The 113385-nt window shown below is 73.0% G+C and carries 99 protein-coding genes and 4 pseudogenes (2 of these 103 running past the window's edge); 47 read left to right on the top strand and 56 right to left on the bottom strand.

Annotation, left to right across the window (positions count from 1 at the left end; all coding sequences use genetic code 11):
* The 5 genes in view from MTR79_RS12670 to MTR79_RS12650 are tightly spaced (at most 13 nt apart) and all read right to left on the bottom strand, a layout consistent with a single transcriptional unit that may run on beyond the window.
* Positions 1-360 carry the start of a glycosyltransferase gene (locus tag MTR79_RS12670; protein WP_086703603.1) on the bottom strand. The gene continues 525 nt to the left of window position 1, outside the view, so only the first 360 of its 885 coding nucleotides appear in the window; its start codon is at positions 358-360; its stop codon lies beyond the left edge, outside the window.
* The gene (locus MTR79_RS12665; RefSeq protein WP_244790212.1) at positions 357-1100 is read right to left on the bottom strand and encodes a CDP-alcohol phosphatidyltransferase family protein; all 744 of its coding nucleotides are present in this window, start codon (positions 1098-1100) and stop codon (positions 357-359) included. Before MTR79_RS12665 ends, MTR79_RS12670 begins: the two co-directional genes overlap by 4 nt.
* Positions 1101-1113: 13 nt before the next feature.
* Positions 1114-2175, bottom strand: a complete 1062-nt coding sequence (locus MTR79_RS12660) for an iron-containing alcohol dehydrogenase family protein (RefSeq protein ID WP_048460824.1) — start codon at positions 2173-2175, stop codon at positions 1114-1116.
* The gene (locus MTR79_RS12655; RefSeq protein ID WP_244790210.1) at positions 2163-2915 is read right to left on the bottom strand and encodes a phosphocholine cytidylyltransferase family protein; all 753 of its coding nucleotides are present in this window, start codon (positions 2913-2915) and stop codon (positions 2163-2165) included. The genes MTR79_RS12660 and MTR79_RS12655 overlap by 13 nt, the downstream gene beginning before the upstream one ends.
* Entirely contained in the window at positions 2912-4693 is a 1782-nt protein-coding gene (locus MTR79_RS12650; protein ID WP_244790208.1) for a DUF5941 domain-containing protein, read from the bottom strand. The genes MTR79_RS12655 and MTR79_RS12650 overlap by 4 nt, the downstream gene beginning before the upstream one ends.
* Positions 4694-4934: 241 nt before the next feature.
* On the opposite strand from MTR79_RS12650, the gene galE reads away from it, so the two are divergent.
* The 3 genes from galE (at position 4935) to idi (ending at position 7912) form a co-directional block, all read left to right on the top strand.
* Positions 4935-5915 carry a UDP-glucose 4-epimerase GalE gene (gene galE / locus MTR79_RS12645; protein ID WP_244790206.1) on the top strand — a complete coding sequence of 327 codons (981 nt, stop codon included), beginning with the start codon at positions 4935-4937 and terminating at the stop codon, positions 5913-5915.
* A 134-nt stretch (positions 5916-6049) separates the two neighbouring features.
* The gene (locus MTR79_RS12640; RefSeq protein WP_086702523.1) at positions 6050-6988 is read left to right on the top strand and encodes a cation diffusion facilitator family transporter; all 939 of its coding nucleotides are present in this window, start codon (positions 6050-6052) and stop codon (positions 6986-6988) included.
* Between the two features lie 330 nt (positions 6989-7318).
* Positions 7319-7912, top strand: a complete 594-nt coding sequence (gene idi, locus MTR79_RS12635; RefSeq protein WP_086702522.1) for an isopentenyl-diphosphate Delta-isomerase — start codon at positions 7319-7321, stop codon at positions 7910-7912.
* An 85-nt stretch (positions 7913-7997) separates the two neighbouring features.
* Here the strand turns inward: idi and MTR79_RS12630 are convergent, their stop codons facing one another.
* Together MTR79_RS12630 and MTR79_RS12625 are read right to left on the bottom strand one after the other, a co-directional pair.
* Positions 7998-8459, bottom strand: a complete 462-nt coding sequence (locus MTR79_RS12630; protein ID WP_048460197.1) for an ATP-binding protein — start codon at positions 8457-8459, stop codon at positions 7998-8000.
* A gap of 168 nt (positions 8460-8627) precedes the next feature.
* Positions 8628-9209, bottom strand: coding sequence for a DUF308 domain-containing protein (locus MTR79_RS12625; protein WP_244790204.1), 582 nt, complete (start codon positions 9207-9209; stop codon positions 8628-8630).
* Between the two features lie 131 nt (positions 9210-9340).
* Here MTR79_RS12625 and MTR79_RS12620 point away from each other — a divergent pair, with 131 nt between their 5' ends.
* Positions 9341-10099 carry an enoyl-CoA hydratase-related protein gene (locus MTR79_RS12620; protein WP_244790203.1) on the top strand — a complete coding sequence of 253 codons (759 nt, stop codon included), beginning with the start codon at positions 9341-9343 and terminating at the stop codon, positions 10097-10099.
* Here MTR79_RS12620 and MTR79_RS12615 read toward each other — a convergent pair.
* On the bottom strand, positions 10086-10715 hold the full coding sequence (locus MTR79_RS12615; RefSeq protein ID WP_280518389.1) for a DJ-1/PfpI family protein: 630 nt from the start codon (positions 10713-10715) through the stop codon (positions 10086-10088). The two genes, MTR79_RS12620 and MTR79_RS12615, sit on opposite strands and share 14 nt — an antisense overlap.
* Positions 10716-10978: 263 nt before the next feature.
* Here MTR79_RS12615 and MTR79_RS33575 point away from each other — a divergent pair, with 263 nt between their 5' ends.
* On the top strand, positions 10979-11110 hold the full coding sequence (locus tag MTR79_RS33575) for an LPFR motif small protein (RefSeq protein WP_251100090.1): 132 nt from the start codon (positions 10979-10981) through the stop codon (positions 11108-11110).
* Between the two features lie 105 nt (positions 11111-11215).
* Positions 11216-13612: a Tex family protein gene (locus MTR79_RS12610; RefSeq protein WP_244790202.1), complete on the top strand. Its 2397-nt coding sequence runs from the start codon at positions 11216-11218 to the stop codon at positions 13610-13612.
* A 46-nt stretch (positions 13613-13658) separates the two neighbouring features.
* On the opposite strand, the gene MTR79_RS12605 is transcribed toward MTR79_RS12610, so the two are convergent.
* Together MTR79_RS12605 and MTR79_RS12600 are read right to left on the bottom strand one after the other, a co-directional pair.
* Positions 13659-15299, bottom strand: a complete 1641-nt coding sequence (locus MTR79_RS12605; protein WP_244790201.1) for an ABC-F family ATP-binding cassette domain-containing protein — start codon at positions 15297-15299, stop codon at positions 13659-13661.
* Between the two features lie 50 nt (positions 15300-15349).
* Positions 15350-16372 (bottom strand): oxidoreductase, encoded by a 1023-nt coding sequence (locus MTR79_RS12600; RefSeq protein WP_189366445.1) that lies wholly within the window; start codon positions 16370-16372, stop codon positions 15350-15352.
* 66 nt (positions 16373-16438) lie between these two features.
* Here MTR79_RS12600 and MTR79_RS12595 point away from each other — a divergent pair, with 66 nt between their 5' ends.
* Positions 16439-17392: an FAD-dependent oxidoreductase gene (locus MTR79_RS12595; RefSeq protein WP_244790200.1), complete on the top strand. Its 954-nt coding sequence runs from the start codon at positions 16439-16441 to the stop codon at positions 17390-17392.
* Between the two features lie 55 nt (positions 17393-17447).
* On the opposite strand, the gene MTR79_RS12590 is transcribed toward MTR79_RS12595, so the two are convergent.
* The 4 genes from MTR79_RS12590 to MTR79_RS12575 form a co-directional block, all read right to left on the bottom strand.
* Positions 17448-19169: a BCCT family transporter gene (locus tag MTR79_RS12590; protein ID WP_048460189.1), complete on the bottom strand. Its 1722-nt coding sequence runs from the start codon at positions 19167-19169 to the stop codon at positions 17448-17450.
* An 81-nt stretch (positions 19170-19250) separates the two neighbouring features.
* Entirely contained in the window at positions 19251-20540 is a 1290-nt protein-coding gene (locus MTR79_RS12585) for a M14 family metallocarboxypeptidase (protein ID WP_244790198.1), read from the bottom strand.
* Positions 20537-22495, bottom strand: coding sequence for a Xaa-Pro dipeptidyl-peptidase (locus MTR79_RS12580; protein WP_244790196.1), 1959 nt, complete (start codon positions 22493-22495; stop codon positions 20537-20539). Before MTR79_RS12580 ends, MTR79_RS12585 begins: the two co-directional genes overlap by 4 nt.
* Positions 22496-22567: 72 nt before the next feature.
* Positions 22568-23032, bottom strand: coding sequence for a macro domain-containing protein (locus MTR79_RS12575; RefSeq protein ID WP_244790195.1), 465 nt, complete (start codon positions 23030-23032; stop codon positions 22568-22570).
* 97 nt (positions 23033-23129) lie between these two features.
* On the opposite strand from MTR79_RS12575, the gene MTR79_RS12570 reads away from it, so the two are divergent.
* Positions 23130-23846 carry a MerR family transcriptional regulator gene (locus tag MTR79_RS12570; RefSeq protein WP_048460185.1) on the top strand — a complete coding sequence of 239 codons (717 nt, stop codon included), beginning with the start codon at positions 23130-23132 and terminating at the stop codon, positions 23844-23846.
* A gap of 28 nt (positions 23847-23874) precedes the next feature.
* On the opposite strand, the gene MTR79_RS12565 is transcribed toward MTR79_RS12570, so the two are convergent.
* The 4 genes from MTR79_RS12565 to MTR79_RS12550 all read right to left on the bottom strand — a co-directional run bounded on the left by MTR79_RS12565 (position 23875) and on the right by MTR79_RS12550 (position 29009).
* A complete protein-coding gene (locus tag MTR79_RS12565; RefSeq protein WP_244790193.1) occupies positions 23875-26055 on the bottom strand; it encodes a 3-hydroxyacyl-CoA dehydrogenase NAD-binding domain-containing protein in 2181 nt (726 codons plus the stop codon).
* A 34-nt stretch (positions 26056-26089) separates the two neighbouring features.
* Positions 26090-27304, bottom strand: coding sequence for an acetyl-CoA C-acetyltransferase (locus tag MTR79_RS12560; protein WP_244790191.1), 1215 nt, complete (start codon positions 27302-27304; stop codon positions 26090-26092).
* Positions 27301-28461, bottom strand: a complete 1161-nt coding sequence (locus MTR79_RS12555; RefSeq protein WP_244790189.1) for a CaiB/BaiF CoA-transferase family protein — start codon at positions 28459-28461, stop codon at positions 27301-27303. The genes MTR79_RS12560 and MTR79_RS12555 overlap by 4 nt, the downstream gene beginning before the upstream one ends.
* Before the next feature lie 146 nt (positions 28462-28607).
* Positions 28608-29009 carry an MmcQ/YjbR family DNA-binding protein gene (locus tag MTR79_RS12550; RefSeq protein WP_189366439.1) on the bottom strand — a complete coding sequence of 134 codons (402 nt, stop codon included), beginning with the start codon at positions 29007-29009 and terminating at the stop codon, positions 28608-28610.
* Between the two features lie 90 nt (positions 29010-29099).
* On the opposite strand from MTR79_RS12550, the gene MTR79_RS12545 reads away from it, so the two are divergent.
* The gene (locus MTR79_RS12545) at positions 29100-30278 is read left to right on the top strand and encodes a saccharopine dehydrogenase NADP-binding domain-containing protein (RefSeq protein ID WP_244790187.1); all 1179 of its coding nucleotides are present in this window, start codon (positions 29100-29102) and stop codon (positions 30276-30278) included.
* Positions 30279-30583: 305 nt separating this feature from the next.
* Here MTR79_RS12545 and MTR79_RS12540 read toward each other — a convergent pair whose 3' ends face one another.
* From MTR79_RS12540 to MTR79_RS12525, 4 genes are all read right to left on the bottom strand, one after another.
* Positions 30584-30721, bottom strand: a complete 138-nt coding sequence (locus tag MTR79_RS12540) for a hypothetical protein (protein ID WP_163041165.1) — start codon at positions 30719-30721, stop codon at positions 30584-30586.
* A gap of 48 nt (positions 30722-30769) precedes the next feature.
* Entirely contained in the window at positions 30770-31474 is a 705-nt protein-coding gene (locus MTR79_RS12535; RefSeq protein ID WP_048460179.1) for an endonuclease V, read from the bottom strand.
* Positions 31475-31554: 80 nt separating this feature from the next.
* Positions 31555-31878, bottom strand: a complete 324-nt coding sequence (locus tag MTR79_RS12530) for a hypothetical protein (RefSeq protein ID WP_048460178.1) — start codon at positions 31876-31878, stop codon at positions 31555-31557.
* Positions 31879-31970: 92 nt separating this feature from the next.
* Positions 31971-33101, bottom strand: coding sequence for an oxidoreductase (locus MTR79_RS12525; RefSeq protein WP_244790185.1), 1131 nt, complete (start codon positions 33099-33101; stop codon positions 31971-31973).
* Between the two features lie 234 nt (positions 33102-33335).
* Between MTR79_RS12525 and MTR79_RS12520 the strand changes: the two genes are divergently transcribed.
* The gene (locus tag MTR79_RS12520) at positions 33336-33749 is read left to right on the top strand and encodes an SsgA family sporulation/cell division regulator (protein WP_102637472.1); all 414 of its coding nucleotides are present in this window, start codon (positions 33336-33338) and stop codon (positions 33747-33749) included.
* 72 nt (positions 33750-33821) lie between these two features.
* Here MTR79_RS12520 and MTR79_RS12515 read toward each other — a convergent pair whose 3' ends face one another.
* Complete coding sequence (locus MTR79_RS12515; protein ID WP_086701305.1) at positions 33822-34436, bottom strand: GPP34 family phosphoprotein; 615 nt, start codon at positions 34434-34436, stop codon at positions 33822-33824.
* A 321-nt stretch (positions 34437-34757) separates the two neighbouring features.
* Here MTR79_RS12515 and MTR79_RS12510 point away from each other — a divergent pair, with 321 nt between their 5' ends.
* The 4 genes from MTR79_RS12510 (at position 34758) to MTR79_RS12495 (ending at position 40713) form a co-directional block, all read left to right on the top strand.
* On the top strand, positions 34758-36380 hold the full coding sequence (locus MTR79_RS12510; RefSeq protein ID WP_086701304.1) for an ABC-F family ATP-binding cassette domain-containing protein: 1623 nt from the start codon (positions 34758-34760) through the stop codon (positions 36378-36380).
* A gap of 10 nt (positions 36381-36390) precedes the next feature.
* The gene (locus MTR79_RS12505) at positions 36391-38655 is read left to right on the top strand and encodes an excinuclease ABC subunit UvrA (RefSeq protein WP_244790183.1); all 2265 of its coding nucleotides are present in this window, start codon (positions 36391-36393) and stop codon (positions 38653-38655) included.
* A 153-nt stretch (positions 38656-38808) separates the two neighbouring features.
* On the top strand, positions 38809-39585 hold the full coding sequence (gene ddaH, locus MTR79_RS12500; protein ID WP_048460174.1) for a dimethylargininase: 777 nt from the start codon (positions 38809-38811) through the stop codon (positions 39583-39585).
* A 153-nt stretch (positions 39586-39738) separates the two neighbouring features.
* Positions 39739-40713, top strand: coding sequence for an acyl-ACP desaturase (locus MTR79_RS12495; RefSeq protein WP_175447469.1), 975 nt, complete (start codon positions 39739-39741; stop codon positions 40711-40713).
* Positions 40714-40728: 15 nt separating this feature from the next.
* On the opposite strand, the gene MTR79_RS12490 is transcribed toward MTR79_RS12495, so the two are convergent.
* From MTR79_RS12490 to MTR79_RS12475, 4 genes are all read right to left on the bottom strand, one after another.
* Positions 40729-40977 (bottom strand): WhiB family transcriptional regulator, encoded by a 249-nt coding sequence (locus MTR79_RS12490; protein WP_048460172.1) that lies wholly within the window; start codon positions 40975-40977, stop codon positions 40729-40731.
* A 150-nt stretch (positions 40978-41127) separates the two neighbouring features.
* Positions 41128-41922, bottom strand: coding sequence for a VOC family protein (locus MTR79_RS12485; RefSeq protein WP_244790181.1), 795 nt, complete (start codon positions 41920-41922; stop codon positions 41128-41130).
* Positions 41923-42031: 109 nt separating this feature from the next.
* Positions 42032-43072, bottom strand: a complete 1041-nt coding sequence (locus tag MTR79_RS12480; RefSeq protein WP_086701297.1) for a LacI family DNA-binding transcriptional regulator — start codon at positions 43070-43072, stop codon at positions 42032-42034.
* Positions 43073-43160: 88 nt separating this feature from the next.
* On the bottom strand, positions 43161-44150 hold the full coding sequence (locus MTR79_RS12475) for a multicopper oxidase domain-containing protein (RefSeq protein ID WP_086701295.1): 990 nt from the start codon (positions 44148-44150) through the stop codon (positions 43161-43163).
* 282 nt (positions 44151-44432) lie between these two features.
* On the opposite strand from MTR79_RS12475, the gene MTR79_RS12470 reads away from it, so the two are divergent.
* Entirely contained in the window at positions 44433-46859 is a 2427-nt protein-coding gene (locus MTR79_RS12470) for a ThuA domain-containing protein (RefSeq protein WP_348538695.1), read from the top strand.
* Between the two features lie 14 nt (positions 46860-46873).
* On the top strand, positions 46874-49060 hold the full coding sequence (locus MTR79_RS12465) for a family 16 glycoside hydrolase (RefSeq protein ID WP_189366450.1): 2187 nt from the start codon (positions 46874-46876) through the stop codon (positions 49058-49060).
* Between the two features lie 25 nt (positions 49061-49085).
* Here MTR79_RS12465 and ligD read toward each other — a convergent pair whose 3' ends face one another.
* Positions 49086-50108, bottom strand: a complete 1023-nt coding sequence (ligD, locus tag MTR79_RS12460; RefSeq protein ID WP_086701291.1) for a non-homologous end-joining DNA ligase — start codon at positions 50106-50108, stop codon at positions 49086-49088.
* A 357-nt stretch (positions 50109-50465) separates the two neighbouring features.
* Between ligD and MTR79_RS12455 the strand changes: the two genes are divergently transcribed.
* A complete protein-coding gene (locus tag MTR79_RS12455; protein ID WP_189366432.1) occupies positions 50466-51533 on the top strand; it encodes an ATP-dependent DNA ligase in 1068 nt (355 codons plus the stop codon).
* A gap of 15 nt (positions 51534-51548) precedes the next feature.
* Here the strand turns inward: MTR79_RS12455 and MTR79_RS12450 are convergent, their stop codons facing one another.
* Positions 51549-52739: a zinc-dependent alcohol dehydrogenase gene (locus MTR79_RS12450; RefSeq protein ID WP_102637459.1), complete on the bottom strand. Its 1191-nt coding sequence runs from the start codon at positions 52737-52739 to the stop codon at positions 51549-51551.
* Positions 52740-52956: 217 nt separating this feature from the next.
* Here MTR79_RS12450 and MTR79_RS12445 point away from each other — a divergent pair, with 217 nt between their 5' ends.
* Positions 52957-53946 (top strand): DUF3048 domain-containing protein, encoded by a 990-nt coding sequence (locus MTR79_RS12445; protein WP_244790179.1) that lies wholly within the window; start codon positions 52957-52959, stop codon positions 53944-53946.
* Between the two features lie 260 nt (positions 53947-54206).
* Here the strand turns inward: MTR79_RS12445 and MTR79_RS12440 are convergent, their stop codons facing one another.
* On the bottom strand, positions 54207-56885 hold the full coding sequence (locus tag MTR79_RS12440) for an AAA family ATPase (RefSeq protein WP_244790177.1): 2679 nt from the start codon (positions 56883-56885) through the stop codon (positions 54207-54209).
* Positions 56886-57159: 274 nt separating this feature from the next.
* On the opposite strand from MTR79_RS12440, the pseudogene MTR79_RS12435 reads away from it, so the two are divergent.
* Positions 57160-57276: pseudogene (locus tag MTR79_RS12435) on the top strand (DUF2510 domain-containing protein); the annotation flags it as partial.
* Between the two features lie 945 nt (positions 57277-58221).
* Positions 58222-59130: a hypothetical protein gene (locus MTR79_RS12430; protein WP_244793136.1), complete on the top strand. Its 909-nt coding sequence runs from the start codon at positions 58222-58224 to the stop codon at positions 59128-59130.
* A gap of 154 nt (positions 59131-59284) precedes the next feature.
* Here MTR79_RS12430 and MTR79_RS12425 read toward each other — a convergent pair whose 3' ends face one another.
* Complete coding sequence (locus MTR79_RS12425) at positions 59285-59899, bottom strand: TetR/AcrR family transcriptional regulator (protein WP_048460161.1); 615 nt, start codon at positions 59897-59899, stop codon at positions 59285-59287.
* 220 nt (positions 59900-60119) lie between these two features.
* On the opposite strand from MTR79_RS12425, the gene MTR79_RS12420 reads away from it, so the two are divergent.
* The 8 genes and pseudogenes from MTR79_RS12420 to MTR79_RS12385 all read left to right on the top strand — a co-directional run bounded on the left by MTR79_RS12420 (position 60120) and on the right by MTR79_RS12385 (position 67142).
* Positions 60120-60920 (top strand): phosphatase PAP2 family protein, encoded by an 801-nt coding sequence (locus tag MTR79_RS12420; RefSeq protein ID WP_244790175.1) that lies wholly within the window; start codon positions 60120-60122, stop codon positions 60918-60920.
* Positions 60917-62014, top strand: coding sequence for a hypothetical protein (locus MTR79_RS12415; protein ID WP_244790173.1), 1098 nt, complete (start codon positions 60917-60919; stop codon positions 62012-62014). Before MTR79_RS12420 ends, MTR79_RS12415 begins: the two co-directional genes overlap by 4 nt.
* 437 nt (positions 62015-62451) lie before the next feature.
* A complete protein-coding gene (locus MTR79_RS12410) occupies positions 62452-63045 on the top strand; it encodes a winged helix-turn-helix domain-containing protein (protein ID WP_244790171.1) in 594 nt (197 codons plus the stop codon).
* Between the two features lies 1 nt (position 63046).
* A pseudogene (locus MTR79_RS12405) lies at positions 63047-63352 on the top strand (sulfite exporter TauE/SafE family protein); the annotation flags it as partial.
* Positions 63353-63421: 69 nt separating this feature from the next.
* Positions 63422-63880, top strand: coding sequence for an Rrf2 family transcriptional regulator (locus tag MTR79_RS12400; protein WP_244790169.1), 459 nt, complete (start codon positions 63422-63424; stop codon positions 63878-63880).
* Positions 63881-64302: 422 nt separating this feature from the next.
* Positions 64303-65409, top strand: coding sequence for an aliphatic sulfonate ABC transporter substrate-binding protein (locus tag MTR79_RS12395; protein WP_244790167.1), 1107 nt, complete (start codon positions 64303-64305; stop codon positions 65407-65409).
* A 34-nt stretch (positions 65410-65443) separates the two neighbouring features.
* Positions 65444-66241, top strand: a complete 798-nt coding sequence (locus MTR79_RS12390; protein ID WP_244790165.1) for an ABC transporter ATP-binding protein — start codon at positions 65444-65446, stop codon at positions 66239-66241.
* Entirely contained in the window at positions 66228-67142 is a 915-nt protein-coding gene (locus MTR79_RS12385; RefSeq protein WP_189366425.1) for an ABC transporter permease, read from the top strand. Before MTR79_RS12390 ends, MTR79_RS12385 begins: the two co-directional genes overlap by 14 nt.
* A 24-nt stretch (positions 67143-67166) precedes the next feature.
* Here the strand turns inward: MTR79_RS12385 and MTR79_RS12380 are convergent, their stop codons facing one another.
* The 13 genes from MTR79_RS12380 to MTR79_RS12320 all read right to left on the bottom strand — a co-directional run bounded on the left by MTR79_RS12380 (position 67167) and on the right by MTR79_RS12320 (position 79547).
* Entirely contained in the window at positions 67167-67367 is a 201-nt protein-coding gene (locus MTR79_RS12380) for a hypothetical protein (RefSeq protein WP_244790163.1), read from the bottom strand.
* A gap of 72 nt (positions 67368-67439) precedes the next feature.
* Positions 67440-69017 carry an alpha-amylase family glycosyl hydrolase gene (locus MTR79_RS12375; protein ID WP_244790161.1) on the bottom strand — a complete coding sequence of 526 codons (1578 nt, stop codon included), beginning with the start codon at positions 69015-69017 and terminating at the stop codon, positions 67440-67442.
* 37 nt (positions 69018-69054) lie between these two features.
* Positions 69055-69921: a carbohydrate ABC transporter permease gene (locus MTR79_RS12370; protein ID WP_189366423.1), complete on the bottom strand. Its 867-nt coding sequence runs from the start codon at positions 69919-69921 to the stop codon at positions 69055-69057.
* Positions 69918-70868 carry a sugar ABC transporter permease gene (locus MTR79_RS12365; RefSeq protein ID WP_244790159.1) on the bottom strand — a complete coding sequence of 317 codons (951 nt, stop codon included), beginning with the start codon at positions 70866-70868 and terminating at the stop codon, positions 69918-69920. Before MTR79_RS12365 ends, MTR79_RS12370 begins: the two co-directional genes overlap by 4 nt.
* A gap of 2 nt (positions 70869-70870) precedes the next feature.
* Complete coding sequence (locus MTR79_RS12360; protein ID WP_189366421.1) at positions 70871-72214, bottom strand: sugar ABC transporter substrate-binding protein; 1344 nt, start codon at positions 72212-72214, stop codon at positions 70871-70873.
* Positions 72215-72351: 137 nt separating this feature from the next.
* A complete protein-coding gene (locus tag MTR79_RS12355) occupies positions 72352-73350 on the bottom strand; it encodes a LacI family DNA-binding transcriptional regulator (protein WP_244790156.1) in 999 nt (332 codons plus the stop codon).
* A 58-nt stretch (positions 73351-73408) separates the two neighbouring features.
* Positions 73409-74077 (bottom strand): GntR family transcriptional regulator, encoded by a 669-nt coding sequence (locus MTR79_RS12350; protein WP_244790154.1) that lies wholly within the window; start codon positions 74075-74077, stop codon positions 73409-73411.
* Entirely contained in the window at positions 74074-75075 is a 1002-nt protein-coding gene (locus MTR79_RS12345) for a proline racemase family protein (protein ID WP_189366418.1), read from the bottom strand. The genes MTR79_RS12350 and MTR79_RS12345 overlap by 4 nt, the downstream gene beginning before the upstream one ends.
* A gap of 13 nt (positions 75076-75088) precedes the next feature.
* Positions 75089-75979 (bottom strand): dihydrodipicolinate synthase family protein, encoded by an 891-nt coding sequence (locus MTR79_RS12340; RefSeq protein ID WP_244790152.1) that lies wholly within the window; start codon positions 75977-75979, stop codon positions 75089-75091.
* Positions 75976-77376 (bottom strand): NAD(P)/FAD-dependent oxidoreductase, encoded by a 1401-nt coding sequence (locus MTR79_RS12335; protein ID WP_244790150.1) that lies wholly within the window; start codon positions 77374-77376, stop codon positions 75976-75978. The genes MTR79_RS12340 and MTR79_RS12335 overlap by 4 nt, the downstream gene beginning before the upstream one ends.
* Entirely contained in the window at positions 77366-77659 is a 294-nt protein-coding gene (locus tag MTR79_RS12330) for a (2Fe-2S)-binding protein (RefSeq protein ID WP_244790148.1), read from the bottom strand. The genes MTR79_RS12335 and MTR79_RS12330 overlap by 11 nt, the downstream gene beginning before the upstream one ends.
* A complete protein-coding gene (locus MTR79_RS12325) occupies positions 77656-78819 on the bottom strand; it encodes an FAD-binding oxidoreductase (protein WP_189366414.1) in 1164 nt (387 codons plus the stop codon). Before MTR79_RS12325 ends, MTR79_RS12330 begins: the two co-directional genes overlap by 4 nt.
* 65 nt (positions 78820-78884) lie before the next feature.
* Positions 78885-79547 (bottom strand): hypothetical protein, encoded by a 663-nt coding sequence (locus MTR79_RS12320; protein WP_244790145.1) that lies wholly within the window; start codon positions 79545-79547, stop codon positions 78885-78887.
* Positions 79548-79770: 223 nt separating this feature from the next.
* Between MTR79_RS12320 and MTR79_RS12315 the strand changes: the two genes are divergently transcribed.
* From MTR79_RS12315 to MTR79_RS12305, 3 genes are all read left to right on the top strand, one after another.
* A complete protein-coding gene (locus MTR79_RS12315; protein ID WP_086704631.1) occupies positions 79771-80421 on the top strand; it encodes a helix-turn-helix transcriptional regulator in 651 nt (216 codons plus the stop codon).
* Positions 80422-80452: 31 nt separating this feature from the next.
* A complete protein-coding gene (locus tag MTR79_RS12310) occupies positions 80453-80998 on the top strand; it encodes a toxin-antitoxin system, toxin component (RefSeq protein WP_086704630.1) in 546 nt (181 codons plus the stop codon).
* Positions 80999-81136: 138 nt separating this feature from the next.
* Positions 81137-81376, top strand: coding sequence for a hypothetical protein (locus MTR79_RS12305; RefSeq protein WP_048460143.1), 240 nt, complete (start codon positions 81137-81139; stop codon positions 81374-81376).
* Between the two features lie 221 nt (positions 81377-81597).
* Here the strand turns inward: MTR79_RS12305 and MTR79_RS12300 are convergent, their stop codons facing one another.
* A complete protein-coding gene (locus MTR79_RS12300) occupies positions 81598-82458 on the bottom strand; it encodes a metallophosphoesterase (protein ID WP_189366412.1) in 861 nt (286 codons plus the stop codon).
* A gap of 238 nt (positions 82459-82696) precedes the next feature.
* Between MTR79_RS12300 and MTR79_RS12295 the strand changes: the two genes are divergently transcribed.
* Positions 82697-83830 carry an ATP-grasp domain-containing protein gene (locus MTR79_RS12295; protein WP_244790143.1) on the top strand — a complete coding sequence of 378 codons (1134 nt, stop codon included), beginning with the start codon at positions 82697-82699 and terminating at the stop codon, positions 83828-83830.
* A 243-nt stretch (positions 83831-84073) separates the two neighbouring features.
* Here the strand turns inward: MTR79_RS12295 and MTR79_RS12290 are convergent, their stop codons facing one another.
* Positions 84074-85414, bottom strand: coding sequence for a 6-phospho-beta-glucosidase (locus MTR79_RS12290; protein ID WP_244790141.1), 1341 nt, complete (start codon positions 85412-85414; stop codon positions 84074-84076).
* Positions 85415-85732: 318 nt separating this feature from the next.
* Here MTR79_RS12290 and MTR79_RS12285 point away from each other — a divergent pair, with 318 nt between their 5' ends.
* From MTR79_RS12285 to MTR79_RS12270, 4 genes and pseudogenes are all read left to right on the top strand, one after another.
* Entirely contained in the window at positions 85733-86932 is a 1200-nt protein-coding gene (locus MTR79_RS12285; protein ID WP_244790139.1) for a sensor histidine kinase, read from the top strand.
* Positions 86933-87042: 110 nt separating this feature from the next.
* Complete coding sequence (locus MTR79_RS12280; RefSeq protein WP_086704618.1) at positions 87043-87717, top strand: response regulator transcription factor; 675 nt, start codon at positions 87043-87045, stop codon at positions 87715-87717.
* A 151-nt stretch (positions 87718-87868) separates the two neighbouring features.
* The gene (locus MTR79_RS12275) at positions 87869-89980 is read left to right on the top strand and encodes an MMPL family transporter (protein WP_244790137.1); all 2112 of its coding nucleotides are present in this window, start codon (positions 87869-87871) and stop codon (positions 89978-89980) included.
* A 264-nt stretch (positions 89981-90244) separates the two neighbouring features.
* Positions 90245-91204, top strand: a pseudogene (locus MTR79_RS12270) (glycoside hydrolase family 16 protein); the annotation flags it as partial.
* Between the two features lie 104 nt (positions 91205-91308).
* Here the strand turns inward: MTR79_RS12270 and MTR79_RS12265 are convergent.
* On the bottom strand, positions 91309-92232 hold the full coding sequence (locus tag MTR79_RS12265; RefSeq protein ID WP_244793134.1) for an AraC family transcriptional regulator: 924 nt from the start codon (positions 92230-92232) through the stop codon (positions 91309-91311).
* Positions 92233-92491: 259 nt separating this feature from the next.
* On the opposite strand from MTR79_RS12265, the gene MTR79_RS12260 reads away from it, so the two are divergent.
* The 7 genes from MTR79_RS12260 (at position 92492) to MTR79_RS12230 (ending at position 101163) form a co-directional block, all read left to right on the top strand.
* Positions 92492-92764: a hypothetical protein gene (locus MTR79_RS12260; protein WP_244790135.1), complete on the top strand. Its 273-nt coding sequence runs from the start codon at positions 92492-92494 to the stop codon at positions 92762-92764.
* Positions 92761-94377, top strand: a complete 1617-nt coding sequence (zwf, locus tag MTR79_RS12255) for a glucose-6-phosphate dehydrogenase (RefSeq protein WP_086705156.1) — start codon at positions 92761-92763, stop codon at positions 94375-94377. The genes MTR79_RS12260 and zwf overlap by 4 nt, the downstream gene beginning before the upstream one ends.
* Positions 94374-95309, top strand: coding sequence for a glucose-6-phosphate dehydrogenase assembly protein OpcA (opcA, locus tag MTR79_RS12250; protein ID WP_086705157.1), 936 nt, complete (start codon positions 94374-94376; stop codon positions 95307-95309). Before zwf ends, opcA begins: the two co-directional genes overlap by 4 nt.
* Positions 95302-96939 carry a glucose-6-phosphate isomerase gene (gene pgi / locus MTR79_RS12245; RefSeq protein WP_244790133.1) on the top strand — a complete coding sequence of 546 codons (1638 nt, stop codon included), beginning with the start codon at positions 95302-95304 and terminating at the stop codon, positions 96937-96939. Before opcA ends, pgi begins: the two co-directional genes overlap by 8 nt.
* 6 nt (positions 96940-96945) lie before the next feature.
* A complete protein-coding gene (gene gnd / locus MTR79_RS12240; RefSeq protein ID WP_086700673.1) occupies positions 96946-97827 on the top strand; it encodes a phosphogluconate dehydrogenase (NAD(+)-dependent, decarboxylating) in 882 nt (293 codons plus the stop codon).
* A 5-nt stretch (positions 97828-97832) separates the two neighbouring features.
* On the top strand, positions 97833-98435 hold the full coding sequence (locus MTR79_RS12235; protein ID WP_086700674.1) for a histidine phosphatase family protein: 603 nt from the start codon (positions 97833-97835) through the stop codon (positions 98433-98435).
* A 340-nt stretch (positions 98436-98775) separates the two neighbouring features.
* Positions 98776-101163 (top strand): excinuclease ABC subunit UvrA, encoded by a 2388-nt coding sequence (locus tag MTR79_RS12230; protein WP_122215822.1) that lies wholly within the window; start codon positions 98776-98778, stop codon positions 101161-101163.
* A gap of 196 nt (positions 101164-101359) precedes the next feature.
* Here the strand turns inward: MTR79_RS12230 and MTR79_RS12225 are convergent, their stop codons facing one another.
* A complete protein-coding gene (locus MTR79_RS12225; protein WP_199218597.1) occupies positions 101360-101809 on the bottom strand; it encodes a PPOX class F420-dependent oxidoreductase in 450 nt (149 codons plus the stop codon).
* A 48-nt stretch (positions 101810-101857) separates the two neighbouring features.
* On the opposite strand from MTR79_RS12225, the gene MTR79_RS12220 reads away from it, so the two are divergent.
* Positions 101858-103084, top strand: coding sequence for a serine hydrolase domain-containing protein (locus MTR79_RS12220; protein WP_244790131.1), 1227 nt, complete (start codon positions 101858-101860; stop codon positions 103082-103084).
* 36 nt (positions 103085-103120) lie between these two features.
* On the opposite strand, the gene ribA is transcribed toward MTR79_RS12220, so the two are convergent.
* Positions 103121-103780 (bottom strand): GTP cyclohydrolase II, encoded by a 660-nt coding sequence (gene ribA, locus MTR79_RS12215; RefSeq protein ID WP_048458900.1) that lies wholly within the window; start codon positions 103778-103780, stop codon positions 103121-103123.
* Between the two features lie 42 nt (positions 103781-103822).
* Between ribA and MTR79_RS12210 the strand changes: the two genes are divergently transcribed.
* The gene (locus tag MTR79_RS12210; protein WP_078895207.1) at positions 103823-104590 is read left to right on the top strand and encodes a creatininase family protein; all 768 of its coding nucleotides are present in this window, start codon (positions 103823-103825) and stop codon (positions 104588-104590) included.
* A 233-nt stretch (positions 104591-104823) separates the two neighbouring features.
* On the opposite strand, the pseudogene MTR79_RS12205 reads toward MTR79_RS12210, so the two are convergent.
* From MTR79_RS12205 to MTR79_RS12185, 5 genes and pseudogenes are all read right to left on the bottom strand, one after another.
* Positions 104824-105768: pseudogene (locus tag MTR79_RS12205) on the bottom strand (lysylphosphatidylglycerol synthase transmembrane domain-containing protein); the annotation flags it as partial.
* Positions 105765-106811, bottom strand: a complete 1047-nt coding sequence (locus MTR79_RS12200) for a class I SAM-dependent methyltransferase (RefSeq protein ID WP_244790127.1) — start codon at positions 106809-106811, stop codon at positions 105765-105767. The gene MTR79_RS12200 and the pseudogene MTR79_RS12205, both read right to left, overlap by 4 nt.
* Positions 106808-108058, bottom strand: a complete 1251-nt coding sequence (locus MTR79_RS12195; RefSeq protein ID WP_244790126.1) for a glycosyltransferase family 4 protein — start codon at positions 108056-108058, stop codon at positions 106808-106810. The genes MTR79_RS12200 and MTR79_RS12195 overlap by 4 nt, the downstream gene beginning before the upstream one ends.
* Entirely contained in the window at positions 108055-108453 is a 399-nt protein-coding gene (locus tag MTR79_RS12190; protein ID WP_048458897.1) for a 6-carboxytetrahydropterin synthase, read from the bottom strand. The genes MTR79_RS12195 and MTR79_RS12190 overlap by 4 nt, the downstream gene beginning before the upstream one ends.
* 115 nt (positions 108454-108568) lie before the next feature.
* Positions 108569-109564, bottom strand: a complete 996-nt coding sequence (locus MTR79_RS12185; RefSeq protein WP_048458896.1) for a zinc-binding alcohol dehydrogenase — start codon at positions 109562-109564, stop codon at positions 108569-108571.
* A gap of 108 nt (positions 109565-109672) precedes the next feature.
* On the opposite strand from MTR79_RS12185, the gene MTR79_RS12180 reads away from it, so the two are divergent.
* A complete protein-coding gene (locus MTR79_RS12180) occupies positions 109673-110446 on the top strand; it encodes a CDP-alcohol phosphatidyltransferase family protein (protein WP_189366726.1) in 774 nt (257 codons plus the stop codon).
* A gap of 47 nt (positions 110447-110493) precedes the next feature.
* On the opposite strand, the gene MTR79_RS12175 is transcribed toward MTR79_RS12180, so the two are convergent.
* A complete protein-coding gene (locus tag MTR79_RS12175) occupies positions 110494-111042 on the bottom strand; it encodes a hypothetical protein (RefSeq protein WP_244790124.1) in 549 nt (182 codons plus the stop codon).
* Between the two features lie 226 nt (positions 111043-111268).
* Here MTR79_RS12175 and MTR79_RS12170 point away from each other — a divergent pair, with 226 nt between their 5' ends.
* Positions 111269-111895, top strand: a complete 627-nt coding sequence (locus MTR79_RS12170) for an HD domain-containing protein (protein ID WP_189366728.1) — start codon at positions 111269-111271, stop codon at positions 111893-111895.
* A gap of 56 nt (positions 111896-111951) precedes the next feature.
* Here the strand turns inward: MTR79_RS12170 and betT are convergent, their stop codons facing one another.
* Positions 111952-113385, bottom strand: the 3' portion of a protein-coding gene (gene betT / locus MTR79_RS12165; protein WP_086704543.1) for a choline BCCT transporter BetT. It continues 648 nt past the right edge of the window; the window shows 1434 of its 2082 coding nt (coding positions 649-2082); its start codon lies off the right edge, out of view; it ends in the stop codon at positions 111952-111954.

Here is a 113385-nt window from a genome sequence, read left to right as displayed (position 1 = left end):
GCGGAAGCTGATGATGCCGAGCGAGGGGTCCTCGGCGAACGCCTTCCGGCACAGCTCGGCGGTGTCGGTGTGCGCGAGCAGGCCGTCGTCGTCGAGGAAGAGCAGGATGTCGACGTCCCGGCCGCTGGGCCCGAAGGCCTCGATGCCGACGTTGCGCCCGCCGGGGATGCCCAGGTTCTCGGGCAGCTCGACGGTCTTGACGCCCTCGGGGACGTCGGGCACGGGCGAGCCGTTGCCGACGACCACGACCTCGACGGGGTCGCCGTCCTGCTTGGCGACGGAGTCGAGCAGGGCCCGCAGTTCGTCGGGGCGGTTGCCCATGGTGATGATCACCGCGCCGACCTTCATGCCCGCGTTCACTTCAGCCTGCTCGAGACGAGGACGGACACGAGGTGCAGCAGCGTCTGCAGCAGGGCGATGCCCGCGAGGACGGCGGTGCCGAGGCGGGTGAAGAACAGGTCGCCCCGGGCGGAGTCGAGGATCGCGAGGAGCAGGATCAGCAGGGACGCCTCTATGCCCAGGATCAGCCGGTGGAACTTCAGGGCGGCGGCGGCCTTGCGGGCGAGCGCCACGCCGGAGGAGCGCGGCTCGGAGGCGGACTCCTTCACCGGGGGCATGCCGTTCTGGTGGCGGGCGACACCGACCAGGTCGGTCTCCGCCTTGATGAGTATCGCGCCCAGCGCGGCGAGGGTCCCGAGGAAGGCCCACAGCCAGTCGATGCGGCCGGTGCCCCACAGGTCGGCGGCGCGCAGGCCGAGGCCGACCAGCACGGCGGCGTCGGTCAGGTAGGCGCCGACGCGGTCCATGTAGACGCCGGCGAGGGAGTACTGCTTGCGCCATCGGGCGATCTCGCCGTCGACGCAGTCGAGCAGCAGGTACAGCTGGACCGCGACCACCCCGAGGACCGCCCCCGTGATGCCGGGCACCAGGAGCGCGGGGGCAGCGAGGACACCGCAGAGGGTCATCAGATACGTGAGCTGGTTGGGGGTGACCCGGGTGTTCACCAGGTAGCGGTCGACCCGCAGGGACACCTCGCGCATGTAGAGGCGTCCCATCCAGTGCTCACCGCTGCGCCGGTCCTTGACCCCCGCGGGGTGCACGACCGGACGGAGTTCAGCTACCGATGGCCTTGACATAGTCGGCGTAGACGTCCTTGATCTGTTCGGTGGTCAGGGCGAGGTGTTCGAGGATGGTGAAGCGGCCGGGGCGGGTCTCGGGGGCGTACTCGACGACGCGGACGAACTCGTCGACGGAGAACCCGATCTCCTCGGGGAGCACCGGCAGCCCGTGCCGGCGCAGCACCTCGGCCATGGCCGCCGACTCCTCGTGCGCGCCGCGCAGGTACATCGCGAAGGCGGCGCCCAGTCCGCACTGCTCGCCGTGGGCGGCGGCGCGCTGCGGGTAGAGCAGGTCGAAGGCGTGGTTGATCTCGTGGCAGGCGCCGGAGGAGGGCCGGGAGTCGCCGGACACGGACATCGAGATGCCGGTGAGCACCAGGGCCTCGGCGAGCACCTGGAGGAAGCTGTCGTCGTCGACGCCGCCCGGGTGCCGGAGCACGGCCTCGCCGGCCTGGCGGGCCATGGCGGCGGCGAGTCCGTCGACCTTCTCGCCGTTGACGCGGTGGGACAGCTCCCAGTCGGCGACGGCGGAGATGTTGGAGACGACGTCGCCGATGCCCGAGCGGACGAACCGGACCGGGGCCTCGCGGATGACGTTGAGGTCGATCACGACCGCGATCGGGTTGGGCACGCCGTAGGAGCCGCGTCCCGCGTCGTTGTCGAGGGTGGCGACCGGCGAGCACAGGCCGTCGTGCGCCAGGTTGGTGGCGACCGCGACCAGGGGCAGGCCGACGCGCGCCGAGGCGAACTTGGCGCAGTCGATGATCTTCCCGCCGCCGAGGCCGACGACCGCGTCGTAACGGCCGCCCTGGATGGCGCCGGCCAGCCGGACCGCGTCGTCGATGGTGCCGCCGCCGACCTCGAACCAGTCGGCGCCGGGCAGCGACGGCGCGACACGGTCGCGCAGCCGGGCGCCGGAGCCGCCGCTGACGGCGATGGCGAGCCGGCCGGACTGCGAGATGCGCTCGTCCGCGAGGACGCAGGCCAGGTCGTCGAGGGCGCCGGGACGGATGTCGACGACGACCGGCGAGGGGATGAGCCGGGTCAGTACTGGCACGCGATCTCCCGTCCGCGGGCGAGGTCGTCGTGGTTGTCGATCTCGACCCACCGGACGTCGCCGATCGGCGCCACGTCGATCCGGAAGCCCCGGTTCACCAGCTCCTGGTAGCCGTCCTCGTAGTACAGCTGCGGGTCCCGCTCGAACGTCGCCTTCAGCGCGTCCGCCAGCGCCTCGGCCGCACCGCCCTCGATCAGCGTCACACCGATGTACTCGCCCGTCGCCTCCGCCGGGTCCATCAGCTTCGTGATCCGCCGCATCCCCTTCTCCGGGTCGACGACGACCTTCATCTCCTCGTCGGCGAGCCGCTTCACCGTGTCCAGCGCCAGGATGATCTGCCTGCCGTCACCCCGCGCGTCCAGCAGCGTCCGCTCCACCGACACCGGATGCACCGTGTCGCCGTTGGCGAGGATCACACCGTCCTTCAGGGCGTCCCGCGCACACCACAGCGAGTAGGCGTTGTTCCACTCCTCCGCCTTGTCGTTGTCGATGAGCGTCAGCTTCAGCCCGTACTTCGCCTCCAGCGCCGCCTGCCGCTCGTACACGGCCTCCTTGCGGTAGCCGACCACGACACCCACCTCGGTCAGCCCGATCTCCGCGAAGTTGCCCAGCGTCAGGTCCAGGACCGTGGGCTCCCCTTCCATGCCCGCGGGCCCCACCGGCACCAGCGCCTTGGGCAGCGTGTCGGTGTAGGGGCGCAGACGCCGGCCGGCGCCGGCCGCCAGCACGAGGCCGATCATGCGGGTTCTCCTTCGTCGTGTACGGCGGGCGCGCCACCCCGGTGGGCGGCGACCCAGAAGCGGATGCTCTCGGCGAGCACCACGAGAGCCACGGCCACGGCGAGGGCCGTGAGCGCGACGGTGAATCCGGACGCGGTGAGCACGGCCGCCAGGACGGCGACCGCCAGCGTGCGACCTTCGTGCCCCCCGATCGCCCGCACCAGCGGGCGCGGGGGCGCGCCCGCGTCGCCGCGGATGCGGTAGACCGTGTCGTAGTGATGGTAGGCGACCGCGGACACCAGTCCGTAAGCCGCGGGAAGGGCTCCGTTCACCTCCGCGTCGGCCGCCAGGACCAGGACGGTTCCGTACTCGGCGGCGCGGAACAGCGGCGGGACGAGCCAGTCGAGGCGGCCGGTGAGGGGGCGGCCGACGGCGGCGGCGGAGCAGATCACGTAGGCGACGGCGGCCAGGACGGTCTGCCATCCGGCGCCCCACACGAGGGCGGATCCCGTCACCAGCACCGCTCCGAGCGCGGCGGCGGCCGCACCGCCGCGGGCCCAGGGGCGGTGGAGCAGTTCGGAGAGCGGGCCGCCGTCGGCGAGGTCGGTCAGGGCCCGGGCGGCCTTGTCCCCCGCCCGGCCGCCGCGCAGGGAGCGCAGGACGCGTCCGGCGGTGGTGTACGCGGCGGCGAAGGCGCAGCCGGCGAGCAGCACCCAGAAGGTGACGCGGGGGCTGGTGGCGGCGGTGAGGACGGCGATCAGCGCCCAGCGCTCGCCGATCGGCAGGACGATCATGCGGCGCACCCAGACCGTCCACCCGACGCGGTCCAGGCGGTCCGACAGGGCCGCGGCGGGACCTTCCGCGGCCCCGGTCCTGGCCTCGGCGAAGGAGAAGTCGACGACGTGCCGGCAGGACTGGAGGATTATGGCGCCGAGCGCCAGGGCCCAGACGTCGTCGCCGGTACGGGCCGCGCCGAGGGCGAGGCCCGCGTAGAAGGCGTACTCCTTGGCCCGGTCGAACGTGGCGTCGAGCCAGGCGCCGAGCGTGGAGTACTGCAGCGAGTAGCGGGCGAGCTGGCCGTCGGCGCAGTCCAGCACGAACGAGCCGAGGAGCAGCACGCCGGCGGCGACGAATCCCGCGCGGGTGCCGGTCGCGGCGCAGCCGGCCGCGACCAGCGCGGTGAGCAGGGAGGCGGTGGTGACCTGGTTCGGGGTCAGTCCGCGGCGGGCGCACCAGCGCGCGAGGTGGCGCGAGTAGGGGCTGACGCAGAAGGTGGTGAAGAAGCCGTCGCGGGCCTTGACGGCGGACCTGAGGCGTACGGCCTCCTCGTCCACGGCGGCGACGGCCTGCCGGGCCTCGTTGCGGGCCTGCGGGTCGGCGGGCACGACGGCGACCAGGCTGCCGAGCCCGGGGCGGTGCACGCCGGTGTCGAGGGCGGCGGTGACCCGGTCCGGGAGGCCCTGCACGAGGGTGCCGTTGCCCGCGCCCTGCCCGGTCGCGGAGTTCTCGCGGGCCATCGCGCGGGTCAGGGCCTGGCGGCCCGACCGCTGGGCGGTGACGGCGCCGGGGATCGCGGAGAGCGGGAAGCGGGGGTCGGTCAGACCGAGCCGCAGGGCGTGCACGTGTCCGACGAACCGGGTGTCGACCAGGGCGACGCGTTCCTCCCCGGGGACCTCGGCGAGCAGCGTCTCGGCCTCCGCCGCGCCGGCGGCGGACCGCACGTCGAAGCCGAGGGAGCGCAGGTCGCCCTCGAGTGACGAACCGGGGACCGGGGGGCCGGTGACGATGGCGGTCGGCAACCGAAATCTCACTCCCTGGGGGCGACGCGTCCACGCCGGTCATGAACACGATGATGCGCCCGTACGAAGGCCCTGCGGGCGGCATGTCGGCAGAGGCTATCGGATACGCGGAAGCCCGCGTTCACCGCCCGTTCGACGGCCGGACCCACGCGGTTCGCCCGCTCCTGTGCCGCGCTCATCATCGGGGATACCGGCCCCGGCTCACAAACCGCGCCGGTGGCTCACCTTAGGGTGGACCACCATGACGTGGCTGATCACCGGCGGAGCCGGATACATCGGGGCCCATGTGGTGCGGGCCATGACGGACGCCGGGGAGCGGGTCGTCGTGCTGGACGACCTCTCCGCCGGGGTCCCGGCGCGGCTGCCCGAGGGCGTCCCGCTGGTCCGGGGCTCGGCGCTGGACGGCGACCTGCTGACCAAGGCGCTCGCCGAGCACGGCGTGACCGGGGTGCTGCACCTCGCCGCGCGCAAGCAGCCCGGAGAGTCGGTGGCCCTGCCCACCCGCTACTACCGGGAGAACCTGGGCGGTCTGGCGACCCTGCTGGACGCCGTCGCGGAGGCGGGCGTGCGGCGCTTCGTCTTCTCCTCGTCCGCGGCCGTCTACGGCGACCCGCACGTGGACCTCATCACGGAGGACACGCCCTGCGCCCCCGTGAACCCCTACGGCGAGACCAAGCTCGCCGGGGAGTGGCTGGTGCGGGCGGCGGGCCGGGCGCACGGCATCGACACGGTGTGCCTGCGCTACTTCAACGTCGCGGGCGCGGCGGTCCCCGAGCTGGCCGACACCGGCGTCTTCAACATCGTGCCGATGGTCTTCGACCGGCTCACCCGCGGCGAGGCCCCGCGCATCTTCGGCGACGACTACCCCACTCCGGACGGCACCTGCATCCGGGACTACATCCACGTGGCCGACCTCGCGGAGGCGCACCTCGCGGCGGTGCGCGCACTGGTCGAGGGCGGCTTCGACGGCGATCTGACGCTGAACGTCGGACGCGGCGAGGGCGTCTCCGTCCGCGAGCTGATCACGGTCGTCGGAGAGGTCACCGGCGACACCCGCACCCCTGTGGTCGAGGCGCGGCGCCCCGGCGACCCGCCCCGTGCGGTGGCCTCGGCCGCCCTCGCGAGCGAGCGTCTGGGCTGGACGGCGCGCCGTTCGGTGCGCGAGATGGTCGAGTCGGCCTGGCAGGGCTGGCAGCTCCTCCAGGGCGCCCCGCGCGCCTGACCTGCGGATCGTTTCCGCAGGTCAGGGCACATGACAACGGTGTTCAGTGCCGCGTTGCCTGATACCCCTGCCCCGTAGTTCACTGTGCTGCGGAAGGGCAGCGGCTGGGGCGCGACGGAAGGGCGGCGGCGGGCATGGGGGCAGGCCACGATCACGGGCACGCGCACGGGGCGCCGTCGGGCGGCACGGTCAGCGCGGCCTACCGGGGGAGGCTGCGGATCGCGCTGGGGATCACGGTCTTCGTCATGGTCGTGCAGATCGTCGGCGGCATGCTGGCCGACTCGCTCGCCCTGGTCGCCGACGCCGCCCACATGGCGACCGACGCCCTGGGGCTGGGGATGGCGCTGCTAGCCATCCACTTCGCGGGCCGGCCGCCGAGCGAGCGGCGCACCTTCGGGCTGGCCCGCGCGGAGATCCTCGCGGCGCTGGCCAACTGCCTGCTGCTGCTCGGCGTCGGCGGCTACGTTCTGTACGAGGCGGTCCAGCGGTTCATCACACCCGCGGCCACCGAGGGCGGCCTGGCGATGGTGTTCGGCGCCGTCGGCCTGGCCGCCAACCTGGTGTCGCTGTCGCTGCTGATGCGGGGGCAGAAGGAGAGCCTCAACGTCCGCGGCGCCTTCCTGGAGGTGGCTGCGGACGCGCTCGGCTCGGTCACGGTGATCGTGGCCGCGCTGGTGATCGTCACCACCGGCTGGACGGCCGCCGACCCGATCGCCTCCCTGGTCATCGCGCTGATGATCGTGCCGCGCACGCTGAGGCTGCTGCGCGAGACGCTCGACGTGCTGCTGGAGGCGGCGCCCAAGGGCGTGGACATGACGGAGGTGCGGGCGCACATCCTGAACACGCCGGGGGTGGAGGACGTGCACGACCTGCACGCCTGGACGATCACCTCGGGGATGCCGGTGCTCTCCGCGCACGTGGTGGTCAGCGCGGACACGCTGAACGCGATCGGGCACGAGAAGATGCTGCACGAGCTGCAGGACTGCCTGGGCGACCACTTCGACGTGCAGCACTGCACCTTCCAGCTGGAGCCCAGCGGGCACGCGCAGCACGAGGCGCGCCTGTGCCACTGAGGCGCCTGGGACTCCCCGTCCATCGGTGTCACGCGGCACCCAGGTGTCGCGCGCGGGGCCGCGCACGCCCCCGGGTGCGCCGACGCGCCGGGGAACGCAGCCTTCCGCCCCGGTGACGGGGTCTCCTCCTGCCGACGGGCGCCGACAGGTGCCGTACACGCGCATTTCCGACGCCTCACACGGGCACGATCGACGCGTATCCGGGGCCGTCCGGCTGCCGCCGTCGCCGCCCGTCGCGCCGGGGGCGGGACATGCGGGAGAGGACCGGAGTGCCGGGAGTGCCGGATTCGTGCGGCAGACTGGGGCGCGAACACCGAGTGAAGGATGGGTATGCCGATCACACCTGCCACCGCGACGAACAGCCCGTCGAGCGGCACCGCCGAGCCGATTTTGCTGGAACTGGTCGACGAGGAAGGCGTGACGGTCGGCACCGCGGAGAAGCTCTCCGCCCATCAGCCGCCCGGACAGCTGCACCGGGCCTTCTCCGTGTTCCTCTTCGACGAGCGCGGCCGGCTGCTGCTCCAGCAGCGGGCGCTCGGCAAGTACCACTCCCCCGGCGTGTGGTCGAACACCTGCTGCGGCCACCCGTACCCGGGCGAGGCGCCGTTCGCGGCGGCGGCCCGGCGGACGTACGAGGAGCTGGGGGTGTCTCCGTCGCTGATGGCGGAGGCGGGCACGGTCCGCTACAACCACCCGGACCCTGTCTCGGGCCTGGTGGAGCAGGAGTACAACCACCTCTTCGTCGGCATGGTGCAGTCGACGGTGCGGCCCGACGGGAACGAGGTCGCCGCCACGGCGTTCGTGACGCCCGAGGACCTGGCGGAGCGGCACGCGAAGGACACCTTCTCGGCGTGGTTCATGACCGTGCTGGACGCGGCGCGGCCCGCCGTGCGGGAGCTGACGGGCCCGTCGGCCGGGTGGTGACGGCGACGCCGTACGGCGCGTCCCGTCCTGTGGAGGGGCGGGGGGTGCGTCCCGTCCGGCGGGGCGCGGGCGCGGTACTCCGCGGTCAGTAGGTCTGCGCGGGCTTGAGCGGCAGGGCGGCCCAGATCACCTTGCCGCCGGTGGAGGTGTGCTCCACCTCGCAGGCCCCGCCTGCCTCGCGCGTGATCTCGCGCACCAGCAGCAGTCCCCGGCCGCCGGTGCGGCCGTAGTCGTTCTCCAGGGCGGTGGGGCGGTACGGATGGTTGTCCTCCACGGACACCCGGACCCACTCGGCGCCCACCGCGACCTCGACGGCGAGCATCGGGGACAGCAGCGCCGCGTGTTTGACCGCGTTGGTGACCAGTTCGGAGACGATCAGCAGCAGCCCCTGCACCACGTCGTCCGCGACCGGCACCCCCTGCCGCAGCAGCAGGTCCCGCACGGCGTGCCGGGCCTGTGGCACCGAGGCGTCCACGGCAGGGGCGGTGAACCGCCAGACACCTTCGTACGGCAGCGGATCGCCACCCTCACGCTCGATTGTCACCACACGTCGAGTGTTGGGACCGATCGCCTCCGCCCTTCCACGCTGAACACAAGTCAGCAGATATCGAGCGCTTCCGACCGTTCACGCCCGACTCGGTCGAGCGCGGGACCGTTCGGGTCCGGTCTGTGCCGTTCCGGTTGCTCTCCCTGTTCCCGGCTGTTCCGGCGCCCGCTACTTGCCGGCGACCATGCCCACGATGCGCCGGCCGCCGTAGCCGGTGGCGATCAGTCCCAGCCCGTCGAACAGCAGGGACAGCGAGAAGAACGTGCCGATGACGTACTTGCTGCTGCTCGGCCAGGTGGCCAGGACCAGGACGCCGAGGAGCAGGCCGAAGGCGCCCTGCACCAGCGTCCAGCCGAACTGCGGGCCGCGCACCACCAGGCTGCCGACCAGCCGGAACACGCCGCCGGTCAGGAACAGCAGCGCCGCGAACATGGTCAGCGCCTCGGCCGCGGCCTCCGGCGTCTTGATGATCACCACTCCGGCCGCGATGTTCAGAGCGGCGACGACCACGCCCAGCCAGAAGAAGTTCGTGTGCCGCGCCTGCACCGCGTGCAGCAGCCCGACGAGGCCGCCGACCAGCAGCAGCCAGCCGAAGAGCAGCATCGTGGTGAGCGTGGCGGCGGCCGTGTAGATCAGGCCGATCAGCCCGGCGACGACGAGGATCACCCCGAGCACGGCGAGGATGCCGAAGCCGCGCTTCAGTTTCGCCGTGTCGCCCCGCGGGCCCGCCGCTCCGGTGGACCTGGTCATGGCTGCCTCCTGGGTCTGGTCCCCCGGTTCCCTACGCTTCCGCTCCCTCGTGTCCCCCGCCCTCGGCCGTCGTAACGCCGGGCCCCGGCCCGCCGTCCGGGGCGGTGACCGCGGCGGATAGCATCCGGCGCATGGAGGAGCCGAAGCTGCTGCACAGCGTGACCGCCTCGGTCGCCAAGGTCGTCGTCCGTCATCCCGCGAAGCGCAACGCGATGACGGCCGCGATGTGGGCGTCCCTGCCCCCGCTGCTCGGCGCGCTGGCGGAGGATCCGGCCGTGCGGGCGCTGGTGCTCACCGGCGACGGCAACACCTTCTGCGCCGGGGCGGACATCTCCACGCTGCAGGGGTCGCCGCTCGAGGCGCAGCGGCTGGCCGTCGCCGCCGAGGAGGCCCTTGCGGCCTTTCCCAAGCCGACCCTGGCCGCCGTGCGCGGGCACTGCGTCGGCGGCGGGGCGCAGCTCGCGGCCGCCTGCGACCTGCGGTTCGCCGAGGAGGGCGCGCTCTTCGGGGTGACTCCGGCGAGGCTCGGCATCGTCTACCCGTCCTCGGCGACCCGGCGGCTGGTGTCGCTGGTGGGCCCGGCGACCGCGAAGTACCTCCTCTTCTCGGGCGAGCTGATCGGCACGGAGCGGGCGCTGCGCGCGGGACTGGTGGACGAGGTGCTGCCGGCGGGCGGACTGGACGCGCGGGTCGCGGAGTTCACCCGGGTCCTGGCGTCCCGGTCGCTGCTGACGCAGGCGGCGGCGAAGGAGTTCGCCGACGGCCGCACCGACCGCGACGACCACTGGCACAAGGCGGCCGCCGCGAGCGAGGACACCGCGGAGGGGGTGGCGGCGTTCCTGGAGCGCAGGGCGCCGCGGTTCACCTGGAACGCGGTCACGTCAGGATGAACCGGCTCTTCTTCCGGAACTCCTCGACGAGGTGCGCGGGGGCCTCGCGCGGCGAGCCCGCGTCGTAGGGCGGGCGCGGGTCGTACTCGGTGAGCGGCTGGACGGCCTGCGCGTGCTCGTCGCCGGCGGGACGGCCGAGCAGGGTGAGCCCCGTGTCGGTGCCGGAGGAGACGCCGGCCGCAGTGACGTACTTGCCGTCGGTGACCACCCGTTCCCCGGTTGCCTCGGCGCCGTACCGCTCGAGGTGGCCGAGCGCGAGCCAGTGGGAGGCGGCCCGGCGTAAACGGAGCAGTCCGGCCGCCGCGAGCAGCAGCGAGCCCGTGCACACGGACGCGGTCCAGGTGCTGGAGGCGTCGGCGGCGCGCAGCCGGTCGAGCAGCGCCTCGTTGTCCATCTGCGCGGACTGGCCGGGCCCGCCGGGGACCACGACGACGTCGGGGCGCGGTACGTGGGCCAGGGAGCGGTGGGCGGCGAGCGCGAGGGATCCGGCGTCGTTGCGGACCGGGCCGGGCCGCTCGGCGACCAGGACGGTCTCGGCGCCGGGAAGGCGGACGAGCATCTCGTGAGGGCCCACGGCGTCGAGTGCGGTGAAGCGGTCGAGGAGAACGACGGCGATCTGCGTCGGAGGCCTTTCTGGTACGGGTGACCGGTGCGGGTGGTCGGGAAAGGGCGTTCAGTCCCGGGCGAGCGCGGGAGCCGGGTGGAAGCGGCGGCGGTACTCCGCCGGTGAGACGCCGAGGGTCCGGACGAAGGCGCGGCACTTCACCACCCGCCATGCCCCCGCGCGGGACCGGAGGACCGCAGGGGGCATGTTGAAGCGTGGACGAGGTACCCGCAGGGTGTCCGGCCGGAGGGGCCGGACGACGAAAGGGGAGATACGTGTTCCGTGCCATCGCAGACGTACTGCGCCAGATCGGCGGCGCCGTCGCCACCGTCGTGACCCTGCCGTTCCGGGCGCTCGCCCGGCTGTTCGGAGGCGCGTCCTCCACCGCGCGCGGGCGTCGCGCCTGAGTCCGCCCGGGGGGTCTCGGGGCGCGTCGCCGCCCTGATCCCCGATTGTCGTCGTCACCTGCCACAATTGCCGCGCAACCTCAGTGGAGAAGGCGGTACGGGAACGTGACGACACCCCTCGCAGGGTCCATCGAAGGCAGGATCGCCGAGGAACTCGGCGTACGGGAGCGGCAGGTCAGGGCCGCCGTGGAACTGCTCGACGGCGGTTCGACGGTGCCCTTCATCGCCCGCTACCGCAAGGAAGCGACCGAGATGCTCGACGATGCGCAGCTGCGCACGCTCGAGGAGCGGCTGCGCTATCTGCGGGAGCTGGAGGAGCGCCGCTCGGCGATTCTCGACTCGGTGCGTGAGCAGGGCAAGCTCACCGAGGAGCTCGAGGCCCGCATCCGGGGCGCGGAGACCAAGGCGCGCCTGGAGGACATCTACCTGCCGTTCAAGCCCAAGCGGCGCACCAAGGCGCAGATCGCCCGCGAGGCGGGCCTTGAGCCGTTGGCGGAAGGGCTGCTCACCGATCCCGGTGTCGAGCCCCTCGCCGCGGCCGCCGCGTTCGTGGACGCCGAGAAGGGCGTCGCCGATCCGCAGGCCGCGCTGGACGGCGCGCGCGCCATCCTCACCGAGCGCTTCTCCGAGGACGCCGACCTGATCGGCGAGCTGCGCGAGCGCATGTGGGTACGCGGTCGGCTGGCGGCGAAGGTGCGGGAGGGCAAGGAGGAGGCGGGCGCCAAGTTCGCCGACTACTTCGACTTCTCCGAGCCGTTCACCGAGCTGCCCTCGCACCGGGTGCTGGCGATGCTGCGCGGCGAGAAGGAGGAGGTCCTCGACCTCGTTCTGGAGCCGGAGGAGCCCACCGACGGCCCGTCGTCGTACGAGGGCATCGTCGCCCAGCGGTTCGGGATCGCCGACCGGGGCCGCCCGGGCGACAAGTGGCTGCTGGACACGGTCCGCTGGGCCTGGCGCACACGCGTCCTGGTGCACCTGGGCATCGACCTCCGCCTGCGGCTGCGCACGGCCGCCGAGGACGAGGCGGTGCGGGTCTTCGCCGCCAACCTGCGCGACCTGCTGCTCGCCGCCCCGGCCGGGACGCGCGCGACGCTCGGCCTCGACCCCGGATTCCGCACCGGTGTGAAGGTCGCGGTGGTCGACGCGACCGGCAAGGTCGTCGCCACGGACGTCATCCACCCGCATGTCCCGGCGAACCGCTGGGGCGAGGCGATCGCCAAGCTGGCACGGCTGGCGAAGGAGCACGCGGTCGAGCTGATCGCCATCGGCAACGGCACGGCGTCCCGCGAGACCGACAAGCTCGCCGGTGAGCTCATCGCCAAGCACCCCGAGCTGAAGCTGACGAAGGTGATGGTGTCCGAGGCGGGCGCCTCCGTGTACTCGGCGTCCGCGTTCGCCTCGCAGGAGCTGCCCGACATGGACGTGTCGCTGCGCGGTGCGGTGTCCATCGCCCGCCGCCTCCAGGACCCGCTGGCGGAGCTGGTGAAGATCGACCCGAAGTCGATCGGCGTCGGCCAGTACCAGCACGACCTGTCCGAGGTGAAGCTGTCGCGTTCGCTGGACGCGGTCGTCGAGGACTGTGTGAACGGCGTCGGCGTGGACGTCAACACCGCGTCCGCCCCGCTGCTCGCCCGGGTGTCCGGCATCTCCTCCGGTCTCGCGGAGAACATCGTGGCGCACCGCGACTCCAACGGCCCGTTCACGTCCCGCTCCGAGCTGAAGAAGGTGGCCCGCCTCGGCCCGAAGGCGTACGAGCAGTGCGCGGGCTTCCTGCGGATCCGCGGCGGCGACCCGCTGGACGCCTCCAGCGTGCACCCCGAGGCGTACCCGGTGGTCCGGCGGATGGTGAAGACCACCGGGCAGGAGGTGGCCTCGCTCGTCGGCAACACGGCGGTGCTGCGCTCACTGCGCCCGCAGGACTTCGTGGACGACACCTTCGGTCTGCCGACCGTGTCCGACATCCTCAAGGAGCTGGAGAAGCCGGGCCGCGACCCGCGTCCGGCGTTCAAGACCGCCGCCTTCAAGGAGGGCGTGGAGAAGATCTCCGACCTGTCCTCCGGGATGATCCTGGAGGGCGTGGTGACGAACGTGGCCGCGTTCGGCGCGTTCGTCGACGTCGGCGTCCACCAGGACGGCCTGGTGCACGTGTCCGCGATGTCGAAGGCGTTCGTCAAGGACCCGCGGGACGTGGTGAAGCCGGGCGACATCGTCAAGGTGAAGGTGCTGGACGTCGACATCCCGCGCAAGCGGATCTCGCTGACGCTGCGTCTGGACGACGAGGCGGCCCCGCGGAGCGGGCAGGAGGGCGGCGAGCGCAGGCAGCGCGGCGGGCGGCCCCCGCAGCAGCGCCAGGGCGGCCGGCAGCGCCAGGACGGCCGCGGCGGTGGCGGTGGCGATGGCGGTGGCAACCGTGCGCGTCAGGCGCCCGCCCCGGCCAACAGCGCGATGGCGGACGCCCTGCGCCGCGCGGGTCTGCTGGACCCGAAGAGCGGCCGCCGCTGAGCGGTGGAGCGCGGTCCCGGGTCCCCGTGCGGGGCCCGGGACCGGCTCAGAGTTCGGTCGCGGCGCCGTCGGTGAGGTGCAGACGACGGGTCACATGGACCGCGTCCAGCATGCGGCGGTCGTGCGTGACCAGCAGCAGCGTGCCCTCGTAGGCGTCGAGGGCGGACTCCAGCTGCTCGATGGCGGGCAGGTCGAGGTGGTTGGTCGGCTCGTCCAGGACGAGGAGATTGACGCCCCGCCCCTGGAGCAGGGCGAGGGCGGCACGGGTGCGCTCCCCCGGTGACAGGGTCGCCGCGGGGCGCAGCACGTGCTCCGCCTTCAGACCGAACTTGGCGAGCAGCGTGCGGATGTCCGCCGGCTCAAGCTCCGGCACCGAGGGACGGAAGGCGTCCAGCAGGGTCTCCGGGCCGTGGAACAGCGCGCGGGCCTGGTCGACCTCCCCCAGCAGCACGCCCGAGCCCAGGGCGGCGTGGCCCTCGCCGAGCGGCACGCGGCCCAGCAGGGCGCCGAGCAGGGTGGACTTGCCGGCGCCGTTCGCGCCGGTCACCGCGACCCGGTCGGCCCAGTCGATCTGGAGGGTCACCGGGCCGAGGGTGAAGCCGTCCCGGCGAACGACGGCGTCCCGCAGGCTCGCGACCACGGCGCCGGAGCGCGGGGCCGCCGCGATCTCCATGCGCAGCTCCCACTCCTTGCGCGGCTCCTCGACGACCTCCAGGCGCTCGATCATGCGCTGCGTCTGCCGGGCCTTGGCGGCCTGCTTCTCACTGGCCTCGCTGCGGAACTTGCGGCCGATCTTGTCGTTGTCGTTCCCCGCCTTGCGGCGCGCGTTCTTCACCCCCTTGTCCATCCAGGCGCGCTGCGTCTGCGCCCGGTCCTGGAGGGCGGCGCGCTTGTCGGCGTACTCCTCGTACTCGTCGCGGGCGTGCCGGCGGGCCACCTCTCGCTCCTCCAGGTAGGCGTCGTAGCCGCCGCCGTAGAGGTTGATCTGGCGCTGGGCCAGGTCGAGTTCGAGAACCTTGGTCACCGTGCGGGAGAGGAACTCGCGGTCGTGGCTGACGACGACCGTGCCGGAGCGCAGCCCGCCCACGAACCGTTCCAGGCGTTCGAGCCCGTCCAGGTCGAGGTCGTTGGTCGGCTCGTCGAGCAGGAAGACGTCGTAGCGGGACAGCAGGAGCGAGGCGAGTCCGGCGCGGGCCGCCTGCCCGCCGGAGAGGGCGGTCATCCGCTGGTCGAGGCCGACGTCCAGGCCGAGCGTGGCGGCGACCTCCTCGGCGCGCTCGTCGAGGTCGGCGCCGCCCAGCGCGAGCCAGCGTTCGAGGGCGGAGGCGTAGGCGTCGTCCGCGCCGGGGGCGCCGTCGACCAGGCCCTGGGTCGCCTCGTCCATGGCGTGCTGCGCCTCGGCGACGCCGGTGCGGCGGGCCAGGAAGGCGCGTACGCTCTCGCCGGTCCTGCGCTCCGGCTCCTGCGGGAGGTGGCCGACGGTTGCGGTGGGCGGGGAGAGGCGCAGCTCTCCCTCCTCGGGCGCGGCGAGCCCGGCGAGCAGGCGCAGCAGCGTGGACTTGCCGGCGCCGTTGGCCCCGACCAGGCCGATCACGTCACCGGGCGCGACGACGAGGTCGAGCCCGGCGAACAGGGAGCGGTCGCCGTGTCCGGCGGCGAGGTTCTTGGCGACGAGGGTGGCAGTCATCAGACCGCCGATCCTAGAGCCTCGGCCGTGGGGCGAGGGCTCCGGGCCGGTCAGGGGCGGACGGCGGTGACCAGCACCGTTCCGGCGGTACGGGCCACCAGGTACGCCTCGCCCTTCACCGCCGGCGGGTCCAGCGGGACGCGGTGCCGGCCGGGTTCGAGGACCGCGTCGAAGAGGTCCCGGCTGCGGGCGCGGGAGAGTCGGTCGACACGGTGCGCGGTGAGGCGGACGCGGCAGGAGGAGACCACCTCGAACTCGGCGGCGCCGTCGGCCACGGTCAGGTCCATGAGCCGCCGGTGGTCGTCCCGGCCCGCCTCCAGGGCCTGTTCGGCCTGCGCTACCAGCAGCGGGACGACAGGCGCGAGCGCGTCGACGCAGGGCACCTCCGCCCCGGCGCCGGCCAGTGCCCGGCGCACGGCGTCCCGCTCGCGTGCGGGGACCGAGCGGCCGAACAACACCGCGCCGTAGGAGCACAGTTCGTCGGCGGGGACGCCGTCGGCACTCTGGGTGATGTCGGCGCCGATGCCGATGGCACGCAGGGCGGCGGCCGGCCGGGCGAGCAGGGCCACACGCGCGCCGATGAGCAGGACGCGGCGGCGGCTGCCGGGGAGGTCGCCGTCCAGGAGGGCGGTCAGGGCCGCGCGGTACTCGTCGCCCCGGAAACGGAACGGGCCCATACCGTGGTAGCCGTCGCGTAGCGGGTCGGCCCGGTCGCCGGTCTGCCAGGCGAAGTCCCGCCAGACGACGTCGTCCCCGTCCCGCTCGATGACGGCGGTCACGGCGCCGCAGGCGAGGTCCTCGCACTCGGGGCAGCCGTAGACGACGTACCGGCCGTCGGGCAGGGGCGCGCCGGTCTCCAGCAGCAGGCCGCGGACCTGGGCGGTGAAGAGGGACGGCGGCACGTCGGAGGCGAGCGGGGAGACGGCGTCCAGGTCGGACAGCCGGTGCAGCAGCGGGCGTCCGTCGACGACGAAGTCGACGAAGTCACGGTGCACTTGGAAGTCACCGCCGGCGAGGGGCCCTCCGGGGCGGGTCGCCGGCGCCAGGCCGAAGGTCGCGTACTCGGCAGACATGCCGTGAGTATTCCCACCCGGGGCCGGACCCGAGCACACGCGCGGACATCCGCTACCGTCCGCCGGATGGGAAGCGAATCGGACAACGGTGTCGTGGTGGTCGGCGGCGGGGTGACCGGGCTGACCACGGCGGTGGTCCTCGCCGAGCGGGGCGTACGGGTGCGGCTGTGGACGCGGGACCCGGTCGGGGCGACCACCTCGGCGGTCGCGGGCGCCCTGTGGTGGCCGTACCGCATCGATCCGCCCGAGGCCGCACGGGCGTGGGCGCTGGAATCCCTCGGCGTGTACGAGGAGATGGCGCTGCGGCCGGAGGCCACGGGCGTACGGATGGTCGAGGGAGTACTGGGCGAGACGCCGATGGACGAGGTCGGCGGGTGGGCCGCCGCGCGGCTGCCGGGGCTGCGTCCGGTGACGGAGACCGAGTACCCGGGCGGGTGGGGGCTGTGGGCGCGGCTGCCGCTGATCGACATGCCGGCCCATCTGCCGTATCTGCGGGACCGGTTGACGGCGGCGGGCGGCACGGTGGAGACGCGGGCGGTGGCGGATCTCGCGGAGGCCGACGCGCCGGTGGTGGTCAACTGCACGGGGCTGGCGGCGCGGGAGCTGGTGCCCGACCCGTCGGTGCGGCCGGTGCGGGGCCAGCTGGTGGTCGTGGAGAACCCGGGGATCCGCACCTGGATGGTCACCGAGGGCGCGGACGGGGCGATGGCGTACTTCTTCCCGCAGCCGGGGCGGCTGCTGCTGGGCGGGACGGCCGAGGAGGACGTGTGGTCCGACCGGCCGGACCCGGCGGCGGCCGAGGCGATCGTGCGGCGGTGCGCGGCGCTGCGCCCGGAGATCGCCGGCGCCCGTGTGCTGGAACACCGGGTGGGGCTGCGGCCCGCGCGGGACGCGGTCCGTCTCGAGCGCACCCGGCTGCCCGACGGGCGGGTGCTGGTGCACAACTACGGCCACGGCGGCGCGGGCGTCACCGTGGCCTGGGGGTGTGCGCGTCGGGCGGCGGGGCTGGCCGCGGCGTGACGCGCGGGGCGGGCGTCCGGCGCCCGCCCCGCGTCTCGGCGTGCCCCGAGCGGGGTCAGTGCTTGCCGATGGGGTCGCCCTCGACGTCGGGTCCGCGGCCGGGTCCGACGCGCAGCTCGAACTCGCCGTCGTACTTCTTGTGGCCCTCGATGACCGCGAGTTCGACCGCCTCGCTGCCCATCTTGTCGCGGACGACGAGCGGGTCGTGGCGCAGGTCGCGCATGAGTGCCACGCACATGAAGATCATGACGACGACGAACGGCGCCGCGGCGAGGATGGTGAGGTTCTGCAGACCGGTGAGGGCGTCGCCCTGGCCACTGCCGACCATCAGCATGATGGCCGCCACCGCACCGGTCACCACGCCCCAGAACACCACGGCCCAGCGGCTGGGCTCGAGCGAGCCCTTCTGCGAGAGGGTGCCCATCACGACGGAGGCCGCGTCGGCGCCCGAGACGAAGAAGATGCCCACGAGGACCATCACCAGCAGGCTGGTGGCGGTGGCGATGGGGAACTCCTGGAGCACGGCGAACAGCCGGCCCTCGGGGGTGGTCTCGTCGCCGAGCCGGTTCTGCTCCTGGAGGCGCATGGCCGAGCCGCCGAAGATGGCGAACCAGACCAGGCTGACCGCGCTGGGCACGAGGATGACGCCGCCGATGAACTGACGGATGGTCCGGCCGCGGCTGATGCGGGCGATGAACATGCCGACGAACGGCGTCCAGGAGATCCACCACGCCCAGTAGAAGACGGTCCAGCTGCCCAGCCAGTCGGGGACGCCCTCGCCGCCGCTGATCTCGGTGCGGCCGGCCATCTCCGGCAGGTCGCCGAGGTAGGTGAAGACGGAGGTCGGCAGCAGGTCCAGGACGAGGACGGTGGGGCCCGCGACGAACACGAACACGGCGAGGAGCAGCGCCAGCACCATGTTGGTGTTGGACAGCCACTGGATGCCCTTCTCCACGCCGGACACCGCGGACGCCACGAACGCCACGGTCAGCACGGCGATGATGGAGACCAGCAGGCCGGTGCCGACCTTCTCCAGCCAGTTGAGCTTCTCCACACCGGAGCCGATCTGCAGCGCGCCGAGGCCGAGGGAGGCCGCCGAGCCGAAGACGGTCGCGATGATGGCGAGCACGTCGATGACCCGGCCGCCGGCGCCGTTGGCGTTCTTCTCGCCTATGAGCGGGGTGAACACGGCGCTGACGGTCTGCCGGCGGCGGCGCCGGAAGGTGCTGTAGGCGATGGCGAGGCCGACCACGGCGTAGATGGCCCACGGATGGAGCGTCCAGTGGAACAGCGTGGTGGCCATGGCCGTCGCCATCCGGTCGCCCGAGTCCTCCGGGCCGGTGCCGGGCGGCGGGGTGTCGAAGTGCGCGAGCGGTTCGCTCACGCCCCAGAACATCAGGCCGATGCCCATGCCGGCGCTGAACATCATGGCGATCCAGGACACGGTCCGGAACTCCGGCTCCTCGCCCTCGGCGCCGAGCGTGATGCGGCCGTAGCGGCTGGCGGCCAGCCACAGGGCGAAGACGACGAAGCCGGAGGCGGCCAGGACGAAACCCCAGCCGCCGTTGTGCATCAGCCCGCTCAGCAGGTCGGCGGAGACGTCTTCCAGCGAGTCCGTCCAGACGGCTCCCCACAGGACGAAGGCCAGGGTGAGCACCGCGGTGACGCCGAACACCACCCAGTCGGTGCGCGGCCTGTCCCGGCCGGGCAGGCCCGCTTCGGAGCCGGGCAGCGGGCCTGCCGTGTTGTCCTTGTCGCTTTGGTGGTCCTGCGTCACAGGCGGAACCTTTCGTCCGAGCCTTCGGGCGGAGAGCCCTCCTCCCGATAGGCCCTTACCACCGATGGCGCAAAATTCACCTCATCGACAGGATGTGATCGCCTCGCCTTCGGTGAGGTGGTACGCCGCCCGGCCGTCCAGGAGCAGCGGGACGAGCGCCCGCAGCGACTGCCGCAGCGGTACGAGGACACCGTCGCCGCGCTTCTGCACGCGTACGCCGTGCAGGGCCAGCTCGTCGCCCACGTCCGCGTACTGACCTGCGGTGAGGCGGTAGCCGCAGGGCGGGTCGGCGAGCACCTGGCCAGGGTGGGGCGTCTCGTTGTCGGCGCCGCCGAGGTACACCGGGCCGCGGTCGGTGTGGCCGGCGGCGCGGGCCCGGGCGGTGACCGCCTCGACCGTCCCGCGCTGTTCCGAGGAGAAACGGATCAGGCCGTTCAGGGCGGCGAGATGCGAGTCGACCCTGCGCCGGTTGTTGAGCGCCTCGTCGGCCTTCTCCTCGTCGGTGAGCGGGTCGACGCGGCTCTCGATGAGCAGGCCGACGGCGTGCTTGACGCCGGACAGGTTGCGCAGGATGCGTTCCTGGCCGTCACCGGCGGTCTGCCGGATCGGGTCGCCGGTGACGGGGTCGGTCCAGATGCCGTAGGTGCCGGTGGAGTACCCGGCGGCGCCGGCGGCGGGCCGGACGTGGTCCTGGGACAGCGACCGGGCGGTGCCGTGGACGGCGGGGTCGGTGTTGAGGTTGCGCGGCCACAGGTCGAACAGGTCCTTGTCGTAGTACGGAGGGGTGGCGCCGTACTCGTGCAGGTCGTAGATCACGTCGGGCCGCTCGTCGCGGATCACGGCGGCCAGCGCGCGGCCCTCGGCGGTCTTCAGGGCGACGTGGTCGCGGTTGATGTCGACGCCGTCGCTGTTGCCCCGGGTGTCGGCGGCCCGCCCGTCGGGGTTGGCGGTGGGGACGACGAGCACCGTGGTGCGGTCCAGGAAACGCCTCGTCCTTGGGTCCTTGGCGTACGCCAGGTCGCGGATGGTGGTGAGGCACGCCTCCCGGCCGGAGGGTTCGTCGCCGTGCTGACTGCACACCAGGAGGACCTTGTGCCGGGTCCGTGCCTCGCCGATGCGGACGAGCCGCAGCGGGCGCTGCTGTGCGGTGGTGCCGATGCGGGTGAGGTGGACGCGGCCGCTCGCGCGGTCGACGGTCTCCAGGAGGCGCTGTTCCTCGGGCTGGGTGGTCCAGCGGGCGCCGTGGCTCAGTTCGAAACCGGTGCGCGGCGGGGCGGCGGTGTCGTGCGCCCCGGCGGCGGGGGCGGTGACGAGGGCGGCGGCGAGGCCAGTGAGGGCGGTTGCGGTGAGGAGCGCGGCGCGTCGTCTCATCGGGTCTCCCCCGGGACTCGGTGGGCGGTGGCGGCGGGCGGACGGACGCCGTCCGGTGCGGTGTGCGGGGCCGTGACGGGCGGTCCGGAGGTGGCGCGGGCGAACGCGGCGGCGCCGCCGGCGAACGGGACCCGGGCCGAGGTGCGGGCCAGGTCGAGGGTGAGCGTCGGGGTGTCGGCCGGCGGGTCGATCAGGCCGCGGTCGGTGCCGGCGACGATCAGCGCGAGCCGGTGGCCGCGGGGGACGACGTGGTCGGCGGCGGCCAGGTCGAGGCCGATGGTGTAGCGCTTGCCGGGGACGAGGGGTTCGCCCCGGCCGGTGCCGGCGTGTTCGCCGAGGTCGGCCCAGCCGCGGCTGACGACGGTGTGGCCGACGTCGGCGGTTTTCGCGCGGGTCTCCCGGTAGCAGGAGCTGTCGCCCTCGGTGCTCGCTCCCCAGCAGGTGCGTTCGGACAGGGTGACGATGCCTTCCCCGGCGTCGGCGTAGTCGCGGATCGTGTCGGGGCCGAGGTCGACCAGGACGGCGGAGAGGTGGGCCGTCGGGGTGCTGGGCGTGACGGTGACGGTCACCCGGGAGGATCCGGCCAGGCGCAGGTCGCGGGTGAGCGGCCGGGTGACGAAACCCGCCTTCTCCGGGGTCGGGGTGTCGATCCGGGTGGCCCAGTCGGTCTCGTCCAGCGCGGGGTCGTCGGTGAAGGACGCGGTGCCCCGGCCGGGACGCAGGCCGAGCGTGCCGACGCCGTCCCGGGCGCCGTGTGCGGGGCGCAGGGTGACGGCGTGGGTGCCGCGCGGGGGCCAGGCGGTGGAGGTGACCCACTCGTCGGGCGCGCGCTCGATGTCGGCGACCGGTTCGCGGTCGATGCCGTTGTCGATGCCCTTGAGTTCGTGGTCGAACCAGCGGTGCAGGGTGCGCACCCACTCGGCGCGGCGGAAGTCGAAGGGGTCGACGTGGCCGGTCTGCGACAGCCAGATCTTGCGCCGTACGCCGTTCTTCCCGAGGGCGTCCCACCAGGGGCCGACGTGCTGCATGCGGACGTTGAGGTCCTGCATGCCGTGCACCAGGAAGACGCTGGCGCGGACCTTCTTCGCGGCGCGGACGTAGTCGCGTTCGGTCCACAGCGGGGTGCGGTCACCGGTGCGCGGGGCTCCGTCGGTGAGCTCGCGGGCGACCTCCGTGCAGTGCTCGCGGGCCTCGGGCGTCTGGACGTAGCGGGCGAGCCAGTCGGGGCCGGAGTCGTAGAGCGGGGCGCCCTGGGCGAAGTAGTAGTCGTACCAGGAGGAGATGGCGGCGACGGGGACGATGGTCTTCAGCCCTTCGACCCCGGTGGCGGCGACGCCGTTGGCGATGGTGCCGTCCCAGCTCTTGCCGATCATGCCGGTGCTGCCGTCGGTCCAGTCGGCGCGGACCCGCTCGCCGCCGGTGCGGCTGGAGTACGCCGTGGCGCGGCCGTTCAGCCAGTCGACGACGGCCTTGGCGGACCGGATGTCGGAGCGGCCGCCGACGTCGACGCAGCCGTCGGAGCGGCTGGTGCCGGCGAGGTCGACGCCGACGACGGCGTAACCGCGCGGCACGAAGTAGTTGTCGTAGAACAGCGGCATCCGCACGATGTCGCCGTGTCCGTCGTAGGTCTTGGTCTGGCTCTCGTTGCCCCGCCCGCAGCAGGAGTAGTACGGGCTGGCGTCCATGATGACGGGGACCTTGCGTCCCGCGCGTCCGGCCTCGCGGGGCCGGACGATGTCGACGGCGACCCGGTCGGTGCGTCCGTCGAGGTCCTCGTCGAGGCCGGTGTCCACCCAGACGGCCTCGCGGATCGCGTCGGCGTAGGAGTGGACGGGGCGGCTCTCCCGGGGAGCGGCGGCGTCCGCCGCGGCGGGGGTGAGCAGGGTGGCCGTCAGGGCGGCGGTGGCCGCCGTCGCGAGCGTTCTCCAGGTCGTGGGGCGCGTGCGTATCGGCATGCGCCGGACGGTACCCCGGTGAACTCCTGTGCAGAAGAGGGCGTTTGACGGCGTGTGGGATCGGAGGGGGCGTCAGTCGTGGTCGTACACCGTGACCGGTATCCCCCGCCTGACCAGGCGTTCCTCCACGAGCGGCTCGACACGGGACCACCGGCCGCAGCCGATGCGGGGCATGTGGACCGACGCACCGAGCTCCAGCGCGTGCCCGGCGAGGCGGTCCAGGGCCGTGTCGATGGCCTCGTAACGGACCGGGACGCCCTTGCCGCCGGTACGGACGCCTCGCTGGCCGATCATGTTGGCCACCCACACGTACCGCTCGGCCTGGACGAGCTGCACCGCGCCCAGGCCGAAGTCGTTCGCGGCGCGGTCGCGGTGCCAGGCGCGGTACGCCGCATCCGGCTCGGGCCGGCGGCGGGACAGGGCGAGGACGAAGCCCTTGCCCCACCCGCCGATGTCGTTGCACACATGGGCGATCACCTTGACGCCCTTCACCGACGGAACGGTGGCGTCACCCCGCGCGTACCTGATCTCGGCCATGGCGGCACCGTACCGGGAGGCACCGACAGCGCACCCGCGACGAGCGGGATGACAGCAGAGGTGTCACAGCGGCGGTGGGACAGCGATACTGCTCCACATGACGACCGAGACCGAGGCCCTGACGATCGACGAGCTGGCGGCCCGGGCCGGGGTCACCGTGCGCACGGTCCGCTTCTACGGCACCAAGGGCCTGCTGCCGCCCCCGGTGCTCGGTCCCCGGCGGGTCGGCCGCTACGGCAGGGAGCACCTGGCGCGCCTCGAACTGATCGAGGAGCTGCAGAGCCGGGGCATGACCCTGGCCGCCATCGAACGCTTTCTGGCGCAGCTGCCGCCGGACCTGAGCGTGCGGGACCTGGCCGTGCAGCGTGCGGTGGTCGCGTCCTGGGCGCCGGGCACGGTGGAGACGGTGTCCCGCGCCGAGCTGGAGCGCAGGGCGGGGCGCGCGCTGGGCGAGGAGGAGCTGAAGCGGCTCGCGGCGATGGACGTCGTGGAGCGGGCCGGCGCCCCGGGGGCGAGCCCGGGCGAGGAACTCTTCCGGGTGGACGCCGGGCTGCTGCGCCTCGGGGTGGAGCTGCTGGACGTGCCGCTGTCGCACGAGTCGGTGCTGGCCGCCCGCGCGGTGCTCACCGAGCACTCCCGCGCGGCGGCCCGGGAACTGTCACGGCTGCTGCGCGACGCGGTGGCGGACGGGGACGCGCGCGACCGGCGGTCCCTGTCCGCGCGGATGCATCCGCTGGTGGTGCAGGCGCTGCTCACCACGTTCCAGCGGTCGCTGAAGGAGGAGCTGCGGGAGTGGCTCGACGAGGACGGCTGAGCCGCCGCCCGCCGAGCCACCGCCACGGTCAGCGGGCGTCGGTGAAGACCTCGCCCTTCTCCGCCTTCTCCACCAGCAGGGCGGGCGGGGTGAACCGCTCGCCGTAGCGCTCGGCCAGCTCGCGGGCGCGGGCGACGAAGCCGGGCAGGCCACCCTCGTAGCCGTTGATGTACTGCAGGACGCCGCCGGTCCAGCCGGGGAAGCCGATGCCGAGGATGGAGCCGATGTTGGCGTCGGCGACGGAGGTGAGCACGCCCTCTTCCAGCAGCCGGACGGTGTCCAGCGCCTCGGAGAACAGCATCCGCTCCTGCATGTCGCGGAACGGGATGGTGTGCCCGGCCTGCGTGAAGTGCTCGCGCAGCCCCGGCCACAGCGGGCCGCGCCTGCCGTTCTCGTCGTAGTCGTAGAAGCCGGCGCCGCCGGAGCGTCCGGTGCGGCCGAACTCGTCGACCATGCGGTCCACGACCGCCTCGGCCGGGTGCGGTGTCCAGGTGCCGCCGGCCTCCTCGACGGCCCGTTGCGTCTCGCGGCGGATCTTCCGCGGGAGGGTGAGGGTCAGCTCGTCCATCAGGGAGAGCACCTTGGCCGGGTAGCCCGCCTGGGCGGCGGCCTGCTCGACCGACGCGGGCTCGACGCCCTCGCCGACCATCGCCACGCCCTCGTTGATGAAGTGGCCGATGACCCGCGAGGTGAAGAAGCCGCGGGAGTCGTTCACCACGATCGGGGTCTTGTTGATCTGGCGGACCAGGTCGAAGGCGCGGGCGAGCGCCTCCTCGCCGGTGCGCTCCCCCTTGATGATCTCGACGAGCGGCATCTTGTCGACGGGCGAGAAGAAGTGCAGCCCGATGAAGTCCTCCTGCCGCTCGACGCCCTCGGCGAGGGCGGTGATGGGCAGGGTGGAGGTGTTGGAGCAGAGCAGCGCGTCGGGAGCGACGACGTTCTGCACCTCCTGGAAGACCTTGTGCTTGAGGGAGGTGTCCTCGAAGACGGCCTCGATGACCGCGTCGCAGCCGGCGAGGTCGGACACCTCGGCGGTGGGCGTGATCCGGGCGAGGAGGGCGTCGGCCTTCTCCTGGGTGGTGCGGCCCTTGGAGACGGCCTTGGCGCACAGCTGCTCGGAGTAGCCCTTGCCCTTGAGCGCGGATTCCAGGGTGACGTCCTTGAGGACGACGTCGATGCCGGCGCGGGCGCAGGAGTAGGCGATGCCGGCGCCCATCATGCCGGCGCCGAGGACGGCGACCTTGGTGACCTTGCGGGCGGGCACGTCCTTGGGGCGTCCGGCACCGGAGTTGACGGCCTGGAGGTCGAAGAAGAACGCCTGGATCATGTTCTTCGACGTCTGTCCGGAGGCCAGTTCGACGAAGTAGCGGGCCTCGATGACCTGCGCGGTGTCGAAGTCGACCTGGGCGCCCTCGACGGCGGCGGCCATGATGTTGCGCGGAGCCGGGTAGGGGGCGCCGCCGGTCTGCTTGCGCAGGCTGGCCGGGAAGGCGGGCAGGTTGGCGGCGAACTTGGGGTGCGACGGGGTGCCGCCGGGCATGCGGTAGCCGGGCCGGTCCCAGGGCTGCGCGGACTCGGGGTGGGCGTCGATGAAGGCGCGGGCCTTGGCGAGCATCTCCTCGCGGGTCTCGGCCACCTCGTCGACCAGGCCGTTCTCCAGGGCGCGGCGCGGGTTGTACTGGGTGCCCTGGAGGAGCACCTTCAGCAGCGCGTCGGTGATGCCGAGCATCCGCACGGTGCGGACCACGCCGCCGCCTCCGGGCAGCAGGCCCAGGGTGACCTCCGGGCAGCCGATCTTGGAGCCGGGGGCGTCCAGGGCGACGCGGTGGTGGCAGGCCAGGGCGATCTCGTAACCACCGCCGAGCGCCGCGCCGTTGATGGCGGCGACGACCGGCTTGCCGAGGGTCTCCAGGCGGCGCAGCTGGCGCTTGAAGGCCAGGCCGCCGTCGAACAGGTCCTGGGCGGTGTCGGGGGTGACCCGGATCAGGTCACGCAGGTCGCCGCCGGCGAAGAAGGTCTTCTTGGCGGAGGTGAGGATGACGCCGCGGAGGGAGTCCTTCTCCGCCTCCAGGCGGTCGGTGATCGCGGCGAAGGAGTCGCGGAACGCCTTGTTGACGGTGTTCGCGGACTGGTTGGGGTCGTCGAGGACGAGGGTGACGACGCCGGTGTCGTCCTGCTCCCAGCGGATGGTGGTGGACTCGCTGCTCATGAGGGTGTGCTCCAGGTGATCCGTCGGGAGGGGGTCAGATGCGCTCGACGATGGTGGCGATGCCCATGCCGCCGCCCACGCAGAGCGTGGCGAGCCCGTAGCGCTTGTCCTGGCGCTCCAGTTCGTCGACGAGGGTGCCGAGGATCATCGCGCCGGTGGCGCCGAGCGGGTGGCCCAGGGCGATGGCGCCGCCGTTGACGTTGACCTTGTCCAGCGACAGGCCCATGTCCTTGACGAAGCGGAGCACGACCGCCGCGAACGCCTCGTTGATCTCGACCAGGTCGATGTCCTCGATGGTCAGCCCGGCCTTGGCGAGCGCCTTGCGGGTGGCGGGTGCGGGGCCGGTGAGCATGATGGTCGGCTCGGAGCCGGAGACGGCGGCGGAGACGATGCGGGCGCGCGGGGTGAGGCCGTGGCGCTCGCCGACCTCCTTGGAGCCGATCGCGACGAGGGCGGCGCCGTCGACGATGCCGGAGGAGTTGCCCGCGTGGTGGACGTGGTCGATCTTCTCGACCCAGTGGTACTTCTGGAGCGCGACGGCGTCAAAACCGCCCAGCTCGCCGATGTCGGCGAAGGACGGCTTGAGCTTGCCGAGGGAGTCGGCTGTGGTGCCGGGGCGCATGTGCTCGTCGTGGTCGAGGACGACGAGGCCGCTGCGGTCCTTCACCGGGACGACGGACCGCTCGAAGCGGTTCTCCTTCCAGGCGTTGGCGGCGCGCTCCTGGGAGAGGGCGGCGTACTCGTCGACGTCGCGGCGGGAGAAGCCCTCGATGGTGGCGATGAGGTCGGCGCCGATGCCCTGCGGCACGAAGTTGACGTCGAGGTTGGTCATCGGGTCGTTGAACCAGGCGCCGCCGTCGGAGGCCATCGGGACGCGGGACATGGACTCCACGCCGCCCGCCAGGACCAGGTCCTCCCAGCCGGAACGGACCTTCATCGCCGCCATGTTGACGGCTTCGAGCCCGGAGGCGCAGAAGCGGTTCTCCTGGACGCCGGCCACCGTGTCGGGCAGGCCCGCGGCGATGGCGGCGATCCGGGCGATGTCGGAGCCCTGGTCGCCGACCGGACCCACGACGCCGAGCACGATGTCGTCGACGGCGGCCGGGTCGAGTCCGGGGAAGCGGGCGCGGATCTCGTGGATCAGGCCGACGACCAGGTCGATGGGCTTGGTGCCGTGCAGGGCGCCGTTCGCCTTGCCGCGCCCGCGCGGGGTGCGGATCGCGTCGTACACATACGCTTCGGTGCTCACGAGGAGGCCTTTCGCTGAGGGTTCGAGGGCGGGGACACGAGGCCGGGTACGCCCCAGTCACGGGCCACGTCCTCGGTGTCGGCGCCCGGCCGGGCGGGCCCGGTGCGGACGGTGGCGGGCGTCGCGGAGAACCGCGGCGCGGGTGCGGGCTGGGTGATGCCCGCGTGGTCGGTGAACGTGGAGCGGGCTGCGAGGTGCGGGTGGTGCGGGGCCTCGCGCAGCGACAGCACCGGCGCCACGCACGCGTCGGTGCCCTCGAAGACGGCCGTCCAGGCGTCGCGGGTGCGGGACGCGAACCGCTCGGCGACCCGGGCGCGCAGATCGGGCCAGCGGGTGACGTCGGCGTGCGCCCCTTCGAGGCCGGGGAGGTCGAGCAGGCGCAGGAACTCGGCGTAGAAGCGCGGTTCCAGGGCGCCGACAGCCATGTACGCGCCGTCGGCGGTCTCGTAGGTGCCGTAGTAGGGGCAGCCTCCGTCGAGGAGGTTCGCCCCGCGGCGGTCCTGCCAGACGCCGGCGGCGAGCATGCCGTGGATCATCGACGTGAGATGGGCGGTGCCGTCGACGATGGCGGCGTCGACGACCTGTCCCGCGCCGGTGGCGCGGGCGTGGTGCAGGGCGGCGAGGACGCCCACGACCAGGTAGAGGGAGCCGCCGGCGTAGTCGCCGAGGAGGTTGGCGGGGGCGACCGGGGGCCGGCCGGGTTCGCCGGTCATGCCGAGGGCGCCGGTGACGGCGATGTAGCCGATGTCGTGTCCGGCGCGGTCGGCGAGGGGGCCTTCCTGGCCCCAGCCGGTCATCCGGCCGTAGACCAGGCGCGGGTTGTGGGCCAGGCAGTCCTCGGGGCCGACGCCGAGGCGCTCGGCGACGCCGGGGCGGTAGCCCTCGATCAGGATGTCGGCGCGCCCGGCGAGGTCGAGGACGTGCTTCACGCCGTCGGACGTCTTGAGGTCGACGACCACCGAGCGCTTGTTGCGGTTCGTGATGTCGCGGGCGGGGTCGATGCCGATTCCGGGGCCGCCGGGGCGGTCGACGCGTACGACGTCGGCGCCCAGGTCGGCGAGGAGCATGGCCGCGAACGGGCCGGGGCCGATGCCGGCCAGCTCGACCACGCGCACGCCGGTGAGCGGGCCGTGGTCCGGCGCCGTCGCCTCCGTCATCGAGCCCCCATCGGCTGTGACACTCCTGGTGTAACACTTGCGATGTTAAGAACACCGCGCACCCGGCACAAGGGCGGGCGAGCAAGCGCTTGGCCACAGTAGCCGGGGCGGCTTGCGGGACCGGTCGCGGCCGTGGGCGGGCCGTCTCACCGACCCGCCCGCTCCGCCGCCCGCGCGTCCAGCTCGGCGGCCCGGCGTTTGGTGGCGACCGTGCGATAGCTCTCCTCGACCCAGTCGCAGAGCAGCTCCGCCGCCGGGGCGCCCGCGGGCTCCAGCGGGACGTGCACCCAGCCGGCCTTGCCGAGGCCGTACCCGGCGGGCTCGGCGCCCGGGCAGGCGAGCGCGTGGGCGTGCGCCGTCTCGTCCGTCAGCTTCACGGTGACCCCGAGCGGGTGACTCCCGTCGTCGACGCCGAGGAAGACGAACACCTTCCGGTCGACCTTGGCGACCGTGTCGCCCCAGGGGTGCTCCTCGACGGCGCCCGGCAGGCGCAGCGCCCAGTCGCGCACTTTCTCCCACTTCCGCAGGGCGTTCCGTGGCACGGCCATCGCTTACCTCCGGGCTCGTCGTCGGGCTCCGCACCCCTCACGCTAGCCTCGGCCACCGACAGCGGCGCGGCTGCACGACCAAGGGGTGTCATGAGCAGGCTGAGCAGGACGGACCGTCCGTACGACATCGTGCTCTTCGGAGCGACCGGTTTCGCCGGGACGCTGACCGCGGAGTACCTGGCCGCCCACGCGCCGGAGGGACTGCGCTGGGCGGTCGCGGGCCGCGGTGAACGGAAGCTGGAGGCACTGCGGGAGCGGCTGCCCGGCGGCGAGAAGGTGGGTGTGCTGCGCGCGGACGTGTCCGAGCCGGCCACGCTGCGCGCCCTCGCCGAGCAGGCACGGGTGGTCGCCACCACGGTGGGTCCCTATGTGGAGTACGGCGAGGAACTCGTCGCCGCCTGCGCGGACACCGGCGCGGACTACGCCGACCTGACGGGTGAGCCGGAGTTCGTGGACCTGATGTACGTCCGCCACGACGCCCGCGCGCGGGAGACGGGGGCGCGTCTGGTGCACGCCTGCGGCTTCGACTCGGTGCCGCACGACCTGGGCGCGTACTTCACGGTGCGGCAACTGCCGGAGGACGTGCCGCTGACGGTCGACGGGTACGTCACCGCCGACGCGGCCTTCTCGGGCGGCACCTTCGCCTCGGCGCTGAACCAGTTCGGCCGGCCGGGCGCGCTGCGGGCCGCCGCTCGGGACCGCCGGCGCCACGAGCCCCGGCTGGTGGGCCGCCGCACCTCCGCACCGACGGGCGCCCCGCGCTACGCGCCGGAGGTGGGCGCCTGGGCGCTTCCGCTGCCGACGATCGACGGCCGGATCGTGCGCCGCTCGGCGAAGGCACTGGCCCGCTACGGCCCGGACTTCCGCTACCGCCACTACGCCGCGGTGCGGAGTCTGCCGATGGCCCTGGGCGGGGTGGCCGCCGTCGGCACGCTGATCGCGGCGGCCCAGGTCCCGCCGCTGCGCCGCGCCCTGTCCGCCCGTCTCAAGCCCGGCGAAGGACCGAGCCCCGAGAAGAGGGCGCGCAGCTGGTTCACGGTCCGCTTCGTCGGCGAGGGCGGCGGCCGCCGGGTCTACACGGAGGTCTCGGGCGGCGACCCCGGCTACGACGAGACGGCGAAGATGCTCGCCGAGAGCGCGCTGAGCCTGGCCCTGGACGACCTCCCCCCGACGTCGGGCCAGGTCACGACGGCGGCGGCGATGGGTGACGCCCTGATCGGCCGCCTCCAGAATGCGGGGATCCGGTTCCGGGTGGCGGCGGTGCGGTGAGGAGCGCCTGGCGGCGGCTGGGGGGTGACAGCTCACGGAGCCACGTGGGTCTGCGGGCTCCCCGCGGGGGTGCGCGGCCTGCGGGGAGGTGAGCGTCAGGTGCTGCCGCCGACGGGTCGGTTCGAGCTGCGGCCGTCGGGCCGGCCGAGCGGGTGCCAGCCAGTCACACGGCGGGCGGCACTCCGCCGAAGTCGGCGCGTGGTGGCCGGCGCCCCTCCTCAGCGCGCTCGACGGCCGAAGCGGCGCTTCGGCCGGTTGTGGGGCGTCGTGCCTGCGGGCGGGCACCCGTGCCGCACGGGACCCGGTCAGAGTTGCCAGGTGATCAACGTGTAGATCATGCCCGCGAGCCACCCCGCGCCCGCCAGGACCGCGAGGGTCAGGCCCAGTGTGACGGCTCGGCCGGTGGGGCGGGCGGGGGCGCGGGTGGTGCGGTGTGTCGGCATGGCGAACACCCTGCCGTCAGACGGGTGTTCGGGCATCCGTACGCGTACTCAGTCCACCGTGAGTGCGGATGCTGCCTCACGGAGGGCGCGGCGGCACAGGGCGTCCGCCTTGCGGGTGGTCTCGGGGAGACGGTAGGCGGGGGCCAGGGCGAGGGTGTGGGCGCAGGCGTTGTCCAGGCTGACGCGGTGGCCCACCGACACGAACACCGGTTTGACCGCGTCCCGGGTGCGCAGTGCGCGGCCCACCTCCTCGGTGCCGGCGAGCAGCGGGGAGGTGCTGCCGCGCGGGGCGGCGGGTTCGTCGTAGGTGAAGGTGAAGGGGTTCTTGGCCACACCGATCGTCGGGAGTCCGGTGAGGACGCCGAGGTGGCCGGCGAGGCCGAAGCGGCGCGGGTGGGCGAGGCCGTAGCCGTCGCAGACCACGAGGCCGGGCGGGCGGGGCAGCGCCTCCAGGGCGGCCAGCACCGTGGGGATCTCGCGGAAGGCCAGCAGTCCGGGCACGTACGGGAAGGAGATCCGGCCGACGGCCGTGGACTCGGCGACGACGTCCAGGGTGGCCGCGTCCAGCACGACGGCCGCGGCGGCGACCACGTCACGCTCGTCGTCGTAGGCGACGTCGACGCCGGTCACATGTCCGGTGCCGGGCGGCGGGCCCGGCTCGTCGAGCACCACCTTCGCCCGGAGCGCGTCCTGGACCGCGCGGGCCTCTTCCTCGGTGGCCGGCCAGCCGGCCGGTGTGCGTACGGTCGTCATGGTGCCCCGAGCCTACGGGGCGGGGCACTCCGCGCGGAGGGGGGCGTCCCGGCCCGCGGCTCCGCGCGGAGGCGCGGGCCTCACTTGCCGAGCGCCCGCTGCAGCTCGCCCTTGTTCATGCTCGAACGGCCCTCGATGTTCCGCTTCTTGGCCTCTTCGTAGAGCTGGTCGCGGGTCGGGCCCTGGGAGCCCTTGCCGGACCGCTGGCCGCCGCGCTTGCCGGAGGACATGTCCTGCGTCGACGTCCGGCTGGCGGTCTTCGACTCGCCGGACCGGGCGCGTTCCTTGTTCACCGTCCGGGCGGCGATCTCCTTGGCGCGCCCGGTGCTCTCACCCCGGTCCTTCGCGCTCTCCTTGATGTGCTCGTACTGACGCTCCCGCTTGGGGCTGGAACCGCTTGGCATGTCCGCTCACTTTCTCTCGCGCTCGGCGAGCGCTCGGTCGCGTACAGCGGTCGGGTACCCCGGCCTGCGGAATGTAGGGCCCCCGGCCCGGGTCACTGCTCCAGCCGGGCGACCCTGCCCTGCTCCCCCGCCGCCCAGCAGCCCCGGTCGGGCGTGCAGTCGACGGTGTCGTACGAGCCCGTGTCGACGGTGCGCCAGGTACGGCCGCCGTCGGTGGTCAGGTCGGTGCCGGTGGGGCCGACGGCGAGGGCGGCGGTGCGGCTGTGCGGGATCCAGGCGACGCCGGAACGGTAGGCCGGCGGGGGCCCCGCCGCCGGGCGCCAGCCGCGGCCGCCGTCCGTGGTGCGCGCGGCGGCGTCGGGCGAGGGCAGGCCGGGGGTGAAGTCACCGCCGACGGCCAGGCCGTGGTGGCGGTCGCGGAAGGCGAGGGCGAAGACGCCGCGCGCCGGGTCGCCGGCGGGGACCGGCGCGTCGGTGGCCGTCCAGGTGCGGCCTCGGTCGGCGGAGTGCAGCACGCGGGCTCGGTCCGCTCCCCCGGTGGCCAGCCAGACGTCCTTCGGCCCGGACGACACCAGGCACTGGCCGCTCGCGGCGAACCCGGCCTCGCCCTCCAGCGCCGGGGGCATGCCGGTGTCCGGGAGCACGGTCCAGGAACGGCCGCCGTCACGGGTCGACAGGATGCGGAACTTCCCGTCCACGGGGTCGCTCATGGCGAGGCCGTGGCGGTGGTCGAAGAAGGTGACGCAGTCGTAGAAGGCGCGGGGGTCCGGGTTGCGGAAGGTCTCGGTCCAGGTGGTTCCGCCGTCGGCGGTGCGGTAGACGCGGGAGTCCTCGCCCTCCCCGATCGCCAGCACCACGGCCCGGCGCGCGTCGAACGCCTCGACGTCCCGGAACTGCAACTCCCCCGCGCCGGGCGGCGAGACGTCCCGCCAGGTCCTCCCGCCGTCGGTGGTGCGCAGCACGGTGCCGAGGGTTCCGGCCACCCACGCGGTGTCCCGGCTGACGGCGGCCAGACCGCGGAACCGCACGTCGGGGGCGACGCCGGTGTCCTTCAACGACCAGTGCGGGGCGTGCTCCTGGTGCGCCGGGCCCTGCGCCCGGGCGGGTACGGCGGTGAGCGCGGCGAGTGCCGCCGCGCAGGCGGCCGCCGCCGTCGCCCGGCGGAGGCGCCGTCCCGTACGTCCCGTCGTGCCCAGCCGTCGCGTACTTCCCCAGCGCCTCATGGCGGGCGAAGCTAGCCCACCGGCGGGGCGCCGTCCAGAGCGCCCTCCGGCGGCGACGCCCCAAGCGGCCCGTGCGGGACGGGAGGAGAGGAGTGTCACTCGGGTGCATGAAGGCGGTGACAGAGGTCACTAGCACTTCATGCGCACGGAATGGCCGATTCCAGCGTCTCTTCAAGCAGCCGACAGCCACGAACCGCCCGGAAGCCAGCCCAGCCGTCACGAGGGAGCAAGGCGTTGTCCACCGTCATCGAGCAGTCCGTAGAGGCCCGCCTGGTCGCAGCAGCGCCGCGGATGCCCAACATCCCCGCCACGCTCCATTACGACGGCGCCGACCCGTTCGCCGTCCGCATGACCTTTCCCGCGCCCGCCACGCTCGAAGGCGTCGACGTGTGCTGGACGTTCGCCCGTGACCTGCTCGCGGCGGGCATGGAGGCCCCGGAGGGCGACGGCGACGTCCGGGTGCGTCCGTACGGCTACGGCCGTACGGTGATGGAGTTCCACGCCCCGGAGGGCACGGCCGTCATCCACGTCCGCTCCGGCGAACTGCGCCGCTTCCTGGAGGCGACGAGCGAACTCGTCCCCACCGGCCTCGAACACCTCCACCTCGACCTCGACCACGACCTCGCGGAACTGATGCGGGACGCGTGAGCTCACGGCGGACGGCCAGGCCCCGGGTGACGCGGGGTGCCTGGCCGTCCGCCGTTCGCCGGCCGTCGTGCCTCAGCGGCCCTTCGGCAGCGAAGCCGCCGGAGCCGCGTCGCGCAGGCCCGTCTCCAGTTCGTCGAGGATCGCGGCGAAGCCGGGGTCCGTCGGCACGGTCGGCACGGAGCCCGAGGCCGGGAGGAGCAGGTCCGCCGCCGTGGCGAGGGCGAGGGTCGTCGCGGTCGTGACGGAGACCTCTCCGGGGGCCGTGGCGCCCGAGAGGACCTGATGGGCCTCGGTCCGTAGGGCGTCCGCCCGGGCCCTGTCGGTGAGGACGTGGTCCACGGACGGGAACACTCCGAGCACCCGGTGCTTCTCGGCCCGCAGCACGCCCTCGGCGACCAGGTGCTCGCGGACCGCGTCCAGGGTGTGCCGGGCGTGCAGCGTCACCCAGGTGCGCCAGCCGTGCGGGAAGGACTCGCTGACCAGTTCGAGGAGCCCGTCAAGGACCGGGTCGCCGGTGCGGGAGTCCAGGTCGCGCGGGGTCGCGATGCCGTCGTCGTCGACCAGCAGGCCGCGCAGCGCGAGATCGGCCAGGGCGCCGGCCCGCACCACGGGGGCGGCCCGGGTGGGGTCGAGATCCCAGGCCAGCAGGCACAGGCGGGCCGGCAGGGAGAGCGGGCCGTTGGGCACGAGGCCTCCTCGGTGCGGGGACACGGGGTCCACGGTGTCCGTAAATCGCGTTGACGGCCGGTGGGGCCGCGCGTAACGTCGTCGGCGGTTCTGTTGCCGTCGATGGGAGAAGGACGTTGCTCGTCTGAGGTTCTGAGACACCGCCTCACACCGGTCAGGTGTGTGTGCCGCGTGCGACCTCGGCGTTCGAGCCGTCCTTGCGGTCCCTCCGCAACGGGGCTTTTCTCATGCCACGGATTCCTCCCCGGCTGCCGGTCGTCGTCCCGCGGTGTCTCGATACGCGTGTGCCCCTGATCGACTCCTGCAACCGCGGAGGCCCGCATGTCAGCTTCACTCACCTGTCACTCCCTCTCCTTCACCTGGCCCGACGGCACCGTCGTCCTCGAAGAACTTGACGCGGCCTTCGGCCCGGGCCGCACCGGTCTGGTCGGACTCAACGGCTCGGGCAAGTCGACCCTGCTCAAGCTGATCGCCGGGGAGCTGACCCCCACGGAGGGCACCGTCAAGGTGTCCGGCGAGGTGGGCCGGCTGCCGCAGACGGTCACGCTGGACACCGCGCTGCGGGTCGACGAGGCCCTCGGCATCGCCGGGAAGCGGGCCGCGCTGCACGCCATCGAGGCGGGCGACGCGGCCGAGGAGCACTTCGAGACCGTCGGCGACGACTGGGACGTCGAGGAGCGCGCCCTGGCCACGCTCGGCGAACTGGGCCTCGGCCACATCGGCCTGGACCGCACCGTAGGCGAGGTGTCCGGCGGCGAGTCCGTCATGCTGCGGCTGGCCGCACTGCTGCTGAGCCGTCCTGACGTGCTGCTGCTCGACGAACCCACCAACAACCTCGACCTGTACGCCCGCAGACGGCTGTACACGGCCGTCGAGAACTGGCAGGGCGTCCTGATCGTGGTGAGCCACGACCGGGAACTGCTCGATCTGGTCGACCAGATCGCGGACCTGCGCCCCGGCGGCATCCACTGGTACGGCGGCAATTACACGGCGTACGAGGAGGCGCTGGCCGTGGAGCAGGAGGCGGCGGAGCGCATGGTGCGCGCCGCCGAGTCCGATCTGCGCAAGCAGAAGCGCGAACTGACCGAGGCCCAGGTCAAGCTGGCCCGCCGTCGGCGGTACGGCCAGAAGATGTGGGAGCAGAAACGCGAACCCAAGATCGTCATGGGTGCGCGCAAGCGCGCGGCGCAGGTCTCCGCGGGCAAGCACCGCATCATGCACGAGGAGAAGCTCGCCGAGGCCAGGGAACGGCTCGACGACGCGGTGGAGGCGGTGCGGGACGACGACGAGATCCGCGTCGACCTGCCGTTCACCTCCGTGCCGCCGGGGCGCCAGGTCCTCACCCTGATGGATCTGGAGCCGGTGTACGGCGCCCGGGTGAAGGGCCTCGACCTGCGGGGCCCGGAGCGGGTGGCGCTGATCGGACGCAACGGCGCCGGGAAGACGACGCTGCTGCGCACCATCGCCGGGGAGCTGGCCCCGGTGTCGGGCGAGGCGACGGCGCACGTCCCGCTGCGGTTCCTGCCGCAGCGGCTCGACGTCCTGGACCCGGAGCTGACGGTGGCGGAGAACGTGGCGCGGTTCGCGCCGGGCGCCACCAACAACCGGGTCCGGGCACGGCTCGCCCGCTTCCTGTTCCGGGGCGCCCGCGCCGACCAGCAGGCGTCGACGCTGTCCGGCGGCGAGCGGTTCCGGGCGACCCTGGCGGCGCTGATGCTGGCGGAGCCCGCGCCGCAGCTGCTGATGCTGGACGAGCCGACGAACAACCTGGACATGGCGAGCGTCCGGCAGCTCACCACGGCGCTGGAGTCGTTCGAGGGGGCGCTGGTCGTGGCCAGCCACGACCTGCCGTTCCTGGAATCGATCGGCATCACGCGCTGGCTGATGATGGAGGGAGGAGAGCTGAAGGAAATCACGCCAGAAGCTGTCGGGTATTCCGCCTAGCGTCGACGGCATGACCCAGCAGGACAGCTTCATCGTCATCACCGGGGCCACCGAGAACAACCTCAGGGACGTCTCGCTCCGCATCCCGAAGGGCCGGCTGACCGTGTTCACCGGTGTCTCGGGGTCGGGGAAGTCGTCGGTCGTCTTCGACACCATCGCGGTCGAGTCGCAGCGGCAGCTGAACGAGACCTACACCTGGTTCGTGCGCAACCGGCTGCCCAAGTACGAGCGGCCGCACGCGCGGGCGCTGGAGAACCTGACGCCGGTGATCGTCGTCGACCAGCGGCCGGTCGGCGGTCACTCCCGGTCGACGGTGGGCACGATGACGGACGTGCACTCGGTGCTGCGGGTGCTGTTCTCCCGGCACGGCACCCCCAGCGCGGGCCCGGCGACCGCGTACTCCTTCAACGACCCGTCGGGCATGTGTCCCGGCTGCGACGGACTGGGCCGGACCGTGCGGCCGGACTGGGACCGCATCCTCGACCCGGACCGCTCCCTCGCCGAGGGGGCGGTCCGGTTCCCGCCGTTCGCGCCGGGCACCTGGCAGGGGCAGGCGTACACCAACAGCGAGGACCTGGACCCGCTCAAGCCGGTGCGCGCGTTCACGGCCGCCGAGCGGGAGTTCCTGATGCGGGGGCGGCCCGGCAGCAAGGTCACCGTGCAGGGCACGGGAGGCACCTGGACCACCGAGTACGAAGGGCTGGCCGACCGCTTCGAACGGCTGTATCTGAAGCGGGACCTGGAGGGGATGAGCCAGAAGACCCGTGACCTGGTGCGGGAGTTCCTCACCGAGGGCGTCTGCCCCGACTGCGGCGGCGCCCGGCTCGGCCGGGCGGCCCTGGCCTCACGGATCGACGGCCGGAACATCGCGGAGCTCTCGGCGATGCAGGTGTGCGACCTGATCCCGGTGCTGAGGGAGATCGACGACCCGGTGGCCGGGCCGGTCGCCGCTGCCGCCGTCGCCGCGCTGGAGCGGATCGACCGCATCGGCCTCGGCTATCTCTCCCTCGACCGGGAGACGTCCACGCTCTCCGGCGGCGAGGGCCAGCGGCTGAAGACGGTACGGCACCTGGGCTCCAGCCTGTCCGGGATGACGTACGTCTTCGACGAGCCGAGCGTCGGGCTGCACCCGCGGGACGTGCACCGGCTGGGCGAACTGCTGCTGCGGCTGCGGGACAAGGGCAACACCGTACTGGTCGTCGAGCACGACCCGGACGTCGTCGCGCTGGCCGACCACGTGGTCGACATGGGTCCGGGCGGTGGCGCCGAGGGCGGCACGGTCGTCTTCGAGGGGACACCGGCGGAGCTGGCCGCCTCCGGCACCCTCACGGGACGCTGCCTGGGGCGGCGCACGGAGGTGAAGACCGAGGTGCGCGCCCGGTCCGGCGAGCTGTGGGTGAAGGGAGCGGACCGGAACAACCTGCGGGACGTCACCGTGTGCTTCCCGGCCGGGGTGCTGACCGCGGTGACCGGGGTGGCGGGGTCGGGGAAGAGCACCCTGGTCGCCGAGTTCACCGACGCGCACCCCGAGGCCGTGGTGGTCGACCAGTCGTCCGTCGGCATCTCCGGACGGTCCACCCCGGCCACGTACCTGGGGATCATGGACACGGTGCGGAAGATCTTCGCGCGGGAGACGGGCGCGGAACCGGGGCTGTTCAGCTTCAACTCCACCGGCGCCTGCGCGACCTGCGGCGGACGGGGGATCCTCTCCACCGACCTGGCGTTCATGGACCCGGTGACCACCACCTGCCCGGACTGCGAGGGGCGGCGGTTCGGCGAGGAGGTGCTGCGGCTGACCGTCGGCGGGCGGTCCGTCGCCGACGTGCTGGAGATGACCGCCGGCGAGGCCTTGGACTTCTTCCACGACCCGGGCGTACGGCGACGGCTGCGCGCGCTGCGGGACGTCGGTCTCACCTACCTCACGCTGGGCCAGCCGCTGTCCACCCTGTCCGGCGGCGAGCGGCAGCGGCTGAAGCTGGCCACCCGGCTGCACCGGGACGGCGCGGTGTTCGTCCTGGACGAGCCGACGACCGGGCTGCACATGGCGGACGTGGACGGGCTGCTCGGCCTGCTGGACCGGCTGGTGGACGCGGGCGGCACGGTGATCGTGGTCGAGCACAACCTCCAGGTGGTGGCGCACGCGGACCACGTGGTCGACCTGGGTCCGGGCGGCGGGCGCGACGGCGGCCGGGTGGTGTTCGAGGGCACGCCGGCGGAGCTGCTGCGGGCTGCGGGGTCCTACACCGGGGAGCATCTGCGGCGGGCCGTGGGCTGAACCGGGTTACCCGTGGTTCATCTCATCGGGGCCCGGGGTGGTCCCCTCGGGCGGCGGACTGCATGATGGCGGGGCCGGGGCCCGCGGCCGGCCGGCCCCGCACGGGCTGAGACGCCCCCGAGAACCAGCACGTCCGATCCGAAAGGCGAACCCGTGCCCAGCAAGAAGGCCCTCGTCCGCCGTCCCGCGTCCAGCCTCGCCGAAGGGCTGGTGACCCACGTCGAGCGGGGGGAGGTCGACGTCGATCTCGCCGTGCGGCAGTGGGAGGCGTACACGGACGCGTTGCGGGCGCACGGCTGGGAGACCGTCGAGGTGGACCCGGCCGACGACTGCCCGGACTCCGTGTTCGTGGAGGACACGGTGGTGATGTTCCGTAACGTGGCGCTGATCGCGCGCTCCGGCGCGGAGTCGCGGCGTGCGGAGACCCTCGGGGTCGAGGAGGCCGTGGCGTCCCTGGGCTGCTCGGTGAACTGGGTGTGGGAGCCGGGCACGCTCGACGGCGGTGACGTCCTGAAGATCGGCGACACGGTGTACGTGGGCCGCGGCGGGCGCACCGACGCGGCCGGGGTGCAGCAGGTGCGGGCCGCGTTCGAGCCGCTGGGCGCGCGGGTGGTCGCCGTGCCGGTGGCCAAGGTGCTGCATCTGAAGTCGGCGGTCACCGCGCTGCCCGACGGGACGGCCGTCGGGTACGTCCCGCACATGGACGCCCCGTCGCTGTTCCCGCGGTTCCTGCCGGTGCCGGAGCCGTCCGGGGCGCACGTGGTGTGCCTGGGCGGCGACAAACTGCTGATGGCGGCGAGCGCGCCGAGGACGGCGGAGCTGTACGCGGATCTCGGGTACGAGCCGGTGCCGGTGGACATCGGCGAGTTCGAGAAGCTCGAGGGCTGCGTGACCTGCCTGTCGGTGCGGCTGCGGGACCTGTACGCCTGAGGGGCGGCGGGTCGGGACCTCGCTGGTCAGCGGCCTTTTACGGCGCCCTTAGCCTACGGCTTCGTAACCTACGGGTACGTAGCCTACGATGCCGTAGGTTGTCCGGCACCGCTCGCCGGCACGTCCGCATGTCCCCGTCCCCTGGAGCCACCCGTGACACTCACTCCTGCCCACATCGACAGCCCCTCCGTCTGGACCGACGCCCGGCTGCTGTACGCGCTGGAGGAAGTGGTCGAGAAGGAGCTCAACCGGCACCTGAAGGTCGCCAAGGACTGGATGCCGCACGAGTACGTGCCGTGGAGCGACGGGCGGAACTTCCCGGGCTTCTTCGAGGACGGCGAGGCCTGGGACAAGGAGCAGTCGAAGGTCACCGAGGTCGGCCGGATCGCGCTCGTGGTGAACCTGCTGACGGAGGACAACCTCCCCAGCTACCACCACGAGATCGCCTCCCTGTTCGGCCGTGACGGCGCCTGGGGCACCTGGGTGCACCGCTGGACCGCCGAGGAGGGCCGCCACGGCATCGTGATGCGCGACTACCTGCTCGCCTCGCGCGCCGTGGACCCGGACAAGCTCGAGCAGTTCCGCATGTCCCACATGAGCGAGGGCTTCGAGTCGGACAACCGTCACTCGATGCTGCACTCGATCGCCTACGTGGCCTTCCAGGAACTGGCCACCCGCATCTCGCACCGCAACACCGGCCACCAGTCCGGCGACCCGGTGTGCGACCGCATGCTGGCGCGCATCGCGACCGACGAGAACCTGCACATGGTGTTCTACCGGAACCTGCTGAAGGCGGCGTTCGAGCTCGCCCCCGACCTGACGATGCAGGCGGTGCGCGACGTGGTCGTGAACTTCCGCATGCCCGGCCACGGCATCCCCGGCTTCGAGCGCGCCGCCGCCCAGATGGCGATCGGCGAGGTCTACAACATGCGGATCCACCACGACGACGTGCTGCAGCCGGTGCTGCGCTTCCTGAAGATCATGGAGATCGACGGGCTGGGCCCGGAGGGCCTGAAGGCGCAGGAGGAGCTCGGTCTGTTCCTCGGCGGGCTGGACGCCGAGGCGCGCAAGTTCGACGAGAAGCTCGCCGCCCGCAAGGCCCGGATGGCGGCCCGCGCCGCCGGCTGAACCCGCCGGGGCGGCCTAACGGGAGTCGGTGCGCCGCAGGGCGTGGCGTTCCTTCTCCGACAGGCCGCCCCATACGCCGAAGCGCATGTCGTGCGTGAGGGCGTACTCCAGGCAGGTGGCGCGGATCGGGCACAGGCCGCAGATGCGCTTGGCCTCGCGGACCGAGCTGCCCGGCTCGGGGAAGAAGAAGTCTCCCCCGGTCTGCGCGCACAGCGCCTCCTCCTGCCAGGAGAGGTCGGGCGGCGTCAACGTGTCGGTGTGCATGGCCAAAAGCGTGCCCGAGCGTGAAAAACGTTCGATCAACGCGGCATCAACGCCGGGCCCCGGGGCGGCGGCCCCAACCAGGCGGAAACCGCGCGGCGGCCACGACGATGGCGCCCCGCGCCCCGGTCGCGCACGGCGGCGCGCCGGGCATCAGGTCTCGCGCGGGTCGCCCCTGAGCACCGCGAAGCGCGCGCCGTAGGGGTCCTCCAGGCGGGCCAGGCGGCCCACGCCCGGGATCGAGGTGGGGGACATCCGCACCCGGCCGCCCAGCTCGGCGGCGCGAGCGGCCACGGCGTCCGGGTCCTCGGCGCCGATGTACGGCAGCCAGTGCGGGCGGCTCTCCGCCGCCTCGACGGGGTCGTCGGCGAGCGGCACCATCCCGCCGAACGCGCCCTCCTCCTCCGTCCCCTGCGGGCTGACCGATGTGTAGACGCCGCCGGGGAAACTCACCGCGGACGTCTCCCAGCCGAGGACCGCGTGGTAGAAGGCGGCGGCGCGGGCGATGTCCGGCGTGTACAGCTCGGCCCAGCAGAGGCTGCCCGCCTCGCCGACCGACTCCAGTCCCGCGCGCCTTCCCGGCTGCCACACGCCGAAGGCGGCGCCCATCGGGTCCGCGAGGACAGCCGACCGGCCCTGCTCCCCCACGGTGACCGGCGGCGCGGGCACGCTTCCCCGGGCCTTGCGGACCGCGTCGGCGGTGGCGTCGGCGTCGGAACTGCGGACGTACACGGTCCAGGCGGCCGGGTCCTGGTCGCCGGTGAGCGGGGCGCAGCCCGCGACGATCCGGCCCGCCCGCTCGAGGAAGCCGTAGCCGCCGCCCTCGGGTCCCGCGGAGCGGTACGTCCAGCCGAACAGGGCGCGGTAGAAGGACGCGGCACCCTCCGGATCGGGCGTGGTGACGTCGATCCAGCAGGGCGCGCCGTCGACGAAGCGGGTGGTGAGCATGGTGCCTCCTGAGGGGAGTCCCGTCGCCTGCTCCGCCGAGTCTTCCACCCCCCACCGACAATCGCCCGTACGGCACCCGGACGGCCCGCGGCCGATCGTGGACCCGGGGTCAGGCCGAGTCCCTGCGGACCAGCGTGACCGGCAGCACCACCCCGGACGGCCCGGCGACGTCGCTCTCGGCGGGCGCGGTGCCGCGGTCCAGGTCGCGCAGCAGCAGGCGGGCCATCAGGCGGCCCATCCCCTCGATGTCCTGACGGACCGTGGTGAGCGGGGGCTCGGTCTGCTCGGCGATCGGCAGCATGTCGTCGAAGCCGACCACGGCGACGTCGTCGGGCACGCGCCGGCCTTGGTCGCGCAGGGCCCGCAGGGCGCCCGCCGCCATCAGGTCGTTGCCGGCGAACACCGCGTCCAGGTCGGGGCGGCGGGCGAGCAGGGCGCGCATCGCCCGTTCGCCGCTCGCGGCGGTGAAGTCGCCCTCTTCCACGAGCGCCGGGTCGGGGTCGGCCATGACGTCCCGGAAGCCGTCGAGCCGGTCGACGGCCGAGGTCTGGTCGAGGGCGCCGGTGATGTGCGCGACCCGGCGGCGGCCGAGACCGAGCAGATGCCGTACGGCCTCGCGGGCGCCGCCCCGGTTGTCGGTGTCGACGTGGCGGACGCCGTCCTCGCCGCCGTTCCAGTGCGGACGGCCGCCGAAGACCGTCGGCAGTCCGGCGCTCCGGATCAGTCCGGGCAGGGGGTCGTCGATGTGCAGGGAGAACACCAGGGCGCCGTCGACGTGCCCGCCGGCCAGGTAGCGGGCGACGCGCGCGTGGTCCTCGCGGTCCTCGGTGAGCAGCAGCACCAGCTGGTTGTCGTGGGCGGTGAGTTCCTTGCTGATACCGCGCAGCTGCCGGGCGAAGAAGGGGTCGGCGAAGACGCGGGTCTCCGGTTCGGCCACGATGACGGCGACCGCGTCGTGGCGCCGGGTGACGAGGCTGCGGGCAGCCTGGTTGGGGACGTAGCCGAGTTCGTCCACCGCGCGCCGGACGCGTTCGGCCAGGGGTTCGCGCACCCCGTCGGAGCCGTTGACCACACGGGACACCGTGGCCCGGGAGACCCCGGCCCGCGCGGCCACGGCCTCCAGCGTGGGACGTGGCGCGCTCTCGCTCACTTCGGGGCTCCTCACCTGGCGGTTGGCCGAAAGGATAGCCCCGACCGGCCCGGCGGCGAGAGCGCTCTCGCCGCGTGCGGGCCGTCCGTCAGTGCGCGTGCCCGGACTTCTCCTCCGAGGACGCGGTGTGGGCGTGCTCGTGCGGGTCGTAGCCGGGGATGGTTCCATCCGGTTTCCTGACCAGGAACAGGCCGACCATGCCCATGTCGGAGTGGCTCTGGACGTGGCAGTGGTACATCCAGGCGCCCGCGCCCACCCCCTCCCCCGCGATCACCTGGAAGCCGAAGGAGTCGGCGGGCCCGCAGATCTTGGTGTCGACGACCCGGGTGGGGTCGTCGGGCCCGGTGAGGATGCCGGTGCGGTTGTCCGCCCAGCGGTGACCGTGCATGTGGAAGGTGTGGTAGTACTCGCCGTGCGTGATCATGACGATCTCGACCCGGTCGCCCACGGTGGCCTCGAAGTCGGGCCCTGTGTGCGCCGGCTTGTTGTTGATCGTCATGTCGTTGAAGACGACGGTGTGGGTGGCGTCCGGCAGGATGTCGCCCTTGCGGCGCACGATCACCGGGCCGTAGAGCCCGTTGCGGATGCCTCCGGTGCCGTGCACGGTGCCGACGACGTGGTCGTGGTAGTGCCAGTAGCCGGCGCTGCCCGCCCGCCAGGTGCCGTCCTCGCGCCGTCCGGGCTTGTGGGTGCGCCAGGTGTAGGTGCGGGTGCCGCCGGGCTCGACGGCGCTCTTGTTCTGCTGGGTGCCGTCGCTGGAGATCTCGTAGTCGACGCCGTGGACGTGCAGGCTGACGGGGACGTCCATGGTGTTCTCGAACTCGATGTGCAGGGTGTCGCCCTCGTTGAGCTCGATCAGCGGGCCGGGGATCGTCGCCTTGCCCTTCTCGAAGCCGTAGCCCATCTGCCCGCCGTCGAGGCGTTCGGCGTACATCTTGATCCGGCGTACCTCGCCCCCGGCGGGCGCGGTCCTGGCCGTCGCGGCGGCGCTCGCGGCCTCCGATGCGGCGGACAACGATGTCGTCGCCACCGCGGCGCCGCCCAGGAGTACCCGTCGGTTGAAACCGCGTCTGTCCATGCCGAACTCCCCATGTGGCTGTCATGAACCTGTGAAACCGTAGCGGTCACCCCGGGGTTTATCCACACTCAGGACAAAGTTCGTTTCTTTGCTGCGATAGGTATTGGCGTCTGACGCAAAGAGGTCTAGCTTCCTTGTCGCTGTTGCTGCGACCGAGGAGGGGTGGGTGGCCACGTGCGGTCCACATCGCATCAAGAACCCCCGTATACAGGCGGGTTGAGCACAACGAGTACCTCGAACGCACGAAGGACGAGAACAAGACGACGCGCCTGGGCCGCCACCGTGGCCGCCGGTGTCGTCGCCGCCGGCCTGCTGTCGGGTCCCGCCGCCAGCGCGCGCACGGCCCCGGATCCGTCCCTGACAACGATGTCCATCAAGTCGCCGCCCGGCGGCGCCAACGTACGTGTGCTGCTGTTCCACGGCTCGGCGGCCGGCGGCGACGAATCGCCTCTGGTGAACGCCGGGATCGCGGCGATCGAGCGGATCGGGCTGACCGGTCCGGAGGACCAGCGCTTCACGGTGACCGCCACCGGCGACCCGTCGGTCTTCACCAACGACAAGAAGCTGAGCCGCTTCAACACGGTCGTGTTCCTCACCGGGGGCGGCGACGTCCTCGACCCGGAGCAGGAAGCGGGCCTCGAGGCCTACATGGAGGCCGGCGGCGGGTTCGTCGGACTGCACGACGCGGCCCGCGCGGAGCCGTACTCGGACTGGTTCACCGGTCTGATCGGCGCCCGGCCCGCCGCGGGGCAGGCCACGGTGCAGCGGGCGACCGTGGAGGTCGGCGACCGGGTGCACCCGGCGACCAAGAGCCTGCCGTTGGAATGGAAGCGGCCCGACAAGTGGCTGAACTGGGTGAAGAACCCGTCCGGCGACGTCCACACGGTGGCCCGGGTACGCGAGTCGACCTACAGGCCCGGCGCCGGAGCCAACGGCTGGGACCACCCGGTCAGCTGGTGCCGTGACTACGACGGCGGCCGCTCCTTCTACACCGGCATGGGCGGCACGGTGTCGTCCTACGACGAGACCGACTTCCGCGCGCATCTGCGCGGCGCCCTGCTGTGGACCACCCGCCTGGTGCGGGCCGACTGCAAGGCGACCATCACCGGCAACTACGAGGCGGAGCGGCTCACCCGGCCCAACCAGCCGGGGCAGAACGACCAGATCGGCGAACCGCACGGGCTGGTCACCGCGCCCGACGGCCGGGTGTTCTACATCGGCCGGGGCGGCGCCGACGCCTCGCAGCCGGTCGTCACCGACTGGAACGATCCGAATGTCGGCAAGGGCCAGGGCGAGATCCACGTCTACGACCCGGAGACCAGGAAGGTCACGCTCGCCGGGGCGCTCACCGTCTTCGGCAACAAGGGCGGCGGCGACGAGCTGACCAAGGTCGAGGAGGGCCTGCTCGGCATCGAACTCGACCCGGGGTTCGCGCAGAACGGGTGGGTGTACCTGCACTGGACGCCGCACTCGGGGATCGACCGGGACAAGCGCATGGCCGAGCGGCGGGTCTCCCGCTTCACGCTCGACCACGCCACCGGCAAGCTGGACCCGAGCAGCGAGAAGGTGCTGCTGAAGTGGCCGGTGCAGATCCACAGCTGCTGCCACGCGGGCGGCGGGATGGCCTGGGACTCCAAGGGCAACCTGTACATCGCCACCGGTGACAACAACTCCAGCGGCTTCAGCGACGGTTACTCGGGCAACAACCCGCAGCCCAACTACAAGGGCGTGTCCTTCGCCGACGCGCGCCGCACCGCCGGCAACACCAACAACCTCAACGGCAAGATCCTGCGCATCCACCCTGAGCCGGACGGCACGTACACCCTCCCCGAGGGCAACCTGTTCACCGGCAAGGAGACCGACGAGGGCGGCGGCAAGACCCGCGGCGAGATCTACGTGATGGGCGTGCGCAACCCGGCGCGGATCTCGGTCGACAAGGAGACCGACGTCCTCTACGCGGGCTGGGTCGGCCCGGACGCGGGCGCCCCGTCGACGACCTGGGGACCGGCGAAGTACGACACGTTCGCCGTCATCACCAAGGCGTCCAACCGCGGCTGGCCGTACTGCATGGGCAACAAGCAGCCCTACCGGGACCGCAATCTGCCCGACCCGTCCAAGCCGCTCGGCTGGTACGACTGCGACCACCCGAAGAACGAGTCGCCGAACAACGACGGCCTGGTCAACCTGCCGCCGGTGACCGGCAACAACATCTGGTACGCGCCGCAGGGCGGCGGTCCGGACTTCCCACGCGACGAGAACGGCGTCCCGTCCTACAAGCAGGACGAGGCGACGTACCGGCTGCCCTGGCTCAAGGGCGGCGGGCAGGCCGCGATGAACGGACCGGTCTACCGCTACGACGACACGAAGTCCAGTGACGTCAAGTGGCCCGCCTACTGGGACGGCAAGTGGTTCGTCGGCGACTTCTACGACGCCGACCAGCCGCGCAACGCCGTGCTGATGGACCCAAGGACGCAGGGCGACGGCGGTCTGCCGGTGCACTCGGAGTCCCTGAAGAAGATCGTGCCGGTCGGCAACGACGGCATCAAGAACCTGATGGGCTGGACGTTCGGTCCGGACGGTGCGCTCTATGTGCTGGACTACGGGCGTGGGTTCTTCACCTCCGACGCCAGGTCCGCGCTGTGGCGGGTCACCTACACGGGCGGCGGGCCGACCCCGGCCGCCGGCCAGCTGGCGAGGGGGACGCAGTGACACGACGACCGAGAGTGTGGGCCGCGCTGCTGGCCGGCCTGATGATGGTGCTCGGCCTGCAGGCGCTGCCCGCGGCCGGGCAGCCGAAGGCCGAGGGCGCCCGCGCGGCGGCCCAGGTCCTCACGTGGACCGCCGGCAACGACATCGACAAGTACCTGTCCGCGCCGGCCACCGCGGTGGCCGGTCCCGCGACGATCGTCTTCGAGAACAGTGAGGCCACCGGCAACACCACCGGCATGCCGCACACCCTGACGTTCGTCACCTCCGACCCGGAGCACAACAGCGACGTCCAGCTGAACATCCTGGCCAACCCGTCCGACGCGCAGGGCGGCCGGCACACCGCGGAGGTGACGCTCACCCCGGGCACGTACCTCTACCACTGCACCATCCCCGGCCACGGGTCGATGCGGGGCGTGCTGACGGTCACCGAGGGCGGCGGCGAGGACACCACCGCGCCCGAGGCCACGGCGAAGGTGAGCGGCACGCGGAACGACCAGGGCGCGTACGTCGGGTCCGCGAGCGTGACCCTGGAGGCCACGGACGAGGGGTCGGGCGTCGACCGGATCGAGTACGCGCTCGGTGCCGACGCCGCCTGGCAGCCGTACACCGCCCCGGTCGTGGTCGACCAGGTCGGCACGCACACCCTCCGCCACCGCGCCCTGGACAAGGCGGGCAACGTGTCGGAGGAGAAGAGCGTCGAGTTCACCGTCGTCGCCCCGCCGACCGACGACACCACGCCGCCGGAGACCTCGGCGACCGTGGACGGCGAGCAGAACGCCGACGGTCACTACATCGACATGGCGACGGTCACCGTCACCGCGTCCGACACCGGCTCCGGCGTCAACACCATCGAGTACGCGCTGGGCGCGGACGGCGCCTGGCAGCCGTACTCCGGTCCGGTGATGGTGCACGAGGCGGGCACGCACACCGTCCGCTACCGGGCCACCGACAAGGCCGGCAACGCCGCGCCGGACAAGAGCGTGGAGTTCACGGTCGTCGCCGCTCCCCCGCAGGACACCACCCCGCCCACGACCGGTGTCGCCGTGGAGGGCACGAAGAACTCCGACGGCGCCTACGTCGGCCGCGCCACGGTGACGGTCAGCGCCGACGACGGGCACCACGGGTCCGGTGTGGCACGCGTCGAGTACTCCCTCGACGCCGGGCCGTACCTGGCGTACACGGCACCCGTGGTGGTCGACCGGGCGGGCCGGCACACGCTCGCCTACCGGGCCACCGACGAGGCCGGCAACACCTCCGAGCCGCTCACGGTGAGCTTCACGGTGGTGTCCGGCGGGGTGCCCGCGCCGCCCTGCCCCGAGTACGACGAGCGGCTGACGGTGATCGTCGGCACGGTCGACTCGGGCGTGCCGAACCGCGTCACCAACAACCGGTGCCGGATCGGTGAGCTGATCGAGGACGAGAAGGAATGGACCTCTCAGGCGCTGTTCCTGAAGCACGTCAGGACCGTGATGGACGCGCTGAGGAAGGAAGGGGTCGTCGACCGGCGGGAGTACCGGGCGGTCAACCAGGCGGCCAAGCAGTCCGGCATCGGCACGCCCGGCCAGACCGAGGGGTACCGCCCCATCCTGGACGGCACCGAGGCGTCGTTCGCCAAGTGGGAGCAGGTGGGCGGCGGTTCGTTCAGCCTGAACCCGGACGGGTCGATCACCTCGGGCACCACCCGGGGCGGGCTCGGCATGCTGTGGTTCCCGGAGCGCACGTACGGCGACTTCTCGCTGAAGCTCCAGTGGCGTGACGACGCCCCGGGCACCGGCAACGCCAACGGCGGTGTGTTCGTGCGGTTCCCGCAGATCCACGACCACCCGGAGGAGTCCCGGCCCGAGTGGGCGGCCATCAAGTTCGGGCACGAGATCCAGGTGTTCGACTCGCCCACCGGCGACATGTACAAGACGGGCTCGGTGTACGGCTTCGACCGTGTGGGCCTGGCCGGCGCGGGCGTGACGCAGAAGGGCACCTGGAACGACTACGAGATCCGGGTGGTGGACCAGCACTACGAGGTCTACCGCAACGGCGTGCTGATCAACGAGTTCGACAACATCGGCGGTCTGGACTTCTCCCCGCCGCGCTCGGACGACCCGGGCACGGACGGGCGGCGGTACGCCTCCGGTTACATCGGGCTTCAGGTGCACGGCACGACGGACGTCATCTCCTACCGGGACGTGCGGATCAAGGATCTGTAGCCGGCTGTCCGGTGCGTGGGCCGGGTCAGGAGGCCGAGGGTTTCGGCTTCCTGGCCCGGCTCGGCTGCACCCGGCTGGGCTCGCCCGGCATCTTCGGGTACTCGGGCGGGTAGGGCAGGTCGCCGAGCCCGTGGTCCTGCTCGTCGCGGCGGGCGAGTTCCAGCAGGAGTTCCAGGGAGAAGGCGTGGTCGTCCATGTCCGCGTGCACGTCGCCGAGTTCGGCGAAGCGCGCGGGCATCGTCGTGATGTCGAAGTCCTGCGGACGGGCGACGCCCACCTCGTCCCAGCGCAGCGGCGCGGAGACGGGGGCGTGCGGGCGGGGCCGCACCGAGTAGGCGGAGGCGATGGTGCGGTCACGCGCGGTCTGGTTGTAGTCGACGAAGATGCGCTCCCCGCGCTCCTCCTTCCACCACTTGATGGTCACCTGCTCCGGCATCCGCCGTTCCATCTCGCGGCCCACGGCGATGGCGGCGCGGCGGACCTGGGTGAAGGTCCAGCGCGGCTCGATCGGCACGAAGACGTGCAGTCCGCGGCCGCCGGAGGTCTTGGGCCAGCCGCGCAGCCCGTACTCCTCGAGGACGGCGCGCAGTTCGTGGGCGGCGCGGGCGGCGTCGTCGTAGTCGGTGCCGGGCTGCGGGTCGAGGTCGATCCGCAGTTCGTCGGGGTGGTCGACGTCCGAGCGGCGCACCGGCCAGGGGTGGAAGGTGAGCGTGCCGTACTGGGCGGCCCACACCACGGCGCCCTCCTCGGTGGGGCACATCTCGTCGGCGCTGCGCCCGCTGGGGAAGGTGATGTGGGCGGTGGGGATCCAGTCGGGCATGCTCTTGGGGGCGCGCTTCTGGTAGAACCACTCGCCCTCGATGCCGTCCGGGTAGCGCTGGAGGGTGGTGGGGCGCTCGCGCAGGGCGCGCAGGATGCCGGGGGCGACCGCCTGGTAGTAGCGGGCGACGTCCAGCTTGGTGTAGCCGCGCTCCGGGAAGAACACCTTGTCCGGGCTGGACAGCCGCACCGTCCGGCCGCCCACCTCCAGCTCCACCGCATCGCCCATGCGGCCACGGTAGGCGCGGGGACCGGTCGCCGCACACCGGCCGCACCCACCCGGCGTCCCGAAGGGGCGCGGGGAACTGCGCGACCAGCCCCGACGGGCCGCACCCGGCACGCAACAATGCGAGGCGCCCCGTGAGCCTCAAGTACGACGCTGACGGCGAGGCCCGCCGAGAGGGTGCCGCCTGCGCCCACCCGTGCCGCCCCAGCGGCACGACTGCCCGCAGGCCACGGGGGCGGGCGCGGGGAGCTGCGCGACCAGCCCTCGACGGGCCGCACCCGGCACACGACAGGGCGCCGCACGCTCGACGATGCCGCGTCTCGAGGCGCGGAGCACCCTCTCCGTCCTTACAGTCGAGCCATGGACCTCCCGGTGATGCCGCCCGTCAAGCCGATGCTCGCCAAGTCGGTGGCGAAGATCCCGCCGGGCATGCAGTACGAGGCCAAGTGGGACGGCTTCCGGGCGATCGTGTTCCGCGACGGCGACGAGGTGGAGCTGGGCAGCCGTACGGGCAAGCCGCTCACCCGGTACTTCCCCGAGCTGGCCGAGGCGCTGCGGGAGCGGCTGCCTGAGCGGTGCGTGGTGGACGGGGAGATCGTCATCGCCCGCGAAGGGCACCTGGACTTCGACGCGCTGACGGAGCGCATCCATCCGGCGGACTCCCGGGTGCGGACGCTCGCCGAGCGGACCCCGGCGTCGTTCGTGGCGTTCGACCTGCTGGCCCTCGCGGACGAGTCGCTGCTGGACGTGCCGCTCACCGACCGGCGGAAGCTGCTGGTGCGGGCGCTGCGGGACGCCACCCCGCCGGTGCACGTGGCGCCGGCGACCACGGACGTCGAGGTCGCGCGGGGCTGGTTCGAGCAGTACGAAGGGGCGGGCCTGGACGGGGTGGTGGCCAAGCCGCTGGACCTGCGGTACCGGCAGGACGAGCGGGCCATGTTCAAGATCAAGCACGAGCGCACGGCGGACGTGGTGGTCGCCGGGTACCGGCTGCACAAGAGCGGCCCGGTGGTGGGCTCGCTGCTGCTGGGTCTGTACGACGCGCAGGGCGCACTCCAGCATGTCGGCGTGTCGGCCGCTTTCCCGATGAAGCGGCGCGCGGAACTGGTGGAGGAGCTGGAGCCGCTGCGGATGGAGGACGTGTCGGACCATCCGTGGGCGGCCTGGGCGGACGAGGCGGCGCACGCGTCGGCGCGGCTGCCCGGCGCGCCGAGCCGCTGGACGGGCAAGAAGGACCTGTCGTGGGTGCCGCTGCGGCCGGAGCGGGTGGCGGAGGTCGCGTACGACCACATGGAGAACGGGCAGCGCTTCCGGCACACCGCCCGTTTCCGCCGCTGGCGCCCCGACCGCGCCCCCGAGAGCTGTACGTACGCGCAGCTGGAGGAGCCGGTCCGCTACGACCTCGCGGAGATTCTCGGCGGGCCGTAGCAGTGGGGCCGTGGGTCAGGGCTTCATCAGCACCTTGACCGCGCCGTCGCGCTTCTTCTGGAACATGTCGTAGGCCTCGGGAGCCTCGTCCAGGGGGACGCGGTGGGTGGCGAAGTCGTCGACGCCGAGCGGGTCCTCGTCGGTGAGGTAAGGGATGATCTCGTCGCTCCAGCGGCGCACGTTGGCCTGCCCCATGCGCATCTGCACCTGCTTGTCGAACAGGGTGAGCATGGGCATCGGGTCGGCCATGCCGCCGTAGACGCCGGACAGCGAGATGGTGCCGCCGCGGCGGACCAGCTCGATGGCGGTGTAGAGGGCGGCGAGCCGGTCCACGCTGAAGCGTTCGGCCATCGGGCCGCTGATCTTGCGGGGCAGCAGCGCGGAGGCGTTCTGCACCATGCGGGCCGCCGCGCTGCCGTGCGCCTCGGTGCCGACGGCGTCGATCACGGCGTCGGGGCCGCGGCCGTCGGTCTGGTCGCGGATCGCCTCGACGAGTTCCTTCTCGTCGTCGAAGGAGCGCAGGTCGAAGGTCTCCACGCCGCGCGCCTTGGCCCGCCGCAGCCGTTCCGGGACCAGGTCCACGCCGAACACCCGCCCGGCGCCCTGGACCTGGGCGATCCGGCAGGCCATGTCGCCGATGGGGCCGAGGCCGAGCACCGCGACGCTGCCGCCCTTGGGGACCTCGGCGTAGGCGACGGCCTGCCAGGCGGTGGGCAGCACGTCGGAGAGGTAGACGAAACGGTCGTCCGCCGGGCCCTCCGGCACCTTGATGGGGCCGTACTGGGCCTGCGGCACCCGCAGGTACTCCGCCTGGGCGCCCGGCACCGCGCCGTAGAGGCGGGTGTAGCCGAACAGGGCCGCGCCCATGCCCTCGGCGGTGACCTGTGTGGTCTCGCACTGGGTGGGCAGCCCGGTCAGGCACATCCAGCAGTTGCCGCAGGCGATCTGGAAGGGCACGACGACCCGGTCGCCGACCTGGAGGTCCGGGACGGCCGCGCCGACCTCTTCCACGATGCCCATCGGTTCGTGACCGAGGATGTCGCCGGGGGTCATGAACGGGGTGAGCACCTCGTACAGGTGCAGGTCGGATCCGCACAGTCCGCTTGAGGTGACGCGGATGATCGCGTCCGTCGGCTCCTCGATCTTGGGATCCGGGACGGTCTCGACCCGTACGTCCCGCTTCCCTTGCCAGGTCAGTGCCTTCATCGCCGCCTGCTCCCTCCGTGCCGGCCGGTGTGTCACGCCGTGCGGGTCCGTGCGCCGCCCGTGCGGTTGCGTCCGGGTACCCGAGGCGCCGGGCACCGAACCGCCGATCACTGGGCCGATCGGCGGACTCCACCGCGCGGAATCCCTGCTGCCCGGGCAGCGGCGTAGACGATCGGAAAAGCGCACAATCGAATCAACGGATGACTGAGGACGGCCGGTGGCGACGGTGGGCACGGAACGAAGGGCGCGGCGACGGCGCGGCGGCAGGCGGGCCGGGGTGCTGCTGGCCGCCGTGCTGGCGGCAGGACTGGCGGCGGGCTGCACGTCGGGCGGCGACGGGGACGACGGACGCGGAGCCCGGGAGTCGCCCACCGCCACGCAGGGCGGGGCGGCCCCTCCCGCCCTGGCCGTGAAGATCGACAACGCGCCCGCCGCGCGGCCCCAGTCCGGTCTCGACGATGCCGACGTGGTCTACGTCGAACAGGTGGAGGGCGGGCTGAGCCGGCTGATGGCGGTGTACGCCACCCGGCTGCCCGAGTCGGTGGGGCCGGTGCGCAGCGCCCGCGAGTCCGACCTGGAGCTGCTGCGCCAGTTCGACGAACCCCTGCTCGCCTTCTCCGGTGCCCAGAGCAAGCTGCTGCCGCTGATCGACGAAGCGCCGCTCACCCCCGTGGACCCCACGTCCGAGGCCGACGCCTTCGACCGGGACCCCGGCCGGGCGGCCCCGCACAACCTGTTTTTGCGCCCGGACCGGGTGCTGGAGGACCCGCCCGGCGAGGCCGCGCTGACCACCGGCTTCCGCGAGGGCCCCGCGCCCTCCGGCGGGACGCCCGAGGAGGAGGTCACCGTGCGCTTCCCGGCGGCCCGCTTCACCTTCACCTGGTCGGACGCCGACGGGCGCTGGCAGGTGTCGATGGACGGCTCCCCCGCGACCACCCGCGACGGCGACCGGCTCACGGCGGCCACGGTGGTCGTGCAGGACGTGACCGTGCGCCGGTCCGGCTTCCGCGACTTCCTCGGCAACAACACGCCGTACACGGAGACGGTGGGGTCGGGGAAGGCGACGGTGCTGCGCGACGGGCGCGCCCACCCGGCGTCCTGGAGCCGCCCGGCCGCCGAGGACGGCACGTCCCTCACCACGCCGGACGGCGACCCGGTCAACGTCGCACCGGGACCGGTGTGGGTCCTGCTGACGTCGGGGCGCTGAGGGCGTGGCCGCCCGCCGGATCAAGGTGCTGAAGATCCGGCGTGCCCGGGCCGAAGACCGCGCTGTGGTGAACTCCTGGCCCGTCAGCCCGAGCCGCGGTGCGCACGCAGCCCGAAGGCATCCGTGAGGTGCTGGGCGACGCACACGTGGACTGCGTGCTGCGGCCGCCCTGGAGGCCGGGCTGCCGACGCGGCGCCGCAGGACGGCCGGCAGCCGCGGGACGCGCCTGCGGCGTGACCGGCGGCGGGGCGTCCTGGCGGCTAACGGCGTCCGACGCCCGTGGCCAGTTCGGCGCGGGCCCGCTCCACCAGGCCGTCCGCGCCGCACGAGCGGGCCAGTGCCTCTCCCCGTTCCAGGTCGGGCACGGAGCGGGCGAGCACGCCGTACTCGATGCGGGCGGCGGCGTGCTCGTACTGGCAGGGCGAGGACTCCAGGTAGGTGACCGCCTGGCCGGCGAGACGGATCGCGCGTTGCCCGGTGTCCAGGGCGGCCGCCACCCGCAGCGCCTCTCCTATCGCCGTGTCGGTGCCGAGGCGTTCGGCGCGGCGGCGGACGTCGACGGCGAGCCGGGCCGCTCGGGCGGGGTCCTCCGTGGTGAGGGCGCGGGCCAGGTCGGCGGCGGCGAAGACGTGCACCGGGTTGAGGTGGCCGCGCGCGGCGGCGGCCTTCTCCGCCGCCTCCAGTTCGTTGACGCCCTCCTTGGTACGGCCCACGGCGAGCAGCAGCCGGCCGCGCACGGAGCGCGGGTCGGGCAGCACGACGGTGGACGGGTAGGGCGGTGCGAAGCCGTGCCGTTCGGCCATGGCCCACGCCTCGTCGACGTGGCCGCGGGCGAGGAGCGTGTCGACGAGGTTGCTGGTGGCCGTCCAGTACAACGGCAGTCCGCGGCCGACGCGTTCGGCGAGGCGCAGCGACTCGCGCAGGGAGTTCTCCGCCGCCTCCAGTCTGCCGCGCCTGCGGTGGGCGAGGCCGACGTAGGCGTGGGCCAGGACCAGATGGCCGCCGCCCCAGCCCGCCGTGTCGTACGCCTGGAGGGCCTCGCTGTAGAGGGCCTCGCCGCGGTCGAGGCGGTCGGTGTAGACGTAGGAGCTGGCCAGCATCAGCAGCAGTTCGACGCCCCACTCGTTGTCGGTCCAGCCGAGGCCGGGTGCGAGGCGGCCGTTGACCAGGGCGCGGTCGCAGATCTCGGCGATCTCCTCGGCGTTCTCGCCGCGCATCATGGCGTCGAAGCCGCGCAGTATGAGCAGCGCGCGCTCGGCGTTGTCGCGGCCGGTGCACGTGGCGGCGAGCTCGGCGAGGCGTTCGGAGCGGCCGGGGGTGAGGGACTCGCCGGCGTGCACGCCCTCCCACATGAACTGCACGGCCTGGAGCCGCATCCGGGTCGGTCCCGCGGGCATCCGGGCGGCCTCCGCCTCGACCGTGCGGACGGCCTCCTCCATCTGGTCGTTGTGCAGCAGGGCCTGGGAGAGGCGGATCACGGCGTCCACCCGCCGGTCGCCGTCCAGGCCGGGCATGCCGAGGGCGGTACGCAGATGGCCGATGGTGCGGGCGGGCGCGGTGAGGAAGGTGGCGCTGCCCAGTTCGTGGAGGACGAGCGCGTGCACCTCGGGGCGGGGCGGCTCCTCCAGGGCGCGTTCCAGGCAGCGGCGGGCGGCGTCCGGGGCGCCGACGGCGAGGTGTTCACGGGCGGCCTCACGCAGCTGCCAGACCAGTTCCTCGTCGTCGTCCGGGTGGACCTCGAGGAGGTGGCGGGCGGCCGCGGCGGCGCCGCGCCCGGAGTCGGTGACGATACGGGCCGCGATGCCGTGCATGGCGCGGCGCAGGGCGTCCGGGATGGAGTTGTAGACGGCCGTCGCGATCAGCGGATGCACGAACTCCAGCTCGGCGGGCCCGGCGGACGCCGGGTCGCGTGCCGTCAGGATGCGGGCGCCGCGCAGGCGTTCGGCGCAGCGGGCCGCCTGGTCCGGGCCGAGCGTGGCGAGCTGGGCCACCAGGTCGACGGTGATGCCGTCGCCGAGGATGGCGGCCGCCCAGGCGAACCGGGTGGCGTCTATGCCGAGTTCCTCCAGGCGGGCGACGAGGCCGCCGCCACGGGCGGAGCGGTTCAGCTCGCGCAGTTCGCCGGCGTGGGCCTCGACCGGGTCCAGCTCGGTGTCCTGCACCTTGGCGAGGAGCTCGACGGTCTCGTAGGGGTTGCCTCCGGTGACGGCCCACACCTCGCGGCAGAACGCTGCGTCCGCGTTCTCCCCGAGCGTGGCGCGGGTCAGTCCGGCCGCCGCCTCGGGGGTGAGGGCGCTGAGGTCGGTGACGGGACGTCCGGCCGCCTCGGCGACGGCGTCCAGGTGACGGGCGCTCATCCCGGTGATCTCGCCGGGGCGGCGGGCGACGACGACCAGCACCGACAGGTCGGCGAGGCGTTCGGCGAACACGGCGAGCCAGTACAGGGTCTCCTGGTCGGCCCAGTGGGCGTCGTCGATGAGCAGTACCAGCGGCCAGTCGCGGCGGGCCAGCCGGCGGACGGCGGCGACCAGGCCCTCGCACACGCCCTGCGGGTCGGCCTGCCCGTCGCCCGGGTCGGCTATGCCGAGGGCGGGGCCGGCGATGCCGTACCAGTCGCCCAGGTACTCCCGGGCCTCCTCCGGCAGCATCGACACCAGCGCGGGCTGGAGGAGTTGGCGCACCACGTTGAACGGCACGGTGCGCAGGGTCTCGCCGCCGCGGGCGGACCAGACGGTGCAGCCGCGCTGTTCGGCGATGCGGCGGGTCTCGGCGAGCAGGGCGGTCTTGCCGAGTCCCGCCTCGCCGCGCAGCACCAGCAGGGTGCCGGGCGAGTGGCGGTCGGCGCACAGGACGTCGACGGCCTCCGCGACGGCGGCGAGTTCCTCGTCGCGCTCCCACAGGGCGGCCGAGGGTGCCGCCGGGGGCCGTACCTCCGTCATCCCGCTACCTCCCCGAGTCGCCCGAATGACGTACCGGACCCGAGCGTAGTCCTCCGCCCGGCCGAGCGGAGCCCGGTCGCGTCACGTGTTGCCGTGACGAGTGACACCGGGCGCCGCGAGTCGACGCGGCCCGCCCCTCACCAGGGACCTGTCGGTCAACGCCTGTTCCCTTCCGACCCGTTGACGCGGCACGCGCCGTACCTGTACAGGGCCGCTCTGCCCCGTCCGCGGACTCTCTCATCCGCCTTTCACCGACGCCTCATACGGTGGGGGCATGACGCTGGTGACTCCCCCCGGGTGGTACCCCGATCCCGGACAGAAGCAAGACGGCCCGCCGACGGAGCGGTGGTGGGACGGCACGGCCTGGACGGCGCGGATCCGGAGGACGGCCCCGGCGGCCGCTCCGGCGCGCCCGGAAGGGGACGCCGGCTCGGACGAGGGTGCCGCATCGGGGCGGACGGAAACGGTTTCCGGGCAGCGCCCTGGGGACGACGCCCCTGCGGGGCGGGCTGATGCGGTGGAGGCGGGCGCCGGGCGCGCCGGTGCCGCGGGGCCGGCCGGCGCGGGGCACACCGCCGCGGTGCACGCCCCTGCGGACGACGCCCTCACCGGGCAGACCGACGCGCAGGACACGACCTCGGAGCCGGGAGACACGGCGCAGTCCCTCGCGGGGCGGGACGTCGCGGGCCGGACCGGCACGGAGCAGACCGCCACGGTGCACGAGGGCCCGAGCCCGACCGCCACTGCGACCGAGGGCGTGGCCGACGGCCGGGCGGCCGGCGCGGAAGGGGCCGCCATGGGACAGCCCGTCCCTGGGCAGGCGGGCGCCGGGCACACCGGCGCCGGCCAGGCGGACGCGGGCCCCCACGGCTCGGTGCAGGCGACCGAAGGTGAGGCCGCTGCCAGGCAGCACGAGGGCCCGAGCCCGACCGGCACCGGCACCGGCACCGGCACTGCGACCGAGGGCGAGGCCGACGGCCGGGCGGCCGGCGCGGAAGGGGCCGCCATGGGACAGCCCGTCCCTGGGCAGGCCGGCGCCGGGCACACCGGCGCCGGCCAGGCGGACGCGGGCCCCCACGGCTCGGTGCAGGCGACCGAAGGTGAGGCCGCTGCCAGGCAGGCAGTCGCGGCACCGGCGGCCGAGGGCCCGGTCGGCGCGGAGCGAACCGACGCGGAGCGAGCGGCCGCCGGCCAGACTGCCGCGGGGCCGACGACTGCCGGTCAGGCCGACGCGGCGCGGGCGGCCGGGCAGCAGGCCGATACCGGTGGGGCGGCCGAGGGGCAAGTCGGAGCGGGACCGACGGCCGCGCACCAGGACGCCGGTCGGACAGCCCCGGTGCAGGCGGCCGGTGGCTGGGTCTCCGACGGGCAGGCCGCTCCAGGGGCCGTTCCCGCGTACGGGTCCGGCGTGGGGCAGGGTGGGGGCTGGGGGCCCGTGGAGACCCTGGGTGGGGGGATCCCCGGATACCCCGTCCACCCCGTCGCGCCTCCGTCCCGGCGAGGGCGTCGGCTGCGTATCGGCATAGCCGTCGCCGTGGCCGTCGCCGTGCTGGCGAGTATCGGCGTGGGGGTGTACGCCCTGACCGACGACGGCGGGGGACGGAGTACCGCCACCTCTCAGCAGCCCGGCGGGCGGGACGACGGGCGGGATGCGCCCGAGGAGGGCGGTCCGGACCGCGAGGGCGACGGTGGCGGCGACGAACCCCGCCGTGTCGAGAGCGGCGCCGTGACCGACGCGCTGAGCGGGATCAGTCTGCCCGTGCCCGACGGGTGGTACGGCGAGGAACTGCAGGCCGGCGCCGCGCTCACGTCGAAGACGTCGTACGACTGCCCCGGCGACACCTCGAAGACCTGCGTCAAGGGCGGCGCGTACTCGGCGCCGGCCGTGGTGCTCGGCACGCGCGGTGACACCGCCGAGGAGGTCGCGAAGGCCGACATCGCGGCGAACGCCGAGGAGAGCTACGGCGGCGAGGCGTACGGGCGGATCACCTCGCACGACGTGCTGGCGTCGAAGGCGGTGACCGTGGCCGGGCAGAAGGGGTATCTGGTCCGCTGGAAGGCGGTGACGCAGGAGGGGTCGGACGGCTTCGTGCAGTCCCTCGCGTTCCCGTCCCCCAACCGCCCGGACCAGATCGTGGTCGTCCGCTTCGGCGTGGACACCGACCAGCAGCAGAAGATCCTCGACGAGATCACCGAGGGCATCGAGGTGGCCGAGGGCGGCCGCGGCAACGGGCAGGACGTCTGACGGGCCGCCCGCGTCCCACGTAGTACGGCCGGGTGGGACATCTCTCCGCTCAAGAGGTGTCCCACCCGGCCGGGTGGTGCGCCGCCCCCGTCCCCACGGTGCGGCGCGGTCGGACCTCCGTCCGGTCGTCCCCATGACCGGCGGGGCCCGGGTCTCATTCCAGTCCGAGCGCCGGCAGCACCGCCGCCTCGACGAAGCGGAGCACGTAGTCGGGGTCCGCGTGGCGCCCCTCGAGCACGGGCCTGACCCGCAGCACCCCGAAGATCTGCGCCGGGAGGTACTCCAGCGCCGGGTTGTCCGCGTCGACCTCCCCGCGCTCCACGCCCCGCCGCAGGATCTCGTTCAGCGCGGCGATCTCCGGGTCGATCAGCGCTTCCCGCAGCGCCTGCGCCAGCTCCCGGTCCTGGAGGACCGCGTGCCCGAGCGCCTGGAACAGTGTGGCGTCCTTCGGCGACCACTCCCCCGCGCAGCGCGCGGCCTCCCGCAGGTCCCCGGCGAGGGTGCCGGTGTCGATGAGCGCGAACCGCGCCCGCGCGCTCGACCGGAGGGCGGCGGCGACGAACTGCGGCTTGGTCCGCCACTGCCGGTAGAGCGTGGACTTGCTGCACCGCGTGGTGGCGGCGACGCCCTCCATGGTGACGGCGTCGTACCCGCACGTGCGGATCTGCTCCAGTACGGCGTCGAAGAATTCCCGCTCCCGCTCAGGCGTGATCTTCGAGCGGCGCGAGGCACCGGCCGGTCCCGGTCGGTCCGCGTCCTGCGACGTCATCGGTTCGGCTCCCTCTCCCTCGACGGAGTGTGTCGTACGCAATCGATACCCGAGTGTACCGGTACGCGAACGTATCGGTACACTGCCGTATCGGTACGAGCCCGTATCGGTACGTTCGCGTATCGATCATGGCTCGCGCCGATGAGCTGGACCCGGTCCCCGAGTCAGCAGCTCCGCCCGCATCACGACACGCACCACCGTCAGCGAAGGGACCGGGGGCATGCACGCGCGCGAGGAGTTCGAGGAACCCGAACCCGTACCACCGGGACCCCGCACCCGCGACCGGCCGCCGCTGCTGCGCGAAATGCTGCTGGTGGCGGGCCTGTTCCTCATGTACAAGCTGGGCCGGCAGCTCACGGCCGGCCACACCGCCGAGGCGTACCGCAACGGCCGTGAGGTCTGGGACCTGGAGCGGGCGCTGCGCCTCCCCGGGGAGGGTGCGGTGCAGTCCTCGCTGCTGCACGGCGACACGCTCGTCCAGCTCGCCAACACCTACTACGCGGGCGTCCACTTCCCCGCCACCGCGGCCTTCCTGGTCTGGCTGTACCTGCGCCGCCCCGGCCACTACGTGTGGGCCCGGCGCGCGCTGGCGGCGGTCACCGCGGCCGCGCTGGTGCTGCATCTGACGTACCCGCTGGCCCCGCCCCGGCTGCTCCCGGCGACGGGACTGGTGGACACGGCGCGGCTGTACGGACCGTCGGTCTACGGGCCGCCCGACGCCGACCAGTTGTCGAACCAGTTCGCGGCGATGCCGTCGCTGCACTTCGGCTGGGCGCTGATGGTGGCGATCGGCCTGATCGCCGTGACGCGGACGGCGTGGCGGTGGCTGTGGCTGCTGCATCCGCTGGTGACCCTGCTGGTGATCGTCGGAACGGCGAACCACTTCTGGCTGGACGCGCTCGCGGCGGCGGCCCTGCTCGGTCTCGCGCTCGCGGTGGTACGCCGGCCGCGCCGCGCCCCCGCGTCGACGCCGGTTCCCCGGCCGAGGCACCCAGGGGCACTCGTGGGGGCGGGCCGATGAGCGCCCTGCTGACAGCGGTCCTGCTCTCCCTGGTGTCGGCCGTCGCCTACGCCTTCGCCGCCGTGACGCAGGCGCGGCTGGCCACCCACGACTCCGGCGCCGGGGCGCTGCGACTGCTGGGCAGCGGCGCCTGGTGGGGTGCGGTTTCCCTGAACGCGGCGGCCGCGCTGCTGCACGTGGTGGCCCTGAAGTACGGCCCGCTGACGGTGGTCCAGCCGCTGGGCGCGCTCACCCTGGTCGCCGCGGTGCCGCTGGGGGCGCGGATGGCGGGGCGGCCGGTGAGCGCGGTGGAGTGGCGGGGCACGGCTCTCACCCTGGCCGGTCTGGCGGCGCTCCTCGCGACGGCGTCCGGACCGGCGCCGGACGACGTGCTGAGCGTGCCGGAGGCGCTGGGCCTGGCGGGCGGCACGGCGTCACTCATCGGCCTGCTGTCCTGGCCCGGCAGCCGTCCCGGTCTGCGTCACGCGACGGCGTCGGGCATCGCGTCGGGGGTCGCCTCCGCGCTGACCCAGACGGTGACGGTCGCGGTGACCGACCGCACCGGCCCGCTCCTCGACATGCGCGTGATCGGGGTGGCGCTGCTGGTCGCCGCCTTCTCGGCGGGCGGCCTCCTCCTCGCGCAGACCGCGTACCGGGGTGGCCTCGGGGCTCCCTTGGCGATGGTCACGCTCGCCAATCCGCTGGCGGCGGCGGTGATCGGACTGGGCCTGCTCGGCGAACACCTCCGGGGCGGCGCGCCCGGCATGGTGTTCGGCCTGTTCGGCGCCGGTCTCGCGGCGTGGGGCGTGGTCCTGCTGTCACGGGCCGCCGAGGGGACCTCCGCAGGTCCTGCGGAGGCTCCGGACGAGCCGGGCACGCCCTCGGCAGCGGTACGCGCACCGGTCCCGGCGACCACGGGCACGTCCGGCTTCCCGCGGTGGACGCCGCCGGCGGTCACGGAACCGTACGCGCCGAGCCCGTCGGCAGGGACGGCCCTCGTCCCCCCGGCGCACACCCAGGAGAGCGTCGCGCTCCACTCCGCCCGGAGACCGGGGCGGCGGAGGAGACGGGACCGGTGTCCCGGGCGGAGGGCCGGGGAGCGCCGGGCCGCCTGAACCACGGGCGACCGACGGCCGGGCGGCAGCGGCTTGACGACGGTGTCGCCGTCGGCTGCGCGGGCGGGCGCCGACACGGGCAGCGCGCCGACAGCTCCGGCCGCGGCGAGCAGGGTGAGCAGACGGCGGCATGGTCACGTCCCGCCGACCGGCCCCACGCGCTCAGCATGTGAGACGAAACCTTCTTTCCCTACAGATTTACTAGGAAAAGCTTGACGGTGCTCACGGGGGTGCGCAGCATGAGGGACATGTCCCCTGTGCAGCAGCGACTCGTACGTCGTCGGCATGTCGACTTCGGTCACGTCGTCAGCGCCGCCTGCTGTCGCGCCTGAACGCACGGCCCGCACGCGGGCCGCGCACTCCGGCCCCCTCCCGGCTTCCACGCACCACCGCCCGCGTCCGCCGGGACCCGACACCTTTCCCGAGGGACTGACGCCATGACCACGGCACTGCCGCATCCGACCGCCTCGCTCCGTCCGCTGCCCGACACGCGCCACCTCCACCTGGTGGCCGACGGGGTGCGGCACGACGGCGAGGACCCCGGGTCCCCGCCGCTCGTCGCCTACCTCCTGCTGGTCCCCGAGGGCACCGATCCGCTGGACCTGTTCGTGAAGGACCGGCCGGGGCCCGAATTCCGTCCGGCGGCCGCCGACGCGACCGCGGACGTGACCGCCGGCGTGACCGCGCAGCCCGTGCCGCAGCCGGCGGACGACGCGGTCCGGATCGACACCGCGCGCCGCACCGCCGAGGTCGACGGGCGTGAACTCGACCTGACCTACCTGGAGTTCGAGCTGCTGGCGCACCTCGTGCGGCGGCCGCACCTCGTGCAGTCGCGCGAGACGCTGGTGGCGGCCGTCTGGGGCTACCACCACGTCGGCGACGGCCGCACGGTCGACGTCCACGTCGCACGCCTGCGCCGCAAACTGGGCTCCGCCCACCGCCGCCGCATCGTGACCGTCCGCTCCATCGGCTACAAGTACGTGCCCGACCAGCAGGACACCCCCCACGCCGCGCCCTGCGGCCGATCCTGACTCGCTGCTCGGGCCGCTGCCGGCCGGGCGCGGCATGTCCGTCGCGCGCGTGGCGCCGGCCGCGCCGGCCGCCACGTTCGTCACATCCGTGGCGGGCGCGGGTGCCTTCGCACTGCTGTCCCTGGCGGACACCGGGGACGTGGCGCCCGACTGGTACCCGTGGCCGCCCTGCGGGCTGGGCGGGCTGATCGGCGGGTGTCTCGGCGCGCGGCTCCAGCCCTGTCTGCCCGCGACCGGACTGCGTCTGCTGCTGGGCTCCCTGGCCGCCGCGGCGGTCGCACTCCACGCCGTGCAGGCGCCGGCCTGATCCCTCCCTTGGTTCCGGACCTTCGACGGCGGGTGGAGGGCGGCGCGGGCCGTACGGGATAATGACCGCATGCGGATCTCAGCCAGGGCGGACTACGCGGTGCGCGCCGCGCTGGAACTCGCGGCGTCCGGGGGCGACGGGCCGCTCAAGGCCGAGGCGATCGCCGACGCGCAGGACATCCCGCACAAGTTCCTGGAGAGCATCCTCAACGACATGCGCCGGGGCGGGCTCGTGGTGAGCCAGCGCGGCGGGAACGGCGGGTACCGGCTGGCGAAGCCCGCCGACGCGATCAGCATCGCCGACGTCATCCGCGTCGTGGAGGGTCCGCTGGTCTCGGTGCGCGGCGTGCGCCCGCCCGAGCTGTCCTACTCCGGTCCCGCCGAGTCGCTGCTGCCGCTGTGGATCGCGCTGCGGTCCAACGTGCGTCAGATCCTGGAGGGCGTGTCCCTCGCCGACGTGGCGTCGTCCCGGCTTCCGGCCGGGGTGGCCGCGTTGGCCGACGCCCCGAAGGCCTGGGCGAATCCCTGACCCCAGCCACCGACCAGGCGTTTCTCGCCATGTGAGCGACCGGCGTCCATCATATGAGCAGCCTCTTGGGGTCAGGGCTGCTTTCTGCCACGATCCCTAGCAGCCAGGTAGGAAAACTAGGGATCCACAGGAGGTGGCCATGACCGCGCGTCCGTCCGCCGTCGCCGCACGCCTCCTGCTGACCACGCGCCGCCACATCGACTTCGGCCGCACGTCCAGCGCCATCTGTCGGCAGGTCTGAGGCCCCGCCGGGACCGCACCCGCGGCCGGCGACGCCCCTGAGCCCGCTCGCTCCCCGCGCCGCACCCGCACGCAGCGCCTCGGCCGCCCTCTCGTGGGGCCGACCCGACGGCCGCGCGCCCCTGAGCCACACCCGTACGCCGGTCTCGTCCCCGACCGCGCTTTCCCGAGAGGACACCTCCGTGTCTGCCGCACGCCCGTTCACCGTCCTGCGCACCGTCGCCGCCCTGGCGGCCCTCCCGCTCCTGCTCACCGCCTGCGGCTACGGTTCCGACGCCGAGGACGACCCCACACGGGCGGAGGTCGCGGCGGACGCGAAGAAGCTCTCCGCCTCCGAGGTGAAGATCGGCTACTTCCCCAACCTCACGCACGCCACCGCCCTGATCGGCGTCCAGGAGGGCCTGCTCCAGAAGGAGCTGGGCGGCACCACGATCAAGGCGTCGACGTTCAACGCCGGGCCTTCCGAGATCGAGGCGCTCAACGCCGGGTCCATCGACATCGGCTGGATCGGCCCCTCCCCGTCCGTCAACGGCTACACGAAGTCCGCCGGCAAGAACCTGCGCATCATCAGCGGTTCGGCCTCCGGCGGCGTGAAGCTCGTGGTGAACCCGGCCACGATCAAGACCCTGGACGACCTCAACGGCAAGAAGATCGCCACACCGCAGCTCGGCAACACCCAGGACGTGGCCTTCCTGCACTGGATCGCCGAGCAGGGCTGGAAGGTCGACGCCCAGAGCGGCAAGGGCGACGTGTCCGTGGTGCGCACCGAGAACAAGATCACCCCGGACGCCTACAGGTCCGGCTCGGTCGACGGCGCCTGGGTGCCCGAGCCCACCGCGTCCAAGCTGGTCGCGGACGGCGCGAAGGTGCTGCTCGACGAGTCCGAGATCTGGCCGGACAAGAAGTTCGTGATCACCAACATCATCGTGTCGCAGACGTTCCTCGAGGAGCATCCGGACGTCGTCGAGGCCGTCCTGCGCGGCTCGGTGAAGACCAACGCGTGGATCAACGCCAATCCGGACGAGGCCAAGGCGTCCGCGAACAAGGCGCTGGAGAAGCTGTCCGGCAAGGCCCTGCCGGACGAGGTCCTCGACCCGGCGTGGGAGTCCATCACCTTCCTCGACGACCCGCTGGCCTCCACCCTCGACGCCCAGGCCGCGCACGCGGTGTCCGCCGGCCTGCTGGAGAAGCCCGATCTGAAGGGCATCTACGACCTCGAACCGCTCAACAAGGTCCTCGGGGCCGTGGGCAGGCCGGCGGTCGACGACGCCGGTCTCGGCGTCCGCTGACCATGCCCCGACGAGACCTGAGGAGGTGACGACCATGGCCACCACGATGGCCGGGACGGCCGAGGACACCACGACGGCGGAGTACGCCGCACGGGTCGTGCACGTCTCGAAGTCCTATCCCGCTCCGAGCGCCCCGGGCGGACGTCAGCTCGTGCTGGACGACATCACCCTCGATGTCGCGCCCGGCGAGTTCGTCACCCTCCTGGGCGCCTCGGGGTGCGGCAAGTCGACCCTGCTCAACCTGGTCGCCGGGCTCGACCGGCCGTCCGCCGGCGCCATCGGCACCGACGGCCGGCCCGCCCTGATGTTCCAGGAGCACGCCCTGTTCCCGTGGCTCACCGCGGACAGGAACGTCGAACTCGCCCTGAAGCTGCGCGGCGTGGACAATCCGGAGCGCCGTCAGGAGACGGAGCGGCTGCTGGAGCTGGTGCGGCTGAAGGACGCGCACGGCAAGCGGGTGCACGAACTGTCCGGCGGCATGCGCCAGCGCGTCGCCCTGGCCCGCGCCCTCGCCCAGGACAGCAGGCTGCTGCTGATGGACGAGCCGTTCGCCGCGCTCGACGCCATCACCCGTGACGTGCTGCACGACGAACTGACCCGGATCTGGCGGGAGACGGGCCTGTCGGTGCTGTTCGTGACGCACAACGTGCGCGAGGCGGTACGGCTCGCGCAGCGCGTCGTCCTGCTGTCGTCGCGGCCGGGCCGCATCGCCCGGCAGTGGACGGTGGGCCTGCCGCAGCCGCGCCGCCTGGAGGACTCCACCGTCGCGGAGCTGTCCGCCGAGATCACCGAAGAACTGCGTGGGGAGATCCGCCGTCATGGCCGGCACTGAGAAAGCCGCCGACGTCACGGAGAGGGCCCCCGCGCCCCGGGACCGGGACGACCTCGCCGGTCTGGAAGCGGGCCTCGACGCGCTGGACGCGACGCAGACGGTCCGCACCCCGATCGGCCGGACGCTGCTGCGCAAGGTGCTGCCGCCGGTCACCGCCGTCGCCCTGGTGCTGGTGGTGTGGCAGGTCCTGGTGTGGGCGGAGGTCGCTCCCCCGTACAAGCTCGCCTCCCCGTCCGACGTGTGGGGCGAGGTGCGCGCGGCCTGGCTGCAAGGCACCCTGCTCGACCACATCTGGACGTCCGTCTCGCGCGGTCTGCTCGGTTTCCTGCTGGCGCTCGCCATCGGCACCCCGCTCGGGCTGCTGGTGGCGCGGGTGAGCTTCGTCCGGGCGGCCGTCGGACCGATCCTGTCGGGTCTGCAGTCGCTGCCGTCGGTGGCCTGGGTGCCGCCCGCCGTGATCTGGCTGGGCCTGAACGACTCGATGATGTTCGCGGTGATCCTGCTCGGCGCGGTCCCGTCCATCGCCAACGGCCTGGTGGCGGGCGTCGACCAGATCCCGCCGCTGTTCCTGCGCGCCGGACGCACCCTGGGCGCGACCGGGCTGCGCGGCGCGCGGTACATCGTGATGCCCGCCGCGCTCCCCGGCTACGTGGCAGGTCTCAAGCAGGGCTGGGCGTTCTCCTGGCGCTCGCTGATGGCCGCCGAGATCATCGCCTCCTCGCCCGATCTCGGCGTAGGCCTCGGCCAGTTGCTGGAGAACGGCCGCAACAACAGCAGCATGCCGCAGGTGTTCCTGGCGATTCTGCTGATCCTGTGCGTCGGCATCGCCATCGACCTGCTGCTCTTCAGCCCGCTGGAGCGGCGCGTGCTGCGCGGGCGGGGTCTGCTCGTCAGCCGCTGACCCCGCCCTCGCGGGTGCGGTCCGTCAGGACCTGTACGCGTCGACCTCGCTGAACCGGGCGGCCGACCGGCCGGTGTTGCCGGTGACGCGCAGCCGCAGCCGGTGCAGGCTGCCGTCGACCGGGACGGTCACCGTGTTGCCGGTCGTGCCGGTCGCCGGGTCGAAGCGGTGCTCCCGGGCGACGGCCGGCGTCGTGTGCGCGGAGCCGTCGGTGCTGCCCCGCACGGACAGGGTCCGGGTCCGCGCCTGCCACGCGGCCTGGCGGTGGCGGCTTGCGGGAACAGACGGGGGCGCGGCTCAGGCACGCAGCCAGACCGCGGTGTCGCGGGGCAGCCGCCCGGCGGTGTCGAGCGGGCCGCCGGCGAGCAGCAACGCGGAGTGGGCGGGCAGGTCGACAGGCGTGTCCGAGAGGTTGACCACGCACAGGGCGTCGGCGCGGGCGAAGGCGAGGACGCCGTCCGGTGCGGGCAGCCAGGTCGGCGGGCCGTCGCCGAAGACGGGCCGCAGCCGGACCGCCTCGCGGTAGAGGCGGAGCATGGAGCCGGGGTCCTCGGCCTGCCGGTCGGCCGCGTAGGCGGCCCAGCCGTCGGGCTGCGGCAGCCAGGGCTCGCCGCCGAACCCGGCGTGCGGCTCGCCGGCCGCCCACGGCAGCGGCACCCTGCACCCGTCGCGGCCGGGGTCGGTGCCTCCGGAGCGCGCGTGCATCGGGTCCTCGATGCGATCCAGCGGGATGTCCGCCTCGGGCAGTCCCAGCTCCTCGCCCTGGTAGACGTAGACCACGCCGGGCAGGGCGAGGGAGAGCAGAGCCGCCGCGCGGGCCCGGCGGGTGCCCAGGGCCAGGTCGGTGGGGGTGCCGAAGGCCTTGGTGGCGAAGTCGAAACCGGTGTCGGCGCGGCCGTAGCGGGTGACGGTGCGGGTGACGTCGTGGTTGCACAGCACCCAGGTGGCGGGGGCGCCGACGGGGGCGTGCTCGGCGAGGGTGTCGTCGATGGAGCGGCGCAGCCGGGCGGCGTCCCAGGGGCAGCTCATGAAGGAGAAGTTGAACGCGGTGTGCAGTTCGTCGGGGCGCAGATAGCGGGCGAAGCGTTCGGCGTCGGGGAGCCAGACCTCGCCGACGAAGACGGCCCCGTACTCGTCGGCGACGGCCCGCCAGGCGCGGTAGACGTCGTGCAGTTCGTCGCGGTCGACGTAGGGGTGCGGGTCGCGGCCCTCGGTGACGTCGGGCAGCTCGGGGTGCTTGACCAGCAGGGCCGCGGAGTCGATGCGGACGCCGGCGACACCGCGCTCGAACCAGAAGCGCAGGATGTCCTCGTGCTCCTGGCGTACGGCCGGGTGGGCCCAGTTGAGGTCGGGCTGCTCGGGGGCGAACAGGTGCAGGTACCAGTCTCCGTCGGGCAGCCGGGTCCAGGCGGGCCCGCCGAACTCGGACTGCCAGTCGTTGGGCGGGAGTTCGCCGTGCTCGCCGCGACCGGGGCGGAAGTGGAACAGCTCCCGCTCGGGGCCGCCCGCGAGGGCCGCGCGGAACCAGGGGTGCTGGTCGGAGACGTGGTTGGGCACGATGTCGACGAGGGTGCGGATGCCCAGGTCCCGTGCCTCGGCGATGAGTTTCTCCGCCTCGGCCAGGGTGCCGAAGGCGGGGTCGACGGCGCGGTAGTCGGCGACGTCGTAGCCGCCGTCCTTCATCGGGGACCGGTACCAGGGGTTGAACCACAGCGCGTCGACGCCCAGTTCGGCGAGGTACGGCAGTCGGGCGCGGACGCCGGCCAGGTCCCCGGTGCCGTCGCCGTCGCCGTCGGCGAAGCTGCGGACGTACACCTGGTAGATGACGGCGGAGCGCCACCAGCCGTCATCGGTGGCAGGGGTGGGCTGTCCCACGTGGGTGCCTTTCTCTTCTGTGGACGGGGGTCCGGTGTCAGCCCTTGGTGCTGCCCGCGCTGATCCCGGCGACGATGTGCCGCTGGAAGACGAGGAACAGCGCGACCATGGGGACGCTGGCGATCACCATCGCGGCGATCAGCACGGTGAGCTGGATGTTCTGCGACAGTTGCACGAGGGCCACGCTGATGGGCTGCTTGTCGGTGTCGGAGAACACCATCAGCGGCCAGAGGAAGTCCTGCCAGACGGCGACCAGCGCGAAGATCGACACCACGCCGAGCACCGGGCGGGACATGGGCAGCACGATGGACCACAGGGTGCGCAGCCTTCCCGCGCCGTCGATCTCGGCGGCCTCCAGGACGTCCCTGGGCAGCTGGTCGAAGAACCGCTTGAGCAGGTACAGGTTGAAGGCGTTGGCGACGGCCGGCAGCCAGATGGCGAGCGGGTCGTTGAGCAGTCCGAGGTCCGCGACGGTGAGGTACTTCGGGACGACGAGGGCCTGGGCGGGGACCATCAGCGTGGCGAGGATGCCGCCGAGGATCAGGGCGCCGAAGGCCGGGCGCAGCCTGGACAGGGCGTAGGCGGCGGCCGTGCAGAACACCAGCTGGAAGATCCAGGCGCCGGCCGCCTGCACCACCGTGTTCCACAGGTGCGTGGGCAGCTGCATCAGCTCCCAGGCGTCGGCGTACCCGGCGGTGCTCCAGCTCTCGGGGACGAGGGTGGGCGGGGTGCGGGCCACCTCGTCCGGCGACTTCACTGCGCCCGTGACCATCCAGTACACCGGGAACAGGAACGCCAGCGTGAACAGCCCGACGACGCCGGTGAAGACGGTCCAGTAGGCGGCCCTGCCGCGGGGGCGGGCCAGGACGGCCGGGGAGACGAGGGTGCGGACGCTGCCGCTCATGCGGCCTCCTCTCCGGAGCGGGTGAGGCGGAGGTAGACGGCGGAGAACGCGCCGAGCAGGGCGAGCAGCATGACGCTGAGCGCGCAGGCGCCGCCGAAGTCGTTGTAGAGGAACGCGTACTTGTAGATGAGGTAGAGGACAGTGACGGTGGCGTTCTCCGGACCCCCGCCGGTGATCACGAAGGGTTCGGTGAACACCTGCATGGTGGCGATGATCTGCAGCAGCATCAGCATGAGGATCACGAACCGGGTCTGCGGGACAGTGACGTGCCGGACGCGCTGGAGCAGGTTGGCGCCGTCGAGTTCGGCGGCCTCGTACAGCTCTCCGGGGATGGACTGGAGCGCGGCGAGGTAGATGAGCACGGTGCCGCCCATGGTGGCCCAGGTGGCGACGATCACCAGGGACACCAGGGCCGTGTCGGCGCCGTTGGACCAGTTCGAGGTCGGCAGGTGGAGGAGGCGCAGCGCCTCGTTGGCGAGGCCGGCGCCCGGGTCGTAGAACCACTTCCACAGCAGGGCGCTCACCACGGGCGGGATCATCACCGGCAGGTAGACGACGACCCGGAAGAACGCCTTGGCGTGACGGAGTTCGTTGAGGACGAGGGCCAGCACAAAGGGGATCGCGAAGCCGATCAGCAGGGCGAGCAGGGTGAAGGTGAGCGTGTTGCGCCAGGCGGCGGCGAACTCGGGGTCCTGCCAGACGCGGGTGAAGTTGGCGGTGCCGACCCATTCGGGGTCCGAGCCGGGTGTGTACTTCTGGAAGGCGATCACGACGGCGCGGACCGCGGGGTACCAGGAGAACAGGGCGAAGCAGATCAGCCCGCCGAGGAGGAAGCCGTACGCCCGCAGGTGGTCGGTGAGGCGGCGCCGCCTCCGGTCCCCCGCCGGGGACGGCGCCTTCACCGGACGGACCCGCAGGGCGGGCGGCCGTTCGACCGTCTTCGTCACCGTCAGCTCCGGGAGAGGATGCCGTCGATCTTGCCGGAGGCGTCCTTCAGCAGCTGGTCGACGTCCGCGTCCTCCTTGGTGAGGACGGCGGAGACGACGCCGTCGAGGACGGAGTAGAGCTGCTGGGCGTGCGGCGGCTCGATCTTCATCTCGAGCTTCTGGTTGCCGTCGAGGAAGGCCTGGTAGTTCTCCACCGGGACGTTGGCGTTGGCCTTCTTGACCTGCTGGTCCCTGGCGTCGGCGGCGCCGGTGAAGAGGCGGGGCTCGGGCAGGCCGACGGGGGCGTCCTGCTTCTTGGCGCGGGCGTAGTCGCCGAGGAAGCCGTCGCCGGGGGTGAGGAACATGTGGTCGAGCCACTTGAGGCCGGCGCGGATCTGCTCGGGGGTGGCCTTCTTGCTGAACATGTAGCCGTCGCCGCCGACGAGGGTGGCCTTGCCGCCGGGCATGGGGGCGATGGCGATGTCCTTGTACTCGGCGCCCTTCTCCTTGACGAGGATCGGGATGTTGTCGGGGGCGGCGAGGTACATGCCGAGCTTGCCGGAGCCCATCATCTGCTGGGCGTCGTTGATGACGAGCAGCTGCTTGCTGCCCATGGACTCGTCCTTCCACCGCATGTCGTGGAGGGTCCGCAGCACGGCGCGGCCCTCGGGGGTGTCGACGGTGGCCTTCTTGCCGTCGGCGCTCACCACGTCGCCGCCCCGGGAGTACAGTTCGGCGGTGAAGTGCCAGCCGCCCTGGTTCTGGGCGCTGTAGTCGGCGTATCCGACGACGCCGTCGCCGAGCGCGGCGATCCTCTTGGCGGCGGTACGGACCTCGTCCCAGGTGGCGGGCGGGGCGTCGGGGTCGAGGCCGGCCTTCTCGAACAGTTCCCGGTTGTAGATCAGGCCCATGGAGTAGCCGGTGCGGGGGATACCGTAGATCTTGCCGTCGACGGTGTAGATGTCGCGGAGCTGCCGCTGGACGGTGTCGTAGCTCTTGAGCTCCTCGACGTACGGGGTGAGGTCGGCGGCCTGGCCGATGTCGACGACGTGCCGGGCGTCGGTGAAGTACGTGTAGAACACGTCCTCCATCTGGCCGCCGGCGAGCTTGGCGTCGAACGTCTTGGGGTCCTGGCAGGGGAACGCGTCGTGCGGGACGACGTCGATGTCCGGGTTCTTCTTCTCGAAGGCGGCGGTCTCCTCCTCGAAGAACTGGCGGTCGACCTTGGCGCTCTTGGGCGGCATGCAGTTGACGGTGATGCGTGTCTTGCCGTCGGCGGCGTCGTCGCCGTCCGAGCCGCAGGCCGTCAGCGCGAGGGCGCCGACGCCGAGCGCGAGGAGGGTACGGCGGATCCCGGTGCTTCTCATCGGTGGACCCCTTACGGGACGGGAGCGAGTGAACCCCTCCGAACAGGAGCGGTGAGGCGGGGCACACTCAAGCACCGACGACATCGGTCCGCAAGATGTCGCGCAGACTTTGAAAATATCCGACAGTTGACGGAAGGTCAGTCGCGTGGTGCCTGCCCCGTCGAGCCGCGCACCACCAACTCCGGTTCGAACAGGAGCTCTTCGGGGGCCACCGTGCTGCCGCTGATCTGCGCGTTGAGCAGTTCCACCACCGCCTTGCCCATGGCCTCGATGGGTTGGCGCACGGTGGTGAGCGGGGGTTCGGTGCAGTTCATCAGCGCGGAGTCGTCGTAGCCGACGACGGAGACCTGGCCGGGGACGTCGAGCCCTTTGCGCCGGGCGGCGCGTACGACGCCGAGGGCGAGGGGGTCGCTGGCGCAGATGAAGCCGGTGACGCCCCGCTCGATGAGCCGGGTGGCCGCGGCGTGGCCGCCCTCGATGGAGAACATGGCGCGGGCGACGTGCTCGTCGGGCACCTCGCCGGCCACCGCCCGCGCGGCCGCCAGCTTGCGCGCCGACGGTACGTGGTCGCCGGGGCCGAGCACCAGGCCGATGCGTTCGTGCCCGAGGGAGGACAGATGGCGCCAGGCCTGCTCGACGGCCACGGCGTCGTCGCACGACACGGCCGGGAAACCGAGGTGCTCGATGGCCGCGTTGACGAGGACGACGGGGATGTTGCGCTCGGCGAGCTGCCGGTAGTGGTCGTGCGGGGCGTCGGCCTGGGCGTACAGGCCGCCGGCGAACACCACGCCGGACACCTGCTGGTGCAGCAGCAGGGTGACGTAGTCCGCCTCGGAGACCCCGCCGCGGGTCTGGGTGCACAGCACGGGGGTGAGCCCGAGCTGGGCCAGCGCGCCGCCGATGACCTCGGCGAACGCGGGGAAGATCGGGTTCTGCAGCTCGGGCAGGACCAGACCGACCAGCCGGGCGCGCTCGCCGCGCAGCTGGGTGGGCCGCTCGTAGCCGAGCACGTCGAGGGCGGAGAGGACCGCCTGCCGGGTCGCCTCGGAGACTCCCGGCTTGCCGTTGAGCACCCGGCTGACCGTGGCCTCGCTGACTCCGACCTTCTTCGCCACCACAGCAAGTCGTCGCGTCATGGCCGCAAGCCTAGCGCAATATACGCAAGCTGCTTGCATAATCGCGCAAAACAGCTGGTCAGGGCGCTGCCCACAGCCCTCTTACATGTCCGAGGTGACGGGTCATCACCACGCGTACGGCCTCGGTGTCGCGGGCGAGCAGCGCGTCGAGGAGTTCAAGGTGTTCCTCCGCCGACGCCCGCAGCCGCCCTTGCTCCGCCAGCGCCGTCAGTCCGTACAGCCGGGAGCGGCGGCGCAGGTCCCGGACCACCTCGACGAGATGGGCGTTCCCGGCGAGCGCGAGCAGGGCGAGATGGAAGCGCCGGTCGGCGTCGATGTACGCGATGAGGTCCCCGGCCGCCGCGGCGGCGACGATCTCCTCGGCGACCGGGCGGAGTGCGGCGAGCGCGGCCGGGTCGGCCGTGGCGGCCAGCGCCGCCGTGGTCGGAATCTCGATCAGGGCGCGCACGTGCGTGTATTCGTCGAGCTGCCGCTCGGAGACGGCGGTGACCCGGTACCCCTTGTTGGGGACGGCGTCGACCAGCCCTTCCTTGGCGAGGTCGAGCAGCGCCTCGCGCACGGGCGTGGCGGAGACGCCGAAGCGGGCCGCGAGCCCCGGCGCCGAGTACACCTCGCCGGGCCGCAGTTCACCGGCGATCAGCGCGGCCCGCAGGGCGTCCGCGACCCGCTCCCGGTAGCTGGGGCCGCGTCCGCCGAGGGCGGGCAGTGCGGGGCCGCCGGCGCTCACAGGACGAACCCCGCGGGGAACGGGTCGCTCGGGTCCAGAAGGTACTGGGCGGTGCCCGTGATCCAGGCGCGTCCGGTGAAGCTGGGCAGCACGGCGGGGCGCCCGGCCACCTCGGTGGTGCCGAGCAGCCTGCCCGTGAACCGGGTGCCGATGAAGGACTCGTTGACGAACTCGGTGTGCAGGGGGAGTTCACCGCGGGCGTGCAGCTGGGCCATGCGGGCGCTGGTGCCGGTGCCGCACGGGGAGCGGTCGAACCAGCCGGGGTGGATCACCATCGCGTGCCGCGAGTGCCGGGCCGTGGAGCCGGGCGCGGTGAGCTGCACGTGATGACAGCCGTGGATGGACGGGTCCTCGGGATGCACGGGCTCCCCCTCGGCGTTGATCGCCTCCATCAGGGACAGCCCGGCCGCGAGGACGTCGTCCTTGCGGGAGCGGTCGAAGGGCAGTCCGAACTGCTCCAGCGGCAGCACGGCGTAGAAGTTCCCGCCGTACGCCAGGTCGTACGTGACCGTGCGGCCGTCGGGCAGGGTCGCCTCGCGGTCCAGGGCGACGGCGAAGGACGGCACGTTGCGCAGGGTCACGGCGGTGGCGGAGCCGTCCGCGACCTCCACCTCGGCGACGACGAGCCCGGCGGGGGTGTCCAGGCGGACGGTGGTGACCGGCTCGACGACCTCGACCATGCCCGTCTCCACCAGCACGGTGGCCACGCCGATGGTGCCGTGCCCGCACATCGGGAGGTAGCCGGACACCTCGATGTAGACGACGCCCCAGTCGCAGTCGGGGCGGGTCGGCGGCTGGAGGATCGCGCCGCTCATCGCCGCGTGCCCGCGCGGCTCGTTCATCAGCAACTGCTTGACGTGGTCCCGGTGCTCACGGAACCACAGGCGTCGTTCGTTCATCGTGGCACCCGGGATGACGCCGACACCGCCGGTGATCACACGGGTGGGCATGCCCTCGGTGTGCGAGTCGACGGCGTGCAGGACGAGTGAGCTGCGCATCTCCCGGCCTCCTCTACGCCAGTCCGGCCGCGACGGCCTTCTCGGTGGCGGCGCGCACGGCCGCCTCCTGCTCCGGGGCCAGCGGGACGCGCGGCGGACGGCAGGGCCCGCCGTGGCGTCCGAGGAGGTCCATGGACAGCTTGATCGCCTGTACGAACTCCACGCGCGAGTCCCAGCGGAGCAGGGGGTGCAGCTGCCGGTACAGCGGCAGCGCGGTGGCGAGGTCCCCGCCGGTCGCGGCGCGGTACAGCTCCACGCAGGAGCGGGGCAGGGCGTTGGGGTATCCGGCGACCCAGCCCTTCGCCCCGGCGACGGCGAGCTCCAGCAGTACGTCGTCGGCGCCGGCCAGCAGATCGAGTTCGGGCGCGAGTTCGGCGAGCCGGTAGGCGCGGCGCACGTCCCCCGAGAACTCCTTGACGGCCCGGATGCACCCCTCGCCGTACAGCCGGGCGAGCAGCTCCGGCACCAGGTCGACCTTGGTGTCGACCGGGTTGTTGTACGCGACGACGGGCAGCCCGGTACGGGCGACCTCGGCGTAGTGGGCGAGGACGGACCGCTCGTCGGCGCGGTAGGCGTTGGGCGGCAGCAGCATCACCGCCCGGCAACCGGCCCCGGCGGCCTGCTCGGCCCAGCGGCGCGCCTCGGCGGACCCGTAGGCGGCGACCCCGGGCATCACCCGTTCCCCGCCGACGGCGGCGACGGCCGTCTCCACGACCCGGGCACGCTCCTCGGGGGTGAGCACCTGGTACTCCCCCAGCGACCCGTTCGGCACGACCCCGTCACACCCGTTCGCCACGAGCCACGAACAGTGCTCGGCGTACCGGTCGAGGTCGACGGTCAGATCGTCGCGCAGGGGCAGCGCGGTGGCGACGAGGACACCCCGCCAGGGGCGGTGATCGGTCATGGGGATCCTTCCTCGGGGCGCGGGTGGTCGTCGTGCGGGGTGGTCCGGTCGTGCTGTGCCGCCAGGACGCCCAGGGGGACCGGGCGGGCGAAGGGGCGGCGGGCCGGTGCGGGCGGGCAGCCGGTGACGGCTGCCACCCCCGGTGCGCACACGCGGCCCTGGCACCAGCCCATCCCCGCGCGGGTGAGCAGCTTGACCGTGCGGGTGTCACCGGCGCCGAGGGTGAGGGCCTCGCGGACGGCGCCCGCGGTGACCTCCTCGCAGCGGCAGATCACCGTGTCGTCCGGGACGTCCTCGCCCCAGTGGGCGGGCGGGCTGTGCAGGGCGTGCAGGGCCGCCGCGGCCGTACGCCCCCGGGCGCGGGCCCGGGCGGCCGGCGCCCAGGTGTCCGCGTCGGGTGCCGTGCCGCGCAGCCGGGCCGCGATCGAGCGTCCCGCGATGTGCCCCTCGGCCAGTGCGAGGGCCGCCCCGCCGACGCCCGTGGCCTCGCCGGCCGCCCACACCCCGGGTACGTCGGTGCGCTGTTCGGCGTCGACGGCGACGGCGTGGCCGTCGAGCCGGCAGCCGAGGGTCTCCGCGAGGTCGGTGTGCGGCAGCATCCCGTGTCCCACCGCGAGGGCGTCGCACGGCAGCAGCCGCTCGGTGCCGGGCCGGACGCGGCCCCGCCCGTCGAGGGCGGCGACGGTGACGCCGGTCAGCCGTTCCTCCCCGTGGGCGCGGACCACGGTGTGCCGGGTCAGCACGGGCACCCGGTGACGCAGCAGGCGCGCCGCGTACCCGGCCGCCTCGGGCAGCTTGCCGGCCAGGGCGCGGGCGTGGCGCGGCAGGCGTGCGGGGTCGGTGGACTCGACGAGCGCGGCGACACGGACGCCCGCCGCAGCGAGTCCGGTGGCCACGGGCAGCAGCAGCGGGCCGGTCCCGGCGACCACGACCGCGTGCCCCGGGGTGACGAGGCCGCCCTTGAGCATGGCCTGCGCGCCGCCCGCCGTGACGACCCCCGGCAGGGTCCAGCCGGGGAACGGCAGGACCGTCTCGTACCCGCCGGTGGCCAGCAGCACGGCGTCGGCGCGCAGTTCGACGGACGCCCGCTGCTCCGGCCCGAGCAGAGCGTGCACCGTCAGCCGGCCGGACTCCCGCTCCACGCACCAGACATGATGCTCCGGCCGTACGTCGACGGTGCTCGCGGCGAGGGCGTCCCGCAGCCGCGTCCAGGTGCGCCGCGCGTTCCGGGGGACGGCGCCTTCCGCGCCGAGACCGGGCGCGGGCTGACGGAAGTACTGTCCGCCGGGCCCCGGCGCCGCGTCGGCCAGGGCGACCCGGATACCGCGCCGCGCCGCCGCGAGGGCCGCGGCGATCCCCGCCGGGCCCGCGCCGATCACCGCTAGGTCAGTCCTCATGCCCGGTGCCCTCCTGGGTGCGGATGACGTCCCCCGGACGCGCCGGGACCAGGCAGGCCCGCTGGTTGGGGCGGCCGTTGACGGTGACGAGGCAGTCGAAGCAGACGCCGATGCCGCAGAACACCCCGCGAGGGCGTCCGCCGTCGCGAGTGGTGCGCCAGGAGGTGACGCCGGCCGCCCACAGCACCGCGGCGACCGTCCGGCCGGGCAGCGCCTCGACCGGCCGCCCGTCGAAGGTCACCTCGAACGCGCGCCCCGGGCCGCCGTCTTCGGGAGTTCTCACCGCGGGGCCTCCTTCGTCGGGCGGGGGAAGCGGTCGGGCCGGAAGGGCGCGAGGGCAGGCTCGGGCGTCTCGCCGGTGAGCGCCCGCGCGATCAGCAGCCCCGTGCCCGGCGCCAGTCCGATGCCCGCGCCCTCGTGCCCGCAGGCGTGGAACAGTCCCGGCGCCCGCGGGTCGGGGCCGATCGCCGGAAGATGGTCGGGCAGGTACGGCCGGAACCCGGCGTACGTGCGCAGGACGCGCGCCTCGGACAGGAACGGGAACAGCCGGGCCGCCCCCGCCGCCAGCGCCCGTACGGCCCGCAGCGACAGGGAGCGGTCGAAACCGACGCGTTCGCGGCCGGCGCCGATGAGGACCGGCCCGGCGGCCGTCCCCTCCACCACCGGGGAGGTCAGCAGGTCCGCCGTGTCGCCCGCGACGTCGGCGACGTAGTCGGCGGCGTACACCTTGTGCCGGATGCGGGGCGGGAGCGGCTCGGTGACGAGGACGAAGCCGCGCCGCGGCATGACCGGCAGGAACACGTCGGCGCGGGCGGCAAGTTCGCCGCCCCAGGTACCGGCCGCGTTGACGACCGCGGGGGCGTGGACGTCGCCGCGCGGGGTGCGGACGCCGCGCACGGTGCCGTCGCGGGCGCGCAGGACACGGGTCACCTCGCGGCCGGTGAGCAGGCGGGCTCCGGAGGCCCTCAGCAGGTGCGCCGCCGCGAGGGCGGGCATCACCTGGGCGTCCTGCGGGTAGCGCACCCCGCCCGGGAGGCCGGGTGCGAGGCGCGGTTCGACGTCGCGGAGGCGGTCGGCGGGCACGGGTTCGACGGTCACCCCGGCGGCGCGCTGGGCGTCGGCGAACGCCCGCAGCCCGTCGTACGCCTCCGGGGTCTCCGCCACGACCAGGCCGCCCTTGGCGTCGTACTCGACCTCCGGGCCGTGGAGCGCGGCGAGTTCCGCCCACAGCCGGAGGGACAGCAGGGCCAGGTCGAGCTCGGGTCCGGGCGCCTTGTCGGAGACGAGGAGGTTCCCCTCCCCCGCGCCGGTCGTCCCGCCGGCCACGGGGCCGCGGTCCACGACGGTGACGTCGAGTCCGGCGCGAGCCGCGTACAGGGCGCAGGCGGCGCCCGTCATCCCGGCGCCCACCACCACGACATCGCAGGTCAGCGACTCGCTCACGCCTGTACTATGTCACACATCACAGGGGTGGGGAACAGGGCGGAAACGGACGATTCCGAGGATGCTCAGCCGACGGTGGGGACCACGCGCAGGTGGGAGGCGGCGCGGCGGGTTCGGCGGTCACGGCCGGCGGCGCGGGGCGTCTCCCGCAGTACGAGCGTCACCCTGCGGCACTCCATCTCCTCGAGCACGGAGGTGATCTCCACCAGCAGGCGGCACTCCGTGGCGCCCCAGCGGGGGTCGGGGTGCAGCAGCGGCCGGACGGAGCCGTCGTGTCCGGCGGCCCGCTCGCCCACCGCGCTCAGCCAGTGCGGCAGACCGTGCCGGAAGGCGGCGTCCATGATCGGGTCCTGGGCGATGTCGCGCCGCACGGCGTGCAGCACGGGGTCGTGCGGGTGCCGCTCGGCGGCCGCGGAGAAGTCCGCCAGCATGGGCAGGCACCAGCTCGCCTCGTGGTCGCCCAGCACGGTGGCGGCGTCGGGGTGGAACAGCACGAAGCGCAGGAAGTTGGCGCCGGGGTGGGCCGTCGGATGCGGCTCCACGCCCTGGAAAAGCGTCCGGAAGGCGCCGTTGGTGAGCAGGACGTCCCACCGGTGGTCCACGACCAGCGACGGGAAGGGAACGGAGTCCAGCAGGACGGCGTAGTCCCGCAGATAGTCCTGGGCGGCCTCGGGAGTCCCGGGGCCGGGCCGCGGTGCCGGCCGCTGCCCTCCTGCCTGAAATGCCATCGGGAGGTCACCCCTCTTGCCTGTGCGGCCTTGACGCGGCGCCCCGATCCTGCTGCCCGGAGCATCGGCATGTCAACTATCGTGGCATTCCGCGACGGTTGACGGCCGAAATTGGCCACAGTTGTGGCGAGACCTGGATGCAAGTTCGATACACCGGCTAGTCTCCGTGAGGTTCACGGCAATCGCTTGTGAGAAGCCTGTGAGAGACGTAGGAGATCTTTCGGTGACGGGTGGCTTCGAGGGTCCGGGCACCGCGCCGACGAACGCGCTGCTCGCCGTCGTCGCCCGGGTCACCGCACTCGCCGACCGGCTCGGCGTGGCGCACAGCGAGGTCTTCGAGGTGGGCAGGCTGTCGGTGGCGTCCGGTGTCCCGGAGCCCGTGGTCAAGGCGCTGCTGAGCGGGCAGCCCGCGGGCGAGCCCGACGTGCAGGCGCGGTTCCTGCAGCGGCTGGACCTGCTGCGCCGTACGCGGCTGAAGCCGAACGGCCGCAAGTACACGCAGCAGGAGATCGCCGACGGCGCGGGCATGTCCCGGCAGCAGGCCGGCGCGCTCATCAACGGCGACCGACGGCCCACCATGGAGCACTGCGACGCCCTCCAGCGGTTCTTCCGGGTGCACGCCGGTTTTCTCACCGCCGAGGACCCGGAGGCGCTGGCGAGTGCCCTCCAGCACACCGAGCAGGAGCTGCTCCAGAAACTCGCGGAGCGGGAGTCGGCCACGGCGGCCGACGATCCGCTCGAGCGGCTGCTGCAGGACCACGGGGTGCGGGGCATCGCCTGGCGGGCTGCGCAGCTGCCCACCGACCAGCACCGCGACAAGGTCGCGGAGTGGCTGGACATGCTCCTGGAGAGCGTCCAGCGGCCCAAGTCGTGACCCGGGGAGAACTGTGGGCATCGGTAGGGAAATGCGCCGCCTGTGCGGCGAGTTGGTCACGGAGCTGACGCTTCCCGTCCCGGCGCGGCCCGCCGACCTCTACGCCGCCCTGTGCGAGGCGATGAGCCGGCGCCGCGGGCGGCCGGTGCTGTTCCGCACGGCGGCCTTCCCGCCGGGCACCGCGAGCGGGCTGTGGCTCGACATGGCGGACCAGGATCTCGTCGTGGTCGAGGAACGCACGGCGCCCGATCACCAGTTGGTGATCCTGGGCCACGAGCTGTGGCACATGAAGGCCGGCCACTGCGGACACCATGTTGAGGGCGCGGGCGCGGACGTCGCGACCCGGTTATGGGGCGCTTCCCTCGACGACGAAGCGCTGCGGGCGACGGTGCTGCGGGTCGCGGCGCGCACGCGGTTCGACCTCGCGGACGAGAAGGAGGCCGAGGCGTTCGGGCTGCTGCTGGCCAGCAAGTGCCGGACGTACCTGGCCGGTTCGTCGCTGCGCGGGCCCGTCCAGCGGGACCATCTGGCGGGGCGGATCGGGGCGTCGCTGGGGTATCTGGGGCCGCAGAGCTGACGCCTTCCGGGCGGACGTGCGGGGTGACGGGGCTTCGCCTCGGGCCGATTGTCAGTGGTGGGCGGCAAGCTGGTGGTGCGCCCCCGTTTGTGCCGGGGGTGCGGGGACCCACGACGACGACACGGGGAGAGCCGAGCGATGCCCACCGCCGTACTGACCGACCGCGAGCGCACCGCCGTCCAGGCCTATCTCAGACTGCTGCACACGGTGAGGGCCGCCTTCGGCGGCGACGGGTCCGGCCCGGCGGGGCCGGCCGTGCTGCCGGTGGTCCCGCCTTCCGTGCTCGCGGAGGCAGAGGCCGCGTTGGAGGGGGCGGGGCTGGCGGGGAACGAAGAGGAGTTCCTCCGGATGGTGGGGGACTGGCATCCCGGACGCTGAGGGTCGCCCCTCGGACGCGGCACGCTTGTGTCTTTTGGACGCGCGCGGTGCCCGGGGCCTGACCGGGGGGTCGGGCGGCTGCGGCCCGGTGGGGGCTTGTCACGCACTTCCCCGCGCCCCTTCCGGGGCGCCCCGCGAGGGGCGCGGGGAACTGCGCGCTCAGCCCTCGCCGGGCCCGCACGCCCCACACTCCCGCCCTCCCCGGCGCGCCGGGCACGCACTCAGCCCTGCGGGTTGGCCATCTCGGGCAGAATCCGCCGCAGCCGCCCCGGTGGTTCCTGGCGTTTGCGCCACTCGCGCGGGTAGCCCACCGAGACCTCCTCGAAGCGGACGCCGTCCTGACGGGTCGTCCGGGGGATGTGCAGATGGCCGTAGACCGAGGTGTGCACGGGGTACCGCCGGTGCCAGTCGTCGGTGAGCGTGGTGCCGCACCACATCGCGAACTCCGGGTACCACAGCACCTCCGTCGGATGGCGGTGCAGCGGCCAGTGGGTGACGGGGATGAGGGGCAGGTCCCCGGGGAGTTCGGCGAGTCGCCGTTCCGTCTCGGTCACGCGGGCGCGGCACCAGTCCTCGCGGGTCGGGTACGGGTCGGGCTGGAGCAGCCGCTCGTCCGTGCAGACCACCCCGGTGCCGTACGCGTACTCCAGTCCCTCCTCCTTGGTGGTGCAGCCGGACGGGAGGAACGAGTAGTCGTACAGGAGGAAGAGGGGCGCCACGGCCACCGGGCCGCCGGGGCCCTCCCAGATCGCGTACGGGTCCTCGGGGGTGAGCACGCCGAGCTCGCGGCACTGCTCGACCAGGTGCTCGTAGCGCGCGACGCCCCGCAGGGTGACGGCGTCACTCGGGTGGGTCCACAGTTCGTGGTTCCCCGGCGTCCAGACCACGCGGGCGAAGCGGCCGGCGAGGGTCTTCAGGGCCCAGCGGATGTCCTCCACGGTCTCCGCGACGTCACCAGCCACCAGCAGCCAGTCCCCGTCGGACTCGGGCCGCATGCCCTCGACCAGGTCGCGGTTCTCGGTGTAGCCGATGTGCAGATCGCTGACGGCCCACAGCTGAGGGCCGTCTCCACCCGTCGCCATCACGGTCGTCCCTTCAGCAGCCGCCGGACCTCACCACGAGATCACATCGACCCCGCCGGAACAACCGCGGACCGTCACCCGGACGTGGTATCAGGACGGCCCTTCTTGGTCGTATGATCTGCCCTACACCACCGCCATGGACACGTCTTTTCCGCACGGCGGTTCGGTGCACCTCCCTACCTCATGCCCGGGCTCGGGCGGCTCCGCCCTGCCCGCACACCGTTGAAAGGCGGCCTGCATGGTCTCTCGCGTACGCGTCTGGCTCAACCGCACGTACGCGGAGAACGTGTTCTTCATGGATCAGCTGCGGCGAAATCCCAGCGACCGGGCCGTCGAGATCCACGCCACCCACGGTGACCCCGACTCCCCCGTCCTCGCCGCGGCCGACACGGCCGAGCTGGAGCCGGAGGGCCTCTCCCCCGCGGCGTACGTCGAGTACGCGCTCACCCAGTGCGAGCGGCGCGGGATCGACGTGTTCGTGCCCCGGCTGCACCAGTCCGCGATCGTCGCGCACCGCGCCGACTTCGAGGCGGCCGGGACCGCGCTGCTGGCGCCGCCGCCCGAGGCGGTGGCCGTGTTCGAGGACAAGGTGGTCGCCTACCAGGCGGTCGAGTCGATCGGCGTCCCGGTGCCGCCGTGGTGGCGGGCCCGCGACGCGGAAGAACTCCTCATCGCGGTGGAGGAGTTGGAGCGGCTGGGACACCGGGCGTGCTTCAAGCCCGCGTCGGGTGCGGGCGGGGTCGGCTTCCGCATGATCACCCGCGAGCCCTTCTCGCTCTCCCAGCTGAAGGGCTTCCCCAGCCCCGAGGTCCCGCTCGACCAGGTGCTGGAGTCCCTGCGGCGGGCGGAGGAGCCCGTCGACTGGCTGGTGATGCCGCGGCTGGAGCAGCCGGAGGTCTCCGTGGACTGCCTCACCGGGTCCGACAACCGGATCCGGCTGGCGATCGGCCGCACCAAGCACGGCCGCCGCCGGGGCTTCACGCTGCACGAGCGGTGGCTGGAGCCGGCCCGCCGCATCGCGGAGGGCTTCGGACTGCACCATCTGTCCAACATCCAGTTCCGGATGCTCGGCGACCGGCCGGTACTGATGGACGTCAACACCCGCCCCGCGGGCGGGTTGCACCAGCTCTCTCAGTGCGGGGTGAACGTGCCCTGGGCCGCCGTGCGGCTGGCGCTCGGCGACGACCCGGGCGAGATCGGCCCGCCGTTCCTGGGCCAGGACTACACGGTGGTGTCCGCGCCCCGCCCGCTGCTGCCGGTGACGGTGCCACGGCAGCGCACCGGCCCGGCCACGGTCACGGGCACGCTGGACGCCCTGCCGGCGCCGGCCACGACCGTGGAGGCGCGGGCGGCGTCGGGAGCGCTGCAGTAGGGCCACCGCGCCGGGGGTGACAGCGGGCCCATCGACAGGCTCCCGGAAATTTCTGAAAGAAATCTCCGCCAGGGTGTATCAGGCCCCGGTGTGCGTGCTCTTGATGATGAACGGCGACTGGGGAAGCCGCCGGGGGGAGCACGGGGGAACGGGGGGAGCTCGGGTCGGTCGGCCGCTGTCACGGGGAGCGACCGGCCGGCCCGATGCCAGCGTCCCCTTTGCCGAGCCCCGGTGGGCGAGCCTCTACCGGCCCAGGTAGGCGAGTCCTGGGTGGACGGCCGTGTAGGCGTCGACCAGTCGGCGGGCCACGCTCACCGAGTCCACCAGCGGGTGCAGGGCGAAGGCCTTGACCGCCGTGGCGCGGGATCCCGACCGGGCGGCGGCCAGCACCTCGCGTTCCACGGCCTTCACGGCGCAGACGAGACCCACGGCGTGCCCGGGGAGCTGATCGACCGAGACGGGGTGCGCCCCGTTGGCGTCCACCAGGCAGGGCACCTCGATCACGGCGTCCTCGTCCAGCGGGGAAAGGGTGCCGCGGTTGCGGACGTTGAGGATCAGGGTGGCGCGCTCGTCCCGGGCGATCGCCCGCATCAGCGCGAGCGCCACCCTCTCGTAGCCGCCCGACAGATCGTCCGCCTCGCGCTCCCCCGCGCCGGCCGCCTCCCGGTTCTCACTCATGTAGGTCGCCTCCCGCTCGGCGCGGGTACGGTCCCACAGCTCCAGCGCGGACACGTCCGGGTCGGCCGTCCCGGCGTAGAAGATCTCCTGCTGGTCCCGCAGGAAGGCCCCGCGGGTCCGCTCCGCCTGCTGGTACGCCCGCACGGCCTCGCGGTTGAAGTAGTAGTAGTGCAGGTACTCGTTGGGGATCGCGCCCAGCGAGCGCAGCCAGTCCGCCCCGAAGAGCCGGCCCTCCTCGAACGAGCCGAGCAGCGCGGGGTCGGCGAGCAGACGAGGCAGCTGGTCCTGGCCGGCCACGCGCAGACCGCGTACCCAGCCGAGGTGGTTGAGGCCGACGTAGTCGATCCACGCCTGGTCCGGCTGCGCGCCCAGCACCCGGGCGATACGGCGGCCGAGGCCGACCGGCGAGTCGCAGATGCCGATGACGCGGTCGCCGAGGTGGTGGGACATGGCCTCGGTGACGAGACCGGCCGGGTTGGTGAAGTTGATGACCCAGGCGTCCGGAGCGAGGCGGGCGACCCGGCGGGCGATGTCGACGGCGACGGGCACGGTGCGCAGCCCGTAGGCGATGCCTCCGGCGCCCACGGTCTCCTGCCCGAGCACCCCCTCGGCGAGGGCGACCCGCTCGTCGTTCGCCCTGCCCTCCAGTCCGCCGACGCGGATGGCGGAGAACACGAAGTCCGCGCCGCGCAGCGCCTCGTCCAGATCGGTGGTCGTGATCACCTCGGGCGCGTCGGACACCCCGGCGGCCTGCTCCCCCAGCACCCGGGAAACGGCCCGCAAGCGGCCCGCGTCCACGTCGTGCAGCACCACCCGGGTCACCCGCCCCGCGCCCCGGTCCCCGAGCAACGCCCCGTGGACGAGCGGCACCCGAAAGCCACCACCACCAAGAATCGCCAGCTTCACACCGACACCTTTCCACCCAAGAGCCACCCCGACCTTACTCGCGCCCCGAAGGGGCGCGGGGAACTGCGCGACCATCCCCCACGGCGCGACACCCGCCAGGCCAGGCGGCACAAAGCCACCCCCTAGAACACACGCGCACCGCAAACGCCCGGAAGGGGCGCGGGGAACTGCGCGACCATCCCCCACGGCGCGACACCCGCCGGTACACCCCACCCCTCACCCCCGAAGGCGTCCCCGCCCCGAAATCCCTCTCACCGGTGAGGCGACACCCCTTACCCCCTCCCGATACTGAAACCCCCGCCCCGAGGAGCCCCCCTCATGACCCTCCGCTCCACCTTCGCCGAGGCGACGACCCGCTGGCGTCCCACCAACCCCTACGTCCTTGACGCGGCCCTTGCCGCACTCACCCTCTTCGCCGTCTCCCTCCAGTGGATCTTCCCCGACGGGGGCGACGACCCCCTCATCTGGCAGGGCTGGCTCCTCGGCGCCGCCACCGCCGTCCCCCTGATCTGGCGGCGCCGGGCCCCCTGCGCCGTCGCCTGTGCGGTCTCCGTCGCCACCCCCGCACAGGCGCTCCACCACGCGCCCCCGCCGGACGTGATGTACGGCGGCATGGTCGTCCTGTACACGATGGCGGCCCAGGCCCGCCCCTGGCAGCGGCGGCTGATGCTCACCGGCTGGATGATCGGCGTCGTCGTCACCATGCAGCACCAGACACACAAGGCCCCCTTCGAATACGCCTTCCATCTGATGGGCCTCGTCGCCGCGTACGCACTGGGCATGCTCGCGCGCGTGCAGCGCGCCTACACCGCCGAACTGGAGGACCGTGCCCGTCGCCTGGAGCGGGAGCGGGCCGCGGACACCGCCCGGGCGCGGGCGGAGGAACGCGCCCGCATCGCGCGGGACATGCACGACATCCTCGCGCACGCGGTGAGCCTGATGGTGGTGCAGGCGGAGGCCGGGCCGGTGGTGGTGCGCAAGGACCCGGACCGCGCGGAGGCGACCTTCGACACCATCGCCTCCACCGGCCGCGACGCGATGGCTCAACTTCGGCGTATCCTCGGCGTGCTGAAGGAGGAACTGCCGGAGGGGGGCACCGGGTCGCCCCGGCTGCCGCAGCCGGGCGTGACGGCGTTGCCGGAGCTGGTCCGGCAGGTGGGGCGCTCCACGGGGCTGCGTGCCGAGCTGCGGACCTCCGGGGAGCCGCGTCCGCTGTCCTCGGACACGGAGGTGGCGGCGTACCGGGTGGTGCAGGAGGCGCTGACCAACACCCTGAAGCACGCCCGCGCCTCCCGCGCGCTGGTGGAGCTGGACTGGGCGGACGACCATGTGTCGCTCACGGTGACGGACGACGGGCGGGGGCCGTCCGCCGGGCCGGGCGGGCACGGGCTGATCGGCATCCGGGAGCGGGCCGCCGCCTGCGGGGGCAGTGCGGAGACCGGTGAGGCTCCGGGCGGCGGGTTCCGGGTCGCCGTACGGCTCCCGGTGGCGGCGCAAAGGGAAAGGGCACTCGGCTGAGTGTCCGGGCGGCGGACGGGCCAGGCCGCTCGGCCGGGTGTTCCGGCGGCGGACAAGCCAGGCCACTCGGCTGAGCGCCAGGGCGGCGGTGGAGAGGGAGGGGCGCTCGGTTGAGCATCCGGGTGGTGGTGGCGGACGACCAGGAGCTCGTCCGCGCGGGTTTCGGCATGATCCTCGACGCCCAGGACGACATCGAGGTGGTGGCCGAGGCGGCGGACGGGCAGGAGGCCGTGTCCGCGGTGCGCCGGCACGGCCCGGACGTGCTGCTGCTCGACATCCGCATGCCGGTGATGGACGGCCTGGAGGCCGCCCGTCTGGTGTGCGCGGAGTCGGCCTGCAAGGTGGTCATGCTGACCACGTTCGACCTGGACGAGTACGTGTACGAGGCGCTGTACGCGGGCGCCAGCGGGTTCCTGCTGAAGGACGTGCGCCGGGACGACCTGGTGCACGCGGTGCGGGTGGTCGCGGCGGGCGAGTCGCTGCTCGCACCGACGGTGACCCGGCGGCTGGTCGCGGACCTGGTGAAGCGCCGACGGGCGCAGCCGGCGGCCGCCGACGGTTCTCCCCCGCCCGGCCTGGACGCGCTCACCGCCCGCGAGGTGGAGACGCTGCGGCTGCTGGCCCGCGGCCTGTCCAACGCGGAGATCGCCCGCACTCTGTTCGTCAGCGAGCACACGGTCAAGACGCATGTGAGCAACGTGCTGTCGAAGCTCGGTCTCAGGGACCGGGTGCAGGCGGTGATCCGCGCGTACGAGTCCGGGCTCGTCACCCCGGGAGCCCCCTGAGGTCACGTGAGATCCCTCTGAGGAGTGAGCCGGCAGGCCCTCTCCCCCGTACGGGCGAGGGACACGAACCGCTCCTCCCGGCGATCCGCCGGACCGCCCGGTGGCACGACGCTGAAGGTGTTCGACGCACCGTCAACGCCGGGGAGGGATCGTGCTCACCGCACTCGCCCGGACGGCCACCCGCCGTCCACTGACCGTGATGCTCCTGTGGGGGCTCTTCCTGCTGCTGGGCTTCGGCCTGGGGACGGGCATCTTCGCGCGCCTCTCCGACAACGTGCCCGAGGTGCCCGGCACCGAGTCGGAGTCGGCCGCGCGGTATCTCGAGGAGATGGACCCCGCGGGCTCCTCGATCACCGGCGTGGTGGCCGGCACGCCCGTCGCGGACGCCGGCCTGCGCGCGGAGGTCGAGCGGGCCGTGGCCGACGTGCGGGAGGTGGCCGGGGTCGCCGCCGTGCCGGACCCGTACGTCACGCCGGGGATGATCGCCGAGGACGGCCACGCGCTGATCGTCCCCGTCACCCTGGAGGGCGGGCTCGACGACGACGCGGAGGAGCGCACGCTCGACGCGGCGGCCGAGCGGATCCGGGAGATCGACGCGCCCGACGTCCATGTGAGCGGGGGGCCGCTGCTGGGGCTGCAGATGGGTGAGCGGGCCCAGCAGGACGTCAAGAACGCCGAGTTGATCTCGCTTCCCGTGGTGCTGGCGCTGCTGCTGGTGGTGTTCGGCGGGCTGCGGTCGGCGCTGCTGCCGCTGGTCGTCGCGGTCAGCGGCATCGCGGGGGCGTTCCTGGCGCTGTTCCTGTTCAGCGAGGTCACCGACATCTCGGTGTACGCGATCCAGGTGACGACGATGCTCGGCCTCGGACTGGCCGTGGACTACGCCCTGTTGATGCTGGTGCGGTTCCGTGAGGAGCGCCGGACCACGGAGGACGTCGTCGAGGCGGTGCACCGGACGGTGGCGGCGGCCGGGCGGACGGTGCTGTTCTCGGGGCTGACCGTCGCCGTGAGCCTGACCGGGCTGCTGGTGTTCCCCAGTGTGTTCCTGCGCAGCATGGGGCTCGCGGTGGCGGCGGTGGTCGTCATCGACATGCTGGCCGCCCTGACGCTGCTGCCGGCGCTGCTGGTGCGGTTCGGCGGGCGGATCCCGCCGGCGAAGACGCCGAGGAACGGCGAGGAGGAGGGCCGGTTCTTCGCCCGGGTCGCCCGTTTCGCGGCCCGGCGCAAGGTGGCCGTCCTCGCCGTGACGGTGCCGGTGCTGCTGGTGCTTGCCCTGCCCGTGCCGGGAATGAGCATCGCCGTCGGGGACGCACGCCAGCTCCCCGCGGACAGCGAGGCGCGGCAGCTTCAGGACACCGTCGCCGCCCACTTCCCTCCGGGCACCGGCGTCTCCCCCGTGGTGGTGGTCGCCAGGCCGGGCACGGACGACGCGACCGCCGACCGGATCCGGGCGCTGGGGCCGGGAGCCACGACGCGTGAACTGCCGGGCGGCGGTGCGGTGATCGAGATCCGGCCGCCCGGGGAGGCGGACGGCGCGGAGGCGACCGCGCTGGTGGAGCGGGTGCGGGAGGTCCGCGGCGACGCGCCGGTCGAGGTGACCGGCACGGCGGCACGTCTGGTCGACTTCCGGGAGATGCTCGCGGAGCGGGCGCCCTGGGCGGCGCTGACCGTGCTGGCCGGCATCGTGGTGCTGCTGTTCGCGTTCACCGGCTCGGTGCTGCTGCCGCTGCGCACCGTCGTCACCACGCTGCTCAGTCTGGCCGCCGCCCTGGGCGTGGTGGTGTGGGTCTTCCAGGACGGTCATCTCGCCGGGCTGCTGGGCGCGGAGGGCCTGGGGGCGCTGAGCCTCACCGCGCCGCCATTGATCGTCGCGATCGCGTTCGGACTGGCCATGGACTACGAGCTGTTCATCCTGGCGCGGATGCGGGAGGCGCGGCTGCGCTCCGGCGACGACCAGGAGGCCGTGGTGACGGGTCTGAGCCGCTCGGGCCGGGTGGTCACCTGCGCGGCGCTGCTGCTGGCGGTGGTGTTCGCGGCGTTCATGACGGGCGGGTTCTCCCCCATCCTGCAGATCGGTCTGGGGCTCACGCTGGCCGTGCTGATCGACGCGACGGTCGTGCGGATGCTGCTGGTGCCGGCCACGATGGCGCTGCTCGGCCGCCACGCCTGGTGGGCGCCGCGCCCGCTGCGCCGCGCCCACGAACGGTTCGGTGTGCGGGAGGAACAGCCCGAACTCCCGCGCGAGAAGGTGCCGTCGGGAGTGTGAGGGTCCGTGCGGCGCCCGGGGCTCCGGCCACCCGGGCGCCGCGCGCACACCCCGGCCCGGTTTCCCCGGTTCGCTCCCATTCGAAAGGTGAACTCCCGTACAGGCGCCACACTTTCACGGTTACACCTCTTGACGCCGAAGGACACCCGGAGCACATTGGCGGGACCGTGAGAGCGCTCTCATGCGATGTTCCGGGCTCTCCGGTCACCCACCCCCACGCGACCCCCACCCCCACGCGATCAGCACCGAGAGGTTCATCCCCCCATGAAAGCCACCTCCGGCACCCCCCGTTCCCCCCACAGGCGACGCCGGCTCCGGCACACGCTCGTCGCCCTCACGGGCGCACTGGCGCTCGGGGCCGGCGCCCTCGCCCTGGGCGGCCCCGCCGCGAGCGCCTCCGTGCCGCCCCCGCCGTCGGGCTGGACCCAGGTCTTCGCCGACGACTTCGACGGCGCCGAGGGCAGCGGCGTCGACACCGGCAACTGGCGGTACGCCACCGGCACCGGCTATCCCGGCGGCCCCTCCAACTGGGGCACCGGCGAGATCGAGACGATGACGTCGAACCCGGAGAACGTCTCCCTCGACGGCAACGGCAACCTCCGTATCACCCCGCGGCGCGACGGCGCCGGCAACTGGACGTCGGGGCGCATCGAGACCAACCGCGACGACTTCCAGCCCCCGGCCGGCGGCACGCTGCGGGTCGAGGCGCGTATCCAGGTCCCGAACGTCACCGGTGACGCGGCCAAGGGCTACTGGCCCGCGTTCTGGATGCTCGGCGCCCCCTACCGGGGCGACTACTGGAACTGGCCCGCCGTCGGCGAGCTGGACATCATGGAGAACACCCAGGGCATGAACACGGTGTTCGCCACGATGCACTGCGGCACCTCACCGGGCGGCCCGTGCAACGAGACCAGCGGCATCGGCGGCGAGACCACCTGCCAGGGCACGACCTGTCAGGCCGGCTTCCACACCTACCGGATGGAGTGGGACCGCTCGTCGGCCGTGGAGGAGATCCGCTTCTCCCTCGACGACGCCACCTTCCACACCGTCAGGGAGGACCAGGTCGACGCGACCACCTGGTCGAACGCCACGCACCACGGCTTCTTCGTCATCCTCAACGTGGCGATGGGCGGCGGCTTCCCCGACGCGTTCGGCGGCGGCCCCGACGCGGGCACCCAGCCCGGCCACTCGATGCTCGTGGACTACGTGCAGGTGCTCACCGCCTCCTGACCCACCGGTCCCACCCCCCACACCCGGCCTCCTGGGCCGGTGACGAGGGCCCCGCGCACCCCGCGCGGGGCCCTCGTCCGCGTCCCGGTCGCCGTCGCTCAGCGGTGCTCCGCACGGAACGCGGCCGGGGCGGTGCCCGTGTGCTGCTGGAAGAACTTGGAGAAGTTCGCCGCGTCCGCGAACCCGACGGCGGCTCCCACCCGCCCTACGGGCAGATCGGTGTGCGCGAGGAGTCGTTTGGCCTCCAGCACCACCCGCTTGTCGATGAAGGCCTTCGGCGTCTCGCCGGTGGCGGCGCGCACCACGCGGGCCAGGGTGCGCCGCGAGTAACCCAGGGCGTCGGCGTACGCGGTGACACTGTGGTTGGTCGCGAAGTCCCTTTCCACCGCGTCCCGGAAGAGGGTGAAGGCGCTGTCCTCGGCCGGCGGAGCCGCGTCCCCCGAGCCCGCGGCGAGATGGGCGAGCCGCAGCAGGAACGCGGTCAACGCGTGCCGCAGCACGGCCGTGTGCAGGCTCAGCGGCAGGGTCTCGGTGTCCTCGTACTCGCGGCGCAGCTGGTCGGAGGCGGCGCGGAGCGCTGCGAGCCGGGCCGGGCCGGGGCGCGTCAGCGGGGGCAGGTCGTAACGGTAGAGGCCAGTGGCCTCGACCGTCGCGCGGGGCAGGAAGCCGGGCTGCATGGCGAGGACGGTTCCGCGGTACTCGACGTCACGGGAGAAGCGGTGGACCTGCCCCGGGCGGATCCACAGCACGTCGCCCGCCGTGGCCTCGTACTCGGTGAAGTCGATCATGTGCCGGAGGGGTCCGCCGTCGAGCAGCATCACGATGTGGAAGTCGATCCGGTGGACCCGGTCCAGGGGCGCGTCGGCGCGCCAGGCGCGGTCGGGGCCCATGGGGGCGATCTGCATGCCGACCCCGCAGACACTCCGTTCGACCGGGAAGGGAAAGGTTCTGATTCCGCCGCCGTCGCCCCCGTCCGCCGTCCGGGCACCGCCGTCACCCCCCTGGGGGAATCCGCCCGCCATGTCTCCCATGTCCGTCACATGCCTGCCGGGCGCCCCGTGGAGGGCCGCCCGTGTCCCACTTTCACCACAGGCTGACACACCGGAACCTCGTTGTGAATAAGTCAGACTTTTACTTTTGAACGCGCTGCAGAGTTCCTTACGCCCGGATCGAGGACCACGTGGAGACGAGCACCCGCACGGAGGACCGGCCCGGCCGGCCGGCGGGAATCGGCGGACGCCGGGCGCGGTTGACGCGAGCGCGAGAGAGAAGACGATCAGCGTGATCCGCAGCATGTACGAAGAAGTGTTCGACACCGTCGGCGGGCACCGAGCCGGCGGCCGGCCGCCCCCGCGGGAGTGCACCGGGGTGAAGGACCCCGCGGACGAGGACACCCTGTATGGGGAGGACCGCTCCGCGGCGGCCGGAGGCGCGTACGGCGAGGTGACGCGGCAGCCGGGGAACCCGGGCAGGGAGAGGTTCATGGGCGCCGGGCCTTGGCCCCACCAGGCGGCGGCGACGGCGTCCGACAGCGAGGGAGTTGACGCGGAATGACCGACGAGACCACCGAACCGGCGGTGGACGCCCCCGAGGCGGCGCCGGAGGAGCCGGCGAAGGCCGGCCCTGCCCTCGCCGCGCCCCCGCCCGGCTGGGCCAACCCGCTGCGCGACCCCCGGGACCGCCGGCTGCCCCGGATCGCGGGCCCGTCCGGTCTGGTCATCTTCGGGGTGACCGGCGACCTGTCCCGCAGGAAGCTGATGCCGGCCGTGTACGACCTCGCCAACCGGGGACTGCTGCCGCCGGGCTTCTCCCTGGTGGGCTTCGCCCGCCGCGACTGGGAGGACCAGGACTTCGCCGAGGTGGTGCACGACGCGGTCAAGGAGCACGCGCGCACCCCCTTCCGCGAGGAGGTCTGGCAGCAGCTGTCGGAGGGCATGCGGTTCGTGCCGGGCGACTTCGACGACGACCACGCCTTCGACCAGCTGCGCAAGGCCGTCGACGAGCTGGACGCCTCCCGCGGCACCAGCGGCAACTACGCCTTCTACCTCTCCGTCCCGCCGAAGTTCTTCCCCAAGGTGGTGCAGCAGCTCAAGAAGCACGGGCTCGCGGACGCACCCGAGGGGTCCTGGCGGCGCGCGGTCATCGAGAAGCCGTTCGGGCACGACCTCAGGTCCGCGCAGGAGCTCAACGGGATCGTGCACGAGGTGTTCGACCCCGAGCAGGTCTTCCGGATCGACCACTACCTGGGTAAGGAGACGGTCCAGAACATCCTGGCGCTGCGCTTCGCCAACCAGATGTTCGAGCCCATCTGGAACCGGTCGTTCGTGGACCATGTGCAGATCACCATGGCCGAGGACATCGGCATCGGCGGCCGGGCCGGCTACTACGACGGCATCGGCGCCGCCCGTGACGTCATCCAGAACCACCTGCTCCAGCTCATGGCGCTCACCGCGATGGAGGAACCCGCCTCCTTCGACGCGGCGTCGCTGCTCACCGAGAAGCTGAAGGTGTTCCGTGCCGTGCGGCTCCCCGAGGACCTGGGTCGGCACACCGTGCGTGGCCAGTACGCGGCCGCCTGGCAGGGCGGCGCGAAGGTGCGCGGCTATCTCGAGGAGGACGGCATCGACTCGTCCTCGGCCACCGACACCTACGCGGCGATCAAGCTCGGGGTGGACAACCGCCGCTGGGCGGGCGTGCCGTTCTACCTGCGCACCGGCAAGCGCCTCGGCCGCCGGGTCACCGAGATCGCGGTGGTCTTCCAGCGGGCGCCGCACTCCCCCTTCGACACCTCCGCCACCGAGGAGCTCGGCCAGAACGCCATCGTGATCCGCGTCCAGCCGGACGAGGGCATGACGGTGCGGTTCGGCTCCAAGGTCCCCGGGACCTCCATGGAGCTGCGGGACGTGACGATGGACTTCGCCTACGGCGAGTCGTTCACCGAGTCCAGCCCGGAGGCCTACGAGCGGCTCATCCTGGACGTCCTCCTGGGTGACGCCAACCTGTTCCCCCGTCATCAGGAAGTGGAAGAGTCCTGGAAGATCCTCGACCCGATCGAGGAGTACTGGGCGTCGCACGGCAGGCCTGCGCAGTACCCATCGGGCAGCTGGGGACCCGCGGAAGCCGACGAGATGCTCGCACGAGACGGACGGAGCTGGCGCAGGCCATGAAGATCGACCTGACCGACACCACGGCAAGCAACATCAACAAGGCGCTGGTGCGGGGCCGCCGCGCCATCGGCACCCCCGCCGTCGGCATGGTCCTGACGATGGTGATCGTCACGGACGAGGAGAACGCCTACGACGCCATCAAGGCGGCCGAGGAGGCCTCGCACGAGCACCCCTCGCGCACCCTGGTCGTCATCAAGCGGCACGCCCGCAACCCGCGCGAACGAACCCGGTCCCGGCTGGACGCCGAGGTACGGGTGGGGTCCGAGGCGGGCACGGGCGAGACGGTGGTGCTGCGCACCTACGGCGAGGTGTCCGAGCACGCCGACTCGGTGGTGCTGCCGCTGCTGCTGCCGGACGCCCCGGTGGTGGTGTGGTGGCCCGCCGACGCGCCCGAGAACCCCTCCGGGGACCCGCTCGGCGCGCTCGGCCAGCGCCGGATCACCGACCTGTACGCGGCGGAGGACCCGATGGCGGTCCTGCGCGCCCGGGAGCGTGCCTACGCGCCCGGCGACACGGACCTGGCCTGGACCCGGCTGACCCTGTGGCGTTCCATGCTGGCCGCCGCCCTCGACCAGGCCCTGACCACCGTCACGTCGGCGACCGTCGAGGCCGAGGCGGAGAACCCGGCCGCGGAACTGCTGGCGCGCTGGCTGGAGGCCCGGCTGCGGGTCCCCGTGGACCGGGTGGTGACCGCGGGCCCCGTGGTCACGGCGGTCCGGCTGGGCACCGAGGACGGCGAGATCGTCATCGACCGCCCCGAGGGCCCCCTGGCCACGCTCACCCTGCCCGGCCAGCCCCCGCGCCGGCTGGCCCTGAAGGTCCGCTCCACCGCCGAACTCATCGCCGAGGAGCTCAGGCGCCTCGACGCGGACGAGATGTACGCCGTCGCCCTGCGCGGCGAGGCCACCGAGGAGATCCCCGCCCATGTCTGACGTCCCCGAACCGACCCGCCGCCCCGAGTGGGCCGCCCTGGAGCAGCACCGCGCGCAGGGGCTGCCGGGCCTGCGCGACCTGTTCGACACCGACCCGTCCCGCGCCGAGCGGTACGTCGTGCACGTCGGCGACCTGCGGATCGACTACTCCAAGCATCTGGTCACCGACGAGACGCTGCGGCTGCTGCGGGAGCTGGCCGCGGCCACGGACGTGTCCGGGCTGCGGGACGCGATGTTCCGCGGGGAGCGGATCAACACCACCGAGGACCGCGCGGTGCTGCACACCGCGCTGCGGGCGCCGCGGGACGCGGTGGTCGAGGTCGACGGGGAGAACGTCGTCCCGGCCGTGCACGCGGTGCTGGACCGGATGGCCGACTTCGCGGACCGGGTCCGCTCCGGTGAGTGGACCGGTCACACGGGCCGGCGGATCCGTAACGTCGTCAACATCGGCATCGGCGGCTCGGACCTGGGCCCGGCGATGGCCTACGAGGCGCTGCGTGCCTACACCGCGCGGGAGATGACGTTCCGGTTCGTCTCCAACGTCGACGGCGCGGACCTGCACGAGGCGGTCCGGGACCTGGATCCGGCGGAGACGCTGTTCATCGTGGCGTCGAAGACGTTCACCACGATCGAGACGGTCACCAACGCGACGTCCGCCCGCGACTGGCTGCTCGAGGCGCTCGGGGACGAGAAGGCGGTGGCGCGGCACTTCGTGGCCCTGTCGACGAACGCGGAGAAGGTGTCGGCGTTCGGGATCGACACGGCGAACATGTTCGAGTTCTGGGACTGGGTCGGCGGGCGGTACTCCTACGACTCGGCGATCGGGCTGTCGCTGATGATCGCGATCGGCCCGGACCGGTTCCGGGAGATGCTGGACGGGTTCCGGATCGTCGACGACCACTTCCGCACCGCCCCGCCGGAGGCCAACGCGCCCCTGCTCATGGGCCTGTTGGGGATCTGGTACAACAACTTCCACGACGCGCAGTCGCACGCGGTGCTGCCGTACTCGCACTACCTGTCGAAGTTCACCGCCTACCTCCAGCAGCTCGACATGGAGTCCAACGGCAAGTCGGTGGACCGCCAGGGCAGGCCCGTGAGCTGGCAGACGGGACCGGTCGTGTGGGGCACGCCGGGCACCAACGGGCAGCACGCCTACTACCAGTTGATCCACCAGGGCACCAAGCTCATCCCCGCCGACCTGATCGGCTTCGTCCGTCCGATCGCCGAGCTGAGCGACGGTCTGAAGGCGCAGCACGACCTGCTGATGGCCAACCTCCTCGCGCAGGGACAGGCGCTGGCCTTCGGCAAGACGCCGGACGAGGTGCGCGCCGAGGGCGTGCCCGAGGACCTGGTCCCGCACAAGACCTTCCAGGGCAACCACCCCACCACGACGATCCTGGCCACCGAGCTGACCCCGTCGGTGCTCGGCCAGCTGGTCGCGCTGTACGAGCACAAGGTGTTCGTACAGGGCGCGATCTGGAACATCGACTCCTTCGACCAGTGGGGCGTCGAACTCGGCAAGGTGCTCGCCAAGCGCGTCGAGCCCGCCCTCACCGAGGGCGCCGACGTCCCCGGCCTCGACCCGTCCACGGCCGCGCTGGTGGCCGCCTACCGCGAACGCAGGAAGTGAACTGACATGCAGATCGGTCTTGTTGGTCTCGGCAAGATGGGCGGCAACATGCGCGAGCGGCTGCGCCGCGCGGGCCACACCGTCATCGGCTTCGACACCAATCCCGCGGTGTCCGACGTGCCGCACCTGTCCGACCTGGTCGACCAGCTCGACGGGCCGCGCGCGGTGTGGGTGATGGTCCCCGCGGGCGGCCCCACCCAGGAGGTCATCGACCGGCTGGCGAGCCTCCTCAAACACGACGACGTCGTGGTGGACGGCGGCAACTCCCGCTGGACCGACGACGAGAAGCACGCCAAGGAGCTGGCCGCCCGGGGCATCGGCTTCGTCGACGCGGGCGTCTCCGGCGGCGTCTGGGGCCTGGAGCACGGCTACGCCCTCATGGTCGGCGGCGAGGCGGAGTACGTGGAGCGGCTCAAGCCGGTCTTCGACGCCCTCAAGCCGGACGGCCCCTACGGGTACGTCCACGCGGGCAAGGTCGGCGCCGGGCACTTCGCGAAGATGGTCCACAACGGCATCGAGTACGCCATGATGCAGGCCTACGCCGAGGGCTGGGAGCTGCTGGAGAAGGTCGACTCGGTGGACAACGTGCGGGAGGTCTTCCGCTCCTGGCAGGACGGCACCGTCATCCGCTCCTGGCTGCTGGACCTCGCGGTGAACGCCCTCGACGACGACGAGCACCTGAGGAAGCTGCGCGGTTACGCCGAGGACTCGGGCGAGGGCCGCTGGACGGTGGAGGCGGCCATCGACAACGCCGTGCCGCTGCCCGCGATCACGGCGTCGCTGTTCGCCCGGTTCGCCTCCCGGCAGGAGGACTCGCCGCAGATGAAAATGGTCGCGGCACTGCGCAACCAGTTCGGCGGGCACGCCGTCGAGACGAAGAAGGCGTAGGCGTCGTGGGGGATCTGCTGCTCGCGCGGCACGGGGAGACGGAGTGGAGCAGGTCGGGCCGTCACACCGGCGGCACCGACCTGCCGCTGACGCCGGCCGGCGAGGCGCAGGCCAGGTCCCTGGCCCCGCTGCTGGCGGGCCGCGCCTTCGCCCTGGTGCTCAGCAGCCCGCTGGCCCGTGCCCGCCGCACCGCCGAGCTGGCGGGCCTGGCCGGCGCCGAGCCGGAGCCGGACCTGCGCGAGTGGGACTACGGGGCGTACGAGGGCGTGACCACCGCGGACATCCGCACCACCCGGCCGGACTGGGACCTGTGGACCGACGGGGTGCCGCCGGGCGAGGAGTTCCCCGGTGAGTCCCCGGAGCAGGTGGGCGTCCGCGCCGACCGCGTGCTGGCCCGGATCGCCGCGGCGCTGGAGGAGGGGGACGTGATGCTGGTGGCCCACGGCCACCTGCTGCGGGTCCTCACGGCGCGCCGGCTGGGTCTCCCCCCGTCCCACGGGCGTCTCTTCCGGCTGGAGACGGGCACGCTGAGCCGGCTGTCCCTGGAGCACGGCTCTCCGGTGATCGCGGAGTGGAACACCCGGCCGCCCGCGCCGGCCCAGGACTGACCGTCCTTCTCCTCGCTTCCGGCGCGTCCCGTCGGCCCTCCCGGCCCGGCAGGGCGCGCCTTTGGCGCTTCCGGAGGTGTGTGCACGGGGGGGGCAACGGCATCCATGAAGCGGTCGGGACGCGTCAGCGGCGGATCAGGAATGGAGAAGCACCCGCGGGGGCCGTCGGCCTAGGCTGTCGGTGGCGCGCGACGCCCGGGGCGGGGGACGCCGTACGGGCCGGCCGGGGGCGCGCCGCCACGGACCGGCCGGACGCACCCTGCCGCCGGCCGGACCGAGCCGGGGAACGCCGGCGGGGACCGCGGAGACGGACCCGCCCGACGGATGGAGAACCACGACCATGGTCACGAGCACGGACCCGCAGCGGCCGGGCGGACACGTCGCCGACAGCCACGACCTGATCCGCGTGCACGGGGCGCGCGAGAACAACCTCAAGGACGTCAGCGTCGAGCTGCCCAAGCGCCGCCTGACCGTGTTCACCGGCGTGTCCGGCTCGGGCAAGAGCTCGCTGGTCTTCGACACCATCGCCGCCGAGTCGCAGCGCCTGATCAACGAGACGTACAGCGCCTTCCTCCAGGGGTTCATGCCGACGCTGGCCCGCCCCGAGGTGGACGTGCTGGAGGGGCTGACCACGGCGATCACCGTCGACCAGCAGCGGATGGGCTCCGACCCGCGCTCCACGGTCGGCACCGCCACCGACGCCAACGCCATGCTGCGCATCCTCTTCAGCCGTCTCGGCAAGCCCTACTTCGGCCCGCCCGGCGCGTTCTCCTTCAACGTGGCCTCGGTGACGGCGAGCGGCGGTTTCACCGTCGACCGCGGCGGCGACAAGACGAAGACCGAGAAGGTGACCTTCTCCCGCACCGGCGGCATGTGCACCCGCTGCGAGGGCCGCGGCACCGTCACCGACATCGACCTCACCCAGCTCTACGACGACTCCAAGTCGCTCAACGAGGACCCGTTCACCATCCCCACGTACACCGGCGGCGGCTGGGTGGTGCGGATCATCGCCGAGTCCGGCTTCTTCGACCCGGACAAGCCGATCCGCGAGTACACCAAGAAGGAACGCCACGACTTCCTGTACCGCGAGCCCACCAAGGTGAAGGTCGGCGGCGCCAACCTCACCTACGAGGGGCTGATCCCCAAGCTGCAGAAGTCGATGCTCAGCAAGGACCGGGAGTCGATGCAGCCGCACATCCGGGCCTTCGTGGACCGGGCGGTCACCTTCACCACCTGCCCCGAGTGCGACGGCACCCGGCTCACCGAGGGCGCCCGCTCCTCGAAGATCCAGGGAATCAGCATCGCCGACGCCTGCGCCATGGAGATCAGGGACCTCGCCGAGTGGGCGCGGGGCGTGGACGAGCCGTCCGTGGCGCCGCTGCTCACGGCGCTGCAGCACACCCTCGACTCGTTCGTGGAGATCGGCCTCGGCTACCTGTCCCTGGACCGGCCGTCCGGCACGCTGTCCGGGGGCGAGGCGCAGCGGGTCAAGATGATCCGGCACCTCGGCTCCTCCCTCACCGACGTCACGTACGTCTTCGACGAGCCCACCACCGGGCTGCACCCGCACGACATCCAGCGGATGAACAACCTGCTGCTGCGGCTGCGCGACAAGGGCAACACCGTGCTCGTGGTCGAGCACAAGCCCGAGGCCATCGCGATCGCCGACCACGTCGTCGACCTGGGACCCGGCGCCGGCACCGAGGGCGGCACGGTCTGCTTCGAGGGCACCGTCGAGGGGCTGCGGGCCAGCGGCACGATCACCGGCCGCCACCTCGACGACCGCGCCTCGGTCAAGGACACCGTCCGCAAGCCCACCGGCGCCCTGGAGATCCGCGGCGCCACGGCGAACAACCTGCGACACGTCGACGTCGACGTCCCGCTCGGCGTGCTGACCGTCGTCACCGGTGTGGCGGGCTCCGGCAAGAGCTCCCTGCTGCACGGCTCGATCCCCGCCGACCAGGGCGTGGTCTCGGTCGACCAGACCCCGATCCGCGGCTCCCGGCGCAGCAACCCGGCGACCTACACCGGCCTGCTGGAGCCGATCCGTAAGGCGTTCGCCAAGGCCAACGGCGTCAAGCCCGCCCTGTTCAGCGCCAATTCCGAGGGCGCCTGCCCCACCTGCAACGGCGCCGGGGTCGTCTTCACCGACCTGGGGATGATGGCCGGCGTCTCCACCACCTGCGAGGACTGCGGCGGCAAGCGGTTCGACGGGTCGGTGCTCGAGTACCGCTTCGGCGGGCGGGACATCAGCGAGGTGCTCGGGATGTCGGTGACCGAGGCGGAGGAGTTCTTCCGGGAGGGCGAGGCGCGGCTGCCGGCCGCCCACAAGATCGTGCAGCGGATGGCGGACGTCGGGCTCGGCTACCTCACCCTCGGCCAGCCGCTCACCACCCTGTCCGGCGGTGAACGGCAGCGGCTGAAGCTCGCCACGCACATGGGCGACAAGGGCGGCGTGTACGTGCTGGACGAGCCGACCACCGGTCTGCACCTCGCCGACGTCGAGCAGCTGCTCGGCCTGTTGGACCGGCTGGTCGACTCCGGCAAGTCGGTGATCGTCATCGAGCACCACCAGGCCGTCATGGCGCACGCCGACTGGATCATCGACCTGGGCCCGGGCGCCGGCCACGACGGCGGGCGGATCGTCTTCGAGGGCACCCCGGCCGAGCTGGTCGCCGCCCGCTCCACCCTGACCGGCGAACACCTCGCGCAGTACGTGGACGCCTGACCGCGGACCGGGTGCGCCGGGGCGCTCGTTCAGGGTCTTCCGTTTGGATCAGGCCGGATCAGGGAGCGGGGTCCGGTGCCGTGCATCGCAAGGCGGAGGAGGGCGGCAGGGCGGAGCCCTGACAACCGACGACAACGCGGCGAGGCGCGGTGCCAGGGCCCGCGAGCCCGGACTGACCCAAACGAAAGGCCCTAGACTAGGCCCCGGCGCCCCGGCGCGGGATGCCGTACGCCCGGTCGACGTGCAGGCGCAGCACCAGCCGGCGGTCGCGGACCATCGCCGCCCGGTACTCCTCCCAGTCCTCGTGCTCGCCGTTGATGTCCCGGTAGAGCCGGATCAGCTCCTCCACCGTCTCGTCGTACGGCTGCCCGGCGACCGGCGTCAGCTCGGCGGTGCCCTCCGCCACGGTGTACGCCCAGCGGTCCGGGGTGGTCACGTGGTACGACGCCCGGGGGTCGCGTCGCAGGTTGCGGGTCTTCGCCCGGTCGTCGGTGAGGGAGACGCGGACGACCCGCTCGTCGGGGTAGTAGGCGTGCATGACGTTGGACAGCTGGGGCCGTCCGTCGCGTTTGATCGTGACGAGCACTCCGCCGTGCCCCTCGGAGAGCAGGGCGAGCAGTGCGTTCTGTTCTGCGTCCTGGGTCATGCTTCGATCAACGGCCCGCACGGGGCCGGCGTTCCCCGGAGGTGTGCGATGGCGGTGCTGCGGCAGGAGGTCGACCCCGGCGAGGCGGGGCTGGACCCGGGCGCGCTGGAGCGGCTCGACCGTGAGCTGGCCCGCCGGGTCGACGGCGGGGAGATGCCCGGGTTCCTGGTCGCCGTCGCCCGCGCCGGACGTGTCGCGCATCTGACGGCGTACGGGGCGCGGGACCTGGCGGCCGGTCTGCCCGTGGAGAGCGACACCCTGTGGCGGATCTACTCCATGACCAAGCCGGTGACCACCGTGGGCGCGCTGATGCTGGTGGAGGACGGGCTGCTGTCCCTGGACGACGAGGTGGGCCGCCACCTCCCGGCGTTCGCGGAGCCCCGCGTCCACGTGGACGGCTCGGGCGACCGGATGCGGACCCGTCCGGCGGCCGGTCCGCTGCTGGTACGGCATCTGATGACGCACACCGCCGGACTGACGTTCGCCTTCTACCACGCCCATCCGGTCGACGCGCTGTACCGTGCGGCCGGGCTGGACTCGTCGGTGGCGCCGGGCACGGACCTCGCCGGGACGACGGACGTGTACGCGACCCTGCCGCTCCAGTTCGACCCGGGCACCCGCTGGAACTACTCGGTCGCCACGAACGTGCTCGGCCGTGTCGTCGAGGTCGTCTCGGGGCGTCCCCTCGACGTCTACCTGGCCGAGCGCGTGTTCCGGCCGCTCGGCATGGAGGACGCCGGGTTCGAGGTGACCGACGCGCAGACGGGGCGGCTGGCCGAGCTGTACGGCGAGACGGACGACGGGGGCATCGAGCCGATCGACGGGCTGCCGCTGCGGGGCCGCCCCCGCTTCCTGTCCGGCAGCGGCGGCATGGTGGCGTCCGCGCACGACATGCACCGCTTCATGGAAATGCTGCGCCGGCGCGGCGAACTCGACGGCACCCGGCTGCTCCGCCCGGAGACGGTCGCCCTGATGACCCGCAACCACCTTCCGGGCGGCGCCGATCTGCGCACCGTCGGCGTCCCCCCGCACGACGACCCCGGCAACGAGGGCGTCGGGTTCGGCCTCGGCGTCTCCGTGGTCGTCGACCCGTCGCGCACCCGTGAGCCGTCCGGTCTCGGCGCCTACGGCTGGAGCGGGGTGGCCACCACCACCTTCTGGGTCGACCCCGGCCGCGACCTGACCGTGCAGTTCTACACGCAGGTGCGGCCCAGGTCCTCCCACACCGTCTACCGCGACCTCAAACGGCTGGTGCACCAGGCACTCGCCGACTGACCTCCGCACGGCGACGGTTCCACCGGCCGGCAGGTGTCACGACAGGTGCCCCACCGCGTCCAGGTGCGGGAGGTGGTGGTCGAGCCGTTCCCGCTTGGTGCGCAGGTAGGTGATGTTGCTCTCGCACGGCTCGATCAGCAACGGCACCTGCTCGTCGACCTCCACACCGTGCCGGACCAACGCCTCGCGCTTGCGCGGGTTGTTGGACATCAGCCGCACCGACCGCACGCCCAGGTCCTTCAGCATCCCGGCGGCCACGGCGTAGTCGCGGGCGTCGACCGGCAGCCCGAGCGCCAGGTTGGCCTCCACGGTGTCCAGGCCCTCCGCCTGGAGCGCCATCGCGCGCAGCTTGGCGAGCAGACCGATACCGCGGCCCTCGTGGCCCCTCAAGTAGACGACGACGCCCGCCCCTTCGGCCACGACCGCGCGCAGCGCCGCAGCCAGCTGGTCGCCGCACTCGCAGTGCTGGGAGCCGAAGGCGTCGCCGGTGAGGCACTCCGAGTGCAGCCGGGTCAGCACCCGGTCCGCGCCCAGGTCGCCGTGGACGAGGGCCACTTGTTCGTCACCGCGGTCGTGGTCCAGGTAACCGATCGCCTGGAACTTCCCGTACACGGTGGGCAGCGGCGCATTCACGACGCGTTCCACACCGGTCCGCCGCTGAGGCTGCTTGCCGAGTACGCCTATTTTTTCTGTCATGATTCCCGAGTTCCTAAGCAGAGACGAAAGGCCGTGACGGATATGGGTGGTTCACACGAGCGGTCGGCGGCATACGGCCCGGTGCACGGTCTGTTGCCGGCGGATACTACAGAGGATGTACGGACGCGGGGGGCCGACGTCTCACGTCAGATCGCGGTACTTCCGGTCGGAAGTCATGAACAGCACGGTCCCTTCCTGCCGCTGGCGACGGACACCCTGGTCGCCTGCGCGATCGCACGGGCGGTCGCCGGCTCCTACCCCGTGCACCTCCTTCCTCCAGTGACCATCTCCTGTTCGCACGAGCACGCGGCCTGGCCGGGCACGGTGTCCATCTCCTCCGTGACGCTGCACGCCGTGGTGCGGGACATCGCCGACTCGCTGCGCCGCTCGGGCGTCGACACGCTCGTGCTGGTCAACGGGCACGGCGGCAACTACGTGCTGGGCAACGTCGTCCAGGAGGCCTCCGCGCGCGGTGAGCGGATGGCGCTCTTCCCGGCCCCGGAGGACTGGGAGGCGGCGCGGGAACACGCCGGAGTCGTCACGTCGCTGCTGACGGACATGCACGCGGGTGAAATCGAGACGTCCATTCTTCTGCACACTTCTCCCGAGGTTCTCCGTCCCGGCTACGAGACGGCCGACCACGTTTCGGACGACCGGCGTCATCTGCTCACCACCGGAATGTCCGCCTACACGGATTCCGGCGTCATCGGCCGGCCTTCGCTGGGCACCGCGGAAAAGGGCAGGGAACTTCTCGCGAGCCTGGCGGATTCCTTCGGCGCGTATTTCTCGCTTCTGACCTCCGACGGCTGAGCGGGAATCCGGACGACCGGCCCCTGCCTGTCCGGACCCGCTGCCGTCGGGACGGGCGGGCGGGGGAGCGGTTCCCCGGCGGGCCGTGCTTCCTCCGTGGGGCGTGCTTTCTCCGTACGGCGTACTTGCGGGACGAGTTGTGCCGGGTCCGCCGTACGGCGGTTCCGGGTGGCGACGTACCACCGGGCCACCAGCACCACCGCTCCCGGCAGGCTGGCCGCCAGGCCGAGCACCCCGTACACCACGGCGACCGTCAGTCCCCGGCCCGCGCCGAGCCCCGCCGCTCCGAAGGCCCAGGCGGCGACGCCCTCGCGCGGTCCCCAGCCGCCCACGTTCAGCGGCAGGCTCATCGCCAGCAGCGCCAGCAGGGCGAGCGGCAGCAGCTCCGCCACCGACGCCCCGGCCCCGGCGACGTCCGCGGCGAGGACGAACATGGCCACGTACCCGGCGAGCACGACCACGGACGACACCAGGACGCCCGGCGCGGTGGCCCGCGAGAACAGCGCCTGCCGTGCCTCGCCGAGCATCCCTCGCACCGCGCGGGGCTTCCGCCCGGCCTCCGCCCGGTCCATCCGCAGGGCCAGCACCACCGCGCAGGCGCCCACCAGCCCGAGCCCGGCCAGCGGGGCGGCCGCCCGTATATGGTCGCGGACCGGGGACGGCATGGTCAGCAGGACCGCTCCACCGGTGGCGAACAGCGCGAGCTGCCCGGCCGTCCGCTCCAGCACCACCGCCCGCACGCCCCGCCCGAGGTCCCCGGCGTCCTGCCCGTGCCGCACGGCCCGGTGCACGTCGCCCAGGACACCGCCGGGCAGCGCCGCGTTGAGGAACAGGGCACGGTAGTAGTCCGCGACGGCCGCGCCGAACGGCAGCCGGATGCCGATGCCGCGCGCCACCAGCGCCCAGCGCCAGGCGCTGAACACCGTGGTCACCAGCCCGATGCCGAGGGCGGCGGCCAGCGTGGTCGCGTCGATGCGCCGCACCCCGTCCACGAAGGCGCCGGTGCCGAGCCGCCAGAACAGCACGGCGAGGATGACGACACCGCCGAGCGTGCCGAGGCGGGTGCGCACGGCGGGACTGCCCAGCCGTCCGAGCACACGGCGGACACCGCCCCCGGCCGCCGGCGGTTCCGCAGCGGGCGCCTCCGCCTCGGCCTCCTCCCCCGTGTGCGTGCTCATGCGCCGCCGTCCACCGGGCGGCACAGGGCGAGCAGGTCGGTGTGGTGCACGACCACCCGCAGCTTCCCCGCCGCGCAGGCTTCGAGCCGCTCGGCCAGATACGCGCCGGCGCGCTCGGCCAGCTCCGGGCGCTCCTCCACCGCCGCGCCGACCCAGCCGCGCAGCCACTGCTCGGTGAGCGCGGCCTCCTCCGGGCCGAGCCGCCACGGGCTGGGGTTCAGCCGTACGGTCGCGCCGTGTTCGGTGAACGCCTCGGCGGCGGCCGTGACCGCGTCCGGGCCGAGGAGTCCGCCGCGACGCTGATGGGCGTTGAACGCCTCGGTGATCTCCGCGTCCAGCGGGTGCGGTTCCGTCAGCTCCACGCGTCCGGCCACCGACAGGGTGAGCAGGGCGGGGCAGCCGGCTCCCGCGCAGGCGGCGGCCAGCGCGCCGACCTCCTCGCGGGTGAGGACGTCGAGCAGGGCGGACGCCGTCACCAGGGAGGCTCCGGCCAGCACGTCCGGGGTGAGCCGGGCGACGTCGCCCCGCCGGGTCTCGACGGTGACATGGCTGCCGTCGGCGGCGGAGCGGGGGGAGGCGACGGCGGCGAAGTGCAGGAGATAGGGGTCGCGGTCGTGCAGCACCCAGTGCTGGGTGCCGTCCAGACGGGGCGCCAGCCAGCGGCCCATGGAGCCGGTGCCACAGCCGATGTCGTGCACGACGAGACCGCCACCGGCCCGCCCGGGCAGATTGGCGAGCCGGATCCGCAGCGGGTCGAGCAGGTCGTAGGAGCGGGCGGAGGCGTCGGCCGGTTCGCGCAGCTGGAGCCACTCGGGCGCGTAGCGGGGCGGCTCGTCCTCGCCGGTGTCCCGCAGTCGCACGGTGGCCCGTTCGCCGGGTCGGGGTCCGGCGGGTCCGGCGCCGGGGATGACCGACGCGCCGTCCGTGGAACCGGTGGCTGCCATGTCGCCCCCTGGGGTCGCGGGCGCCGCGTCGGTGACGTCCCGGGGTCCGGGCTGGGCCGGGATCACGGCGGCGGGCTGGGTGGTGGTCGGTCGTGTCATGCCGCCCTCCCGGACGCGGTGGGGAGCCGTCGCAGGACTCCGGCGAGGCTCTGTGCGGTGCCGGCCCACCCTCCGAGCGCGGCCCGCCGGCCACGGGCGGCCGCCTTCAGCCGCCGCCGTACGTCGGCCTCGCCGAACCAGCCGCGCAGTTCGGCGGCGATCGCGGCCGGGTTCTCCGGCGGCACGAGGATGCCGGGCACCCCGCCGTCGGGCGCGCGGCCGACGGCCTCGGGCAGCCCGCCGACGTCGGTCGCCAGCACCGGGATGCCGCGCGCCAGTGCCTCGGTGACGGCCATGCCGTAGGTCTCGGCGTAGGAGGTGAGGACCATCAGGTCGGCGGCGGCGTACGCCGCGTCGAGGTCGGCGCCGGACTTCGGGCCGGTCAGCTCCAGCCGGTCCCCCAGGCCGTGTTCGCGGACGAGGCCGCGCAGGTGGGCGACGTACTCGGGGTCGTGTCCGAGGCCGCCGACCAGGGAGCAGGTCCACGGGAGGCTGGTCACCGTCGCCAGCGCCTCCACCAGCCGGTGCTGGCCCTTGCGCGGGGTGACCGCGGCGACGCACACCAGGTGCGAGACGCCGTCGGTGCCCGGGGCGAGCGGCGCGATGTCGGCGCCGGGGGCGGCGACATGGACCCGCTCGGGGGCGAGCCCGTGGTGGGAGACGAGCCGGCGGACCGCCCACTCACTGGTGGCGACGACGGCGGGCACCGCACGCAGCACCTCGCGCTCGCGGGCGTCCAGCTCGGCGGCGACGGCCGCGTCCAGGCCGGTCTCGTCGCCGAGCGGCAGATGGACGAGCACCACCATGTGCAGGCGCCCCTCCGCCGCCTCCGGCACGATGATCTCGGGCACCCCGCAGGCGACCAGCCCGTCGAGCAGGACGACCGCGCCGTCGGGCAGTTCACGCAGGGTGCGGGCGAGTTCCTCGCGGGCGGCCGTGCCGGGGCGGGGCCAGTCACCGGCGACCGGGTGCCGGTGCGCCTGCCAGCCGAAGCCGGGCAGGTCCAGGCACACGCGCCGGTCGTAGGCGTTGCCGCCGCTCGGGGCGGACCGGTCGTCGACCCCGCCCGGCATCACGAAGTGCACGGAGTGCAGGGACATGGGGATGATCCCGCCGTTCCTCCGGAAGGACGCCTGCACGGGCACGTAGTCCAGGCGGCCGGAGCCGCCGCGGCCCGCCGTCCTGGCGGTCGTGTCGAGCGTCCTGCCGGTCGTCGTCTCGGTCATGTCGACGGACGTGTCGGTCACAGCGCACGCTCGTAACTCGCCCAGGCGATGTGCGACTCGTGCAGGGTGACGGCGATCTGCGCGATGCCCTTGGCCCCCTCCCCGAGCGCACCTTTGTGGATACGCTCGGCGAGCCGGTCGGCGATGACCTTGGCCAGGTACTCGGTGGACGTGTTCACCCCGGCGAAGTCGGGCTCGTTGTCGAGGTTGCGGTAGTTCAGCTCTCCCACGACGGCCCCGAGTTCCTGCGTGGCCAGGCCGATGTCGACGACGATGTTGTCCTCGTCCAGCTGTTCGCGCCGGAAGGTGGCGTCCACGAGGAACGTGGCCCCGTGCAGGCGCTGGGCCGGTCCGAAGACCTCGCCGCGGAAGCTGTGGGCGATCATGATGTGATCGCGGACGGTGATGCTGAACAACGGACGACCCTCCAGGTGCGGCGCGTCTGTTCCCCGCCGGTCTGGGAGGCGGGGATGTCGAGTAGTACGGCTGACTTCCTTCCCGTGTTCAGCGTCTGCCGTGTCTTTTCTCAGGTCAGGCGTGTGTGCCCGCTCCGGGGGCGTCGTAGCGCACCCGGTGGCACAGGGCGGGGATGTCTCCGGAGGCGAGGCGGGGCATGACGGCGGGCAGTTCCTCGAAGGGCGACTCGCCGGTGACGAGGGCGTCGAGGGCGGGGTCCGCGAGCAGGTCCAGGGCGAGGGCGAGACGGTCGCCGTAACCGCGGTGCGCGCGGGCCGGGGAGACGGTGCCGACCTGGCTGCCGCGGATGGTGAGCCGCCGCGAGTGGAACGCCTCGCCCAGCGGCACGCCCACCTTCCGGTCGCCGTACCAGCTGAGCTCGACGACCGTGCCCTCGGGCCGCAGCAGCTCCAGGGCCCGGGCGAGCCCTTGTTCGCTGGCGCTGGCGTGCACCACGAGGTCGCAGTCCCCGTCGGCGTCCGCGGGCAGGGCGAAGCCCACGCCCAGGGCCTCGGCGGTTGTGGCCCGCGCCGGGTCGGCGTCGACGAGCTGGACGCGCACCCCGGGGAAGCGGGCGAGCAGCGCGGCCACCGAGCAGCCGACCATCCCGCCGCCGACCACGGCGATCCGGTCGCCGACCAGGGGCGCCGCGTCCCACAGGGCGTTGACGGCGGTCTCCACCGTGCCGGCGAGCACCGCCCTCCCGGCCGGCACCGACTCGGGCACCGGCGTCACGGCCGCCGCCGGCACCACGTACCGCGTCTGGTGCGGGTACAGGCAGAACACCGTCCGTCCGGTGAGTGACTCGGGCCCCTCCTCCACCACGCCGACGCTCAGGTAGCCGTACTTCACCGGCCCCGGGAAGTCGCCCTCCTGGAACGGCGCCCGCATCGCGGTGTGCTGACTCTCCGGCACCCCGCCGCGGAACACGAGCGTCTCCGTGCCCCGGCTGACCCCCGAGTACAGGGCGCGCACCACGACCTCGTCCGGACCCGGCTCCGGCAGGTCCACCTCACGGATCTCCCCCCGGCCAGGTGAGTCGAGCCAGAACGCACGTGCGGCGCGGTTCATCGAAGTCCTCCTGAACGATCGGGATCCTGCGCGCGTACGGAGTGGTGCACAGGCCGCGCACAAGGTAGCGGCGTTGATCGACTCTGTCACACGGCCGGAGGGTGTTCGGTGGCCCTGAACAACACGTACGACGCGAGGCTCGTCCAGCAGGAGACCGCTGTGGGGGCGGGCGTACAGATCCTGCTGCTCGCCCTGATCGGTACCGCGATCGGCATGGGCCCCGCGGGCTGGGTCACGGGCCTCGTGTTCGCGATCGCCACCTGGGCGGTGCTGTCCCGGGCCCTGCACCGGGCGGGGTCGCGCACCTTCGGTCCGGCGAACCGCGTCACCCTCGGCCGGGCCACCCTCGTCGGCGGGGTGACCGCTCTGGTCGCGGACTCGTTCCAGGACTCACCTCCTGTCTCTCTGTTCGTCGGCCTGACGGCCGTGGCCCTGATCCTCGACGGCGTCGACGGCAAGGTCGCCCGCAGGACCGGCACCTCCACCGCGCTGGGCGCCCGCTTCGACATGGAGGTCGACGCGTTCCTGATCCTGGTGCTCAGCGTGTACGTGTCGATGGCGATGGGACCGTGGGTGCTGCTGATCGGCACCATGCGCTACGTGTTCGTCGCCGCCGCCCGGGTGTGGCCGTGGCTGACCGCGCCGCTTCCGCCGAGCACGGCCCGCAAGACGGTCGCGGCGCTCCAGGGCGTGCTGCTGCTGGTGGCGGCCTCCGCGTTCCTTCCCCACGTGGTGAACTTCGGGGTCGTGGCGCTGGCCCTCGGCCTGCTGGTGTGGTCGTTCGGCCGTGACGTGCTGTGGCTGTCCCGCACGCACCGGGCGACGCAGGCGGCCCCGGTGGCGGTCGAGCGCAGGGCGCGGCGCGAGCTCGTCGCGAGCTGACGTCCGACCGACGCTCGCTCACCACCCCTTCCGCTGCCGACAGGCCGCTACTCGATCCCCGTGGCGTCCAGCAGCCGCACCAGCTCCTTCCGCCCGTATCCGAGCCGTCTCGACCGGTGGGCAGCCGTCAGCACCAGGTGCGCCACGGCCTCGGCCGCGTCCTCTCCGCCGGCGTCGATGTCGGGCCACTCCCCCGGTCTCCCGTCCGCCCTCACGGCGTTCATCACCACCCCGTGCGCGCGGCGGATCTCCGCGACCGTGCCGGCGACGGCGTCCAGCAGTGTCCTCCCCGGGCGTCGGCACTCCAGGGCGAAGCAGCCTCGGTCGACCGGCACACACCCCTCGGGCGGCCTCGCCCGCAGCCCCGTGTACCGCTCGTCCCCGAAGCCGCACTCCCCCTCGTCCTCCTCGTGCACCAGCAGGAAGCGGTGGTGTCCCGGCGGGAGCGGGGGCGGCGGGGGCGTGTACTCCCATCCCGCGTCCTCGAAGAGCTGCCGCTTCACCTCCTCCTCGTCGGCGTGCGTCACGGTGAAGCCGTTGTTCTCGTTGCGTCCGGTGACCGTGCCGTCCTCGTTCCGCCGGAACTGCAGGCTCATGATGTCTCCCCCGTCGTCGGTGCCTCGCCGGGCCCTCACGGGAGCGGCGGCCGCCCCCGTCACCCCGTCGAACGGCCCGCACGACCCCCGCGTGCCCGCTTCGGGCGTCATCACCGGATCGCGTGAAAAGACCGGAGGCGGGAACTCCCCCCGCCCGTCCGGGAGCACCCCCACCCGTCCGAAAACTCCCCCGCCCGCTCCCACCTGCGGTTGTTACGCTCCCGGGGTGAGGATTCCGGGACCAGAAGAGATCCGTGCGCTGCACGCGAAGCACGCGCCGACGGCCGAGGCGTTCGCCTCCGTCCACCGCCACTGCGAGCTCGTCTGGAGCATCGCCGAGCAGCTGCTGGCCTCACCGCGTCTCTCCCGCCTCGACGCCGAACTGGTCCGGGCCGGCTGCCTCCTGCACGACATCGGCGTCTACCGCCTGTACGGCGAGGACGGGCGGCTGGACCACAAGAACTACATCCGGCACGGCCTGCTCGGCCAGGAACTCCTGGAGAGCGAGGGCCACCCCGCCGCCCTGTGCCGCTTCTGCTCCCACCACACCGGCGTCGGCCTGACCCGGCAGGACGTCGTGAGCCAGAACCTCCCCGTCCCGCCCGCCGACTATCTGGCGGAGACGCCGGAGGAGCGCCTGGTGATGTACGCGGACAAGTTCCACTCCAAGTCGCACCCCGACCGGTTCCTCACCCCCGACGCCTACGCCGCGCACGTCCGCCGCTTCGGCGAGGAGAAGGTGTTCGCCTTCCAGGCCCTGCGCGACGAGTTCGGCGACCCGGATCTCGCCCTCCTCACTCCGCACGTGGAACCCCTCACCCCGCGCGTGGGACCGCCGCCCGTCAGCGGCTGACGGGCGGCGGTTCGGAACACGCGGGCGGGTCGGCGGTGAGCGGGAGGGCCCCCCGCTCACTCCTCCGGCAGGTGCGCGTCCGGAGCGTCCGGGCGGTGGTCGGGGAGGCTCGAGCGGGTGGACGCGTCGTGGCGCACGCGCAGGAACTCCAGGTACCGCTCGTACTGGTCGAGGGCGTCGGCGATGAGCTGCTCCTTGGTGTAGCCCATCACGTCGTAGTCCTGGTTGCCCTCGGCGAGACGGACCTCGAACCGCACATAGGTGTCGCGCTGCTCGACCGACCGGGTGGCGAACGCGGGGGTGGGGCGCTCGACGGGCCACACCTCGTACAGGAACTCGTCGCCTTCGCCGACCGGCACGCGCAGTCCGACGTGGGTGAGACCGTTCTCCTCGACGGCCCCCTCCAGCATCTCCGCCTCGGCGCCCTGCTGCCGCAGCTCTTGCGTGACGTCCTGGAAGGCGGGCCGGGCGACGTGGTCCACGAACCGTGCCGCCGCCCGCGGGCCGGGAAACGACATGGCGCGCGCCAGCCGGTGCCGCCAGTTCGGCGCGCCGGGCAGACCCTGGTGCACCGTGCGTCCGGAGAGCGAGCCGGGCAGTGTGGTGACCCGGGCCTCGACCTTCATTCTCTCGGTTCTCAGGGCGAGATAGAGCCCCGCCATGATCAGGAACATCACGAAGGAGAAGGGCAGGCCCATGATGATGGTCGCGTTGGTCAGCGCCTGCACACCGCCGACGATGAGCATGGCGAGGGTGAGCAGACCGGTAGCCAACGCCCAGAAGAGGCGCAGGTACGTCGGCGCGTCGGTCATGGGGGTGGGCAGGTCGGCGCTGAGGTTGCCCATCACCAGGGCGCCTGAGTCGGCGGAGGTGACGTACAGCAGCAGGCCGACGAAGGTGGCGAGTCCGGCGCTGAACATGAAGCCGGGGAACTGCTCGAGCAGGGTGTAGAAGCCCTGTTCGGGGACGTTCATGGCGGTCTCGCCGAACTCGGCGTTGCCGTCGCGCACCAGGAACAGGGCGCTGTTGCCGAAGATCGCCAGAAAGAGCCCGGTGAAGAGGAACGGGATGACCAGCGTCGCCGCGACGAACTCGCGCAGGGTGCGGCCGCGGGAGATACGCGCCAGGAACAGCCCGACGAACGGCGCCCAGGCCACCCACCACGCCCAGAAGAACAGCGTCCACGCGTCGAGCCACTCGGTGGGCTGGTCGTAGGCGAAGGTGTTCAGGGTCATCGACGGGAAGCCGCTGACGTAGTCGCCGATGTTCTGGACGATGGCGTTGAGCAGCCGGAACGGCTCGCCGACGACGAGGATGTAGAACATCAGCAGCGCGGCGAGCAGCAGGTTGAGCTGCGACAGCCGGCGGATGCCCTTGTCGACGCCGGACACCGCGGAGACGGTGGCCATGCCCACCGCGACGACGATGAGCGCGATCTGCGCGGTCAGCCCTTCGGGGATGCCGAAGAGCGCCTTGAGGCCGTAGTTGAG

This window comes from Streptomyces sp. BJ20 (assembly GCF_022869105.1).
GTDB classification, from domain to species: domain Bacteria; phylum Actinomycetota; class Actinomycetes; order Streptomycetales; family Streptomycetaceae; genus Streptomyces; species Streptomyces griseoincarnatus.
The sequence above is the reverse complement of the archived record's forward strand: the minus strand, read 5'-3'. Positions and strand labels throughout refer to the sequence as shown.

Coding starts and splice junctions, on each gene's coding strand:
- MTR79_RS12475 (WP_086701295.1), bottom strand. CDS start 44,150: ATGGACAGACGCGGTTTCAACCGACGGGTACTCCTGGGCGGCGCCGCG.
- MTR79_RS12485 (WP_244790181.1), bottom strand. CDS start 41,922: ATGCTCACCACCCGCTTCGTCGACGGCGCGCCCTGCTGGATCGACGTC.
- MTR79_RS12300 (WP_189366412.1), bottom strand. CDS start 82,458: ATGGCGACGGGTGGAGACGGCCCTCAGCTGTGGGCCGTCAGCGATCTG.
- MTR79_RS12295 (WP_244790143.1), top strand. CDS start 82,697: ATGGTCTCTCGCGTACGCGTCTGGCTCAACCGCACGTACGCGGAGAAC.
- gnd (WP_086700673.1), top strand. CDS start 96,946: ATGCAGATCGGTCTTGTTGGTCTCGGCAAGATGGGCGGCAACATGCGC.
- MTR79_RS12440 (WP_244790177.1), bottom strand. CDS start 56,885: ATGACGGAGGTACGGCCCCCGGCGGCACCCTCGGCCGCCCTGTGGGAG.
- MTR79_RS12335 (WP_244790150.1), bottom strand. CDS start 77,376: ATGAGGACTGACCTAGCGGTGATCGGCGCGGGCCCGGCGGGGATCGCC.
- MTR79_RS12220 (WP_244790131.1), top strand. CDS start 101,858: ATGGCGGTGCTGCGGCAGGAGGTCGACCCCGGCGAGGCGGGGCTGGAC.
- MTR79_RS12525 (WP_244790185.1), bottom strand. CDS start 33,101: ATGAGGCGCTGGGGAAGTACGCGACGGCTGGGCACGACGGGACGTACG.
- MTR79_RS12265 (WP_244793134.1), bottom strand. CDS start 92,232: ATGGCGGGCGGATTCCCCCAGGGGGGTGACGGCGGTGCCCGGACGGCG.
- MTR79_RS12545 (WP_244790187.1), top strand. CDS start 29,100: ATGAGCAGGCTGAGCAGGACGGACCGTCCGTACGACATCGTGCTCTTC.
- MTR79_RS12450 (WP_102637459.1), bottom strand. CDS start 52,739: ATGAAGGCACTGACCTGGCAAGGGAAGCGGGACGTACGGGTCGAGACC.
- MTR79_RS12385 (WP_189366425.1), top strand. CDS start 66,228: ATGGCCGGCACTGAGAAAGCCGCCGACGTCACGGAGAGGGCCCCCGCG.
- ligD (WP_086701291.1), bottom strand. CDS start 50,108: ATGGGCGATGCGGTGGAGCTGGAGGTGGGCGGCCGGACGGTGCGGCTG.
- MTR79_RS12580 (WP_244790196.1), bottom strand. CDS start 22,495: ATGCCGATACGCACGCGCCCCACGACCTGGAGAACGCTCGCGACGGCG.
- MTR79_RS12505 (WP_244790183.1), top strand. CDS start 36,391: ATGACCCAGCAGGACAGCTTCATCGTCATCACCGGGGCCACCGAGAAC.
- MTR79_RS12415 (WP_244790173.1), top strand. CDS start 60,917: ATGAGCGCCCTGCTGACAGCGGTCCTGCTCTCCCTGGTGTCGGCCGTC.
- MTR79_RS12570 (WP_048460185.1), top strand. CDS start 23,130: ATGACGACCGAGACCGAGGCCCTGACGATCGACGAGCTGGCGGCCCGG.
- opcA (WP_086705157.1), top strand. CDS start 94,374: ATGAAGATCGACCTGACCGACACCACGGCAAGCAACATCAACAAGGCG.
- MTR79_RS12355 (WP_244790156.1), bottom strand. CDS start 73,350: ATGACGCGACGACTTGCTGTGGTGGCGAAGAAGGTCGGAGTCAGCGAG.
- MTR79_RS12175 (WP_244790124.1), bottom strand. CDS start 111,042: ATGAGCCTGCAGTTCCGGCGGAACGAGGACGGCACGGTCACCGGACGC.
- MTR79_RS12340 (WP_244790152.1), bottom strand. CDS start 75,979: ATGACCGATCACCGCCCCTGGCGGGGTGTCCTCGTCGCCACCGCGCTG.
- MTR79_RS12510 (WP_086701304.1), top strand. CDS start 34,758: ATGTCAGCTTCACTCACCTGTCACTCCCTCTCCTTCACCTGGCCCGAC.
- MTR79_RS12360 (WP_189366421.1), bottom strand. CDS start 72,214: ATGAGAAGCACCGGGATCCGCCGTACCCTCCTCGCGCTCGGCGTCGGC.
- MTR79_RS12490 (WP_048460172.1), bottom strand. CDS start 40,977: ATGCACACCGACACGTTGACGCCGCCCGACCTCTCCTGGCAGGAGGAG.
- MTR79_RS12550 (WP_189366439.1), bottom strand. CDS start 29,009: ATGGCCGTGCCACGGAACGCCCTGCGGAAGTGGGAGAAAGTGCGCGAC.
- MTR79_RS12230 (WP_122215822.1), top strand. CDS start 98,776: ATGGTCACGAGCACGGACCCGCAGCGGCCGGGCGGACACGTCGCCGAC.
- ribA (WP_048458900.1), bottom strand. CDS start 103,780: ATGACAGAAAAAATAGGCGTACTCGGCAAGCAGCCTCAGCGGCGGACC.
- MTR79_RS12540 (WP_163041165.1), bottom strand. CDS start 30,721: ATGCCGACACACCGCACCACCCGCGCCCCCGCCCGCCCCACCGGCCGA.
- MTR79_RS12390 (WP_244790165.1), top strand. CDS start 65,444: ATGGCCACCACGATGGCCGGGACGGCCGAGGACACCACGACGGCGGAG.
- pgi (WP_244790133.1), top strand. CDS start 95,302: ATGTCTGACGTCCCCGAACCGACCCGCCGCCCCGAGTGGGCCGCCCTG.
- MTR79_RS12575 (WP_244790195.1), bottom strand. CDS start 23,032: ATGGCCGAGATCAGGTACGCGCGGGGTGACGCCACCGTTCCGTCGGTG.
- MTR79_RS12200 (WP_244790127.1), bottom strand. CDS start 106,811: ATGACACGACCGACCACCACCCAGCCCGCCGCCGTGATCCCGGCCCAG.
- MTR79_RS12655 (WP_244790210.1), bottom strand. CDS start 2,915: ATGATCGGCCTCGTGCTGGCGGCCGGCGCCGGCCGGCGTCTGCGCCCC.
- MTR79_RS12370 (WP_189366423.1), bottom strand. CDS start 69,921: ATGAGCGGCAGCGTCCGCACCCTCGTCTCCCCGGCCGTCCTGGCCCGC.
- MTR79_RS12400 (WP_244790169.1), top strand. CDS start 63,422: ATGCGGATCTCAGCCAGGGCGGACTACGCGGTGCGCGCCGCGCTGGAA.
- MTR79_RS12530 (WP_048460178.1), bottom strand. CDS start 31,878: ATGCCAAGCGGTTCCAGCCCCAAGCGGGAGCGTCAGTACGAGCACATC.
- MTR79_RS12310 (WP_086704630.1), top strand. CDS start 80,453: ATGCGCCGCCTGTGCGGCGAGTTGGTCACGGAGCTGACGCTTCCCGTC.
- MTR79_RS12625 (WP_244790204.1), bottom strand. CDS start 9,209: ATGACCAGGTCCACCGGAGCGGCGGGCCCGCGGGGCGACACGGCGAAA.
- MTR79_RS12555 (WP_244790189.1), bottom strand. CDS start 28,461: ATGACGGAGGCGACGGCGCCGGACCACGGCCCGCTCACCGGCGTGCGC.
- MTR79_RS12185 (WP_048458896.1), bottom strand. CDS start 109,564: ATGAACCGCGCCGCACGTGCGTTCTGGCTCGACTCACCTGGCCGGGGG.
- MTR79_RS12410 (WP_244790171.1), top strand. CDS start 62,452: ATGACCACGGCACTGCCGCATCCGACCGCCTCGCTCCGTCCGCTGCCC.
- MTR79_RS12640 (WP_086702523.1), top strand. CDS start 6,050: ATGGGGGCAGGCCACGATCACGGGCACGCGCACGGGGCGCCGTCGGGC.
- idi (WP_086702522.1), top strand. CDS start 7,319: ATGCCGATCACACCTGCCACCGCGACGAACAGCCCGTCGAGCGGCACC.
- MTR79_RS12425 (WP_048460161.1), bottom strand. CDS start 59,899: ATGACGTCGCAGGACGCGGACCGACCGGGACCGGCCGGTGCCTCGCGC.
- MTR79_RS12285 (WP_244790139.1), top strand. CDS start 85,733: ATGACCCTCCGCTCCACCTTCGCCGAGGCGACGACCCGCTGGCGTCCC.
- MTR79_RS12565 (WP_244790193.1), bottom strand. CDS start 26,055: ATGAGCAGCGAGTCCACCACCATCCGCTGGGAGCAGGACGACACCGGC.
- MTR79_RS12605 (WP_244790201.1), bottom strand. CDS start 15,299: ATGACTGCCACCCTCGTCGCCAAGAACCTCGCCGCCGGACACGGCGAC.
- MTR79_RS12420 (WP_244790175.1), top strand. CDS start 60,120: ATGCACGCGCGCGAGGAGTTCGAGGAACCCGAACCCGTACCACCGGGA.
- galE (WP_244790206.1), top strand. CDS start 4,935: ATGACGTGGCTGATCACCGGCGGAGCCGGATACATCGGGGCCCATGTG.
- MTR79_RS12305 (WP_048460143.1), top strand. CDS start 81,137: ATGCCCACCGCCGTACTGACCGACCGCGAGCGCACCGCCGTCCAGGCC.
- MTR79_RS12320 (WP_244790145.1), bottom strand. CDS start 79,547: ATGGCATTTCAGGCAGGAGGGCAGCGGCCGGCACCGCGGCCCGGCCCC.
- MTR79_RS12600 (WP_189366445.1), bottom strand. CDS start 16,372: ATGTCTGCCGAGTACGCGACCTTCGGCCTGGCGCCGGCGACCCGCCCC.
- MTR79_RS12620 (WP_244790203.1), top strand. CDS start 9,341: ATGGAGGAGCCGAAGCTGCTGCACAGCGTGACCGCCTCGGTCGCCAAG.
- MTR79_RS12225 (WP_199218597.1), bottom strand. CDS start 101,809: ATGACCCAGGACGCAGAACAGAACGCACTGCTCGCCCTGCTCTCCGAG.
- zwf (WP_086705156.1), top strand. CDS start 92,761: ATGACCGACGAGACCACCGAACCGGCGGTGGACGCCCCCGAGGCGGCG.
- MTR79_RS12345 (WP_189366418.1), bottom strand. CDS start 75,075: ATGCGCAGCTCACTCGTCCTGCACGCCGTCGACTCGCACACCGAGGGC.
- MTR79_RS12535 (WP_048460179.1), bottom strand. CDS start 31,474: ATGACGACCGTACGCACACCGGCCGGCTGGCCGGCCACCGAGGAAGAG.
- MTR79_RS12595 (WP_244790200.1), top strand. CDS start 16,439: ATGGGAAGCGAATCGGACAACGGTGTCGTGGTGGTCGGCGGCGGGGTG.
- MTR79_RS12455 (WP_189366432.1), top strand. CDS start 50,466: ATGGACCTCCCGGTGATGCCGCCCGTCAAGCCGATGCTCGCCAAGTCG.
- MTR79_RS12210 (WP_078895207.1), top strand. CDS start 103,823: ATGGGTGGTTCACACGAGCGGTCGGCGGCATACGGCCCGGTGCACGGT.
- MTR79_RS12585 (WP_244790198.1), bottom strand. CDS start 20,540: ATGAGACGACGCGCCGCGCTCCTCACCGCAACCGCCCTCACTGGCCTC.